A 115,343-nucleotide genomic window follows, 5' to 3' on the forward strand; every position below is an offset into this window, starting at 1 on the left:
ACAACGTATTCCATGGAATTGAAATCATCGTTGTGGAGGAGCACTCGGTAGCGGGGAGCTGGTTTGCGAATCGTTTCTGAGGCACTAGACCGCTTCTCTAGGACTTCGGTAGACACTGTTTTCCTCCTTGGATAACGATAGACACCCTCAAAGGGAACGCTAACTCAATTTTCAAAATCTTTCTCCTATGATACTGAACGAGGCAGACTCGGCAACATTTTTAGTTAAGATCAAGAGTCAACACCCCTGTTTAAACACCCTTTTAGTTGTTTTTCTAGCCATGACCGCTACTGCTCCCCATCAAAAAGCCCGGGCCCTCAAGCCGGGTAGTCCCCGTCCGGCCAAAGCGCTCTGTAGTGAATGCGGTCTTTGCGATACCTACTATATCCATTACGTCAAAGAGGCCTGTGCCTTCCTCAATCAACAAATTGCCGATCTTGAAGCCAAAACCCATGGGCGCAGTCGCAATGTCGAGAGCGAGGATGATTGGTATTTTGGGGTGCACCAGGAGATGATGGCGGCCCGGAAACAGGAACCCATCCCTGGGGCCCAATGGACGGGGATTGTGAGTAGTCTGGCCTGTGAAATGTTGACGCAAAACCTGGTAGAAGGGGTGGTCTGCGTTCAAAATACGCCGGAAGACCGCTTTCAGCCGCAGGTGGTGATTGCTCGGACACCGGAAGAGGTCTTAGCGGCCAAAGTGAATAAACCGACGCTCTCACCCAATCTTTCGGTATTAGAGGCCGTGGAGCAGGCTGGTTTGAAACGCCTATTGGTGATTGGGGTCGGCTGTCAAATTCAGGCCCTGCGGGCGGTGGAAAAGCAGTTGGGTCTAGAAAAATTGTACGTTTTGGGGACACCCTGCGTGGATAATGTTACCCGCGCTGGCTTGCAGAAGTTTTTGGAAACTACCAGTCGTTCCCCGGAAACCGTTGTTCACTACGAATTTATGCAGGATTTTCGGGTTCACTTTAAACACGAAGATGGCTCGACGGAATTAGTACCCTTCTTTGGCTTGAAAACCAATCAGCTCAAGGATGTCTTTGCCCCCTCCTGCATGAGTTGCTTTGACTACGTGAATTCCCTGGCAGATCTCGTTGTTGGCTACATGGGGGCCCCCTTTGGTTGGCAGTGGATTGTAGTACGCAATCAAACCGGCCAGGAAATGTTAAACCTGGTGCGAGACCAGTTGGATGTCCAGCCGGTTCATAGTCAAGGCGACCGCCGCCAGGCGGTACAACAGAGTATTCCCGCCTACGACCAGGGCGTGACCCTCCCCATGTGGGCCGCTAAATTGATGGGGGTGGTAATCGAGAAAATTGGCCCCAAGGGCCTGGAATATGCCCGCTTTAGCATTGATTCCCACTTCACCCGCAACTATCTCTACCTGCGTCGCCAGTATCCCGAAAAACTGGAAGCCCAGGTGCCCGAGTACGCCAAGCGCATTGTGGCTCAGTACAAACTTCCGCCAACCTAATCTATGTTGGAACAGCCCCTTCATACGGGAGTGAGTCTGCCCATTCCCGTTAATCAGCCCCTCCTGGACGGCAATGAAAAACGCTACCTCAATCAATGTATTGAGACGGGCTGGATCTCCTCGGAAGGGCCTTTTGTTCGCCAATTTGAACGGGCCCTAGCCAAACGAACCCAGCGACAGCAGGGCATTGCCGTGAGTAATGGTTCCGTGGCCCTGGAGGTGGCCCTAGCGGCCCTGGGCATTGGGCAGGGCTGCGAAGTGCTCCTGCCGACCTTTACGATTATTTCCTGTGCGACAGCGGTGATTCGGGCCGGGGCCATCCCCGTTGTAGTCGATGCCGATCCCCTCACCTGGAATATGGACGTTACCCAGGTCGAGGCCAAGATTACGCCCCAGACCAAAGCCATTATGGTAGTGCATATCTACGGTCTACCGGTGGATCTAGACCCGATTTTGGCCCTGGCCCAAAAGTACGGCCTGGCGGTGATTGAAGATGCAGCGGAGGCCCACGGCCAGACCTATCGGGGACGGCCCTGTGGTAGTTTTGGCGATATTAGTACTTTTAGCTTCTATGCCAACAAGCTAATTACCACCGGCGAAGGGGGGATGCTGATGACGGACGATCCCCATCTTGCTGACCGGTGTCGGGCCCTGCGTAATCTCTGTTTTCAACCCCAACAGCGATTTATCCACGATGATTTGGGCTGGAACTTTCGCCTGACCAATCTCCAGGCTGCGGTGGGGGTGGCTCAACTAGAACGCTGGGACGAATTTATTCAACGCAAACGTCGTATGGGGGCCCTGTACACCGAATTGTTGACCGGATTACCGGGATTACAGTTACCCCTGGCCAAAACCGACTATGCTGAAAATATTTACTGGGTTTACGGCGTTGTTCTTGAGGAGACGGTCTCCCTAACAGCTAGGGAGGTAATGGCCCGACTCGGGGAAGCCCAGATTGGCACCCGTCCCTTTTTTTGGGGCCTGCACGAGCAACCCATTCTCCATGACTTAGGCCTACTGACGGAGGTTGCCTGTCCTGTGGCCGAGAAGTTGGCCCGGCGTGGCTTCTATCTGCCCAGTGGCTTGGCCTTAACTGAAGCGCAAATCTTCACGGTGGCCCATACCCTCCAAACCATTTTGCGCCAGGACTAGACTGTCAGCGACGTCGTCACCCACAAGGTTTTTTAGAATCCCCGTTCAACCCTCTCCTTCCCAACCGATGGCTATTTTTGCTGACTACGCCGACTACTACGATGTCCTGTATCAGGACAAGGATTATCCTGGTGAAGTGGATTTTATCCATGGCTTAATTCAGTCCCATCGGCCCCAAGCCCGTACTGTGCTAGACCTGGGCTGTGGCACCGGCCGCCATAGTTCTCTCCTCGTCCAAAAGGGTTATAGCGTTCAGGGCATTGACCAGAGTGTCGCGATGTTGGCGAAGGCCGAGGCCCGTCGTGCATCCCTTTCTCCGGCCCTGGCGGAAAACCTACAATTTGAGGTGGGAGATATTCGCGAGCTGACCTTAGATCGAAAGTTTGATGTGGTGTTGCTCCTGTTCCACGTCTTGAGCTATCAAATTAGCCATCAGGATTTGTTGGCCACCCTGACCACCGTGAGACAGCACCTCCAACCGGGAGGTATTCTCATTTTTGATTGTTGGTATGGCCCGGCAATTTTAACCGACCCGCCCCTGGTGCGGGTGAAGCGGGCCGAGACGGATTCCCTACAGATCACCCGCATTTCTGAACCCCAGTTAATGGTTAATGACAATTGCGTCGATGTCCACTATCAACTGTTCATCCACGACCAGAAAGCCAGTACAATCCAGATGGTTCAGGAAGTACATCAGATGCGCTACTTTTTTGCCCCGGAATTAAGCCTACTCCTCCAGCAATGCCATCTCCAGGAAATTGCGCGGGGGGAATGGATGACGGGCCTGCCCCTCAGCCAGCACAGTTGGAGTACCTATTTCATCGCCCAGGAGTGTAACTAATCCATGCGGGTTGCCTTGTACCTAAGTGAGCAACCCCCGACGGTGGGCGGCGGCTATACCTTTGAATCTCAGATTTTAAAAGTTCTGTTAGATTCCCTAGCCCCGAGTCGGCACCAGTTTTTTCTCTACAGCCGCAGTCCTTTCCTTGGTACGGACAGCATCCCGGCAACGGTTCCCCTAATTCCCCTCCATACTGGCCCCGGCTCTGCAGGCCAGCCCTGGACAGAAGCACAAATTTTGGCTTCCCTCCAGGCTCATCAGATTGAATTAATTCTCTCCCTAGCCCCCCGGCATTTAACCCTAGAAATTCCCTTCATCACCATCGTTTGGGATCTACAACACCGCCTCCAGCCCTATTTTCCAGAGGTAAGTAGTGGCGGTGAATGGGAGGCACGGGAACGTTTTTTTGCCCAATTACTGGCTCGGGCCGCCTATATTATTACGGGGACAGAGGTGGGCAAACAAGAAATTGAGCGCTTCTATAATATTGCCCCCAGTCGCATTCAAGTGATTCCGGCACCAACCCCTCCCTTTGTTTTCCATCCATCGCCCCAGCCAGAACCGATTCTGCAACGTCATGGTGTCCTAGGGCCCTATCTGTTCTATCCGGCCCAATTCTGGCCCCATAAAAATCATGTCGGGGCCTTATTGGCTCTGCAAATTTTGCGGGAACAGTATCAACTGCCTCTCAGCCTGGTTTTTACCGGCTCGGACCAGGGGAATTTGGCCTTTGTGCAAGCGCAAGCCGCTCGCCTTGGTCTAACGGAGCAGGTACATTTCTTGGGCTTTATCCCCCAACGGGATCTGGTGGCCCTTTACCAAAAGGCCTTTGCACTCCTGTTTATGACCTTTTTCGGGCCAGATAATTTGCCGCCCCTGGAGGCTATGGCCCTGGGGTGTCCGGTGATTGCCTCGGATGTCCCTGGCCACCGGGAACAGTTGGCCGAGGCGGCCCTGCTGGTGGATCCCAAATCCCCTGAGGCAATGACCGCAGCGATTCTAAAACTTTGGCAAGACCGGAGCTTGCGTCAGACCTACATTCAACGCGGCTGGCAACGGGCCCGGCAATGGACGACCCAGGATTATGTTCAATCCCTGTTGGCCCTGCTGGATAACTTTGAGGCCATTCGTCGTTGTTGGCCCTAGGGGCTAGGCCTGTCCTTGCTATGATGGAAGACCGTAAATCCCCACTTTCTGACCCCCCAAGGAGACCCTGTGACCGTTCGTGTTCGTATTGCCCCGAGTCCTACGGGTAATTTACATATTGGTACTGCTCGGACAGCGGTATTTAACTGGCTCTATGCTCGCCGCCATGGGGGACAGTTCATTCTCCGCATTGAAGATACGGATCTAGAACGTTCCAAGGCCGAATACACCGAAAATATCCAAACCGGCCTGACCTGGTTGGGCTTGACCTGGGATGAAGGGCCCTTTTTCCAGACCCAACGCCTGGAGCACTACCGCCAAGCCATTCAAACCCTGCTCGACAAGGGCCTGGCCTACCGTTGCTACTGTACTCCCGAAGAATTAGAACAAATGCGGGAACAGCAAAAGGCCCAGAATTTGGCCCCCCGTTACGATAATCGCCACCGCCACCTCAGCCCAGAACAACAAGCCGCCTTTGAAGCCGAGGGCCGCCAAGCGGTGATTCGCTTCATCATCGACGACGAGCGCGAAATTCGTTGGCAAGACCAGATCCGAGGACAAATGCTCTGGAAAGGGAGTGACCTAGGAGGCGATATGGTGATTGCCCGGACTCCTGATAATCCCATGGACAGCTTTGGCCAGCCCCTCTACAACCTAGCGGTAGTGGTGGATGACATCGACATGGCCATTACCCACGTTATTCGTGGCGAAGACCACATTGCCAATACGGCGAAACAGATCCTGCTCTACGAGGCCCTGGAGGCCGCCGTGCCGGAATTTGCCCACACGCCCCTCATTTTGAACAAAGAGGGCCGTAAACTCTCGAAGCGGGATGGTGTCACCTCCATTGATGACTTTAAAAACATGGGCTTTTTACCCCAGGCCCTGGCCAACTACATGACCCTGCTGGGCTGGACACCCCCGGATTCGACCCAGGAAATTTTTAGCCTGGCGGAAGCCGCTAGCCAATTTAGCCTCGAGCGGGTGAACAAGGCTGGGGCCAAATTCGATTGGGATAAACTGGACTGGATCAATAGCCAATACCTGCATCAACTACCGCCAGTGGAATTAGTCACCTTGCTGACTCCCTACTGGCAGGGCGCTGGCTATACCGTTGACCTCGAGCAAGACGGGGCCTGGTGGCAACAATTAGCGGCCCTGATTGGCCCCAGCCTGACTCGTTTAACGGATGGCGTCAAGGAAAGTCAACTGTTGCTCACAGAGGCCATCACGCTCAGCCCAGAGGGCCAGGAACAACTCCAGCAACCGGGAGCTAAGGCGGTTTTAACTGATATTTCTGACTGGCTGGCCACGGGAGAAGTGCTGACGGCTGAGAGCGCCAAGACCAAAATTAATGAACTCACCAAGGCCCTGGGAGTGAAAAAAGGCGTGGTGATGAAATCCTTGCGGGTAGGTCTGATGGGAACCGTCCACGGCCCCGATTTAATCCAATCCTGGCAACTTCTACACCAAAAAGGCTGGGATCAAAGCCGTCTGGCCCAGGCCCTGCAAACCCTCGCCTAAGCGCAGCTCATGCCCAAACCCTTGACCAAAGCCCAGCGCCAGGTACTGACCCGTTTACAGACGACTCCCACCGAGGTCAGCGCTCAGCAATTGCACCGGGAACTCCAGGCCCAGGGGTTTAGGATTGGTCTGGCAACGGTTTATCGGAGCCTCAAATCCCTCCACAGTGACGGCCTTGTTCAGGAACGCCTCACGCCCACTGGGGAAGCGATGTACCATATCATTGCCGATGCCCCTAGCCATTATCACCACCTCAACTGTGTGCGCTGTGGCCAGGCCATTCCCCTCGAAAGTTGTCCCCTTAATCACCAATTTATGGAATGGTGCCAGGCCCAGAATTTTAAACTGTACTATCATACCGTAGAGTTTTTTGGCCTGTGCCACCGTTGCCAGGGGGAAACCGCCTAGCGAAGTCAATCTTTTTTCGACAAGGGAACGGTTTCAGGCTCCGTGGCGGCCGTTTCTGTCGCTTCTACCGTTGGGGGCCGGCGTTGGGAAAAGCCCCAGGTAAACACCAAGCCAATTAACAGAAGCATTAACCATTCCGGCGGTACTAGGCTGGGATTGATCACCCGAATCAACAATCGCAGGCCCACCAGGCCCACGGTCAGAAAGCCCGCATCTTCCAAATGGGTAAAAATCTCTAGCCAACGGATAAATAACTCCGCTAAAAACCGCAGGGTAATCACACCAATGGTGCCGCCGGCCAGGATTAACCAAAGGTCGTCGGCAATGGCAATGGCTGTGGTCACGCTATCGAGGGAAAAGGCCAGATCCGTCACTGCAATGATGGGGATGGCCTGCCAAAGGGAGGTAAAGGGCAAGCTACGGTGATGGGTTTCATCCTCTTCCGTTAGAAAATAATCTGCCACCAGCCAGAGGAGATACAGGGCCCCCAATAATTCAATTTGCCAAAAACGAACGACCCAAGTTGCCGCTAAAATCAGACTCATGCGGAGGACGTAGGCCACCAGCAGACCTAGGTTGAGGGCGTTTTTCTGTTGTTGCTTATCCGCCAATCCCTGAGCAATGGCCGCGAGGGCAATGGCATTGTCGGCGGATAGTACAGCTTCCAGCGCGATCAACACAATCAGAATGAGGGGCGTTTTGAGACTGAGGGCGAGGGAAGAGTCGAGTAACTGGTCTAACATGAAGAATGGGTAAGATAGCCTGTCCAGCGGCAAAGACTGGATTACAGCAGAGTGGTACTTTCCATTATCGGGGAAGTCTGTGGATTTTGCCCCATACTATTCATTGTTCTATCAATCAAGATGACTAAACGTGCTGTTGTCTTACTGTCCGGGGGCCTGGATTCGGCCACCTCAGCGGCCATCGCCCGCCAACAAGGCTATGAACTGATTGCCCTCTCCTTTAACTACGGCCAACGTCACCAACGGGAACTCCAGGCCGCCCTGGCCCTGGCCCAGCATTTGCAGATTACCCAGCACTACACCATCAACCTCGACTTGGCCCAATGGGGGGGCTCTTCCCTGACGGATACAAGCCAGGCCATTCCCACTAGCGGCGTTGATACTAGCGTGATTCCGTCTACCTACGTGCCGGGGCGAAATACCATTTTTATTGCCCTGGGCCTTTCTTTGGCCGAAGCCCAAGGGGCCGAAGCCATTTTCCTGGGCATTAACGCCATCGACTATTCCGGTTATCCCGATTGTCGTCCCGACTATCTCCAGGCCTATCAGCACTTGGCGGCCCTCTCGTCTAAGGTTGGCATCGAGGGCCATCCCATCCAACTGATCGCGCCCCTAATCCAGGACAGTAAAGTCGATATCATCCAAAAAGCAGTGGCCCTGGGGGTTCCCATTGCCCAAACCTGGTCTTGTTATCAGGGAGACCTCCAGCCCTGCGGTCGCTGTGATGCTTGCCGAATACGTGACCAGGCTTTAATCGAAGTGGGTTACCCCGAATTGGCCAGTTCTAACCTTCCCAGGCTCTTTTTTGACTTTGAAGCGGAATTTGTGGATTCCCTGCGCTGCATCCCCATGGTCGTTCGCTACAAGCTCGATACCTGCGGCGTAAAGCTCAAACTCCAGCACTGGCATGGTTTTTCCCAAGACCAACGTCAACAATTGGTGACGGCCCCCTGCGGGACAGCCCTCGAGGTGGAGCAGTATCGTCAACAACTCCAGGCCTGGGTCGCGGCCCAGACGGGAACCCCGGCCAATACCCTGTCCATTGACCCTGCGCCCCCCTGGTTAGAGACGGAACAAATCCCCGCCACGGTGCTCCAACACATGCAGGAACGGCAACTACCTCTCCTTTCCACTACGGCCTGGGCCGACCTGAGTCCTCTGCAGCGTTTTGCCTTGATCAAGCTCAGCCAACCGGGCCATGAAAACCGCAATTTTCTACCGGCCCTGCAAGAATTTGGCTTGGCAGGTCTTGAGGTCTAGACCCGGAGGGCCTACATCAGGCCTCCTGGAGGCTGATAGACTAGATAGCTGGAAACTGCGGGCTGATCTACTATGACTTCTATTCGGACGCTTCATCAACAGTTAGTGACTAAGGAACGCTCGGCGGTGGAAATCGCAACGGCCACCCTAGAGCGCATCCAGGCCTTGGAACCGAAACTCAAAAGTTTTCTCTGCGTTACCGCAGACCAGGCGCTGGCCACGGCCCAACAGGTTGATGCCAAGATTGCCCGCGGTGAAACCCTTGGCCTGTTGGAAGGTATTCCCATCGCCATTAAAGATAATCTCTGTACCCAGGGCGTGCCCACCACCTGCGCCTCTCGGATTTTAGAAGGGTTTATTCCGCCCTACGAATCGACCGTGACCCAGAAGCTCAAGGATGCCGGGGCCGTGATGGTGGGGAAAACCAATCTAGATGAATTTGCCATGGGCAGTTCGACGGAAAACTCCGGTTATCAAGTAACCGCCAACCCCTGGGATTTAAGCCGGGTGCCGGGGGGATCCTCCGGCGGATCCGCTGCCGCCGTGGCCGCTGATGAATGTGTCGTGGCCCTGGGGTCAGACACGGGGGGCTCGATTCGTCAGCCTGCATCTCTGTGTGGTGTGGTGGGTCTCAAGCCGACCTATGGCCTGGTGTCTCGTTTTGGTTTGGTGGCCTACGCTTCGTCTTTGGATCAAATTGGCCCCTTTGCCCGCAGCGTCGAAGATAGTGCTATTCTGCTTCAGGCCATTGCCGGTTACGATGCCAAGGATTCCACCAGCCTCAACGTCGAGATCCCCGACTATACCCAGTTCCTCAAACCGAGCCTCAAGGGCCTGAAGATTGGGGTGATTCGTGAAACCTTTGGCGAGGGCCTTGACTCGGTGGTGGCGGAAACCGTGCAAGCGGCCATCCAGCAATTACAGAAACTGGGGGCCGAGATCAAAGAAGTTTCCTGTCCCCGCTTTCGCTATGGCCTACCGGTTTATTACATCATTGCCCCCTCAGAAGCCTCGGCTAACCTAGCCCGCTACGATGCCGTTAAGTACGGTATCCGAGCCTCCAATCGCAACTTGATGGAAATGTACACCCAGACGCGGGCCCAGGGCTTTGGTCCTGAAGTCAAGCGGCGGATTATGTTAGGAACCTACGCTCTTTCCGCTGGTTACTACGATGCCTACTACCTCAAGGCCCAAAAGGTTCGTACCCTGATCAAAGAAGATTTTGACCAGGCTTTTTCCCAGGTGGATGTCCTTGTCTGCCCCACCGCCCCCACCACGGCCTTCCGCGCGGGGGAAAAAACCACCGACCCCTTGAGTATGTATCTGTCGGACTTGATGACCATTCCCGTCAATCTGGCGGGCCTGCCCTCCATGAGCCTCCCCTGTGGCTTTGATAGTCAGCATCTCCCCATTGGCCTGCAATTGATTGGCAACGTACTCCGAGAAGACCGACTCTTCCATGTCGGTTATGCCTACGAGCAGGCCACGACTTGGCACCAGCAGAAACCGCCCCTAGTTTAGCGATTGCTGAGGAGTCGCGGCAGAATTGGAGTAAATTGTTGTATCTTGATTGCAATCACTCGTTCTCCCTAATTGGTGTGAGGCCCATGGCTTTGTCTGCAAAAACTTCCTCTCATAAACGTTCCTCGGCTTCTTCTCAGCGGTTAAATAAAGCCAAAAAAGGACGTTGGGGATGGATTACAGCGGGCTTTATGATCATTGCCCTGGCCTCCGCCGCTGGTGGGGCCTGGTTGGCCATGGCCCTGGCTTCTGTTCCCTTGCGCCAAGCCAAGTTAACCCCCGCCCAAGCCGCTGTTTTTCGCCAAGATAAGGCTATTTCCTACCAAAGTCTCAATCTCCCCCAGTTGAGTCGCCCCATCAATGTCTTGGTTTTGGGTACAAAAGTGTTAACCAGCGATATAGGGAAGACATCCCCAGATCAGGGTTATCAGGCCTTAGTCAATTCCCTAGAGGGGTTGACTGACACAATGATGGTCGTTCGCCTCGATCCCAACCAAGGGAAGTTGACGCTCCTTTCCATTCCCCGAGATACCAAAGTCAAAATCCCTGGCCATGGAACCCAAAAAATTAATGCTGCTAATGTTTTCGGTGGGCCGGCCCTAGCCGCGAGTACGATAGAAGACTTGATGCCTGGGGTCGCCATTGACCGCTACCTGCGGGTGAATGTCCAAGCCGTCGAAAAGTTAATTGATGCCTTAGGCGGGGTTTCGGTTTATGTCCCCAAGGATATGAAATACCAGGATGATAGCCAGCATCTCTACATCAATTTAAAAGAGGGCCAACAGCATCTTAATGGGCAAGAGGCCCTCGGCTTACTCCGTTACCGCAAGGATGCCTTGGGGGATATTGGCCGCATCCAGCGCCAACAGTTGGTAACACGGGCCGTCATGGAACAGGCCCTGAAACCCCAAACTCTCCTGAAAATTCCTGATATCGTCGCTATTCTGCAATCCCATATTGATACCAACCTAACCATGGAAGAATTGGTGGCCATGGGGGGCTTTGCGGCCCAGCGTCAACGCAGTGACGTACAAATGATGTTACTGCCCGGTGATTTTAGTGGTCGCACGGGGACGAGTTACTGGCTGCCCCAGTCAAGCAAAATCAATGCCTTGGTGGCCCAACATTTTAGTTCTGAAACGGCAGATTCTCCCTGGGCTGAAACCACGTCGGCAGAGATGGCCTCGTCGGAGAATCCGAGTCGTCTGCACATTGCCATCCAAGACAGTACCAATAATCCCAAGGCTGTCCGGGCCCTGGTGCGTCGTCTAAGCCAAGCCGGTTATCGTCGAATCACGGTGGTGGAGGGCTGGCGGCAACCCCTCCGTCAAACCCGAATTTTGGCCCAGCAGGGGGATAGTCAAGGGGCGGCCCAAGTGCGCCAGGCCCTGGGATTTGGGGAAGTCCTCGTCGATAGTAGTGGCTATCTGATTTCCGATGTCACTATTCAAATTGGCCAGGATTGGCAGGGCCCAGGACAATAGGCTCGGTTTTTCCTACAGCGGTGGCAGATAAGTTAAGCAAGTTAACCAGAACTATCTACCATTATCCATATGAACTGCGGGGATACTGGCCGCACATTCCACTGAAACTAGCCCCCGGCTACTTCACTGAGTGCCCCTTGAATTACGTCATCACTGACACCGCGACGCTTTAGGCTTGCAACCAAAGCAGACACCGTATCGCCATCCAATCGCTCCAAATCAGCCCTTAACCCTTGGCCAACGTAAGCACGCACTAGAGGTTGATACCCAGAAAAACCCAGTAACGGCGCAACTCGTTTCAAATCCTCAATGACATCTTCAGGCATACGAATGGTAATCGTGGTCATGGGACGGTTCCGATCCAACCGCTTTTTCAAGGCCTCAGTTTTCATAATATTCCCGCTCCTGGCGCGTTGCTTTACGGGCCGAAATAATCCGAATAGTGTCATTTTCGCGTTCAATAAAGACAACGTACAGCAGGTTCCAACGTCGATCTAAGCCAATAATGGCATCTCGGGCTTCATCGTTGCGACTGGCATCAATGACCACCAGGAATGGGTCAAAGAAGGCTTCTGCCGCTTGCTGAAACGTAACACCATCGTAGTTTATCGGGTTAATCCTAGCTTTTTCATCGTTCCAGACGAAGGCAATACCATTGAGTGCGAAATACACATCCATGCCTGTAGTGTAGGGGCAATGTATTTACATCGTCAATACGGCTCAGTTTCCCCATATTGAGGGATTTAGGGAGCAAAATAAGACTTGACCAACAGGCTCTTAGCAAATGGGTCGAAAGCCCACGGCTCGTTGGGGATGGTTATAGCGCCGGGCCAGGGCCAGTACCTGACAACGGGCTACAGCAGTTTCCAACACGGAGGAGAATACAGCATCAAGGGGATGCGCTTCCAGCCACTGGGCTAACGTTGTGGGAAACCCCATGATGGCGGCCTTGAGCACATAAACACCGGGCCAGCCTTGATCATAGGCCTGTTGCAATTGGGCCAAGCTAGACACCGATTCATCCAGAGCCAGCACCGTCCGAAAATTCTGACCGAAGGCCTGCATCTCTGTTTCCTGGCCAGGGGGCAGGGGTTGTTCTAAAAATTCAATGGCCGGTAGCGTATCCAGTAGGGCCAGCCAACACTGGATGGTGGCGAAGTCCAGGCCCCCATTGGCATCCAAGCGGAGACGGCCCTGGGGCGGTAATTGATCTAGAAGTCGCAGGAGTAGAGCGCTTTCCACCGCAAAGGATTGCACAGCGATTTTCCATTTAAACGTTGTCACGCCAGGCAGGAGACCCTGGGCCAAAACGTCCAAGGCCGCCTCTCCCGTGGGCAGGAGCTGACAATAGGCTAGGGGATACTTAGAAGGCCCGGCGGCGGTTTCGGTGAGATCCGCCAGGGCCGAGCCGAAGGCAAACTGACAGCAGGGGAGTTGAGCCGGAATTATCTCAATTTGCTGGGCTGTGATCTGACCAGCCAAGGCCTGACAAAATTCCAGGGCCAGGGCCAGGGTTTCGGTACCAAACCAGGGGAGGGGGGCAATTTCTCCCCAACCAGTACGGCCCTCGTCATCGATTAACCGTAGGGTAATCCCTTCACGAATAGACCAACAGCCATAGCGGGTTTGTAGGGGTGGATTGAGGAGATTGTGGTAGGGAAAATAATCAACGGAATAGGTCATGGAAATCGAGGGGCTTCAGCTTGCCGGAGCGACCCAAGGATGTGACAATGAACCCAGCAAAACAGTTCTTGAGGGGAGGCATCCTAGCTTGGCTACACGGGTTATTATCGTTCGTCACGGACAAAGTAGTTACAATGCGCAAAAACGTATCCAAGGCCGTAGCGATGAATCAGTGTTGACCCCCAAGGGCGAAACCGATGCTCAGCAAGTCGGTGCCGTGTTAGCCCAGTTGCCCATTGATGCCATCTATTGCAGTCCTCTCCAGCGGGCCCGACGCACCGCGGACATTATCCACGGCTGTTTTGATAATCCCCCCCCTCTGTCCTCGACTCCAGACCTCCTGGAAATTGACCTTAAAATTTGGGAAAATTGGACAAAATCCGACGTTATCGCCCAGTTTCCCACAGAATACAAATGCTGGCATGAACGGCCCCAGGATTTCAGCATGACCTTGGCCGATGGTCAGGAAATTTTTCCGGTGCAATCCCTTTACCAGCAAGCCCAACATTTTTGGCAAAAGCTGTTACCCCAGGCCGAAGGTAAAACCATCCTCGTCGTTGCCCACAATGGCATTAATCGTTGCTTAATTATGGCAGCCATTGGCATGCCGGTGTCCCACTACCATCGGCTCCAGCAGTCCAACTGTAATATTAATGTCTTGAATTTCACCGGGGCCTGGGGGGAGCCGGTACAGCTAGAATCCCTCAACCAAACCTCCCATTTAGGGGTTCCCTTGCCACCGCCTCGTTCAGAGAAAAATCGCTTACGTCTGTTGTTAATTCGTCACGGGGAAACCCAATGGAATAAGGAGTCCCGCTTCCAAGGCATTCGAGATATTCCCCTCAATGATAATGGTCGCCTCCAGGCCCAAAAGGCCGCTGATTTTCTGCAAACCGTTCCTCTAGACTTTGCCATTAGTAGCCCGATGCTCCGGCCCAAGGAAACGGCCGAAATTATTCTGCTAAACCATGCCACGGTGTCCCTTGACCTTCAGCCCGACTTGATGGAAATCTGTCATGGTCTCTGGGAAGGCAAGCTAGAAAGTGAAATTGAAGCCGAGTTTCCTGGTTTACTCCAGGCCTGGAAAATAGCCCCGGAAACCGTGCAAATGCCGGAGGGCGAAAATCTACAACAAGTGTGGGACAGGGCCGTAGCCTGCTGGAACGAGCGCGTCCAGTACTATTGTGAGCAGACCGATAAAACCGTTGGTATTGTTGTGGCCCACGATGCAATTAACAAGGTGATCCTGGCGGATTTGCTAGGTCTGAGTCCGGCTAATTTCTGGAATATCAAGCAGGGCAATGGTGGCGTGAGCGTGATTGATTACCCCCATGGCCCGGATAGTCAACCCGTCCTCCAGGCCATTAATTTAACCACCCACCTCGGAGGCGTCTTGGATAAAACCGCCGCTGGGGCCCTCTAGGCCAGGATTGCCTTGGGACAAAACCCAATCGCGCACCTCCAGGGCCGTGGCCGGGGCCAGCAATACCCCATTGCGGTAATGGCCTGTGGCCAAAAGGACTCCCGCATAACCGGGTAGTGGACGAATCACGGGGGCTGATTCCCCCAGGGGCCGGGGCCGTTGGCCGCTCCACTGTCGTAGAATCTCAGCCGTTTCCAAGGCCGGACAGAAGCTAACGGCGGTTTGCCAGACCTGCTCTAGCCATTGGGCTGCCGTCGGTAGAGAAGCAGCTTCCTCTGCTGGAAATTCCACCGTTGCCCCCACCCAATACCGATTCTGGGTAAGGGGGACTATATGCACATCCTGATAACTCAGCACCGGCTGAAAATCGTCTCGACCCAGGGGATGGGCTACGCGTACCTCCAGGGCCTGGCCAATGACCGGTTGTAGAGAAAGGGCCTGCGGAGTAAGCGCACTGGAAGCAAGGCCAGCGGTCACAATCACGAGATCTGTTTCCAGAGGGCCTTGGGATGTCATAAGTGTAAGCCCCGATGTCGTTATGGCCGAAGGATCTAGGGGCTGACAGGCCACGCCAAAACGACAGTCCACGCCTTGCCGTTGGGCCGCGGTAATCAAGGCCTGAGTGAGCAGGGTTGGGGAAATTTGACAGTCTTGAGGCGAGTAGATAGCGCTCCCTCCCTTGTCCAGTACTACCTGGGGACAATGATGCTCTAGGGTGAACTGATCCCACAGGTCGAGGCGATAACCTTGGCTTTGTCGCAGGGCCTGTAAACGTCGCCATGGTTCTAAATCCGCCTCCGGGCCCTGGAGTAGAACAATGCCCTGACGATTCACCCCTAGCGTCTGGCCCGTTAAGAGCTCCAGTTCCGGGATCAGGGTTTCAAAACGCTCTAAACTCCGTTGACGTAACCGCCAGGCCCGGCCCTTGGTTTTGCGACTAATGGCCCCCATTAACACCCCCAGGGCTGCTCCCGTGGCCCCTTGGCCGGGTTGGGGGGCCGCATCCAGGAGCGTGGTCTGTAAGCCTGAGACAAGACTTAATTCGTAGGCAATGGCGGCCCCCACAACCCCCGCACCAATAATCGTTACCCGCATTAGATCCAACTCCTAAATAACATCCGCCAAGAAAAGGCCTGGGGTGTGAGGGGAAGCCCCAGAAAAATTGGCAACCAGTATAAAAAACCGACAAAAATCAGACCGAGGGTAGTCAGGGCCACGATCCGTCCAAAGGATTGGCGACTGGCCAAGAGATTATCCAGAATCAACGCCAAAGCAAACCAACTGAAGAGGTAGGCCGGCATGTAGTGATAGAAAAAGGTACAACGGCTGATTTTTAACCAAGGGAGGAGATTAACCAGATAATTAACAGCCAAAAATAGGCCCATGCCCCGGAGCCAGCGGTTATGGAGCCGTCGAGAACGATAGGTACTCAGTAAGTTCGCGCCCAAAACAGCTAAGGCCCCCGTGGAAAACCAAAGCAAAATTGGGTTGGCCATGCTGTGGACATCGTAAACCACACCGTATTTACCCGTTTGATAATAGTAGGCTACGGGTCGCCAAAGAATGAGCCAACTGTACCAGGGAGAACAATAGGGATGGACATCCGGCGTGTTGCCGATGCGCTGGTGGTATTGCCAGGTTTCCACTTGAATCCGCCAAAATCCGGCCAGGGAACGATACTCCGGGTTCATCAGTAGATGGGGAATCCAGAGCAGGCTATAGGTAAGTAGGGGAATCAGCACGAGGTAAAGTAGCACCTGCAACGGGGAAACTTGCTGGAAACGGTGCCATAACACTGGAATCCCAGGCTCTGGTTTTCCTCGCCAACGCTGCCAAAGGGCCAGACCCCAGGCCAAGGCCCATAGGCAGTAGATTCCCAACAAAAAGGCAAAGCCATTCCACTTCACACTTCCGGCACAACCGAGAAAAATACCCGCCAGGATTAACTGCCAGCGTTGCTGTTGTCGGAGGTAGGTCAGGCAGGCAATCTGGCCCAGCAGGCCAAAAAAAATCAGGTAAATATTATTGAGGGCGTAGCGGGACTCCACCAAAAACAGGCCATCCAAGCTAGCCAAAAGAACCAGGAGAATCGTGAAACGTCGCCGTTGGGTCAGCAGATAGCCCAAGGCCCCAACCAGCAAGGGAATGGTTGACCCCACTAGGGCATTGAGCCAACGATAACTCCAGGTGGAACGCAGGGAACCAGTGAGTTCATTTAAGCTGTCTGGCCCTGCGGGAAATAACGATCCCAGACCCATACCCAGGGCGATTAGGTAGTGACTCAGGGGCGGGTGGGAGGGAAAAAAGGGCTTACCCAGCCAATAATCGTTGGCAAATTTAGCGTAATAAACTTCGTCAAAGACAAGGACATTAAACTGCTCTAGTTTCCAGAAACGGAGGATCAGGGCAACGATGAAAAGTACCCCTAGCATCCATTGAAACCAGGATAACTGGAGCTTAAGACGGGAATTCAGCATTCTATTGAGGAAGGAACCGCTCTGAACAGAATACCGTTTTTTTACTTACTTAACGGGTCTGACGGGGCTCGAACCCGCAACTTCCGCCGTGACAGGGCGGTGCTCTAACCAATTGAACTACAGACCCAGGTTTTTGAGACTTTTATTAGTCTAGGGAGATCTTGGGCATTTGTCAAGGCTGATCCCGTTATTTTTTGACCTAGGCTAGAAATCAACCGCTAGTGAATTTTTTGCACAGAGATATCGGTAATTTTCCACTGGTCTCCCTGGCGTTGGAGTTGATAGCGCACAGTCAGGTCATCCTTTTCCTGCCGTAGGGGCTGGTTGGCCCTTCCCACTTTATAGTACTTAGTTGCTTCTTTGACCCGAGCAATGACTTCAGCCTGCTGGGGATTGCGAGCATCCACCTGAAAAGAAAGAATGTCGGCTTGGTGCTGATACTCGCGATACTGTTTTTGGAGTTGGTCTTGGCGGACACGATTTTGTTGTTGGCTCAGAATCGGCTCGACCAGAATATCCGTTAGGGCCGCACTATTTTGGGATTGCCCAAAGGCCTGAGCCTTGCGGGCCAACCAGGTTTCTACCACTTGACGGGCTACGTCGGCATTGAGATCCCCTTGGGGCAGAAGCAGAACCTGAGCTTTATTGGGATCAGGAAGCTCGATGGGGGGGGCTAGCAAGCTCACATCCAACTGCTCCCCTTCTAGGCCATTGAGGGGAGAGCGACTTTGAGCCCAAAAAACACTGCCTAGGCCAATTACCGCTGCCACAACCGTTAAAAACAGGCCAAAGCGCAGGGGCTTAATCGTCACTTTGCGGCGTCGCTTCCGCCTTGGAGTAGTCTCAACTGCTTCTTCTGAACTTGAAATGGGCGTGGGAGCACTCTCTTCTGCTGGCACTATGGCCGGAGAGGATAACACCTGGGTAGAACCGCTAGGAGAGACCGGCGCTGGGGCAGTGCGGGAACGAGCGCTATTTCCTTTTCGTCTCTTGGTAGGGAGCTCGGAAATGTCATCTGAATACGTCGCAAAAGGGGTAGCCATGGTGGGTAGAGGATTCGTATCCAAAGAAGATGACACGGCAGAAGGAGTGGTGAGGGAGTTAGCGTCGTGCTCAATAAAATATTGAACATCCGCATCAGCAAAATAATCAGTTAAGGAGAGATTGGCCGTCGTAATATCCCGAAAATAGGGACACAGTTCTGTGGTCAGCCACTTTTCTGTGTAACGGTACAAGCCCAGGAATGCATCCGAGTCTTCCGAAGATGGGTCGCGGATTAAGGCCAATGCTTTTTGGTCTTGGCTTTTTTCAAGGGCCAGCATTGCTGTTTCCGTCTGACCTAATAATAATGCACAAATCGCTTCCTCTAGGGCTACATCTTGATGATTTGTTATGTTTTGCAAAAGAGTCTGAGCCTCTAGAAGTCGCTGGGGTTCTTTTTGACTGAGGCCCTGGGCAATCAAAATCTGAAACCGCAAGTAGCGACTAATCACTGAGGCCCGGGCCGACTCTGGGCTAAATAGTTGCTGTTGTTCTGGGAGGGTTAAGGTACTGCGGAGTTGTTGAATAAACTTTAAAAAGTCGTCGGTTGTCAGACCGGACTGGTCATCGCCCTTGCCATCAATACCCCCCCGGTCTTGGATCATGTCCTGGAGGAGAGCCAGCCCCCGTTGTCTCAACTCAAGGTCTGATGCGGTCATAGCCGCTGGTGTCAGCAGTTCAAGGATACGGTAGGGGCGTAGCTTATAGAGCTCCTGGCGAATTTCCGCTTGCACCGAAAGAAAGTCATTGTGTTCCTGTAAGCGGGCCAGGGCTTTTAATCCTGAAGTAGCCGCTGCTTCATAGGTTTGTTGTTGCCATTGTTCTCGGCTTAATTCCAGGTAGGCCAGGGCAACGGTCAAAACAAGATCAAGGGATTTTTCTCCAGGAGAAGCTTCCAAAAGTAAGGGTTCAGCAAAGGCTAAAACTAGTTCGTATTCACCTAGATCCTGAAGCACTAAAAAGGCCCCCATCCATTGCTCTGGAGCTAGATCCAGGAAAGGGGCTGGGCTGAGGTCGTCTTCGTCGGCTGCTGGTAGTTCAGGATCGGCCTCCCGGCTCTCATCGACCAAGGCGTCCCAGGTGAGGGAAACGGCCTCCTCGTTCTGACCCCACCATTGTTGATCGTAGTAGCGGCGTTGATCAGGATTGCTTAGGACCGCGTAGGCCTCGGCGTAGAGTTCATTACGGGAGGTGATGGCGGCTTCACTGTATTCTCTACGCGGCAGTTGAACAAGTCGGTCTTGATAAGCCTGTTCGATTTGTTCTTCTAATGAATGTAATGGGATTCCTAAAACTCGGTAATAGTCGAGAGGGATTCGCACGGCGGGCTTCCTCAGCGGGTCGTCCTAAAAAGTTGCTTAAAGTTTACTACATTAACAGATTAGCTGAGCCGTAACTCTCTGGGGATGGGGTCTTCCTTAGTCCCACGGCAACCGGCTGGGGTATTCTGGTTAACTTTTCCTTGAAATAGGATCTCTATTGCTACTGGATTAACCCAGAGATTAAAGCTTAAATATGCCGCGTTTGGTTGTAGCTCTAACCCTTTGCCCAGGGCCTCTCCCCTACCCGACCGTTAACAAGACTACGGTAATCGCCTAGAATTTAAGCTGGGCTAGCCGTTAAGTTTCCGCAGATTTTAGCCAGCCTGTTCCATCATATTTTTATTTACCGACAAGACTATGGTTGCAGAGCGCATCTTGCCCGAATTTAATACCGCTACCGTTTCCTTGAGCAAGGAACAAGGACTGATTCTCTACGAAGATATGGTTCTGGGCCGCTTTTTTGAAGATAAATGCGCTGAAATGTATTATCGGGGCAAGATGTTCGGCTTTGTCCATCTCTACAATGGTCAGGAAGCCGTCTCCTCTGGCGTGATCAAGGCCATGCGCCAAGATGAAGATTATGTTTGCAGTACCTACCGGGATCACGTCCATGCCCTGAGCGCAGGGGTGCCGGCACGGGAAGTGATGGCCGAGTTATTTGGTAAAGCAACCGGCTGTAGTCGAGGCCGGGGAGGCTCGATGCACCTCTTCTCGGAACAACACCATTTATTAGGCGGCTTTGCTTTCATTGGTGAAGGAATTCCCGTCGCCTTAGGAGCCGCTTTCCAAAGCAAGTATCGCCGGGAAGTGCTGGGGGATCCGCGTAGTGATACCGTAACGGCTTGTTTCTTTGGGGATGGTACTACCAACAACGGCCAATTTTTTGAGTGTCTCAATATGGCGGCCCTCTGGAAATTACCGATCCTGTTTGTGGTGGAAAATAATAAATGGGCGATTGGGATGGCCCACGAACGGGCGACCTCTCAACCGGAAATCTATAAAAAGGCCAGTGTTTTTAATATGGCCGGCGTGGAAGTAGATGGTATGGATGTGGTCGCGGTTCATAGTGTGGCCCAAGAAGCCGTAGCCCGTGCCCGTGCTGGTGAAGGGCCAACCTTGATCGAGGCTCTGACCTACCGTTTTCGTGGCCATTCCCTTGCTGATCCCGACGAACTTCGCTCCGCAGACGAAAAACAATTCTGGGGGGCCCGTGATCCCATCCGCAAGTTTGCTGCTTACCTCACGGAGAACAAGCTAGTCAAAGACAAAGAACTCAAGGCCATTGACCAGAAAATCCAGAACATCATTGATGAGGCCCTGCAATTTGCAGAAAGCAGTCCTGAACCTGATCCCAGCGAACTTTACCGCTATGTGTTTGCTGATTAGAGCTAGGATCATATGAACCCGAGGCCCTAGTTTAAAACAAACCCTTTGGCCGCTAATTGTTTGCGCAGGGCCTCGATCATCACGACTTCTAGGGTATTGGCGGAGGCGGTTGAAGAGGCTTGCTGACGAAGATAGTCGGCGCGTTTTTGGCCAAGCTCGGTGATCTGGGCCTGGAGCCGGGCCCTCTCCGTTTGCTTGGTTTCTAGGTATTGTCGTTGTTCATTGGCACTCATGGAACGCATTGCCTCAGGCAATTCTTCCTTAGAAAGTTCATTCAGTTTAACGGTTTGATCGGCCAGGGCATCGAGTAAATCCCAGGAACTGTTGCGATAATAGGCCGAACTTTTGGCTTGGGCTCGATTCAGGGCGGCGCCGCTACTGCCACGACTGGCAGCGTTCTGATCCTCTGCTAACTGGCGTTGTTGACCAGCTTCACCACTATGGCCGTAGGGAATATAGGTCTGATTGAGTTGTTGATTTAATTGCTCGATTTTTGGGTCGTAGGGAGTAGGAATGTCAACCACGGCTTGGTCTTGGTTGATATTAAAATAACTGCCTTGGCCACTGTCGGCTCCTTCGGCCCAAAGACGACTTTCAGAATTTTCCGCCGTGCCACAGTAGATCGTATTAATCACAATGTCCTTTTGACGGGCCTGGCCAATGGCCGTTTGCCACGAGACTCGGCCTTGATCAAAGGGTTCGTTACCGGCAATAAACATAGCCCGGAAATTATCAGGATTGCGGTCCCAGTCGAGCTGAGCGGTTGCCGATTCGATCACCCAGCCGGCATACTCCTGGCCCCCATCGGTAGTAATACTAAATAGCTTTTCAGACACTTGATCCAATTCTGGGCTGAGGGGATTCATCAAGCGATTAAATCCTTCCGCCGAGGGCAGGGTATTGTTACCGTAGTGATAAAGGGCCACCTCCAGAACAGGCGTTTTGCCATCCTTGGTGACGTTAGCTAGGGCATTAACAATTTTCCAAATCTGAGTGCGGGTTTGCTCAATCAACCCATCCATACTGTTGCTAGAGTCCAGCAAGATCGCAATCTGGATCGTTGGTCGGTCAGAAAAAGTGGCCACTGGCCCTGGGGGAGAGACGATGAGACTGGGGTCTTCAGGAACGGGAGATATTTCCTTGGCCACCAGCGGGAAGATAGCCAGGGCCAAACCAACGGGAATCAGCAGGGATAAGTAACGAATTTTCATCGTAGTGACCAGCAGAGGAAACTGCCTTTATCCTAGCGATGGCAGCAGATTTTTTAAGGATTATTCCGTTTTTTCCAGGTTGCCCTGGCGCACCCAACCTTCCTGGTTTCCGGCCCGGATTTTGACCCATTCCCCGTCGGCGGATTTTTCTAGCACCATTACTTCATCGTTATAAGCCACCCCACCGGCCCGCTCAGAGGAACGACTGGGTTCACTGCGTAAACTTAACCCTCCGCTCCAAATAACCTTGGCTTTATAGGCTCCAGGGGGAAGGGTCGCTTCTGGGCTAGGAGAGGGACTGGGACTGGGACTGGGACTGGGAGACGGACTAGGACTGATGGTCGGTGAACTACTCGGACTGGGGGACGGCGAAGCCGTTACTGGGGAAGGTATCGGGCTTGCTTTTGGCTTTTCTTCACTAAATACAGGCTTGCTGGGAGGGGCCGTAAAGCGCGTCAAAATAACGTAGCCAATTAGAGCCGCTCCCCCCGTAAAGAGGGTAATACCGAGGATAAAGCCCAAGAGGAATTGTAAGAATCCAGATATTTTTTTCATAGGGAACTCAATAAAAAAACCCTAGCCATCGGAAGACATCCAGCTAGGGAAATTGTAGTTATGACCGGGGTTTATTGCCAGTTTTGGGCAACCACTTCAGCCAGGTCTACTACCCGTTGGGAATAGCCCCACTCGTTGTCGTACCAAGCAACCACTTTCACCATGTCGCCGCCCATCACCATGGTCAGGCCAGCGTCCACTGTTGAGGAGCAATCGGTGCCCCGGAAGTCACTGGACACTAAAGGCAGATCGGTGTAGTCCAAAATTCCCTTGAGGGGGCCTTCCGCCGCTGCCTGCAGGACTTCATTCACTTGTTCAGTGATGGTGTTCTTTTCTACTTGCACCACAAGGTCAACAATGGAAACGTTAGGAGTCGGAACCCGTAGCGCAATCCCATTTAGTTTGCCTTTTAATTCGGGAATTACCAGAGCCACGGCTTTAGCAGCGCCCGTGGAAGTAGGAACAATGTTCACCGCGGCAGCCCGAGCCCGACGCAGATCTCGGTGGCTGGCATCGAGAATCCGTTGATCCCCAGTGTAGCTGTGGGTCGTGGTCATCGTGCCTTTGATAATGCCAAAATTCTCGTGTAGTACCTTGGCAATGGGGGCCAGACAGTTGGTGGTACAGCTCGCATTGCTGATGACATCGTAGTCACTGTGGCGGTATTCATGAGCATTGACCCCCACAACGTAGGTGCCAATATTGGCCCCTTTCCCAGGAGCAGTAATCAAAATCTTTTTAGCACCCGCGGCCAAATGCTTCGAGGCCCCTTCGTGATCGACAAAGACCCCGGTGGCTTCAATAATCAAATCAACGTTCCATTCCGCCCAGGGAAGATTGAGGGGATTACGGTCAGAAACGCATTTAATGGTTTTGCCGTTGACGGTGATGGAGTTGTCATCGGCAGTGATATCCACGTTGTTAAGTTTACCCAGCATGGAGTCGTATCTCAGCAAGTGGGCATTCGTTCTGGGGTCTGAAGTATCATTGATGCCGACGACTTCGATTTGGCTCGCGGCCCGCCCCAGCCAGCATCGTAGAAAATTACGCCCAATACGTCCGAAACCGTTGATTGCTACTCTAATCACTGCGTCTTACCCTCTGTGTTTTAGCTCAATACATTAAAGAAGTATTAATTCAGACCAATAATATCCCATAAGGCCCAACACTTCGACGGCAACAGAAATTTTTTTTTGAATCCCTCAGCCCTTTTCTTTTGCCTAGGGTAGGCTACGGGCCAAGAGGGCCCCCAATTCGACGGCTACCACTCCCAGCACCAGGCTTCCCACCCCGTAGATTAAAGTTTGGCCAAAAAAACCGACCCGCAGGAGCAGGTGGGTATCGAGGGCATAGGTCGAAAAGGTGGTGTAGGAACCCAAGAAACCTACGGTTAACAGGAGTCGCAGTTCTGGGGTAATCAAGTTACGCGTCATGGCCAGGGTCACGATCAGGCCCATTAAAAAAGACCCACTCACATTCACCAGGAATGTCCCGAAGGGAAAACCTTCCCCCAGCCAACGGGCGGCCCATAGGCTAAGGTAGTAGCGACTCAATGCTCCCGGAATGGCCCCCAGGGTAACGGCTAGGGCCGATCTGAGATTAGGATCTAGGGCCATGGCAATCCCACCTGGGTCAGTAAGGTCAGGGGCGGTGTCGTGGTGGTTAACTGCTCCCACTGTTGACGGTTGCGGACTAGCAAGGCCCCGGCAAACCCCAGGGCATTCACCTCAATCCCTTGAAAACTGGCCTGGGAACGGGGAATGAGCAAAAGCCACTGGCGGGTTAGGAGCAGATTGTAGGGACGGGTAACGGTGTTAGCCGCTAGATTGAGTTGTTGCAGGGCCTGGCTGTAGACCTGGTGGAGTTGGTCAGCAGTTGGATTGGTTTCTAGGGGAATGAAGCAATGTTGAAAAGGTAAAGTTGTGAGATTCAGGGCCTGGTAGGGAGGAACAGAGAGGCCCACCTCTAGCCAAGGGGCTAAGGGAAAGGCTGGCCCTGAGGGCATTAGGGGAAAAGGCACCAATTGCAAATGCTTGTGGCGTTGGCTAGCACCAGCTAGGGGGCCACTATTGTAAAACACCAAACCATCGATGGCCTGGAGGGCTAGCAAGGCCGCGGCAAAATCCGCTAGGGTCAACGGACTTTCCTGAGCTTCAAAGGCCCGGGTGATCATCAATAGATGGTGTTTGACCGCATTGTATTTGTTGAGCAGGGCCCCGTGGGTCGGGGAAAGGTCACCGACATAGAGATCGGGATCGTAGGGCAGAAACGGATTAAAATCCTTGGGCTGGCTGGCGGTTTGCTGGCGCTTGCGTTCGAGGTTGGCCAGGATTCTCACCAAGAACGTCACATCTCCAGAGGTGAGGGTCTGGATCTCAGTGGCGATGGGCTCTAGGGCCCCACAGGCTAGGGCCCTTTGGGTCTGCTCACAAACCCGTGCCCAAAGCGTCTCCGGGGATAAGAGGAAATTAGTTGGCGCCATGGCTAGGGGAGTCAACCTGGAGGATGACCTCATTATTATTTAACTGAAGGTTACGCAAATTGAGCTGGCCCATGGGCAAGGCCAAACCCTTTTGGAGTCGTTCGGGGGGGATCTGCAATTGCTGAGCCATCTCGGCTAGGGTAAAACGGAGTTGGCCAACTTTAATGGTGCTATCTACCGGTAGGATAAGGGTATTTTGTTGCACCTGGGGCTTACCTGCAATACCGAGATAGAGGTCTTGGGTTTGCAGTTGAGGAAATTGCTGGCGGAGCTTTTCGAGCAGGGCCTGTTCCCGTGGCCCGAGGTTCAAACCTTGCAAAGATTGGGGGCTAATGACGGTTCCCACTTCCAGTTGATCGGCTTTAACCTGGGTCTTGAGCTGGGGCAGGAGGGCTGTGGGGAGGTGGCGGGGGGCTGAGATTTGCGCTAACTCGGCTTGAAGGACTTGATTCAGTTCCTGGGGCTTCAAGCGGATATCCAGTTGGGTCGGGACAGAGCCTGGGTTCTGAGACGATTGTTCCTTCGCGGCTTGGAGTTTTTGCTGGAGCAGGGTCTCGGGATTGATCGGACTAGCTAGGCTACTGGGAAGGGCCATCTCCCGCTGGTACCAATCCGGGATCGTCGTGGCCTGTCGCCAAAAATAATAGATGATAGCGGCGCTGACGAGGAGTAGCCCCCCAGCTAAAAGCAATAGTTTTTTCCCCATGGCATCCCTACCAAAGATTTTCGCAGTACTCCGCTAGGTCAGAATCTCCGAGGGGCTAGAGGAGAGCACTGAATGCGGCCGAGCCCCTCGGAGATTGAAAAGAGAGGTAAGACTACAGAACTCCTGTGCTAGCTAGCCCAAGTACCATGCCTGCACCGAGGATATGGCCGAAGCTCATGGTAGCGAGTAATTCCGGCAGGCCAAAGGTTTTTTTCGAAGCCAGTTGGGGCAAGGGTAGGCCCGTTCCTTGACCCGTTTTTTGAATGGCAAAATAGCCAATGACGAAGGCAAACAGATTGCAAAAACTCATGATCAGGCCAATGGACAGGCTCCACTGCGCAGTGGTCGGGGTCACTTGGGCCAGCAAGAAGAGGCTAGACATTGTTGAGCGTTCTCCTAATTAAGTATTGTTTTCAAAAAGAGTTGAATCATCCCAAATTATAGGGAGCCTCTTTCCAAAACCCGATCTTTTGTGGCAATACTTAACATTGCCAATACCCTGTCTAGGCTGGTTTCAGACCATAGAGCAAAATCGTAAACAAGGGGGTTAATAAAGCTAACATGATCGTCAAAGGTGCACCCACGCGGGTAAAGTCAAAGAACTTATAGCCCCCTGGCCCGTAAACCATGGTGTTCGTCTGATAGCCAATGGGGGTCATGTAGCTATTGGAGGCGGCAAAGGTGACCACAAACATAAAAGCCAGGGGATTGAGGGCCAGGCTTTTCGCCACTTCAAAGGCAATGGGCAACATCAACACCACTGTGGCATTGTTCGACAAAATTTCCGTCAACAGGGCCGTCGCCGCGTAGAAGAGCAAAAGAATCCAGTAGCCGGAGAGATGACCACCGAAACTGACCAGGCCCTCCGCCAGCCAGCGGGTCGTCCCCGAATTGTCCATGGCCGTTCCCAGCGGAATTAGGCCCGCCAGCAGAAAAATAATGTCCCAACGAATGGCCCCGTAAACTTCTCCGGGTTTAAGGCAACCCGTGATCACCATCAACAACACCCCCATTAAACTGCTGACCAGGATCGGCATCCAATCAACGGCCGCTACGACCACCACGGCAACAATAATAGCCAGAGCAATCCAAGCCTTTTCTAAACGTAGATTTTCCCAACTTTTCTCTTCTAAAACCAATAGTTCCCGCGTTGTTTGTAAGCCTAAAAAGCTTTCCTTAGGGCCTTGTACCAGCAGCAGATCCCCAAATTTGAGTTTGACCTTCCCCAGTCGTTGCCGCAGAATTTCTTCTCCCCGTCGGACGGCAATCACCGTGGCATTGTAGCGTTGGCGAAAGCGCAGTTCCTTGAGAGTCGAGCCGATTAAACGGGAGTTGGAAAGAATAAGTACCTCGGCAATTTTTTCCTCTCCTTCCTTGAGGGTTTCTTCAATATCGGCTTCGGAAAATTTAATATCCGCCAAAATTTCGATGCCACGCTCCGCCTTAATTTTTAAAAGATCATCCCGACTTCCTCGAACAATGAGAATATCTCCCAAAGAAAGTACTTTATCCGCTAGGGGTTGGGGAAAATGGGTCTCATTGTGAATAATTTCCAGTACATCAATGTCAAATTTTCGCTGAATTTCACTCTGCCGCAGGGTTTGGCCAATCAGACTAGAACGGGGTGGAATAATAATTTCACTAACGTAATCCTTCAGTTGGTACTCTTCAGTAATTTTGCCAACAACAGCGGGTTTACGGTCAGGTAAGAGCCGGGGGGCCAGGCAAACCAAGTACAGCAAACCCAAACCAAAGGTGAGCAGGCCAAGGGGCGTAAATTGAAACAGACTGAATTCCTGGCCTGTGAGTTTTTTGGCCAGACCGCTGGCCAAAATATTGGTCGAAGTACCAATGACAGTAATCATGCCCCCCAAAACCGTGGCGTAGGATAGGGGAATCATTAGCTTGGAGACAGAAATCTTCCGTTGCCGGGCCCATTCCTCCACAATTGGCAAAAAGACCGCCACCACCGCTGTATTGTTGATAAACGCTGTAATTGGCCCCACCACTAGGCCCAATACCATAATTTGTTGCCCGGCGCTTTTGCCACCCCAACGCACCAAAAAATCCCGCACAATTTGGATAATCCCTGTTCGGGTGATGCCGTAACTGAGGATAAACATAGCCATTACGGTAATGGTGGCAGAATTGCCAAAACCGGCAATGCCTTCCTCTGGACTCACCAGACCCAAGACGATTAGCACCACCGTCACCAAAAGGGCTGTGAGGTCAATGGGCAACCATTCCCCTACAAACATGACCAGAGCGCATCCAATCACCACGAGGGTCAAGAGGATTTGGTGGGAATTGAGCCAGCTTTGTACAAGGGTCATCACAGTATCGTTATCCAGTATTCCTACCAGAATAGCGGATATTATCCCCTGTATTCTCTCCTGACTGAAAACAAAAAATTCTCCCCGCAGGAAGAATTCTGGAGGGCCTGGTAAAAGAAATGAAGCTTACCCAAAACGGCCAGAAACGTAGTCCCGAGTCTGCTGTTTGACTGGCTGTTCAAAGACCTGGTGAGTCGCACCAAACTCCATCATTTCCCCTAGGTACATAAAGGCGGTGTAGTCGGAGATGCGAGCGGCCTGTTGCATACTGTGGGTCACAATCAGAATCGTGACCTGTTCCCGCAGTGTCCGCATCAATTCCTCAATACTGCCGGTGGCAATGGGATCTAGGGCCGACGTGGGCTCGTCAAAGAGCACAATTTCGGGATCGGAGACGAGGGCCCGGGCAATGCAGAGACGTTGCTGTTGTCCCCCGGAAAGGTCGTAGGCTAGGCCATGGAGACGGTCTTTAACTTCATCCCACAGAGCCGCTCCCCGCAGGGCATGTTCGACTTTTTCGTCGATGATGCTGGCGGATTTAATCCCCTTGACTCGCAGGCCGTAGGCCACGTTTTCGTAAATGGATTTAGGGAAGGGATTGGGTTTCTGGAACACCATGCTAATCCGCATCCGCACTTCGATAGGATCCACCTTGCGGCTGAGAATGTTAACCCCGTCCATCATGATGCCACCTTCATAGCGGTTATTAGGATAGAGGTCATGCATGCGGTTAAAGCAACGCAGGAGGGTGGTTTTACCGCAACCAGAGGGGCCAATCAGAGCCGTTACCTGATTTTCAAAAACCTTTAAGTTAATGTGTTTAAGGGCCTGGGCCTGGCCACCGTAGTAAAAGTTCAGGTCTTGAACCTCGGCTTTGATAGCAGCCTGTTGTTTGGTGGTTTGGGATTCGGAGCGATTGTTTACCATTTGATTCCTTTACGAAAATGATAGCGGAGGTAAATAGCAAGGCCATTCATACTGAGGGTCATCACCGTTAGCACTGTCCCCGCCGCCGCTGCGTTGACCTCGAATTCAGGTTCAGGACGAGAGACCCAGTTAAACATCTGGATCGGCATCACCGTGAAGGGCGCAAAGAGCCAAGCAAAAACATTTTTGGGAAAATCCTGGAAGGGGGAATCGGGTAAGAAGGCAATAAAGGTCAAAGCCCCGATGGTGATTACCGGTGCCGTTTCACCAATCGCCCGAGACAGACCGATAATAATCCCCGTCATGATACTGCCCAGGGAGTAGGGCAAGATGTGATCCCAAATCATTTGCCATTTGCTGGCTCCCAGCGCGTAGGCAGCTTCCCGCAGGCTGGAGGGAATGGCCCGTAGGGATTCTCGGGTGGTCACAATCACGATGGGTAAAATCAGTAACGCCAGGGTCAACCCCGCGGCTAGTATGCTCTGACCAAGCTTGAATTGGTAAACAAACAGGCCTAGGGCCAAGAGACCATAGACAATGGAAGGAACCCCGGCTAGGTTGGTGACATTAATTTCAATCACATCCGCTAGCCAGTTCTTACGAGCGTACTCCTCCAGATAAATCCCCGAAGCAATGCCCACTGGCACGGAAATAATAGCCGTGACTGACATCACTAAAATCGTGCCGACCCAGGCGGAGAGAATACCAGCTTCTTCAGGATTACGACTAGGAAAGTTCAGAAAAAATTGGGGAGTGAGTCGGCCAATACCCTGGAAGAACATGCCCAACACCAGGAGCAATAAAATCAGGACAGAAACGACGATAATCCCCAGGCCAGCAATGGCAAACCCTTTATTAAGGCGTTCTCGAAATTTAACGTTGGCCTGAACAGCCATCAAGGACTCAGACTGATAATTTGTCATGATTTAGCCAACATGTAGTGAAATTTTTATGGTGGAGTGTTCTTGGTTGTTTCCTTCGTCACTCAGGCAACGAATTTTGGTGTATTACACCAAGCCCAGGACATCCTAGAACCTTCCCCGGGCCTAGTAAATCTCCCGAAAACGTCGGGATAGAAAATAGCCAATAATATTTAAAATCAAGGTCATTACTAGCAGAGATAAGCCTGCCACAAAAATGGTCTGGTACTCTAAACTCCCGTGGGGTAAATCCCCGAGACTGACCTGAACGATATAGGCGGTAATCGTTGCTGCCTCACTGAAGGGGTTAAAGGTCAAGTTGGGCTGGAGACCGGCCGCTACAGCCACGATCATTGTTTCACCCACGGCTCGTGAAGCCCCAAGAATATAGGCCGAAATGACCCCCGAAAAGGCCGCTGGAAAAACTACATTTAAGGCAGTTTGTAAACGTGTGGCCCCGGTGGCATAGGAACCTTCCCGCAGATTGAGGGGCACCGCCCGCATGGCATCCTCACTAATGGAGCTAATGGACGGAATAATCATTAGGCCCATAACCAGACCGGCGCTGAGCATATTAAAACCGGGTAAATTAGGGAAAATCACCTGCAGGGCCGGCGTCACAAACAGCAGGGCAAAGTAACCGTAAACCACGGTGGGAATCGCCGCTAAAAGCTCCAGGGCCGGTTTAACCACCTCTCTAAATTTCGGGTTAGCAAATTCGCTCAAGTAGAGGGCCACAATTGTTCCCAGGGGAACCGCTAGGGCCAGAGCCACGACACTGGTGGTCAGAGTTCCCGACAGTAGGGGCCAGATACCGTACTGGGGGTCTTGAAACAGGGGTGTCCATTCCGTTCCCGTTAAAAATTCCAGCACCGGCACTTGTTGGAAGAATTGCCAAGACTCTTCCAACAGAATGTAAACAATGCCAATGGTCGTTGCCACGGAGGAAAAAGCCGCAAGGAAAAGGACAGCGGCAATGATTCGTTCCCGCAAAACTCTAGCTTGCTTAAAGGTATAAATCTGACTCGCAGATGATGATATAGGGGTTTCAGACATAAATTTTTGTTGAGATGGGGAGAAGGCCGGAGTACTCGTCCCCGGCCTGGCGTTAGTGAGCGGTTACAACTAGGACAAGCCTAGTCCACCCCTTCTAACTTAAGTAGTTCGTTGATGGTGACTCCCACAGTATCTTTCCCGACAAACACACTACCAAACTTGTTGTTATTGAAGTGGTCTAAAGCTGTGGTGTAAGCATCAGTAGGTAAGGGGACATATTTGACGGATTTAGATAGCCGAGCGCCATTTTTTAGATAGAAGCTTACAAATTTCCTCACTTCCGGTTTTTTGGCAGATTTGTCGCTGATGTAGATGAAAAGAGGACGAGACAAGGGTTGATAAGAATTATTCATCACCGTTTGCATTGAAGGCATAACCTGCTTGCCGTTGTTCACAATGGGAACCGCTTTGACTTTGCTCTTGTTGGCATCGTAGTAAGCATAGCCGAAGTAACCCAAGGCGTTTTTGTCACGGCTGATTCCTTGCACGATGACGTTGTCATCTTCACTGGGGGTGAAGTCCGTACGGCTGGCTTTGGCCTTACCGTTGATGGCTTCAGTGAAGTAATCAAAAGTACCAGAATCCGCACCGGGGCCATAGAGCTTGAGGGGAGCATTGGGGAATTTGGGATCAATCTGATTCCAGTTGGTGATTTTACCCTTGGCATCGGGTTCCCACATTTTCTTGAGTTGCTCAGGAGTCAGATTCTTCACCCAGGTATTTTTGGGGTTCACCACTACAGTGAGAGCATCGAAGGCGACGGGCAGTTCAATGTAGCGAATGCCAGCTTTTTTGCAAGCTTCCCGTTCTTTAGCACTGATGGGACGAGAGGCGTTGGAAATATCGGTTTCACCAGCACAGAATTTTTTGAAACCACCGCCCGTCCCGGAAATACCGACGGTTACACGGGTTTTACCTTTCTCCGCTTTTTGGAACTCTTCGGCAACGGCTTCTGTGATCGGATAAACGGTACTAGAACCATCAATCTGAATAGTGGGCACACCTTGGGACTGGACGGGAAACTGGCCCAAACCGAGAGATAAGGTGGTGAAAGCTGCTGTTGTGACTAGAGCACCTTTGCGTACAGCAGTGTTACCAGCAACCTTTCTAAGGGATTCAAAGGATTGAGTTAACATAATCGTGAAATTTGAAACATTAAGACACAGGCTATCGTTGCACATCCTTCCTATTCATAGTCAATCTTTGAATTAAGTGATGGGAAAGCTTTGGTTAAGGAATTTATTGGGTCAGGAAATCTTGGCTTTAAAATTTAGCTTTCTTACGTAGTAATTCACTGATAGTCAAGCCAATTTGGGAATGGCCCTCAAAAACTGTTCCGACTTCGCCATTGTGAAACGTTACCGAAGCTAGATGATAGCCTTCTTTGGGTAAGGGAATATAGCCAACCTGGGGCACAACTTCCGGGGCCTTGGTCAGATAAAACTCCATAAAGTCCTTCAAGTTGTCATTCTTCTGAGCGGCTTCTAAGTTAGCGTAAACCAGTAACGGCCGAGAGAGGGGATTATACTGGCCCTTCTCCACGGTTTCCCTGGAGGGCAAAATTGGCCCTTTGCCACTATCAATCGCTACAGGCTTAAGCTGTTTAGCCGCTTTTTCGTAGTAGGCCAATCCGAAGTAACCAATCGCATTGGGGTCTTGTTCGACACCTTGCACCGTGATTTGATCGTCTTCAGTTTTAACGTAGTCCATGCGACTGGCCCCAGCTTTCCCGACAATGGCCTCGGTAAAGTAATCAAAGGTTCCCGAATCTGTGCCAGCGCCGAAGAGCGTGAGGGGCTTATCAGGAAAATTAGGCTGGATCTGATTCCATTTTTTAATGGTATTTTCGGCACTCGGCTGCCACATTTTTTTGAGGTCGGCCACCGTTAAACTCGTGACCCAGGTATTTTGGGGATTCACGACCAAAGTCAGCGCATCAAAGGCAACAGGTAATTCAATAAACCGAATATTATTTTTATTACAGTGGTCGATCTCGGCCTGGGTGATCGGCCGGGAGGCATCACTCACTTGGGTTTTGCCTTCACAAAACTGACGAAAGCCGCCGGTCGTTCCGGAAAATTTTACCTCTACCGCTGGGGCCTCAGGATTTTCCTTTTGGTAGGCTTCAGCCATCGCTTTGCTAATAGGATAAACAGTACTAGAACCATCAATGGTAATTGGCTCTTTAGTGGGGCCACTACAGGCGAAGAGACTCAAGCCAAGGCCAAGCAGTAGGCCGGGTTTACACCAAGCCCTTAGGCGAGAATTGACGAAGAACATAGCCATAATCGGGGGGGCTGATACAGGAGGTTTTGCTCTTCATTATTTCAATAAAGCTTGATGGGGGAGGTTAACAAAAAATTAAGCTATGTTCGGAAAGTTTTCCTGATTCCTTAATATTTCAAGAACTCTCTCTGATCATTTGCGCTCTGGTAGCCCCCTATCGCCCCAGCATTAATCAATAAAATTTGTTTTAAAAAAGGAGCAACGGCTCAGAAAAGCGTGGGGTAGAGACTCTGGCCAACTATAATATCGAGATAATACCGTTGTTGTGAATCGGGTAAACCTGCCATGAATCTACTCCGGGTATGGGTGATCGCCGCCAATGGTTTTCGAGAGGTGATCCGCGACCGCATTTTATATGTCATTGGCTTTTTTGCCATTTTGATGGCCCTGGCTCTACGCATCTTGCCAGAAATTTCCGTTGGGGCCGATGGCAAAATTTTTCTAGATCTGGGCCTAGCCGCGACCTCCCTATTGGGGGCCATTGTGGCGATTTTTGTCGGCACCGGCCTGATCAATAAGGAAATTGAAAAACGCACGGTGTTGGTACTCATCCCCAAGCCGATTAGTCGCACGGAGTTTTTGGTGGGAAAACATCTGGGACTGTCGGCGGTTTTAGCTGTCATGATTGGCGTAATGACGGTGATTTACCTGGGAATGTTGGTATGGGCCAAAATTCCCTTTTCCTTAACCAGTCTGCTAATTTCCCAGGCTTTTCTATTATTGGAATGTGCAGTACTGACCGCCGTAGCTATTCTCTTTGGGGTTTTTACCAGCTCTATTCTGGCTACCCTATTCAGTTTCGGAGTTTACTTCATGGGTCACATTAGTCGTGACTTACTGAAATTGGGGGAAATTGCCAAAAATGAAAGTATTGCCGAAATCACCCGCTCCCTGTACCTGGTTCTGCCCAATTTAGAACGCTTTAATCTCAAAAATGAAGCCGTCTATGGCATCCTACCTACGAGTATCGAGCTATGGAGTAATCTGCTCTACGGGGTATTATATATTGTGCTGTTATTGACCCTGGCGAACCTGATATTCGCTCGGCGACAATTTTAAACTTCCTTATTTTTTCATCTCCACTGCCATGGCCTACTATTGGTTTAAAGCTTTTCATATTATTGGTTTTGTTGTCTGGTTTGCAGGCCTCTTTTATTTAGTTCGCTTGTTTGTTTATCATGCTGAAGCCAAGCAGGAAGGGGAACCCGTCCAAACCATTTTGGCCAAGCAATATACCTTGATGGAAAAGCGTCTCTATAACATCATTACCACGCCCGGAATGGCCGTGACGGTCGCAATGGCCATCGGCCTAATTTCCACGGAGCCGGAGATCCTTAAGTCGGGTTGGCTCCATATCAAGTTAACCTTTGTTGCTCTCCTGCTGGTTTATCACTTTTACTGTGGTCGAGTGATGAAACAATTGGAACAGGGTACGTCTACCTGGACAGGACAACAGTTCCGGGCCTTGAATGAGGCCCCTACTCTGCTGTTAGTGGTGATTGTGCTCTTGGCTGTTTTTAAAAACAACTTGCCCCTAGACGCAACAACTTGGTTAATTGTGGCCCTGGTCGTTGCGATGGCGGCGTCGATCCAACTCTATGCCAAAAAACGTCGCCGCGATCAAGAAAGCCTGGCCCTGCAGGAAAGTTTGCCAGAATAAATAAGATGAAGATTGGTTCTGCCAAGTTTGTCCAGGAAAAACCTGACTTGGGGTTATTGGCCCACCAATCGACTTAACCAAAACGACCTGCAACGTAATCCCGAGTCTTTTCATTGCTGGGATCGGTAAAGATCTTTTCAGTGTAATCGAATTCCACCAATTGTCCAATCCGGCTTTCATCAGTATTGAAGAAGGCGGTATAGTCAGATACTCGCGACGCCTGCTGCATGTTGTGGGTCACAATGGCAATGGTTAGTTGATCCCGCAGGGTTTTGATCAGTTCTTCGACTTTAAGAGTGGAAATGGGGTCAAGGGCTGAACAGGGTTCGTCCATCAATAGCACTTTGGGTTTCACTGCCAAGGCGCGGGCGATGCAAAGTCGCTGTTGTTGTCCCCCAGATAGCCCAAGGGCAGATTTTTGTAAGCTGTCTTTGACTTCATCCCAAATGGCTGCGCCTTGCAATGCCATTTCAACAATTTCATCTAGCTCAGCGCGAGTCTTCTTTTGGAAAATTTTAACCCCATAGACAATATTGTCGTAAATACTGGCCGGGAAAGGATTGGGACGCTGGAATACCATGCCAATCTGACGACGAAGGGTATTAAGATTGACGTTCTGGGCGTAAATATCTTGACCTAAAAACTCTACCTTGCCGGTGACTTTGACGGCTCCCTCCAGTTCACCGATACGATTGAGGGATTTGAGGAAAGTTGATTTACCGCACCCCGACGGGCCAATCATGGCAGTGACTTTATATTGGGGGATGATCATGGAGACCCCTTCCAAAACTTTTTTGGTTCCATAATAAAATCCCATGCCCGTTGCTTGGATAGCCGGAATGAGGTTTTCTCCAGAAGACATGGAGTTTTCGGTGTTCATAGCAGTTTGGTTTTCCATGATAGACCCTGTGATAAGTGATAGTAATACGCTAAACGTTAGCTGATTTTAAACCGTTGGCGGGTAGTACTGTGTCGCTAGGCCAAGCCCGAGCAACACGGAAATAGAAAAATTGACATCGGTCTACCCTATTGATGTTTACGTCGTGTAAGCAAGCGAGATAATAGGCTTGTAATTAATACCAGTAGTAGCAACACCAAGGAGGCCGTCCAAGCAATTTTATTTTGCTCTGGGAAGGGAGAACTGGCATAGTTATAGATGAGTACAGGAAGCGAGGGCGTTGGTGACATCAGCCCTTCTTGCCAGAATTGGCTAAAGAGCGCAGTAAACATCAGCGGTGCCGTCTCCCCTGCCGCCCGAGCAACCGCTAGCAGAACGCCCGTGGTAATCCCCGGAATAGCGGTAGGGACAATGATTTTGAGGGTGGTTTGAAACTTGTTGCCCCCTAGGGCGGCTGACCCCAAACGGTAGGAAACAGGAACAAGCTTGAGGGCCTCTTCCGTTGTCAGAGAGATAATGGGGATCATGATGACCCCTAAGGCAAATCCGCCGGCGATCGCCGAAAATTGTTTAGTGGTGACCACCAAAACCCCGTAAGCAAATACCCCGACGATGACGGAAGGAACACTACTGAGAATCACCGTCACAAAACGGATACTATTGGCGATCGTCGAACCGGCCGCAAACTCACACAGAAAAATTCCGGTTAAAATACCGATGGGAATACTGATAATTGCTCCAATCCCCACCATGGTCAGCGTACCGACAATGGCATTAGCAAACCCATTGGGGCCTCCTTCCACACCGACCGGTGCCGGTAAAGCGATAAACACCTCTAAGGACAATCCGGAAATGCCTTGGCTAGTAATAGACCAAATGATGGCAAAAAGGGGCAATAGAGCAATACCCGTTAGCACAAAGGCCACGACCGTCATGCCAACGCTAAAAAAATTGCGATTCCAAGCAAGGGGAAGGTGGAGTTCCTTCTCTAGATTGCTATCCGGTGAATTGGGATTGAATACGGTCATAGCGAAGTTGAGGTGCCTATAAAATAAGAAAGCGAAAATGGGCTCAAAACAAAGTTATGCGCCTTGGGTTCGACGCTGGATAGTTTGCACTAACAAAATCGCGAGGCTATTGACCCCAAGGGTGATAACAAAAAGGACTAATGCCAAGTACATCAAGGCACCAATGTGCAGTTCCCCCGTTGCTTCGGCAAATTGGTTTACCATCACCGCCGGAATCGTATAGCCTGGGGCCAATAACGAAATATTGATAATGTCGGAATTTCCGATGACCATCGTGACGGCCATGGTTTCTCCCAAAGCGCGACCCAAGGCCAAGATCGTGGCCCCTACGATCCCAGAGCTAGCCGTTGGCAGTAAGGTCAGCCAAATGGTTTCCCATCGGGTTGCCCCCAAGGCCATCGAAGCACTCCGCAATTGGGGGGGAACGGCTAACAGAACATCGCGACTGATGGCGCCAATGGTGGGTAAGATCATCACAGATAAAATAAGCCCGGCCATTAACATACTGGGGCCAAAGGGCTCTGAGCTAAATAGGGGAATCCAGCCAAAAGCTTTAAAGAGGAACTGCTGCAGGGGCATTAACACCGGAATGAAAACGAAAATCCCCCATAAACCAATGATGACACTCGGAATGGAGGCAATGAGTTCCACCATGAATCCGATGGGAGTCCGAATGGATTGGGGCAGAAAATTTTCACTGGTGAGGATTGCCACCGCGAGGCCCAAAGGGACGGCAAAAATTAGTGCAATGAAGGAACTCACAATCGAGCCATAGATATAGGGAAGTCCCCCAAATTTCTCTTCTGAGACATTCCAGTCTTTGCTAAATAAAAAGCCAATCCCAAAATCATGGATAGCCAACTGGGCATCCTGAAAGACAATCCAAGCAATCCACAATAAAATAAGGGCCACTAAAAAAGCACAGCCCCAGACTAATTGCTTGAAGATGAAATCAAAAATCTTCGCGTAGCCCGTGGAAACGGTAATATCAACATCTGATACGGGAGAAGGATTCACCATAATTTGTTTAGGTATAAAAAGGGGCATTATGAAAATACCCCATAATGTTGATCTAATCGCTGAGATTGAGGTCTTCAGCCAAACCCTATTTGATTTTGTTCACTTCAGCTATTACTTTTTTGGTAACAGCCGCGGGAATTTGGGTAAATTCGAGTTGGGGATTGATGGCTTGGCCCTTGGTCATGATCCAGTTGATTAACGCCTTCATATCTTTAGCGGTTCCAGGATCTTTATAGTCTTTGTAAACCAACAACCAGGTAATCCCAACGATGGGGTAACCACTTGGGGGGTCGTTAACATCTGCCACAAAATTGGCATCAAACTTCGCATTGGCGATCGCCTTGTTGGCCTGGGCTAGGCTGGGCTCAACGTACTGTCCCGCTTTGTTTTGAACTTTAGCGGTTTGCATCGTAGGGCCTTCATTTTTACGAGCGTAGGTATCCTGAACGTAGCCGATAGCACCATCGGTTTGCTTGACGAGGGCCGCAACGCCATCATTTTTGGGGCCTTTTAGAACTTGGAAACCCCAGTTGGGTTCTTTGTTGGCCCCAACTTTGCTCTTAAAGTCAGAGCTGATGGTTGCTAGGTGGCTGGTAAAGATTTCCGTGGTACCACTACCATCTGCTCGGACAACAACGCGGATGGGCTTACTGGGAAGTTTAGGGTCAACTTGATTCCAGTTGGTGATTTGACCCATGAAAATTTTAGGAAGGACATCTCTAGAGAGCTGAACCTTTTTGCCGGCTAAGTTGTAGACGACGGCAACGGCACCACCGGCGGTGGGAACGGTGATGACCCCCCGCTTCATTTGGGATTTATCTTTGTCGGTTAAAGGCGCATCAGAGGCACCAAAGTCAACGGTTTCACCGATGAATTGGCGAATACCAGCACCACTTCCCACAGAGTTATAGTTAACGGTCGTTCCAGTTTGTGCCTTGTAGTCGGCGAAGTAGCGTTGGTACAAAGGAGCAGGGAAGCTAGCGCCTGCACCGTTGAGTGTCCCCGCATAAGCGGCCTGACCAACAGCGCCCAAAGATAGAACGGCAACCGTAGATAGGGTTACGGTTTTAGTGAAGGATGGAGAAAGTAACGCCATAGGTTTTTTGCCTGATGTAGATAACGTATGCTTAAGCAACGTTGACGTTGAAAACACCTTAATCCTTGACAATAACCTTCCCTGAATCAAGAGAGGGCCGAGAAATTAAATTGAGATTTATCTTTGATTAAGTCGTGGTTAACTTTGTTAAGAAATTGAAACGAGCCGTTGTTGTCGTTGCCTGAACTAGTCGTCTATCTCGGTGACTTTGCTGGGTTGGGATGGATTAAAAATCTTGCTATTAAAGGCATCAGGAAAGTCTTGACCTATCACAATTATAAAGTTGATGAACTATTCGTTAGGGCTCTGGGAATTACCATGGTGGCCTCAATCCAGGCTCTATGCTAAAAACATTGCTGCGACTAGGCGCGTTTGGCTCTCCGGGAAAGCGTGCCAAAATAAATTCCTCTTCCACAAGCATCAGCAGAAGAGGAATTCAGAGCCTTTAGAAATGGGTTTACTGTTCCTTGAGCCAGCTAAACATGGCCCGCAGATCCTTGCCGACTTCTTCGATCAGCTCTTCCGATTCCCGACGACGCATGGCCGTAAAGCCCGGTTTGCCCGCTTGGTTTTCCAGGACAAATTCCCGTGCAAATTGGCCAGTTTGGATTTCCTTGAGGATTTGCCGCATTTCAGCTCGGGTGTCGTCGGTGATAATGCGAGGGCCACGGGTCAGGTCTCCGTATTCGGCAGTGTTGGAAATGCTATCCCGCATCTTGGCCAGGCCGCCTTCCACAATCAAGTCCACAATCAGCTTCACTTCGTGCAGACATTCAAAATAAGCCAATTCCGGCTGATAACCGGCTTCGACGAGGGTATCAAAGCCTGCCTTGATCAGAGCCGTTAAACCGCCACAGAGGACAACTTGTTCGCCAAAGAGGTCGGTTTCTGTTTCTTCCCGGAAGGTGGTTTCTAAAATACCGGCTCGGGTACCACCAATGCCCTTGGCGTAGGCCATGGCCCGTTGCCGTGCTTGACCAGTGGCATCTTGATAGACCGCGAAGAGGGCCGGAACCCCCTGGCCCTGGGTGTAGGTACGACGGACTAAATGGCCAGGGCCTTTGGGGGCCACCATGACCACATCGACAAAACTGGGGGGGACGATCTGGCCAAAATTGATATTAAAACCGTGGGCAAAGGAGAGGACGTTGCCTTCTACTAGGTGGGGCGCAATCTCCGCTTCATAGATAGTTTTTTGAACTTCATCGGGTAATAGGATCATGACCCAGTCGGCCACGCGGGCCGCCTCGGCCACCGATAGCACCTTCAGGCCAGCCGCTTCGGCTTTAGCGGCGGATTTACTGCCGGCGTAGAGGCCAACCACCACATTAACGCCACTTTCCTTGAGATTAAGGGCATGGGCGTGGCCCTGGGAACCATAGCCAATAATGGCCACGGTCTTGCCGGCCAATAATTCTAAATTAGCGTCTTGATCATAATACATTTGAGCCATGAAACGGTCTCCTTCCTGCAACGGTTTTCTTTCTGCAAACTCTTAATTTTACCAGCAAGGCGCAGGGCTAACGGCGCTTTTTCTCGGGCTGATTGCGGGGCGGGATGGGTTTGCCTTGGTAGAAGGATTTTTCCAATTGGCCCAGGCCAAACCAGAGGCCAGCCGTTAGGGCTAGTAAACTACTTAGCCCCAGGCCCAGAAAGAGGTTGGATAAACCACTGAGTACCAGCAAGGGCAGAAGGCTCAGAACGATAGTTACAATCAACACTGCAACCTGTCGGGCCCGTTGGATAGTTTTAAGGGCCTGGCGACAACTGGCACAGTGCTGGGTGTGGGCATGGTAGCGATCCAACAATAGCTCTGTGCTCAGGGCTGGAGAGAGAGACTGGCCAGGGAAGGATTCAGCTTGATAGCGGTTCACCCATTGGCGCAATTGGGATACAAAAAGGTCGGCCTTGGTGGGTAGGTAAAAGGCCTGATTAAAACACTCACTACCGCCCTTTTGTTCTAGATACCGCTCCTGCCAATGGAGAAAAATTTGATCATCTTCTAGGACACGGTTTTGGCCCAGGTGGGAATACCAACGGGGGGTTAATTTAATCGCTAGACGGGGAAATTTAGACGGAAATTTGAAGGGAAAGCGGGCAAATAGACGGCAATAGCCCTTGCGGATCGGGGTGGCATAGACCACGGTGAGGGTACGGCCAAATTGCTTGGAGGTAAGGTCGTGCCACATTAGGTTGGGGGCGATAAAGGTCGTTTCCTGACGGCCCAGGGTGCCCCGTCTAGGCCCTTCTTCCCAAACCCCTTTAAAGCCCTGGCGGTCTGCCTGAACCACTTCTAACTCTACCGGCCCGACATTGGCCCGATTGCCCACGGTGCGGTGGTGAGTGTAGGGAATATGGCTCGAATCCAACACATTTTCCAACAAAGTCAGGGCATCGTAGGGAATATCTCGAAAGGTATTGAGGCAGACCCATTCCCCAGAATCGTCATCGAGCACATCAATGGTGGGAACCGTGGTTTTCTCCGCTCGTTCCGGATTGCCGGGAAAGATAAATAGCAATCCCTGGTGAACGCAGGTGGCCAGGGCCTTCGCACAGGCCCGTTGACTGGTGTGGGCCTGGCCTCCGTCGGCCTGTTGGGGAATAGTTTCACAGGCCCCTTCTCCCGAAAAAGCCCAGCCGTGGTAGGGACATTCCAGTAATCCCTGTTCATTCAAGCGGCCCTCCGAGAGCGGGGCCAAACGGTGGGGACATTGATCAACAAAGGCCCGCCAAGTGCTAGCGGCTTGCTCCCACCAGATCACCAAGTTCTGACCGAGCAACGTGAAGGTCGTCAGCTTTGTTTTGTCGAGATCTTCAACATAAAAAACGGGATACCAGGCCATCTGCCAGTCGAAACGGTCAGGGTCATTCCCCCCTGCTGGGAGTAGATCAGAGGATAATGGGGGCTCAAGCAGAGTGGTCATGGGGAAAAAGGGATTTCGCTAGGCTTTATTGTTAAGAATTGTAACAAGTTCAGGATTTTTTCAGGGCCAGAAAAAGTTGGCCCCAAAACCCTTTTTGGATAGGATTTGGGAGGTGACGACCCTTGAGGAAAACAACCATGGCCGCAAAACTCCATCCCCTGGCAGGACAGCCCGCTCCCGCGGATAGTCTGATCAATGTGCCACAGCTCTTAGACGACTATTACCGACTCCAGCCTGACCCCGACAATTCCCTGCAACAGGTGAGTTTTGGTACTTCCGGCCACCGGGGTTCGTCCGCCAACGCCACCTTTAATGAGGCCCATATTCTGGCAGTCTCTCAAGCCGTAGCCGAATACCGCGCCAGTCAAGGCATTAATGGCCCGCTTTTTCTGGGGATGGATAGCCATGCGCTTTCGGAACCTGCCCAAAAAACGGCCCTGGAAGTGCTAGCGGCCCATGGGGTTGAAGTTTGTTTGACCACCGTTAACGATCACCGTCGCTTTACCCCGACTCCCGCCGTCTCCCACGCCATCCTGAGCTACAACCAGGGCAAAACCTCCGGCCTGGCCGATGGCATTATCATCACCCCCTCCCACAACCCCCCTGGCGATGGCGGTTTTAAATACAATCCCCCCAGTGGCGGGCCAGCGGAACCGGAAATTACCAAATGGGTGCAGAATCGGGCTAACGAACTACTCAAGCAAGGCAACCAAGGGGTTAAGCGTCTCAGCTACGAAAAGGCCCTGCAAGCCAGCACCACCCACGAATTTGACTTTGTCACACCCTACGTTAACGACCTCGACAAAATTTTAGACCTGGAGGTGATTCGGGCCTCGGGTATTCACCTTGGTGTTGATCCCCTGGGGGGGTCCAATGTGGGCTACTGGGCAAGCATTGCCGAACGCTATGGTTTAAATTTGACGGTGATCAACCCCACCGTTGACCCCACCTTTGGCTTTATGACTCTGGACTGGGATGGCAAAATCCGCATGGATTGCTCCTCTCCCTACGCCATGGCTAGTTTAGTGAGATTAAAAGATGACTATGCTGTTGCTTTTGGCAATGATACTGATTCTGATCGTCATGGCATTGTTACTCCGAGCGTCGGATTAATGAATCCCAACCATTTCCTCTCGGTAGCAATTTGGTATCTCTTTACCCATCGACAACAATGGTCTGGCCTGAGTGCCATTGGCAAAACATTGGTAAGCAGTAGCATGATTGACCGGGTAGGCAAGGAAATTGGCCGCAAGGTTTACGAAGTACCTGTGGGCTTCAAATGGTTTGTGGGGGGACTGTTGGATGGTTCCTTTGGCTTTGGCGGAGAAGAAAGTGCCGGTGCGTCCTTCCTGAAGAAAAATGGCACTGTCTGGACAACCGATAAGGACGGCATCATTATGGATCTGCTAGCGGCGGAAATTACGGCCCAGACGGGCAAAGACCCTGGTCAACATTACCAAGACCTCACCGCTCGTTTGGGGAACCCCATTTATCAACGGGTGGATGCCCCAGCAACACCGGAGCAAAAGGCTAAATTGAGCAAGCTGTCCCCTGAAGCTGTCACGGCTACGATCCTGGCGGGAGACCCAATTACGGCCAAGCTGACCCAGGCCCCTGGCAATCAGGCCCCCATTGGCGGACTAAAAGTCACCACCGATGCGGGTTGGTTCGCGGCCCGGCCCTCGGGGACAGAAAATGTCTATAAAATCTATGCCGAAAGCTTTAAAGACGAAGCCCATCTCCAGCAAATTTTCACCGAAGCCGAGGCCATTGTCACCGCTTCCATTGCCTAAACGGCCAATAAATCAAGAAGGGTGCCATGAGTAACGCGAAACCACTGCCCCGGAGCCTATCCTTGCCGTCCTTCAAGAATCAAGACCTCTGGCAACGGGCCCTGACCCATCGTTCCTATGCCAATGAACATCCACCGATGTTGCACAATGAACGGCTGGAGTTTTTAGGGGATGCTCTGCTGGGTTTTGTGGTCGGGGAATTCCTGTATCAGCACTACCCCACCTTTCGGGAATCGAAGCTCACTCAGTTACGGGCCCAGTTGGTGAATGAATCCCAATTGGCCCGCCTGGCCCTGGAACTGGGAATTGATAATTTGATGTTGCTGGGGAAAGGGGCCGAAAATAATGGGGAACGCCAAAATCCTTCCCTACTGAGCGATACCCTAGAGGCGATTATCGGGGCCTACTATCTGGATGCGGGTTTTGAGGCCTGCCGTCAATTTATCCAGACGCTCCTCCAGTCGGCCCTGGGCCAAGGGGCCACCCCAGAAAAACCCCTGCTTAAAAAAGGCCTGGTAGATGTGAAGAATCAACTCCAGCAATGGGCCTTGGAACACCACGGCCAGCTACCGGAGTACGTGTTACTTGATGAAACCGGCCCGCCCCACGCCCGCGAATTTACCTTTGCCGTCAAGATCCAGCATCAAGTCTATGGCCAGGGTAAAGGACTAAGTAAGCAACTCGCTACGAAGGCCGCCGCCACTGCCGCCCTCCAATCCCTCGGTTTACTCTGAAGGGGAAGCGCATTGATCCATCAATTGTTCTAAGTATTGTCCATAGTCCCGGAGACGCTGAATATGGCCCTGCAAGCGGGCCTGGTGTTGAAAAGGACGCCGGGCCTTGACCGCCGCTCGCCAAAAATGGCTATCCGTCAATAGAAGTTGCCAGGATCGCTGGATTTCTGTCTGTAAAGAAAGCCAAGACAAGCTCAAGGGTTTCGGCAAGGCCTCCGGGGAAAGATTGGCCCATTGGTTTTTGATCAGACTTTGTAGAGAATCGAGATAGCCCTGGACTTGCACCCAATCTGGTTCTGGGGCCTGGCTCTGCTGTTCTAGGCCCTCTAGGTCTAAACGGAAAGTTTGAGCCGATTTGCGGAGACTCGTCAGTATCAAAAATGACATCTAAGTTAAAAACTAGACTAGATTACGTTAAAATTTAGTTAAATTTTTATTTCTTGCCCCTGGTTCCTGCCAACAGCACCGTCTTTTTTGGGGGCTTCAGCCGACTAACGCTGAACAATTATATAAATTCTTCCTATTTTATCTTCTCCTTAACCTGGTATTTGCTAGAACATTAAGAGAAGCCGTCTCTGCTGTAAACCGGCAACCGGTCTGGCCCTGGTGCCTACCCTCACACTTAACCATTTTCTGGGTTAAATAAGCTCATTAGTCCTAGGGGCCCTGTCCTACTAAGGAGCGGATGGCCCTATCCCGTTTTATTTTTTCTCTAAACCACCATGAATGTGACAGCCCCCCTCTCACCTGTGGAGATTTCTCCAGAAGCTCCTTTACTGCCTGCTGATGTCGAGCTTCCCGCCTGGTTAAAGGCCTGTCTAGAGGATATGTCTAGGGATCGGGCCAGCCAAGGAGAATGTTTAATTTGTCGGGCCTTTCGCTTTGCCTATGACCTGCACGGGGGCCAATACCGTAAATCGGGAGAACCCTACATTGCCCATCCTGTGGCGGTGGCGGGCCTATTGCGGGATCTCGGGGGAGATGAGTCTATGATTGCGGCCGGTTTTCTCCATGATGTGGTGGAAGATACAGCAGTAACGGTGGCGGAAATCGAACAACTCTTCGGGGGGGAGGTGGCCCGTCTGGTGGAGGGGGTTACGAAACTCTCTAAATTTAATTTTTCGAGTAAAACCGAGCACCAAGCCGAAAACTTCCGACGGATGTTCCTGGCCATGGCCCAGGATATTCGGGTGATTGTGGTCAAATTGGCCGACCGCCTCCACAATATGCGGACTCTGGAAGCCCTGGGCGAAGAAAAGCAACGACGCATCGCCCGTGAGACCCGTGAAATTTTTGCTCCTCTGGCCAATCGCCTCGGGATTTGGCGTTTTAAATGGGAATTGGAAGATCTGGCCTTTAAATACCTGGAAAGCGAGGATTATCGACAGATTCAGATCCTGGTGGCTGAAAAGCGGGGAGACCGGGAATCGCGTTTAGAACTAGTTAAGGATATTCTGCGCAGACGCTTAGAAGAGATTGGCGTGAATTTGCTAGAACTCCAGGCTAGGCCTAAGCATCTCTACGGCATTTACTACAAAATGGTAAGCCAGAAAAAAGAGTTTGAAGAAATTTATGATATAGCGGCCCTGCGCGTCATTGTTGATAGTAAAGATGACTGCTATCGGGCCCTGGCCATTGTCCACGATGCCTTCAAACCCATTCCCGGCCGCTTCAAGGACTACATTGGCCTGCCGAAGCCCAACCGCTATCAATCTCTGCATACAACGGTGGTGGGCTTAAATGGTCGGCCCTTGGAGGTACAAATTCGGACTTTGGAAATGCACCATATTGCAGAATATGGGATCGCCGCCCACTGGAAATACAAAGAAACCGGCGGGTCGAATACGACACAATTGTCCTCCTCCGACGAAAAATTTACCTGGCTCCGGCAACTGCTGGACTGGCAAAACGACCTCAAGGATGCCCAGGAATACGTGGAGCATCTCAAGGAAAATTTATTCGATGATGATGTCTATGTGTTCACGCCCCAGGGGGATGTCGTTTCCCTGGCTCGGGGGGCCACGCCGGTGGATTTTGCCTACCGCATTCATACCGAAGTCGGTCATCACATGAAGGGGGCCCGCATCAATGGCCAATGGTTAGGGGTGGATACCCCCCTCAAAAACGGCGATATTGTGGAAATTATCACCCAAAAGAACTCCCATCCCAGTCTTGATTGGCTTAATTTTGTGGTGACACCCAGCGCTCGCCATCGTATCCGCCAATGGTTTAAGCGGTCACGTCGGGATGAAAATGTCCTGCGGGGTCGGGAACTCCTGGAAAAAGAGTTGGGCAAGAGCGGACTGGAGTCCTTATTGAAATCGGCCCCGATGCAAACCGTCGCTGAACGGTGTAATTATCAATCTGTGGAGGATCTCCTGGCCGGCCTGGGTTATGGCGAAGTCACCCTAAACTTGGTGGTTAATCGCCTACGGGAAACCACCGTCAAAACCCAGCAAACCGAAGTTACCCTCTCCTCTTCTCCCTATATTGCCAGCCCTGGCCACCCAACTGACAAGGGCAGTAAATCCCCCATTGCCGGCATCGAGGGCCTTTTGTATCACATTGCGGGCTGTTGCCATCCCCTGCCGGGAGAACCGATTATTGGGATTGTTACTCGCGGGGCCAAGGGAATTTCTATCCATCGCCAGGGCTGTCCCAATGTCGGCCATGTAGAGGGAGAACGTCTCATTCCGGTACGATGGAATCCCCTCAATGGCAGTGCCCAAACCTACCCTGTAGACATCATGATCGAGGCCATCGACCGCGTCGGGGTCCTCAAGGATATTTTGTCTCGCCTGAGTGATCACAATATCAATGTCAGGAATGCGGGGGTCAAGACCAGTTTTGGTAAGCCGGCCCTGATTAGTTTACAAATTGATATTCGTGACCACGAACAACTCAACAGTATCTTGGCCAAGATTAAAAACATGACAGATATTATTGACCTGCGGCGAGTAAATGCCGTCGAAACCCCCTGAGGGCCAATTAGTTGATCTCTATAAACGACTGGTCATGACCATCGGGCCAGGAGACGGGTCTGTTTGGGAATCCTTTTCGAGGGTAATTACAATACCGGTTACGTCATCGGCCGAGGGGGTCGGAAGTTTAGCCAGGACAGTCCCATTTTTGCCAGCGTTAAAGGACTCTGACGGAATTTTTTTTCCCTGGCTCACACACCACAGCTTATAAAATTGGCCGGGAGGTAGGGGCGGTAGGTTTTGAATAATCAACACCGACTGCGGCTCGCCGGGGGTCATCACGACCCGGCCCGTGGCCTGGGGGGCCGACTCCATCCCCTGGAGGGAAACGAGATGGGTCTGGGGATTCTGCAGCATTGCTACGACATCTTTTTGGTAGGCCGTTTCGGCTTGGGCCAATTGCAGATCTTGGTGCAAACGATAGTTACTCCAGGCTAGGGCCGCGACTAAGCCAGCTAGAGCCAGACTGACTTTTCTTTGCCAGAGATGGCGGACTATCCCGATTTGAGGCCAGCGCTTGGGCCGTTGCTGAGGAATCTGGGCAATGGCGGCGTGAAGACTCTCGGGTAAGGGTACGGGGGGGAGGGCGTAGGGAAGCATTTCCAGGGTCTCCTGCAAACCCTGAATTTCCTGACGCTTTTCGGGATGAGCGTCTAGGTACCGTTGCAGTGCTTCGGCTTCTTCCGCACTGAGATTGCCGAGAACATAGCCCGCGAGCAGTTCATCTAATTGATCCGGCAGTTCGGGTTCATGCATGGCCATTGTGCTAGGAGCGTTAATCAATAAAAGGTTGTAACTGTTTTCTGAGGCTTAGCAGGCCCTGGCGCGACCAACTTTTCACTGTTCCCAGGGGAGCCGCCAACTGTTTGGCAATTTCGGACTGGGACAGGCCATCAAAATAGGCCATTTCCAAGACTTGGCGTTGGTGGTCGGGCAATTGGGCCAGGGCCTGTTTCACTTGCTCGGAACGTTGACTCAGGGATGCCACTTCAAAGGGAGACAGGGCTGATGATTCCGCGGTTACGGTTCGTTGCCAACGCTGGAGAAATTTGAGACGAGTGGTGCGGCCCCGCAGCTTGTCAATGGCCCGGGAGCGTGTCAACGTGGTCAAAAAACTACTAAGGGAACCCCGATTCGGATTGTAGGTGCGTGTCCGCCAGAGGGTCAGAAAAATATCCTGGGTCAAGTCTTCCGCTTCTTGGGGATGGGTCAAAACCCGCAGGGCCAAACGATAAACCAGCGTTCCATAGCGTTCATACAAGAGCTGGAGCGAGCGGGGGTCATCCTGCTGGAGAGCCTGCCAAATATCCACATCCGTTGCCTCCGTCGTCAGGGGGTGTTGGGCCAGTCGAGGGTTAACGGGTTTAAGATCCATTGGTGTTGGGCTGGCAGGGGCAATCCCCAGGGACATCATGGCTTCCATAGTCTAACATCGCCTGATCAAAGGTAAACTATCGTCTTTTCTTTCCTTTGATCTACGGCCAAATCTGCCCCTTGGATGGGGAATGTCCCAAAAAAACCCGCCGTAGCGGGTTAGCCATTTAGTTCACACTGACTGATTTAGCCTGAGCTCTTAGTAGCGGCCTTGGCCTTGGTTGGGTTTGTGAACAATGAAGCTAATGGTTTGACATTGTTTAATATTGTCAAAACCAATCACACGGATATAGGAACTGGGATACTCAGAACGACATTCCCGGACTTCTGCCAAAATTTCCTGGGCCGAGGCTCCCCCAAAGAAGGGCAGTTTCCACATCGTCCAGAAGTGGGTTTCGGGCTCAGGATTTTCTTCAAATTCCACACCCGCAATAAAGCCTTGGTCAATCAGATATTGAACCTGCTTAACAATTTGTTGGTCGGTGAGGGGAGGAAGGTAGGAAAGGGTTTCGTAACGGCGCTCTTTCGATAGAGTTTTCATGGGTAAACGTCCTGTCTGATTACAACTTTAAGGAGAAGGAAAATCTGGAAGCTCGGACTCCGGCGGGGGAACGGCACGGGTTAAGCGCTCTAGCAAGTGACGACGATGCTCGGTATTGGAGTGACCGATACTTTGGCGAACCATACCAGGCAGAAAATCTAGCACGGTATCGGCCAAGACTTCGCGGACAGTCAGAATACGCAGAACCAATTCTTTGTTGTCGTTGAGCAGTTCCTCTAAAAAGGCTTCACCATCTTGAATACCATGAGTAGCCATGTACTGGTTGAGCCAGAGGGCCTGGGGAGGGTTCGTTTCTCCCAACTCCATCAGAATGGTTTTGACTGCTTGATAGGTCAAGTAGCTTTGCAGTACTTTAGCTGTCGCTTCGGCAACTTGCTTCGTTCCCATGGCTGGCCTCATTCCTGAGCGGTTCAAAGTCTGGATTAATTGGCTATCAACCTATCCTAGGGACTGGCTGATAGCTGTTCACCGTTAACGTCTCACCGCCTAGGGCTGGCGTTTAGAGGGTGTCCATGGCCTCAAATTCAAACTTGATTTCTTTCCAGAGTTCGCAAGCAGCGGCCAATTCTGGAGACCAACGACAAGCTTCACGGATAACGTCATTACCTTCGCGAGCTAAGCTACGGCCTTCGTTACGGGCTTGGATACAAGCTTCGAGGGCCACCCGGTTTGCGGTTGCCCCAGGCGCATTACCCCAGGGGTGACCGAGGGTACCACCACCAAACTGTAGACAAGAATCATCCCCAAAGATTTCTACCAGCGCGGGCATGTGCCAAACGTGGATACCACCGGAAGCTACGGGCATGGTGCCAGGCATGGAAGCGTAGTCCTGGGTGAAGAAAATACCGCGAGAGCGGTCTTCCTCAACGTAGTCTTCACGCATCAGGTCAACGAAGCCCATGGTGATACCGCGTTCCCCTTCGAGTTTACCGACAACGGTACCGGAGTGGAGGTGGTCACCGCCGGAGAGGCGCAGACACTTAGCCAAGACGCGGAAGTGAATCCCGTGGTTTTTCTGACGGTCGATAACAGCGTGCATGGCTCGGTGGATGTGGAGCAACAGGCCGTTGTCGCGGCAGTATTTAGCCAAAGTCGTGTTAGCCGTAAAACCTCCGGTGAGGAAGTCATGCATGATAATGGGGGTCTTGATTTCCTTGGCGAACTCAGCCCGTTTCATCATTTCTTCACAGGTGCCAGCGGTGACGTTTAGGTAGTGACCTTTAACTTCGTTGGTTTCCGCTTGGGCTTTCTCGATGGCTTCTTGTACAAACAGGAAGCGGTCGCGCCAGCGCATGAAGGGCTGGGAGTTGATGTTTTCGTCATCCTTGGTGAAGTCGAGACCACCGCGCAGACACTCATAAACGGCACGACCATAGTTCTTGGCCGACAGACCGAGTTTGGGTTTAATGGTACAACCCAACAGAGGACGACCGTACTTGTTCAGTTTGTCCCGTTCCACCGTAATCCCGTGGGGAGGGCCTTGGAAGGTTTTGATCAGAGCGACGGGGAAGCGAATATCTTCTAGACGCAGGGCACGGAGCGCTTTAAAGCCAAAAACGTTCCCTACTAGAGAGGTCAGTACGTTGGTAACGGACCCTTCTTCAAATAGATCTAAAGGATAGGCAATGAAGCAAAAATATTGATTATCTTCGTTGGGGACGGGCTCGATATCATAACAACGACCTTTGTAACGGTCTAGGTCAGTCAGATTATCAGTCCAAACAGTGGTCCAGGTTCCGGTGGAAGATTCCGCTGCTACCGCCGCCCCGGCTTCTTCGGGAGGAACACCCGGCTGGGGAGTCATACGGAAGCAGGCCAGTAGGTCAGTATCTTTGGGGGTATAGTCGGGGGTATAGTAAGTCAGGCGGTAGTCTTTTACACCTGCCTCAAACCCAGCTTTGGATTTGGCTTGTACCATTTAGGTTATTCCTCCATAAACATTAAAGGCGCATCAGTCTCCGAGAAAAGCTGGATTAGGCCCGGCTTTTTCCCTAGAGATCGGAAAATTTATTAAGTTATTCGGTGACGAGAAAGCTCTGCGACAACCCAGCAACTATCTGTTTTCTGAGACCTAATCTTATCACGGGGCGGAAACCTTAACGACACCCTATGCTCTGCATTCACTGATTTTTCGATTACAATTCTTGGCGAGTCTGATTAATTTCCCTGATAAATTCAGCAAAGCTTTAGACCTCGGGCGTTTCATCTTCCTTTTCGGAGGTTGCAGTTATCTGAGCTTTTAATAAAGGAAAGGCAATCACATCCCGAATACTGGGGGAATTGGTTAATAACATCACCAATCGGTCAATGCCAATACCCAGGCCCCCCGTCGGGGGCATCCCATACTCCAGGGCCGTTAAAAAATCTTCATCCACATCCTGGGCTTCCAGGTCTCCCGCTGCTTTTTTCTGGGCCTGGGCCTCCAGACGCCGGCGTTGATCCAGGGGATCGGTTAATTCAGAAAAACTATTGGCCAGTTCTCGGCCAACGACGAATAACTCAAAGCGTTCTACCAAACCCGGTTTACTGCGGTGGGGCTTGGCCAGGGGAGAAATTTCCACCGGAAAATCCAGAATAAAGGTGGGCTGGATCAGGGTAGCCTCTACCGTCTGCTCAAAGGCGGCATTGAGCAGTTTGCCGATGGAGTCGCAATCTTCGGGAACCCCGATCCCCGCCGCTTCAGCGGCCTGTTTGGCCTGGTCGAGATCCGTCAATTGACTAAAGTCCAGTCCCGTTTGTTCTTTAACGGCATCGTGCATGGTGATCCGTTTCCAGGGCGGTGTGAGGTCAATTTCCTGGCCCTGATAAGTACAGGTCAGTTGGCCCAAGACGGTTTGGGCCGATTCCGTCACCAGGGCTTCCGTCAGGGCCATCATGTCTTCGTAGTCGGCGTAGGCCTGGTAAACCTCAATGGAGGTAAATTCGGGGTTGTGGCGGGTGGAAATGCCCTCATTGCGGAAGATGCGGCCCAATTCAAAGACTTTCTCAAAGCCACCCACCACTAAGCGTTTTAAATGCAGTTCGGTGGCAATGCGGAGGTAGAGGTCCATCCCCAGAGCGTTGTGATGGGTAATAAAGGGCCGGGCATCAGCTCCCCCCGCTTCACTTTGTAGGGTTGGCGTTTCGATTTCAATAAAGCCCTGGTCATCGAGGTAGCGACGAATGGCCGCTGTAATTTGGGCCCGACGCCGAAAGGTCTGCCGCACATCAGGATTGACGATGAGATCAACGTAGCGTTGACGGTAACGCTTTTCCGTATCCGTTAGGCCATGCCATTTATCGGGCAGGGGCAAGAGGGCCTTGGTGAGGATCTGGTAATTCTGCACGTAGACTGAGAGTTCTCCCTTTTCCGTGCGCTTAATTGTCCCTTTAACCCCCAAAATGTCACCGCTATCGGTGAGTTTGGTCAGGGTGGTAAAGACGTTGACCCCCTCTGGTAACGGGGCCATACAGTCCGTTAAACGTTTTTTTTCGAGATAAAGCTGAATGGTTCCCGTCTCATCCTGCAGGCTGAAAAAGGCCAATTTCCCCATGATGCGCCGGGCCAAGATACGACCGGCAACGGCCACCTCAACGCTGACTTCCTCCCCTGGTGCTAGATCCACGTACTTCGCCTGGAGTTCTGCAGCGGTGTGGGTACTGTGCCATTGATAAGCGTAGGGATTGAGCCCTAACTGTTTAAGCTGTTCCGCTTTTTCTAGGCGAGTGGCGCGAATTTCTTCAAGGCTAGAATGGGGCTGGGGAGAAGAGGACATTAGAAAACTGATTGATAGGATCTAGATAATTCAGAGAAAAAATAAGTAGGAGAAGCTACTTCATATTGGCTCGGGTATCTTGGACGGCGGCCCAAAAGAGGAGCCCCGTTAGGGGCAGACTACCCAGTAAAATTCCCGTTGTTAGGGATTGACCTAGTTCCGGCTGACCCGAAGACAGTTCAAAAATACAACCCACGGCCGCGATAGCCGCAATGCAGGAGCCCAGCAGAAAAATACCACTTTTGGGAGTCACAGATAATACGCCTCTAGTTAGGTTAGCTAGAAGTTTATTGTACTTGGTCTCACTGCTGGCTTAGGTAATTGGGCGGACAGCTTGGACGGAAAAGCCTTCTTTTTTTAGAGATTCCGCCAGGGCCAGGGCATTGTCCACTCGATCCACAAAGACCACCCCATTGAGATGGTCAATTTCGTGCTGAATCACCCGAGCCAGCAAACCTGCGACCTGGCGTTTCTGGGGCCGGCCAAATTCATCTTTATAGCTGACTTCAATGGCCTTGGGGCGCGTGACCTCAAAGTAGATATTGGGAATACTTAAACAGCCTTCTTCTACCACGCAGAGGTCTTGGCTGGTGCGGGTAATCTGGGGATTGATCAGGATTAGGGGCTGATTTTCAGGTTTATCGGGTTCACAATCCACTACGATCAGTTGCTTATTAATGCCCACCTGAGGGGCGGCTAGGCCGATGCCATTGGCACTATACATGGTTTGCAACATTTCCTTCGCCAATTGACGCACCGCATCATCCACCTTGGCAATGCGTTTAGCCGGCTGACGCAGAACCTTGTCCCCAAGATAGTGGAGTTGCAGGGGCGGGGTTTCTAGTTTTTGCTTTTCAACAACGAGAGTAGCGGTCATGGCATCCAGAAATGAAATGAGCAACGAGTAGGCAAAGCTTAGCTAATCGTAACATATTGCTTTTAAGCCCTTCTCTCCAGGGCCAGTCAGTATTCTAGCCCTGGAGAAAAACGTCTAATCAACCCGTGTGCTGGCCCCCAAGGCCCGGCGGGCGGCGGCGGCTTCATCGGGATGAATCCCCAGGCGGGTGAGATTGAGACGGCCTTTGCTATCAATTTCGCGGACTTTGACCACGACTTCATCGCCAACGGCAACTTCATCTTCCACCCGGCCCACTCGGCCTTCAGCCAACTGGGAAATGTGGATCATGCCTTCTTTCCCTGGCAGAACCTCCACAAAGGCCCCAATTTGGATAATGCGGGTGACACGGCCCACATAGACTTCGCCTTCGTTGAGCTTGCGGGTCATGTTGAAGATGATCTGCCGTGCCCGTTCGGCCCGTTCCCCTTCACTGGAGGCAATGGTGACGGTACCATCGTCGGCAATGTCGATTTTACAGCCCGTTTGTTCGGTAATCCCCTTAACGGTTTTACCCCCAGGGCCAATCAGTAAACCAATCAAATCTGGATCGATTTTGAGGGTTAGGAGGCGCGGCGCAAAGGGAGAGAGTTCCGGGCGTGGCTGGCTGAGGGTCGCCAACATTTTTTCAAGGATATGCAGACGGGCCGGCCGGGCCTGTTGAATGGCCTTGGCCACCACATCCATGCTCAATCCTGTAATTTTCATATCCATCTGCAGGGCCGTAATGCCGCTGTCGGTACCCGCAACCTTGAAGTCCATATCGCCCAAAAAGTCCTCAATACCTTGAATATCGGTGAGGATGCGCACTTCATTACCTTCCTTGATCAGGCCCATGGCGGCCCCACTGACGGGTTTTTGAATGGGTACACCAGCATCCATCAGAGCCAGGGTCGAGCCACAGACCGAGCCCATGGAAGTGGAACCATTGGAGGACAGTACCTCGGAAACCACCCGCACCACGTAGGGAAAGGCTTCCTGGGGAGGAAGTACGGGAAGAATGGCCCGCTCCGCCAAGGCACCGTGGCCAATCTCACGGCGGCCAGGAGACCGCATTGGCCGGGTTTCTCCCACGGAAAAGGGCGGGAAATTGTAGTGGTGTAGATAGCGTTTTTCGTCTTCGGGATGGAGGTCATCCGCCAGATCCTGGGCATCTCCAGGAGAACCCAGGGTGGCAATGGACAACACCTGGGTCAAGCCCCGGTTAAAGAGGGCACTCCCGTGGACTCGTCGCGGCAAAATACTCACATCACAGCTAATCGGCCGGACTTCATCAAGTTTGCGGCCATCTACACGCACCCCATCTTCGATAATTTGGCGGCGCATCAGTTTTTTGGTCAGGCCTTTGTAGTAATTACCGAGCAGTTTGCTATCTTCGGCAACGGCAACTTTAACCGGATCTTCTTCGGGCAGTTCGGCCAGGGCCACTTCCACTTGGGTGGCTTTGATCTCATCCAAGGCCGCATCCCGTTTGTCTTTACCGAGATCAAACTGGCTAAGCACCTGGGTGATAGACTGGGCGGCTCGCTCTTCAATAAACTTAGCCACGACTTCATTAATCGGAGGCGGATCTAAACTGACCAACTCTAGACCGAGGTCTTTCATTAATTCCCGTTGGGCCGTAATTAGATCGCGCACGGCCTCGTAGCCAAAATCAATGGCCTCAATAATGTCCTGTTCTGGCAGTTGGTTGGCACCGGCTTCCACCATCACGACGCCGTCGGGGGTTCCGGCTACGACTAAATCTAAGTCTCCGTGGTTAATTTCTCGGTAGGTCGGATTAATGATAAAGTCATCCCCGATCAGACCCACCCGAACGGCGGCCATTGGCCCCATGAAAGGAATTTGAGCCAAAATGACTGCCACCGAGGCCCCAGTTACGGCCAACACATCCGGCGGCACTTCTTCATCCATGGACAGGGTTGTACCCACGACTTGCAGATCGTCGCGTAACCAACTGGGGAAGAGAGGACGCAAGGGCCGGTCAATTAAACGACTGATCAGGGTTGCCTTTTCTGGGGGTCGGCCCTCTCGTCGTAGGAAGCCTCCTGGAATCCGGCCTGCAGCGTAAAGCCGTTCTTCGTAGTCAACCGTTAGGGGAAGAAAATCAATGCCTTCTCTAGCTTTTGCTCTCGTTGCTGTTACCAAAACTGCCGTATCACCGGACTGGATCAGGACGGCTCCTCCTGCTTGGGGAGCGAGGGTCCCAATCTTGAGCCGAATATCCCGTCCATCGAAGGATATCGACTTAACAAACTCTTGCATGTAGCGTTTTTCCTTATGTATCACGTTTCTTCTTCTAGGAGCGATCCTAACACTTTTGTTATCCCCCATTGCAGAGAATCCCTCTCCCCCCAGTCCTTGACCCCATAAAAAACCACCCCTCGGAAGGCGTGGCTATTGGAGTGATTGGAGCTAGTACCTAACAATGGATTTTTAAGGCGGAGGACAAGGGATCTTGTCTTTCAATCCCTAGTAAACACCGGGGTTAATCCGGTCATCCCCTTCGGTGAGTTCACTGCTGACTTCCGTCACCACAAAGTTATCGAGGTTAGCCTGCAAGCGAGCTTGCTGAGTTTCGCTCAGACCAGGAATATTAAGAACATCTTCAACCTTTTCGTAGGGAGCGTTTTTAATGATTTTGCTGGCTAGGTTAGGATAAAAACCCCGTAGGTCGCGGAAATCCCGGATATCACTATTGTTAAGATCAATTTTTTGGCCAAACTCAGTAGTTAGTTTCGCATCCACTGCATTGAGGGCCGCTAGGAGGGGCGTACCGGAGGTTAGGGGAAGGGCCTGGGCCAATTCACTGCCGATAAAACCAAAGAGGCTAACCACGAGGGTAATGAGCACAACAACACGGGATAGGGTTTTCATGGAGGTTCTCCTAAAAAGGTATCAAGTAAAAGAAAAAATGCCGGATGAATCGTCGAATTACGAATTTACGGACGCGATGGCGCAAAGTTATTTTAGATTGTAATGTTTTCGGGGAACGCTGACCAGAGTCAGGGCTAAGGATTGACTGGGTAGAATCCCTAGAGACCACCAAGGCCGTAGAAAGCTACCTCAGGGCCTAAAGCAAATCCTTTCGCTTGCCTAAAAATCCTTCCGTTAAGGGCTGGTTCACCGCCTGACCCACGAGGGGAAAGACTTCTCCAGCTCCTGCCGGGGAAACCGATCCCGGATGCTAAGCTATCGCTATACTATGCAGAACAAGCCATGCTGAGCTTCGATCAGGTCAGTAAGACCTATGGTTCATACCGTGCCCTAGACCAGGTGAGTTTTCAGCTCCAACCGGGAGAAATTTATGGCCTATTGGGGCCGAATGGTGCGGGAAAAACCACCATCATGAACTTGATTTGTCAGCTATTGGAACCAGACCATGGCCATATTACCCTTAACGGCCAACCTCTATCGACCCAGACAAAGCAGTGGCTAGGCATGGCCCCCCAAGAAAATATCCTGTATCGTAGTCTGACCTGTGAGCAGAACCTGAATTTTTTTGGTAAACTCTACGGCCTCGGGCCAAAATTACGCCAGCGTCGTACTCGTTTTTGCCTGCAGGCGGTGCATCTTCTTGACCGTGCCCAGGATTCTGTAGATACCCTGAGCGGGGGGATGCAACGGCGCCTGAACGTGGCCATTGCCCTGATGCACCGCCCCAAGCTCTTGATTCTTGATGAACCCACCACGGGACTAGATCTGGAAACGCGCCAGGCCCTGTGGCGATTAATTCAGTACCTGCAAGGGCAGGGGATGACTATTTTATTAACGACCCATCTGCTAGAAGAAGCGGAACACCTCTGCCATCGCCTCGGTATTCTCCAGCAGGGCCAATTGCGTTATGAAGGAAGCCTGGCAGACTTACGGGCCCTAATCCCAGCCCAGGAAATTTTGCTTCTGACGACTCCGGCGGAACAACAGGCCATTGCGCGAGCCCAGGCCTTGGGATGGCAACACCGTCGCTATGGCCAGGAGTTGGCTTTTTGGCTACCCCAGGCCCTGGAATTGCGAGAGATTTTGCCCCTATTGGACGCCATTCCTCTAGAGTCCGTCCGTCGCCAGGCGATTCAACTAGAACATATTTATTTGGAAATTCTTAATCCGCCTGGTTAGAAATCTTTGAGTCGAGAAGAGTGAGGAGCTTAAGGTCTGCGAACATAGCCCTGCTGGTAAAACCACTCCACGGCATCGGCCAGGGCTTGATCAATGCTTGATTGGGGTAGACCCAGTTCTTGGACGGCTCTACGAGCGTCGTAATACATGCTTTGGGCGGACATGCGCACGCCTTCAATGGGAACCGAAGGGGATCTACCGAAGGGGGCCAGCAGTTTTTCTTCAATCCAGGCCACGGTTAGGGGCAGCCAGAGAGGAACAGTAGTTCTGGGCGCCTCGTGACCTGTGATCTGGGCCAATTTCTCAAGGATTTCTTTCAGGCTCAGGTTTTGATGACCCAGAATATAGCGCTCTCCCGACTGACCGTGCTGATAGGCCAAGAGATGACCCCAGGCCACATCCCGCACATCGATCAGATTCAGACCGGTATCGACGTAGGCGGGCATCCGTCGTCGCAAAAAGCGGAGGATCAAGTCCCCCGTAGGAGTTGGTTTAACATCCCAAGGGCCAATAGGAGTACTGGGATTGACGATAACAATGTCTTGCCCGGCCTGAGCCGCTTGCTGGGCTTCCTGTTCAGCCCAATATTTGGATTGCTTATAGGCCCCGATCAGCCGCTCGACGGGACTCTGGTAGGTTTCATTCGCCGGTTGACCATCAGCTCGTACCCCAATGGCGGCCACAGAACTAGTATAAACGGTGCGTTGGATGCCGGCTTGGCGAGCACAGGCCAATAGATTGCGAGTGCCCAAGACGTTACTGCGATGGAGTTGGTCGCGGTCTTTTTGCCAGAGGGAATAATGGGCCGCCACATGGAACAGACCGGTACAACCCTGCATTTTTTGTGCCAACTGGGAATCATTAAGATCACCGGTGACCCATTCAATAGCTAGGCCGTGGAGATTACGGACAGAACTCTGAGGACGCACTAAGGCTCGTACTTGATGGCCCTGGTCTAATAACAAACGAATTAGGTTGGCCCCGACAAAGCCGGTTCCTCCAGTAACAAAAAAACGCTCTGCCATACTGACTGAATCAATCAACTCAATAAGCTTTCCCTGCTAAAGGTTGCGTACCATAGCATAATGCTAAATGAAATACTCAGACTGATTTTGTCAAGTTTCAGTAGCAAGTGTCTCTATGAAAACTTTTCCCTCTCCTGAAGTCTTGCGGCGCTTTCCCTTCGGACTAGCCGATGTTGCGGTCATGCTGGGTACTTTGGTTCTATTAACGTTGATTGGACGGATTGGGGCTGGAGCATTGGCCAGCTTTAAACCACCGGACATCGTACCAGCCATTGATCTCGACCCTCGTAGTTTACCCTACTATGCGGGACGGTCAACTCTACGCATGTTTATTGCGCTTTTTTTTTCTACCGTGTTCACACTGGCCTACGGGTACATTGCTGCCAATAGTCGTCGGGCGGCACGGGTAATGATTCCCCTATTGGATGTTTTGCAATCGGTTCCAGTTCTGGGTTTTTTGTCTATTACCGTGACGGGCTTTATTGCCTTATTTCCGGGGAGTTTGCTTGGCCTGGAAGCGGCTTCGATTTTTGCCATCTTCACTAGTCAGGTCTGGAATATGACCTTTTCGTTTTATCAATCTCTACGCATGGTTCCTCAGGAACTCAATGAAGCGGCTAACCTCTACCAATTATCCCGCTGGCAACGGTTTACTAAGCTAGAAGTTCCCTCCGCGACTATTGGGCTGTTATGGAATGCCATGATGAGTTTTGGAGGAGGATGGTTTTTTGTAGCAGCCAGTGAAGCCATTAGTGTATTAAACCAAGACTATACGTTGCCAGGGATTGGTTCGTATGTAGCAGAGGCGATTGCCAAAGAGAATTTAGCCGCCCTAGGCTGGGCTTTAGTCACCATCGCGACTGTTATTGTATTAGTTGATCAACTCTTTTGGCGGCCATTGATTGCCTGGTCTGATAAGTTTCGCCTAGAACAAAGCGCTTCAGCCGAAAACCCGGAATCCTGGGTCTATGATCTTCTGCAAACGGCCCGTATTCCCCGGATGCTCGGTAAAATGCTGGCCCCTATCCAGGAAAGCATTAACTATTTCCTGTCTCGCTTAACCCGAACCCAGTTCACCTTCACCCCAGACACTCCCCAACAACAGGGGGATCGCCTCTATAACTCAATTTTATGGGTGACCATTGGCTTTTTAATCGCCTGGGCCCTGCACTTCATCCTAGGTACAGTAGGCATTGGCGAAGTTTTTAAAACCTTTGGCTTAGGACTGCTTACCTTGGCGCGAGTCACCATCCTTCTGCTATTGGCAACCGTCATTTGGACGCCGATCGGGGTTGCCATCGGGTTTAACCCCAAGCTAGCAAGTACACTACAACCCATCGTCCAATTTCTAGCGTCCTTTCCGGCTAACTTCATTTTCCCCTTTGCCACCCTCTTTTTTCTCCGTACCCACATCAGCATTGAAGGGGGGAGTATCCTACTCATGGCCCTGGGGGCTCAATGGTATATTCTGTTTAACTCCATTGCTGGGGCTCAGAGTATTCCTACGGACTTGCGGGAAATGGCCAGCAATCTTGGCTTGCGAGGCTGGAAACACTGGCAAAAGTTAATTATTCCCGGTATTTTCTCGGCTTGGGTAACCGGAGGGGTAACGGCCAGTGGAGGAGCCTGGAACGCCAGCATCGTCTCCGAAATTGTTGCCTGGGGTTCAAGTACTCTAGCTGCAACGGGTCTAGGTGCCTATATTGCTGAAGCAACTACAGTGGGAGACTGGCCCCGTATTACCCTAGGCATCGGCATGATGAGTTTGTTTGTGGTTGGGCTCAATCGTCTGCTGTGGCGCCGGCTTTACCAATTGGCAGAAACCAAATATCATCTGTGATCTTTTCATCGAACTCATTTCCCTAGCCCTCCCCGCAGGCTTGATCGGCAAGGTAGGAAAGGGCACGAAATCGTAAAATCATCAGATCGTCGTAGAGAGGATTTAGCTTACACAAAGGGGGAATTACCATCACAACCTGCCCCCGCCAGTTAACGGTTCGAGCAAAGGGGCATTGGGCTGGAATCAAGTGACAAATCGCTTGGGCAATCACTGCATTGGGAATTTCCCATTGGCCGAGCCAGCGACGCATTGGAGACCATACCTCACCCCACCGCTGACGACGTTGACCGTTGCTTGGGGACAATGGATATTGAGGAAATGAATAATTGCTTAGGGTGTTCATCGCTGCAATGTATTGCTTGTTTCAAATCGATGTCCTTAGCATAAACATAATCTCCAGGAATATAAACACCTTTTTGATATAAATTTAGTTTATGAATGATAAGCAAGACTTAAGGGCTACTCCCGTCCTATCCTAAGGTGCGGTATGTTGAGGGAGATGGTGCGAACCCATGCTAAAAAGACACAATAGCAAGTCCCACAAGAAGTTGCGAGCCAACCGCTCATTTTTGTTAAAAACAATGTCCTATGGTAGCTAATATGGCTCAAGACATCCTGATTGCAGTTGAGAATGTTCACAAACGCTTTCCGTTGCCCGACGGGAAAGAGGAATTCACCGTCTTAAAGGGGGTCAGCTTAACGGTTAAGGCGGGCGAGGTGCTGGCCCTGCTAGGACGTAGCGGTAGTGGTAAAAGTACATTGTTGCGCATCATGGCCGGATTAATTCCACCGAGTCAGGGTCGAGTCTTGAGCGAGGGAAAACCCCTGCGGGGAGCCAACGACAAAGTAGCCATGGTGTTCCAAAATTTTGCCCTGTTACCTTGGCTTACTGTTCAAGAGAATGTGGAATTAGGACTAGAAGCTAGGGGAATTCGGCGAGAACAACGCCGGCAACGGGCTCTCAAAGCCATTGATATTGTGGGCTTGGATGGGTTTGAGAGTGCCTATCCCAAGGAATTATCAGGAGGCATGAAGCAAAGGGTGGGCTTTGCTCGTGCCTTTGTGCTAGAACCCCAAGCTTTATTTATGGATGAGCCCTTTAGCGCATTAGATGTTTTAACTTCTGAAAACCTACGGGGGGAAATTGACGATCTTTGGAATGCGAAAATGTTTCCCTCCCAAAGTATTCTGATCGTCACTCATAATATTGAAGAAGCCGTCTTTCTGGCTGATCGTGTGATCATTTTAGGCTCCAATCCAGGACACATCCGAGGGGAAGTCGTGATTGACCTACCACGCCCCCACGACCGAAACCATCCTCGCTTTGCAGCTCTGGTTGATTATATCTACACCGTGATGACTAATCCTGAAATTAAGGTGACTAGCCAAGTATCTACTCAGTACGAACCAGAGACTATTTCAGTTACTTCTTCCCCCTACGCTAAGGCGTTACCCCACGTTCGTGTTGGAGGAATTAGTGGTTTATTAGAACTCATTGTCGATCAGCCAAAAGGAACTGATGATATTCCTCGATTAGCGGATCGTCTTCAGCTTGCAGTCGATGACCTTCTACCTAGTTTGGATGCTGCTGTCCTTTTGGGATTTGCAGAAGTAGCCCAAGGCGATGTACGGCTCACTGAAATAGGGCAAGACTTTGCGACAACCACTATTCTGCGCAGTAAAGATCTCTTTCGGCAGCAAGCCCTAACGCATGTTTCTGTTCTAAATAGTATTGTCCAAACTCTACGAGAAAAGCGAAACAGTTCCATGCGAGCAGACTTTTTTTTAGACCTCTGGGGTGAGCATTTTCCGCAGGAGGAAGCAGAACGCCAGTTTGCAACGGCCGTAGACTGGGGACGTTATGCTGAGTTATTTGAGTATGATGCCAGTGAAGATCGCCTCTATCTCCCAGAGGTAAAAACAGAAACCCTAGTTGAATGTTGAATAGGAAGAAAAATGGTTAAATATTGGCACTGGCAATCAGGGCAAAAGGCGTTAAAATGAGCCGGAAATCCCAATCAATGAGGGATACAGCGTTCCCTTGTCCGGGAGAAACCATGGACTCTTGTGTCTCCAGTTCTGAATCCATTACTTTTGTTCCTCTAGCGCATCATGGGGCGGCCCCCATGGGAGTTACGATTCGTTGTGCCAAGCTCCAGGATATTCAAGGCCTGACGGAGGTCTTACTGCAAAGCTTTCACCCGCCTCGGCGTTGGTCAGCCTGGTTTCACCCCCTCCTGCGGTTGGGCATTTACGAAGATTTGCGTTCTCGTCTGCGGGCTTCCTCCCCTCACTACACCTGTCTGATTGCCCTCAGGGCCCCCGACGAAGAAATCATTGGTACTGCTGAGATTTCCCTACGGGGTTGGTTCTATCCCCAGGCTCGTACCGGCTATATTTCTAATTTGGCAGTGAGCCCGGCCCACCGTCGTCATGGCGTTGCCCGTCAGCTATTGCTCAAATGTGAGCAGGTTGCCAGGGATTGGAACTGTCATACGCTGGCCCTCCATGTTCTTGACAACAATCACAGTGCCAAGTCCCTGTATGATGATTTGGGTTATCAGACCCAGGGGACGGATTTTCAGTGGCCCACCGGACTGTTTCATTGGCCCCGGCGCTTGCTCCTAGAAAAATCCCTTGCGGTCTAGCTCAGTCTCGTCTAGTTATCCTCAAAGTCGTCAAACATTAAATCCCGGTGACGAGTGCCTACGGGCCAGTCTTCATTAACGCCCCCAATAATCATTTGCTTGATCGCCACATACTCCTGACTCAGTTGGTGCAGGGCATTGATCAAAATATCGAGGGCAATTAAATCACTTGTACCCAGATCAAACCAACACCGGCCCCAGGCACCTTGGTACTGAAAATCCGCCATATTGTGCATCGGGGCCATTAGGCTATTCTCTAAAGCTGCGTTATCGTACTCCAAATAACTGATTTCAATACCCGTGTCCTGTACTTGAAGATTTTCGGCATTAAAGGCGCTCAGTTTGCCCAGATAGAACCAGGAATTAAACACCTCTTCGACGTATTGTTGTTCCATGGCTGAGGGGACAGCTTCAAACTCCAGCCAGATCCAGAGGTCAAAGGGGTTAAATTCTCGAAATTGAATATCCATGGGCAGGGAAACAGAAAGGACAGAAGCGATGATGAAGAGAGGAAGCTACAGGGCCGGATGATTCCATTTCCAGAGGCTACTGGAGACCCAATTGGTGACAATATGGGCCAGGACAGGAACGGCTAAATTGCCCGTCACCAGGGCCGCATAACCCAGGGCAAGGCCTACGATAGTGGCCCACACCACATAGGGCCATTGTTGCAGACTACTCAGATGCAAAACCCCAAAAACCAAACTGGAAAGGAGCACGGCTCCAAGGTTGAGGCCTAGGGCCGGTAGCATGATCCCTCGAAATAGCAATTCTTCACTCAGGCCAGGCAGGAGGCCTAACCACAGCAGGTCAGGCCAGGCTAGGGGCTTAATCACCAATTCCAGGTAGCTATCGGCACTCTGACGGTAAGCAGGCCAGCAACGATAGACTACACCACTGGCTAGCACAATACCTAGGGCAAGGGCCAGACCCTGGAGGGCCGCCGGGACAGTAAATTGCCAAGACAGCAAAGGAATGTCTCCAAAATGTTGCCAGAGCTTGGCCACTCCCAACAGCACAACCGCCGTGATGGCCATCACCCCCAGAATTTGGGTACGGGTCAGGGGGTCAAAATTGGAATGGTTAGAGGGTGTCACAGAGTTAGCTTAGGTGCTGGAGAGAAGGGAAATGGGGATGGAAGCAGTCAAGGTTTAATCCGGCCCGATGGGCCACCAGTACCCCCACTGCCTCTAGATAAGAGTTTACCCTAAGGGCTGAAATGCCTAGGGCCTCAGGGGAGACTTGCAGTTGGGTAGTATTATTTTCGACAGCAATTATCAAGGTCGAACGATGGCCCCAACTCAGGGTAGCACTGCCGCCACAGGCACTGGCTGGCACAATCAAGGCCTGGACATCCTGTTGCCAGAGACTGGCCGGGGTTGGATGCGCGGTAAATTGGGGAGCACGGCTCAGGCCCACTAGCACGCAGGGTAAAAAAGTATAGCCAATTTCTTCCGCCGAAGCTCTGGGGGAAATAGTGGGGTCGAGGGGGAGGGGGGCCAGGGCAGGGGCATGGGCGCAGGGAATCTGGAATTGTCGCACAATCAAGTGGGAAATCACTGCTTCGGCGCCCGAGAGGGGATCCACTCCCGAACCATGGCGATATTGATTCAGCACCGTCGCATCCACATCATCGGGAAAACGGGCCACAACAGCAATGGCTTCGGCCTTCGCTTCCCGGATGAGGCATTCAGCGGCGCGGAGTAAACTTCCTGGATTGCCAATGGTGCCCCAACTGCTCCCTGAATCGGAGGTGCGTAATTCGACCTTCAGAGGGCTATCGGTGATCACATAGTCAGTCAAATTTAGGCCTAGGGTGGCCCTGGTCGCCTCTGCCACCTGGAGATGACGGTAACGCAGGTCATCCTCAATACCCTGGTCAAAAATTAGGCCTACACGATTCCCTCGACTGGGGGCCAGGCCCCAATGGCCTTTAGCAAACTGGTCGAGGGCATAGCCTTCCACGTAGAGTACATTGGCAATGGGCCAATAAAGCTGGGCCCCATTCATCACGTTGGGATGGGTGATCAAATGGTCGCAGACCTGACTCAAGGCCCGAGCAATGGGCAGGGCATCCCCCGCAAATCCCCCTAGGGCCGCCCCAATACCCGTGGGAATAATTAAGGCAACGTTGTAACTCACCGCAGCGACTGGTCTAGGCTGAGGGGGTCGTAACCACGGCTTCAACGGTGGCAGTTTGGTCTTCTGGGTCAACGGCGGTGATCGCCCAACGAAGGGGTTCTCCCCGCTTAGCCAACTCGGCTTCAATGGCCTGCTGGAGTTGGAGAGGATTTTCCTGGAGGTTAATTTCAGCGGTAATGAAATGAGTGGTCATGGCCTTGCCTGTGCTAAAAAAATCGCTAAGTCTAGTCTACGGCCAAGGGCCCCTTCCTACTTGAGGCGGCCCGAACGCAGAATGCTGATCACCAGCCACAGGCCCAGTAGGCTCGCAGCCGAAAATAAGACATTGGCTACAATTTCCCACTGCTGACTATTGGCCCCAGTAGAAATAATCGCCGCCCCAATAATCAAGGCCCCCACCACGACGCTAAAGGAAAGCCGATTAGCCGATTGCTCCAAGCTACGGCGGATAGGGTCGAGTTCCTGGAGGCGGAGATTCCATTGCAAGGTTTCTGTGGTTAAGCGGTCTAGAAAGACTTCAATCTGGCGGGGTGTCCGCAGGGAGATGGATTTCAGGTCAAGAATCGTGCGGAGGGTGGTCTGGAGCGGGGTTGTGCCCACTAACTGGCGTCGGAAGAGGTCGGCCATCAGGGGCTTAATTTCGGCAAAGAGATTGAGGTCGGGGTTAAAGCGGCGGCCGGCCCCCTCAAGGTTAGCGAGACATTTAGCGTAAAGACCCAGGCTAGCTGGTACTTTGAGACGATTGGCCCGAGCAATCTGCAAAACTTCATAAACCACTTCACTAAAGTTAAATTCCGCTAGGCTCAGGTCGTAATATTTGCGGAGCATCCCTTCGTAGTCGAGACGGAGTTTTTCTAAATTCGTGCGATTGACGGCCACGGATAATTCCAGGGTGAGCTGGCTACAACGCTGGGCATCGAGATCCACAATGGCTAGAAGCATTTCCGTCAGTAGCTGTTGAGTCCGCGGGTCTAGGCGACCGATCATGCCACAATCAATCAGGGCAATGCGGCCATCCTCCAGATAGAAAAGATTGCCAGGATGGGGGTCGGCGTGGAAAAAGCCATCAATGTACAACTGCTGGAAAAAGACCCGAAAGAGCAGGGTGGTGATCTGTTTTTTGCGATCGCTTTCCCCGCCTTTCAGGGCCGGTTGGGATAAATCGGCCTCCAGAATCGGACGGCCCGGTAACCATTGCAAGACCAGTAATTGCTCAGAGGTTAGTTCCCAATAAACCTGGGGAATGACCAGTTGCTGAGGGTCAAACCAGGTACTCTGGGCCAGGTTGCGGCGGAGGGTATCGGTATAGCGGGCCTCCGTCATGAAATTGAGTTCCGCCTGTACCGTCTGAGTAAATTCCTCCGCCAGTTTCACCACATCGTAGATTTGGCCAAATTCTGTCAGGCCCACCAGTTCAGCAATGGCCTTGATCAACAGGGCATCCTGATTGACAACGGTCTCAATGCCTGGCCGACGCACTTTCAGGGCCACCTCAACCCCCGAGAGCAGGGTGGCCCGATGCACCTGGCCGATGGAACCCGCGGCAATGGCCTGGGGTTGAATGGTTTGAAAAATTTGTTCTAGGGGCCGGGAAAACTGTTGGCGCAACTGGCCTTCGATGGCTGGCCAAGCAACAGCCGGTACATTGGCCTGGAGGGCCGTCAGGGCCTCAATGTAGGCCGGGGGCAGGAGGTCGGGGCGAGTGCTGAGCAATTGCCCTAGTTTGACGAAGAAGGGGCCCAATTCCACCAGAATTTTACGAAGAACTTCCGGGGGCGGGATCTGGGGTTCATCGGCCTTACCCCCCGTGAGCAGACTCCGCATATAGTCCCAGCCATTGCCCAAAACAATTTCCAGAATTTCCCGTTGACGAGCGGTGGACTGCGTGAGGGAGAACATAAGAGTTAGAGCAGGGACTGATAGGTGTCGTCCTGGGCAAGACGCTTCAGCACGGTTTTAATGGCCTGGGTTTGGTCTTTCCGGGCCACCAGGGTAACATTCCCGTCCCGGACAATCACCAGGTCTTCCAGTCCGAGGGTGACGACTACTTCCCCTGGGTCACTGGCATAGACAATACAGCCCTGGCTTTCCTGGGCGACATGATTGGCCACATTGACGTTGGCCCCCTGGGCCGGCAAGAGACGTTCCAGGGCATTCCAATCTCCCAGATCATCCCAGCCAAAGTTCACCGGCAAAACGTAGGCTCGTTGGGTTTTTTCCATCAGGGCGTAGTCAATACTAATTTTCTCTAAGCTACCGTAGGCTTCAACCCCCTGCTCCCGCAGGGCCTGGAGTAATTGAGGGGCATGGCGTTCTAGTTCTGCCAAGACAACTCCGGCCCGGAAAAAAAACATACCGCTGTTCCAACTGTAACGCCCACTTTTGATAAAAGCCTCGGCTGTGCTTAGATCCGGTTTTTCTGTAAATCGACTGACGGGGTAAACCAACAGGCCTACAGACTTGCTGGGAACCAGGCCCTGTTCAATGTAGCCATAGCCGGTGGCGGGGTGAGTCGGCTGAATTCCCAGGGTGACGATCGCCTCGGTTTGCTGAGCAAAGTCAATAGCAGCGGTCAAAGTCTGCTCAAAGGCCCCTTGATCTCCAATCCAATGATCCGCAGGAAAAAAGCCTAGAACCGCCTCGTCACCGTAGCGTTTAGCCACTTCTAAACTAGCCCAGGCTACTGCTGGGGCCGTATCCCGACCTTCCGGTTCAATCAACAGGTTATCATCGGGCAACTGGGGTAATTGTTCCCGGATACCCGAGGCAATGGGGGCCGCCGTAATCACCCACAGATTGGGCCAGCCTCCCGCTAGGGCCAGTAAACGCTGGGCTGTTGCCTGGAGGAGGCTAATGCCCGTTCCATCCAAACAGAGAAATTGTTTCGGACGGTGGCGACGACTCAGGGGCCAGAAACGTTCTCCCTTACCCCCCGCCAGAATTACGGGAACGAAGTTTGCTGTCATACAATCTCAAGGCACTGAATAGGTAAAGCCTTGATGTTAAGATACCCCAAGAATTCCCCTTACTGGCTGACAGCAAGCCAACTCCCTAGACGTTTATGGTTAAATTTCCTGCTTATTGGCTTTGTATCAGCAATTTATTGCTGTTTTCTGGCGTTTTAATTCCGAGTGCTTCAGCTCAGAACTTCCCGCTTTCTTTACTGCAAGCCCAGGCCAAACCTAGCCCTGCCTTGCCGCCGGCGATTGATGATGAAGACCCGAATGAGCTACGTCCCCTAGGTCAGAGCAACACTATTTTGAGCATTAAAGGGGGCCAGAAATTAATGGAAGAGGCCAACCAGGCCATTAATAGCGAGAAATACGCCTTAGCCCAAGAGAAACTTCAGCAGGCCCGTAAAATCTTTAACCAACTCTCTAACCTCCACCTGCAACTCGCCAACAGTTTTCAAGGCATTAATCCTGCCGTATTTGAAGAACAGCGCAATGATGCCCTCAAAAGCGGCCAACTCCGGGACGAAGCCACCTACCGTTTAGCCCTGGTACACCGAGCGGCCAATGAACCGGAATTAGCGGTACCTCTGCTGATTCAAATCATCCGTTCCCAAAACCCCAGCACGGAATTGGGCAGAAAATCCTATCAACAACTCTACGAGTTAGGCTTTGTCGCCACGCCCTTTGCACTCCCGAATAAAACGAACCCCACCCCACCCTCTACGCCTAAATAATGCCCTGCGCAACCGCCTGAAAACCCGGTTATGGGTAAACTGTTAGCTATGCTATTCTCTCTTTGCATTGAAAAATAACTATGATAAGTCTTGAACAAGTTAAGGATATGATCCAGTCTCAACTCCCCGACGCTGAAGTCTGGGTCAAGGATCTCGGCGGTGGCGATCACCTAGAGGCCGTCGTTGTTTCTACAGCCTTTGTGGGACAAAGTCGAGTTAAACAACATCAGATGGTCTATGTTGCTCTGCAGGCGGCCTTAGCCAGTGAAGCAATTCATGCTCTGGCCCTGAAGACCTTTACTCCCGATGCCTGGGCCGAAGCAGGGCAACCCATTTAGAGAAAATGGCCCCGATGGCCTCAAAGCATCTCCTAAAATGATGGTGGTGTTCCACCCTTATCTATCCACTGATCTACTAAACCGAATGATGACGCCAGAACTGACCCCCGATGTACAAGCTCGCATTGATGCCTTGGTTAAGCAACATAAAATCATGGTGTTTATGAAGGGAACAAAACTCATGCCCCAGTGTGGCTTTTCTAATAATGTTGTCCAGATTTTAAATGTCCTGGGAGTCCCCTTTGAAACTGTTAACGTCCTGGACGACTACGAGATTCGCCAAGGCATTAAGGAGTACTCCAATTGGCCGACCATTCCCCAGGTGTATATTAACGGCGAATTTGTGGGCGGCTCCGATATCCTGATTGAACTCTACCAAAATGGAGAACTCCAACAGATGGTAGAAGTGGCCCTGGCCTCTTAAGCCTTTACCTGCAACTTTCTCAGGAAATCGGTCTATGATGGGAAAAATCTTGCTATTCCCAGATTAGCCCCATGACTCATACCAAAATTGGCATTATTGGTGGTAGCGGCCTCTATCAGATGGAGGCCCTGCAATCGATACGAAAAGTCCACCTGGAAACCCCCTTTGGGGCGCCCTCCGATGCCATGATTCTGGGAGAACTCGATGGTGTCCCCGTCGCCTTTTTAGCTCGCCATGGCCAAGGACATCACCTGACGCCCACGGAAATTCCCTTCCGGGCTAATATCCATGCCTTTAAACAACTCGGAGTTGAGTATTTAATTTCGGCCTCCGCGGTCGGTTCCCTAACGGCCAACGTCAAGCCCTTAGATATCGTTATTCCCGATCAATTTATTGACCGTACCCGTCATCGCGTCTCCAGTTTTTTTGGGGAAGGCATTGTGGCCCACATTGCCTTTGGCCATCCCGTTTGTAAAAATTTAGCCAAGGTATTGGTCGAAGCCATCGAAAGCCTGACTCTGCCGGGCATTGATCTTCATACCGAGGGAACTTATGTCTGCATGGAAGGGCCAGCCTTTTCCACCTTAGCCGAGTCTGAGTTATATCGTAGTTGGGGAGGAACTGTGATTGGGATGACGAATTTACCCGAAGCAAAGCTAGCCCGCGAAGCGGAAATTGCCTACGCAACCTTGGCCCTGGTGACGGACTACGATTGTTGGCACCCCGACCATGAGCACGTTACTGTCGATATGGTGATTGGAAATCTCCAGCACAATGCCCAAAACGCCCAAAAAATTATCCAAGAGGCTGTGAAACGTTTAGCGGCGAATCCGCCCAGTTCCTCGGCGCATCAAGCCCTACGGAATGCTATTCTAACCCCGCTGGCCCAGGCGCCTGCCGCGACCAAGAAGCGATTGGCATTGCTACTCCAAAAATACCTATAGCGCCGAAGAACTATCTAAAGTAAAAAGCCTAGATGTAAAAACTAGGCTTTTTTGAGAAGATATTAAGTTGTGGAATAAGGAATCTTGGCATAGAGCTATTGTGCCGTGGGGCAACCCCCAGAGTATCGTCGCCGCTGTCACGTTTCACAACCGAGTTCGGGATGGGGTCGGAGTGGTGCCATGACGCTAAATACACCAAGAAAGACGGTTGGGTCTAACAAAGAGAGACCCTCAAGACTGCATAGAAAAGAGAAAGAATGTTGAGGTCAAGCCCTCGGTCTGTTAGTACTCCTCGACTTCGCATGTTACCACACTTCCATCTAGAGCCTATTAACGGGTGGTCTTCCCGTGACCTTACTGGCTTATGCCATGAGAGTACTCATCTTGAGGTGGGCTTCCCACTTAGATGCTTTCAGCGGTTATCCACTCCGCACTTGGCTACCCAGCGTTTACCGTTGGCACGATAACTGGTACACCAGCGGTGCGTCCTTCCCGGTCCTCTCGTACTAAGGAAGGCTCCTCTCAATACTCTTACGCCTACACCGGATATGGACCGAACTGTCTCACGACGTTCTGAACCCAGCTCACGTACCGCTTTAATGGGCGAACAGCCCAACCCTTGGGACGTACTACCGCCCCAGGTTGCGATGAGCCGACATCGAGGTGCCAAACCTCCGCGTCGATGTGAACTCTTGGCGGAGATCAGCCTGTTATCCCTAGAGTAACTTTTATCCGTTGAGCGACGGCCCTTCCACTCAGTGCCGTCGGATCACTAAAGCCGACTTTCGTCCCTGTTTGACTTGTCAGTCTCACAGTCAAGCTCCCTTCTGCTTTTACACTCTACGGCTGATTTCCAACCAGCCTGAAGGAACCTTTGCGCGCCTCCGTTACCTTTTAGGAGGCGACCGCCCCAGTCAAACTGCCCACCTGAAATTGTCCTCTTCCCGGATCACGGGAATGAGTTAGAATTCTAGCCTCACCAGAGTGGTATCTCACCGTTGACTCCATCATCCCCACAAGGATGACTTCTTAGTCTCCCACCTATCCTGCGCAAGCAAAGCCCGAACCCAATTCCAAGCTACAGTAAAGCTTCATAGGGTCTTTCTGTCCAGGTGCAGGGAGTCCGTATCTTCACAGACAATCCTATTTCGCCGAGTCTCTCTCCGAGACAGTGCCCAGATCGTTACGCCTTTCGTGCGGGTCGGAACTTACCCGACAAGGAATTTCGCTACCTTAGGACCGTTATAGTTACGGCCGCCGTTCACCGGGGCTTCGGTCGCTAGCTTCATCCGAAGACTAACCAACTTCCTTAACCTTCCGGCACTGGGCAGGCGTCAGCCCCCATACTGCGTCTTACGACTTTGCGGAGACCTGTGTTTTTGGTAAACAGTCGCCTGGGCCTATTCACTGCGACCTGCTTTCGCAGGCACCCCTTCTCCCGAAGTTACGGGGTCATTTTGCCGAGTTCCTTAGAGAGAGTTATCTCGCGCCCCTCGGTATTCTCTACCTTCCTACCTGTGTCGGTTTCGGGTACAGGTAACTGCAAATTAACGTAGTCCGGGCTTTTCTTGGAAGCTTGACATCATGCACTTCGTCTCCGTAGAGACTCCCCATCACACCTCCGCTCAGAGCGTTTCCACCGCTCCTCATCGCCTCGAATGCTTGGACTAGTAACCATCATCTAGCTGCATTAGCCTTCTCCGTCCCCCGCTACAATTTACAATCAGTACGGTAATATTGAACCGTTGTCCATCGACTACGCCTCTCGGCCTCGCCTTAGGTCCTGACTAACCCTCCGCGGACGAGCCTTCCGGAGGAACCCTTAGGATTTCGGGGTATGTGATTCTCACACATATTTTCGCTACTCAAGCCGACATTCTCACTTCTGTGCTGTCCACACCTGCTTGCCGCTAGTGCTTCACCCTACACAGAACGCTCCCCTACCACTCACATCTGAGTCCACAGCTTCGGTACATCACTTAGCCCCGTTCATTTTCGGCGCAGGAGCGCTTGACCAGTGAGCTATTACGCACTCTTTTAAGGATTGCTGCTTCTAGGCAAACCTCCTGGTTGTCTATGCACTCCCACCTCCTTTCTCACTTAGTGATGATTTGGGGACCTTAGCTGGTGGTCTGGGCTGTTTCCCTCTTGACGATGAAGCTTATCCCCCACCGTCTTACTGGTTGTTTCTTCCTGGGTATTCTTAGTTTGCCTCACTTTGGTACAGCTCTCGCCGCCCGCAGCGAAACAGTGCTTTACCCCCCAGGTTGACTTTACAACCGCTGCGCCTAAACACATTTCGGGGAGAACCAGCTAGCTCCGGGTTCGATTGGCATTTCACCCCTAACCACAGCTCATCCGCTAATTTTTCAACATTAGTCGGTTCGGACCTCCACTTGGTATTACCCAAGCTTCATCCTGGCCATGGTTAGATCACCCGGGTTCGGGTCTACAAATTGTGACTATCGCCCTCTTCAGGCTCGCTTTCACTTTGGCTTCAGTGCATAACACCTTAACCTGCCACAACCTGTAAGTCGCCGGCTCATTCTTCAACAGGCACACGGTCAGCCGTTTAATCAGCCTTCCATTGCTTGTAGGCTAACGGTTTCATGTTCTATTTCACTCCCCTCGCCGGGGTTCTTTTCACCTTTCCCTCGCGGTACTTTTCGCTATCGGTCACACAGTAGTATTTAGCCTTACCAGGTGGTCCTGGCTGATTCAATCGGAATTCCACGAGTTCCAACCTACTCGGGATTCAGCTAGGCTGTTTTGACTTTCGACTACAGGACTTTCACCTCCTTTGGTGCAGTTTTCAGCTGCTTCGTCTAATCTCTACAGTCCACGTTGCTGTCCCACTACCCCAATCTTCGTAAAGATTGGTTTAGGCTTTTCCCCTTTCGCTCGCCGCTACTTAGAGAATCACTTTTTGTTTTCTTTTCCTCTGGCTACTAAGATGTTTCAGTTCACCAGGTTCGCTCTTTCCCGCCTATTTTATTCAGCGGGCAGTATGCTGGGTTTCCCCATTCGGACACCTCCGGATCAGTGCTTGCTTCCAGCTCCCCGAAGCGTTTCGTCGGTTGCTACGTCCTTCATCGCCTCTGTGTGCCAAGGTATCCACCGTTAGCCCTTTGTAGCTTGACCATTTCTTAGGATTGCTATTCTTGCGAATAACTTTCCCTGCTTTCTCTTTTCGATATGCAGTTTTCAAGGTTCTCACTGGATTTTCATCCAGCATTCCCTCTAATTCCTCTCTCGATTCCTTAGATAGGATGCCGAATCTTTTCCACTTTCTAGGCTTTACGCTAGTTAGGTGGGCCATTCTGGACTTGAACCAGAGACCTCACCCTTATCAGGGGTGCGCTCTAACCAGCTGAGCTAATAGCCCTCGCCCTTTCCCAGCACCTAGCTATAGTTTGAAAGAATTTTTACCTTTTCTGTTAGCCCTTCGGCTAACCCCTTGCTCGACCTTTCGGTTGACCAATCTTCTCTCTATTTACTGATTGCTTTCGAGATGAAGTGGGTAAGGTCTCCCTTAAAGGAGGTGATCCAGCCACACCTTCCGGTACGGCTACCTTGTTACGACTTCACCCCAGTCACTAGCCCTGCCTTAGGCGTCCTCCTCCTAAAAGGTTGGAGTAACGACTTCGGGCGTGACCAGCTCCCATGGTGTGACGGGCGGTGTGTACAAGGCCCGGGAACGAATTCACCGCAGTATGCTGACCTGCGATTACTAGCGATTCCTCCTTCATGCAGGCGAGTTGCAGCCTGCAATCTGAACTGAGGCCGGGTTTGCTGGGATTCGCTTGACCTCGCGGTTTTGCTGCCCGTTGTCCCGACCATTGTAGTACGTGTGTAGCCCAAGACGTAAGGGGCATGATGACTTGACGTCGTCCACACCTTCCTCCGGTTTGTCACCGGCAGTCTCTCTAGAGTGCCCAACTTAATGCTGGCAACTAAAAACGTGGGTTGCGCTCGTTGCGGGACTTAACCCAACATCTCACGACACGAGCTGACGACAGCCATGCACCACCTGTCTCCTGGTTCCCGAAGGCACCCCCAACTTTCGCTGGGGTTCCAGGGATGTCAAGTCTTGGTAAGGTTCTTCGCGTTGCATCGAATTAAACCACATACTCCACCGCTTGTGCGGGCCCCCGTCAATTCCTTTGAGTTTCACACTTGCGTGCGTACTCCCCAGGCGGGATACTTAACGCGTTAGCTTCGGCACGGCTCGGGTCGATACAAGCCACGCCTAGTATCCATCGTTTACGGCTAGGACTACAGGGGTATCTAATCCCTTTCGCTACCCTAGCTTTCGTCCCTCAGTGTCAGTTTCGGCCCAGTAGCGCGCTTTCGCCACCGATGTTCTTCCCAATATCTACGCATTTCACCGCTACACTGGGAATTCCCGCTACCCCTACCGAACTCTAGTCACACAGTTTCCACCGCCTTTATGGGGTTAAGCCCCACTCTTTGACGGCAGACTTGTATCACCACCTACGGACGCTTTACGCCCAATAATTCCGGATAACGCTTGCATCCTCCGTATTACCGCGGCTGCTGGCACGGAGTTAGCCGATGCTTATTCCTAGGGTACCGTCAGAACTTCTTCCCCTAGAAAAGAGGTTTACAATCCAAAGACCTTCCTCCCTCACGCGGTATTGCTCCGTCAGGCTTTCGCCCATTGCGGAAAATTCCCCACTGCTGCCTCCCGTAGGAGTCTGGGCCGTGTCTCAGTCCCAGTGTGGCTGCTCATCCTCTCAGACCAGCTACTGATCGTCGCCTTGGTAGTCCCTTACACCACCAACTAGCTAATCAGACGCGAGCCCATCTTCTGGCAATAAATCTTTCACCTCTCGGCACATTGGGTATTAGCAGTCGTTTCCAACTGTTATCCCCATCCAGAAGGTAGGTTCTCACGCGTTACTCACCCGTCCGCCACTATCACCGAAGTGACCGTTCGACTTGCATGTGTTAGGCATACCGCCAGCGTTCATCCTGAGCCAGGATCAAACTCTCCATTGTTTTTTTCTTCAAAAAAACCAACTTGTGAGTTCTCTTGGCTTCTTTTGCTTGCTAATTCCTTGACTCTGAGTTATACTCTTTGCCAAGCAACTAGACTTCTTTGTTTAGTTACTTGAATAACAAGGGTCTGGTTTACTTCTTTCAAACTATTGATTTTTCTAGGTTCGGGGCGCGTTTCGCTTTCGCTCTCAACCGCGCTTAGCTATCATAACTAACACCCCAACCAAAAGTCAACCCCCTTCACTCATCTTTTTTCCATTCTTCCCTAAAATCCCTTCGCAGTAAGCGTTACAGCTTTTGAGATGGATGATTTAGTGCCTTGGATTTCCCAGCAGTTATCTGTTTATCCCCAAGCTTTGACTTCCCTGCGACGGCTATCTATCCCCGCGTCCGATCACGTCGCGCTAATTCTAGAAGTTGATCCGCCTCAGGCCTTGGAGGTATGGCAACGGCTATACGCAGGGGTTGAGCAGACACAGTATTATCCAGTAATCACGGAGAGTTGGGGAGAGGAGGATTTCTTTTCTCGTTTTTACTACCAGGAGGAGAAAAGTCAAGGAAGATTAGCCGATGTTAGTCCCAGGGCCATCATTGCACAGGCCGATGGGCAGTCCAGGGAATCCTACTTGCGGGAGCGGAGACAAGCGGAGACAGAGTATTTGGAAACGTCAGTTGCCGATGCCTTAGAACTGACCCGGCGGCGGTACGGCCAAAGTCCAGATCCGTCTGAAGTAACAGCATTGATTGATCAAGGACAGATACAGTCTAGAGTTGACCTAGAACAGTGGCTATGGCAATGGGAACAGGATGCTTTTGAAGTGTCACGAGTGATGGCCCCCGATTACCTCGACTATTTGGACTGGTTTAGTAGCTCGAGTCCATTGACACCGGTACTTTTGTTACCGACCCCCAATAGCTGGGACACCTTGGCCTATCTCCACTGGTATGGGGCTTGCACCTGTGGCACCTCCATGGCGATTCGTTTTTTAGAGCACTGGTATCGGCAATACGGTGCAGAACTGGTTTGCCATTACGGTACGATGCTTCAGTTCCGGGTTAAACGTCGCCCCCAGTCTCCAACAGCGGCCTTTCAACTGGCCTGGGAACAGGAAGCTTTGGCCCCTTGTACAACGCTTTTACCTGGCGTTTCCTTAAGGGATCACGCTCGGGCTTTGATGACGGTAGACCATTGGTTTCTTCACGAACGGCCTTGAAAAGGCCCTTTGGGCGGTTGTCTGGACGCTGGCGAACAGTCCCCGGCATACAACTTGTCTCTAAAGCTTGGTCTTGAGTCAGACTAATATTCAGGGTTTCCCTCTCAAAAGGGGACTAAGTAAAAGACTTAGACCAACTAGGCCAAAATAACTTTTTCCTTTGTGGAAGCGGCTGTTTCCAGAGGAGAGCGGAAATTATCCGAAGATGAGGGCCGGCTATCCTGACCAGACCGTGGTAGAGCGCTATCAGCCTCTTCTTCCAGGCTGTTATTGACGCTCAAACGCTCACAGGGAATTATATCCGACAGTATGGAACTAGCCATCATACCAGAGTGAATTTCGAGTTGAGCTTGAGGGAGGGCCTCAAAGACTAAACGCTGACCCGGAAACACGACTCGCTCGAAATACCAATTTTCAATGTTAGTAATGCGGGCGATCTGAATTTGGCTAGTGGCATTCACATAACAGCACAATAACGAAGCTTTTTGATCTTGGGGGAGCGGGTCGAGAATCTGAGACATGGGAGATTAGGCGGTTTATTAAACAATATTTTCATGACCCTCCTAAGCTAGCATTGGCTGATCCCCATTGGCTGTAAAGATAATTACAATCAATTCTTTTGACTGCCTCCGCAGAAAGAGGAAAATCTATCTCTGGAGAATTAAAGCTTTAAAACACACTCTTTTTGCTTCATTTTTGTATTTTTAGGCTCTTTTTGCAGCTTACTGTATCTTCCTCTGTGTGTGAAGATGCCTGGGAGCAAGCCGGAAATTCTTCAAAAATTTAAGATATATTACAATTGTTAATGGAAAAATTCCCTCCGCTCCTTCGTCATTCTGGCCATGGCTCAGCGCATTCTCTACGTCCGTCTTCCTTGCAATCCCATCTTTCCCATTGGCGTTGTTTACCTAGCCGATCATGTCCATAAGCAATTTCCGGCCCTGGAGCAACGCATTTTTGATCTAGGAACGGTTCCCCCCCTTGACTTTAACACCGCTCTAGACCAGTGCATTGACGAGTTCCGCCCTACTTTGCTCGTTTTTTCCTGGCGAGATATCCAAATTTACGCCCCTGTTGGTGGCCGGGGGGGCAACCCCCTCCAAAATGCCTTTGAATTTTACTACGCAAAAAACCCCCTGATTAAGCTACGGGGGGCCCTGGGGGGGCTGAAGGTGACAAGTGCGTACTATGGTGAACTATGGCGAAACCTGGGACTCATTCGTCGAGGTTTACAGCGGGCCCGGCGCTACGATCCCCAAACCCAGGTCATTGTTGGCGGTGGCGCAGTTAGTGTTTTCTACGAACAATTAAAAACCCAGTTACCCAAGGGCACCATTGTTTCAGTGGGTGAAGGCGAAACCCTACTGGAAAAACTACTTAGGAATCAGGATTTTTCTGGGGAGCGGTGCTATGTGGTGGGGGAACAGACTCCCCGTGCTCGCCTGATTCACGAAGAACCAACGCCTTTTGTCAAAACGGCCTGCAACTACGACTACATCAGCCAGATTTGGCCGGCCTTTGATTACTATCTCCAAAGCAATGATTTTTACATTGGGGTGCAGACGAAACGGGGCTGTCCCCACAATTGTTGCTACTGTGTCTACACGGTGGTGGAAGGAAAGCAGGTACGGGTTAATCCTGCGGAGGAAGTGGTGAAGGAAATGCGCCAGCTATACGAACGGGGCATTCGCAATTTTTGGTTTACCGATGCCCAGTTTATCCCGGCCAAAAAATTTATGGCAGATGTGGAGGAACTCCTGGAAGCGATTCTGGCCTCGGGAATGAAAGATATTCACTGGGCCGCCTATATCCGTGCGGATAACCTCACGCCGCGTCTCTGTGACCAGATGGTGCAAACCGGGATGAATTATTTTGAAATTGGGATCACTAGCGGCTCCCAGTCCCTGGTGCGGAAAATGCGGATGGGCTACAATCTCCGCACCGTGTTACAGAATTGCCGTGACCTCAGGAGCGCCGGTTTCCAAGACCTGGTTTCCGTGAATTATTCCTTCAATGTCATTGATGAAAGCTTTGAGACCATTCGTCAAACCATTGCCTATCACCGAGAGTTAGAACGAATTTTTGGAGCGGATAAGGTCGAACCGGCTATCTTTTTCATTGGCCTGCAACCCCATACCCACTTAGAAGAGTACGCCTTGGCTAACGACATTTTAAAGCCGGGCTACAACCCGATGAGCCTCATGCCTTGGACCGCCAAGAAACTCCTCTGGAATCCCGAACCCCTGGGCTCCTTCTTTGGAGAAGTCTGTTTAGCGGCCTGGCGCAGTAATCCCAATGATTTTGGCCGGGAAGTTTTAGCTATTCTAGAAGCTCGCTTGGGTGTTGCCGATCTGGAAGCGGCCCTGAGTGCGCCCATTGAAGGCCCTATGCCTCAACCGGTTCTGGCCCAACGCTAGGCCAATACAGTCATATTTACAATAGAGTCACGATGACAGAGGCTAGTAGATACTGTTACGACGATCCAAGAGATCCGTCAGACAGTCTACTTGGGGTTTAAGGCTATCAAGTTGACTCTGGAGGGGTTGCAAAATTCTTTCGTAAAGTTGTACTTTTGCTTGTACTTGGGCCACGTCTTGTTCTAGTTGACGCAGGCGTTGTTCCTCCCGCTCTAGAGTTTGGTGTTTTTGTTTGTGGTCTTGTTCCAGGTGCTGAACCATTCCTTGAATATGGGAGAGGCTGTCCCGTAGGCTTTGCAGATGAGCTTCTAGTTTGTTGCGTTCTTCCACCAATTTTGTTTTACGGCCCTCGAGCTGAGCAATGGCAGGATCCAGATTAATATTGGGAAGCATATTTTCGAGATCGACAATGCCCTGGCGACGACGCAGAACGCGCAAGTGTTGAATGAGGATATCTTGGCGTTCTTTAAGGTTGCGACGTTGGCCGACCAAAGTTTCATCGAGCATACGTTTCCGTTCCTGCTCTTCGGCTAGTTCCTCTTCAACGGTAAGACGCTCGTAGTCATCGGCCTGAGCTAATTTGGCCTGGAGTTCATCCACCGTCTCGCACTGCATTGTCAACTCTTCTTCCTGATCATTGACAAAGCGAACAATTTTATCTAGGTCCGATTGTAACTGCTTAACCAACTCCTCCAACTCACCCAAGGGAATTTGTTCTAGGTGTTGAAGATCAATTTTGCTCTCTCCTCCTTCGACGCTCCCCGTTGCTAGGCGATAGAGAGTTGCTTGTAGGGCTTCCACGGATTGAATTTCCGTATTCCAATGGCTGAGCAATTGTTGTTGATTGCTAAGAACATTCTGCTCAAGGATGAGTTGTAATTTAGCTTTTTCCAGCTCGTCATCGGCTGTACTCAGCTCTTGATGGTGTAGCGCTAAAATCTCACGACCTTGGTGAAGTTCCCCCTCTTGCTTAGCCAGTTGTTGGCGGCACTGGTCTAACTCCTGCCAGCAACTATTAAAACGTTCTTGATGTTGCTGGGTGAACTGCTGGGACTGGGAGAGGGCCTGATACAGACGAGGAAATACATCAGGACTAACAGTGAGGCGCTGTAGTAGGGATTGGAGTTGTTCTAAATACTCGGGTTGGGTCTGGAGTAGGGGGCCAAAACTCCGTTGGAGGGATTGGAGATTTTCTCGTTCACTTTCTAGACGATTCCAGGCCTGCTCTACTTCGTACTTTTGTCGCTCAACTTGGGTTAGTTCAACTTCTTTTTCTTCCGCCTCTGCTTCCCGGGCCTCAATTTCCATTTCCCGCCGGGACAGTTCTTGACTTTGATAGGTCAGGGATTGCTTCCAACGCTCGATCTCATCCTGCTGGTCTTTCAATTTTTCCGATAAGCGGGAAAGCTTTTGCAGTTGACGGACTAACTCTGGGGCGGCAACATCTGGCCGGCCCTGGAGTTGACGATTGTTGGTTAAATTGAGAACCCATAGCGTTCCTTCATTGGCTGCCTCCATCTCCTCTGTGGCAAAAATTTCTTCGCTGGGGAGGGCACTCCAGGTCTGGTCGCTGTGTTGACAGGCAAGGAGCTTAAGATCGGTTTTAATACCCCCAAGAAAGTTGCGATTTTGCTTTTTGACTTCTGCTAAATACAGCACGAGATGCAATCCTGATAGGTCGAGCAGGTGGGCTAATAACCATATACATCATAACAGGGTGGTAATGAACAAGGGATGGGATAAGTTTCGTTTACGCTGGTCTTTCAGGCCCTCCTAGCGCTAGGTGCCAAAAGCCTACCAGAGTAAGGGTTATGTAGAGAGTTCTCTAGTTTCAATTGTCCCGAACAGGATCAAACCTCGCCAAAACTATCTGGGAGGTCTGACAGAAGCTCAAGTCAAATTGTTGTTACTCTAGAAAACCCCACTTGGATCGGCCACAAACTGGGCCAGGGCCGTTTCGGCGGCATAGAAAGACGCACTAGTATCACCAAAGGGTTTTAACCAATTGCGACCAAAGACCTCATTGGCCGGGGTAAAGGTGGCCTGGCGTTCTAGGGGCGTATCGATGGCATTGCTTATCAAATGTTCTGTAGGATAACGATGTCGTCATCTTGGGCCCCCAGCGCAATTTCCAAGGCAAACTGCGCCAACGATAAACCATTTTTGACAGCGTTGCTCCAAAAGGCCAAACCCCCTGGGTCAGCATTATGGTTAAAGGAGAACTGGAAGACTTGATTCATTTTCTGCTCTAGGCTCAATCCGGCTAAGAGATGATTGGCCTCACTAGAGTTTTCAAAAGCGTTGACAATGCTATTGCCGGCCCCGGCCTCACTGCCAGTTAGCATCTCCCAGGCGAGGACTGTAGCTGGCGTTATTACTGGCGAATACACTATTCCCAAAGGTCAGGCCGCTGGGGTCACTGGGCCGTCCATAGTAGGTGACGCAGTCCGTTTGAACTGTGCTGCCGCGTAGAACAAGGAGTCAGTTGTGTAGTTGGGCTTCAGAGATTTTGTGTGAGATGTCATTAATCAGCTCTTACCTTCTACGGCAGGGGTGGCAGAAAAGTAAAGTTGCTCCCGGTTAGGCTGGCCTCGACATCTGCTGAGGTAAAACCAGTAGTTCCCGTCAGCGTCATCAGCAAATTGTTGGCCTGGTCTTGGAACTGCGTATTACTCCCCACTGTCTGCACATTGATGTTGACGATGCCACTGAAGATGATCTGGTCATTGGCTCGGTTAAACTGGAACACCGTATCCGTTCCATCCCCAGCACTGTAATACACCCTATCCCTGACTGTGTCATTGCCGAGGTAAATCAAATCATTACCTAGACCTCCCGTTAGTTCATCGGCTCCGGTGCCACCATCGATGAGGTCATCTCCTCCTAAGCCAAAGATGCGGTCTGCGCCACTCCCTCCCTTGAGGGTCTGACTCAGGTTGCTGCCGGTCAGGTTGAGAGCTCCAGTAAAACCACTGGCATCCACATTCTCAAAACCCTTAACGGAGGATTGACTCCAAGGAACGGGGAAAAAGAGGAAAGGAATGGGCAGTCCAATAAAGTTAGGTTGAACCAGTACTTGGGAAGCGTTGCTGAGGTTAATTTTTAAGGGAGTAGAATCACCAGGGCCATTCAAGACAAGAGTGTCGTTGCCGGTACCGCCATTGATGCTGTCCCGTTGGCGTAAGTTATCGAGGCTGGTGATCACAACGTCATTCCCAGGGCCAGTGTTGATGGAGTCTCGATTGGGAGTCGTAACCCCTTCCGTAACATCTAGAACTTGAATCGTGACAGCCTTGGTATCTGAAAGGGCCGGATTGCCGCCATCAGTGACAACAACATCTATGCTGTAACTGTTCTTTATTTCAAAGTTAGCAGGATTTTTCAGACGGACTTCCCCATCATCAGAGTCGATGGTAAAGAGACTTGCATCTGTCCCACTCAGACTAAAACTGAGGGTATTGTTCGGGGGCGTGGTGTCAGGGTCGATTGCTGTCGCTGTGTAAATCACCGTCGAGACGGGGCTATTCTCCGCAATGCTGGCCGTTGCCCCACTGGTAATACTTGGTGCATCATTGACGGAATTGACAGTAATAGTGAAGGTCTGAGGGCCTGAAGTATCGACCCCTCCATTGGCGATTCCACCGTTATCACTCAAGGCGACCGTCACGGTGGCACTGCCGTTGGCATTGGCCGCTGGGGTGTAGGTTAAATTTCCTGTGCTTGGATCGATTGTCGGTGGGGCCAAGAATAACCCGTTGTTGTCATTGCTGAGCGTGAAGGTTAGGGTCTGCCCTGACTCATCTGCTGGGCCGGTCAAAATATTGGTGGCAAAGACAGTGACGGTCTGGGCTCCCGCATCTTCGTTGACGGTTTGATTACCCCCTAGGTTAAAACTCGGTGCATCATTGACGGCATTGACCGTGATGGTGAAGGTTTGGGAGGCTGAAGTATCAACGCCACCATTGGCGGTTCCGCCGTTATCACTCAGGGTGACGGTGACTGTCGCACTGCCGTTAGCATTAGCTGCTGGCGTGTAGGTTAGATTTCCCGATGCATCAATGGCGGGTTGTACTAAAAATAAGCTATTGTTGTTATTGCTGACATTGAAGGTTAGGGTTTGTCCTGACTCATTCGCTGGGCCGGTCGAAATATTAGTGGCAAACGTATTGACGATTTGGGCTCCGGCATCTTCATTGACGGTTTGATTGGCTCCTACTGTAAAGCTGGGTGCATCATTAACGGCATTGACCGTGATAGTGAAGGTCTGAGGGCCTGAAGTATCAACGCCACCATTGGCGGTTCCGCCGTTATCCTGTAGTTGTACGGTTACTGTTGCACTGCCGTTAGCATTAGCTGCTGGCGTGTAGGTTAGATTTCCCGATGCATCAATGGCGGGTTGTACTAAAAATAAGCTATTGTTGTTATTGCTGACATTGAAGGTTAATGTTTGCCCGGATTCATTCGCTGGGCCGGTCGAAATATTAGTGGCAAACGTATTGACGATTTGGGCTCCGGCATCTTCATTGACGGTTTGATTGGCTCCTACTGTAAAGCTGGGTGCATCATTAACGGCATTGACCGTGATGGTGAAGGTCTGAGGGCCTGAAGTATCAACGCCACCATTGGCGGTTCCGCCGTTATCCTGTAGTTGTACGGTTACTGTTGCACTGCCGTTAGCATTAGCTGCTGGCGTGTAGGTTAGATTTCCCGATGCATCAATGGCGGGTTGTACTAAAAATAAGCTATTGTTGTTATTGCTGACATTGAAGGTTAATGTTTGCCCGGATTCATTCGCTGGGCCGGTCGAAATATTGGTGGCAAAGCTAGTGACAGTTTGGACTCCGGCATCTTCGTTGACGGTTTGATTACTCCCTAGGTTAAAAATAGGGCCATCATTGACGGGATTAACAGTAATCGTTGCTGTTATAACGTCCCCCCCCAGTCCCGTCTCCGAGTTGGAGGTGGAGGCTTGAACATCAAAGCTGCCACTACCAAAGAAGTTGGTGTTAGGAGTGAACTTGAGTCCTGCATTTGCCTGGGCAATGGTGATGAAGCTACCGTTGGAGATCACCGTCGTGCCATCATTAAAAAACAGGATGCCATTGGTGATATTGGTGATTTTGACGTGGGTGACCTCTGCTCCATCTACAGCGTTTCGGGAAATTACCAGACCCGTAGTGGTTTGGGTGTCTTCATTGGTCGTGGAATTGGTGACAGAGGGGGTGTTGGCACTGTCTGTAATGCTGGCTGTTAGCGAACTAATACTGATGCCGTTGTAGTTCCCATCGCTACTCGTGGCGGTGTGTTGGATGGTGCTGTTGTGATTCCCTTCTGCAATATTGTCATTCACCGCTGTTACTGTGACTGTCTGGGCAATGTTCCAATTCTGCGGTGTAAAGACTAGGGATGTGGGACTGGTTGTACTCTGACTGTCAGGAGTTATGGCGATAGTAACGTTTGCCGTCGGCTGAGAATTCAGAACTACCGTATAAGTATCCGTTGCCCCTCCCTCGGCCAGCACTGTAGTGCCATCAGTCTGGGTGATGCTCACCCCTGGATCTACGCTTACAAACATAGTCTCAGTTGCAAAAACAGAGCCAACTAGGGCCGTATCAATTGCCTGAACGCTCCAGTAATATAGCTGTCCCGGCGTGAGATCCGTCAAAGTCCAGGTAGTCGTCTGCACTAGGCCACGCTGGGCGATGTTACGCAGGCCTGTATTCAATGACATCGGGGCCAAAACATCTTGCGCGCCCGCTGTAGTGCCGACCCGGAGGTTGTAGCTCAGCCCGTTGGTGGGGGTCTGGGTATCCGTGGGAGCGGTCCAAGTCAACTCAACGCTGGTCGGCGATAGGACGTTCACCGTCAGGCCCGTAGGTGCGATGGGTCGGGTATTCTGGACGGGGGCGTCGTTCTTGAAGACGCGGGCAATGGTATTGCTCCCTCCGTCGCGGCCCGATAGGAGAATGTCGAGGTCGTTGTCGTTGTCATAGTCTCCCCAGGCCACGGAACTCAGATCCACTCCGGTAACGTTGGTGGAGATGTCCGTGAAGGTGCCGCTGTCATTGCGATAGATACGCGTAATGCGCGCAGAGGCTTGGGTGCGTCCGGTGAGGAGGATGTCGAGGTCGCCGTCGTTGTCGTAGTCTCCCCAGGCCACGGCACCGTAAAAAACTCCCGTCAGTCCGGCGGAGATGTCTTGGAAACTCCCCCCACCATCATTGCGGTAGACTAGGCTGCGTAGTACACCTCCCCCGTCTTGGCCGCTGAGGAGGATGTCGAGGTCGCCGTCGTTGTCGTAATCGCCCCAGGCTACAGAGGAGTTATTCAGTTGGAGCAGCGCCGCGGAGATGTCGGAAAAGCTGCCGTTGCCGTCGTTGCGATAGATGCGGGAAATCCGACTGCCGGAGGTATTGGTGCCTGTGAGCAAGATATCGAGATCGCCATCGTTGTCGTAATCGCCCCAAGCTGTCGATCCAAAACCCACACCCGGAAGCGGGGCAGAGCTATCCGTGAAGTTGTCACTGCCGTCGTTGCGGTAGATGCGCGTGATGCCGGTAGCAGGAGCACTAACAGTGCGCCCAGTTAGCAAGATATCGAGGTCGCCGTCGTTGTCGTAGTCTCCCCAGGCCACCGAACTGTAGCGGACGCCTGGAAGAGGAGCGGCAATGTCGATAAAAGTGCCGTTGTCGTTGCGGTACACCTTCGAGATCGAATTGTTGCTGGGATCGCGTCCGGTAAGGAGGATGTCGAGATCGCCGTCGTTGTCGTAATCGCCCCAGGCCGCTGAACCGTTGGCCATCTGAACAAGGTTGGCCGAGATATCGACGAAGGTGCCGCCGTCATTACGAAAGACCTGTGAGAAACCACTGCTGTTGATAAAACCGGTGGATAGGACGTCGAGGTCGCCATCGTTGTCGTAATCGCCCCAGACCGCCGAACCTCTGATTCCTCCAACAAGCCCGAGACTGCCCTGATCGGTAAACTGCGGCTGGGTGAAGCTTGATTCAGTGGCAAAGGCCGAGCCAGCGAAGGCAGAGTCGATCGCCTGCACGCTCCAGTAGTATTGCTGGCCTGGTGTCAGTCCGTTAAGCACCCAGGTAGTGGTTTCGACGGTGCCAGATACAGCAACAGTGCGCTTGCCGTTACTAAGAGCCATCGGCCCCACCACATCACTACCGCCCGGCGTGGTGCCGACCCGGAGGTTGTAGCTCAGTCCATTAGTGGGGGTTTGGGTATCCGTGGGAGCGTTCCAAGTCAAGACAACACTGGTCAGTGACGGCCAGGTGACTGAGAGTCCAGTCGGTGCCGTGGGTGGCGTGTTCGGCGTGGCCGTTGTGTTTTGGAAAACGCGAGTGATGCGATTGAATGAGCCAGCATCGCCTGTCAGTAGAATATCGAGATCGCTGTCGTTGTCGTAATCACCCCAGGCCACCGAGCCATCATACACGCCGGTCAGCCCCGAAGCGGAAATTTCCGTGAAGGTGCCGCCGGTATTTTTGTAGATTTTGGAAATTTTCGTGCCCACGCCTGTGCCAGCTCGTCCTGTGAGGAGGAGGTCGAGATCACCGTCGTTGTCGTAGTCGCCCCAGGCGGCAGAAGCAAAATCGACACCCGTCAGGCCGGCGGAAATGTCACTGAAGGTGCCTGCGTTGTTTTGATAGATGCGAGCAATTCTGCTGCTCCCGGTATTGCCAGCCAAGAGGAGGTCGAGATCGCCGTCGTTATCGTAGTCGCCCCAGGCGGCAGAAGCAAAATCGACACCCGTCAGGCCGGCGGAAATATCACTGAAGGTTCCCGCATTGTTTCGATAGATGCGGGCAATGCTGCCGCTCGCGCTACTGCCAGCCAAGAGGAGGTCGAGATCGCCGTCGGCGTCGTAGTCACCCCACGCGACAGCACTGTTGCCAACGGCAGTTAAACTAGCACTGATATCGGTGAAGCTACCGCTGTCATTACGATAGATGCGCGATGTGTAGTTTCCCAAGCTCACCGAACCGGTTAGTACGATGTCGAGGTCGCCGTCGTTGTCGTAGTCACCCCAGGCCACAGTCCGGCCACCACCTGAGCTAACTCCCACCAAACTCGCGTTGATATCACTAAACGAGCCGCTGTCATTCCGGTAGACTTTGGCGATCCGTCCTCCGCTGGAGTTTCCCGTCAACAGAATGTCGAGGTCGCCGTCTTTGTCGTAGTCTCCCCAGGCCACAGCACCGCTATAAACCGCCGTCAGGCTGGCATTGATGTCGGTGAACGAGCCGCTGTCATTGCGGAAGACCTTGGCGACACGCCCGCCTTCCTTTCCCGTGAGAAGAACATCCAGATCGCCGTCGTTGTCGTAGTCGCCCCACGCCACCGAGCTATATGCCACGTTGCTTAGATTGAGGTTACCTAGGTCGGTGAAGTCCGGCATGATATAAACGCTTCAATAAATATATTTACTTTAGACTCGCAGTATTCAGTATAAACTCGTATATCAAAGAACTGTCGAATCAAGTAATCGGTACAGTACCTTCCGAAGAAAGCCTTGAAAACGAGGTTTAGGAACCCCTTTTGTTGATGGATGACGAAGATATTAATGGCTTATTCCCAATCAACACTAACTCAACCACAAGAAGACATCAGTAGTTCCAGCACCTTTCTGCCCTGGCTGACAACAGAAAACATCAGCCTCGCCTTGACCACCTACCAGACCCACCGCCTCTTCTTAATCGGTGTACAACCGGATGGCCGTCCCTCCTGCTTCAAACGGGTGTTCGACCATGCCATGGGCCTGTATCCTACGGCCAATGGACTTTTCATGGGAACCAAAGATAAGATTTGGCAGTTTGAAAATCTACTAGGCTCTACAGAAACTTGTCAGGGGTATGACTGTCTCTATGTCCCCCAGCAAATCCATGAGCTTGGGGATCTGGACATCCATGATTTAGTAGTAGATGCCCAAGGGCAAATTATCTTCGTCAATACCCAATACAATTGCCTCGCCACCCCCGACCCCAGCACGGGTTCATTCCGAACTTTATGGCAACCGCCTTTCATCTCCAAACTGGTTCCTGAAGATCGTTGCCATCTCAATGGCCTGGCCCTGGTGGCCGGACAACCCCGCTACGTTACGGCCGTGAGTCGGTCTGATGTCATTGATGGCTGGCGTCAAAAACGGGACAGTAGCGGCATTGTCATGGATATCACCCGTAACGAGATCCTGACAACCGGCCTCTCTATGCCCCACTCTCCCCGGTACTACCAAGACAAGCTCTGGCTCTTGAATTCCGGCCAGGGTGAATTTGGCTATATCGACCCCAACAACGGCCAATTTGAAGCGATTACCTTTTGTCCTGGCTACGGACGTGGCCTTGCTTTCTGGAAGGACTATGCCATTGTGGCCCTCTCCAGACCAAGGGACCAAACCTTTGCTGGCCTTAGCCTAGATCGCCGTTTAGCTGAAAAAGAAGCTGACCCCCGTTGCGGCCTCGTCGTTATTGACCTCAACACAGGTCACATTGTCCACTGGATGTGGATAGACGGCATCATTAACGAACTCTACGACGTACAAGTCTTGCCTAATATCCAATGCCCTGCTGTCCTCAGCCAACGGCCGGAACCCGGCCAAGATCTGCGCCTTCTCCTAAAGACCAGGGCCAATAGCAACAGTATAAAAGATCGTCAAGACACAAAGCTACCAGCCTTTGCCGATACGTCTCAAGTCTCCCTAGAACACCTCGAAGCAGCAAAACGCCACTTTCTAGCAGGTAAACAGGCCCAGAAAGCGGGCAATGATCAGGAGGCCGAAGCCGCCTTTCAAGCCGCAATCGCCCTGTATCCCGGCTACGCCGCCGCGCACCATCAGCTCGGCCTTGTATGGGTTCAGCAAGACCGCTTTCCAGAAGCCAAACCTCAGTTTGAACAAGTCCTCCGCCTTAACCCCAATAGTGTTGCGGCCCATACCAACCTGGCTCAAATTCTGGTGCAAGTCAACGATATCGAAAGGGCGATGGCCCATTTTCGCACGGCTCTTCAGCTCGATCGCAATTACATTCCGGCCCTGTTTAACTTTGGGTTGCTCTATCGTCAGTTGTACGAGCTTGATCAGGCGACGATTCTATTTAAACGAATTATTGCCTTAGATCCCCAGCACCATGAAGCAATCCTACAACTGGGCCAGATCTGGGATTATCAGGGAAAGTTTGTAGCTTCTCAGGATCTATACAAGCAGAGTTTAAAATACACTCCTGACCAAGAATCCATTTGCCAACGGCTGGGAATGGTGAAGGTTCGCCTATGTGACTGGCAAAACTACGATGAATTTGTTCAGCAGGTCATCACTGCCGCCACTTGTTATGTAGCCGGACAAAAGGACAGTTTAGCGTTGGGGGCCTATGACCTGAATCTACTGCCCCTTCCCTTAGATCTCATGGCAGCTACCCTGCGCCGTTACGGGCAAAGCATTGCTGAATCCGTCGCGCCTCTGCGTGCTCGCTGTTCTTGGCAGGCCCCTCCTGATAGCGGCAAACTCCGCATTGGTTATGCTTCCCCCGATTTTGCTGATCATGCCGTTGGACGGCTGATTGATCAGTTATTTCAGCACCACAGTCGGGAGCACTTTGAAATCTATGGCTATGCTCTGCGACCTCTAGATTCAGATGATCCCTATAGCCAATTGATTCGGAAGGGGTGCGATACCTTTCGCGATCTTGCGAACTTACCTCTAGAAGAAGCGGCCCAACGCATTAATCAAGATGGCATTCACATCCTGGTTAATCTGGCAGGGTACACGGCTTTTGGTCGGCCAGAATTATTTGCGTTGCAATCTGCACCAGTGCAAATTCAATGGCTAGGCTTTCCCAACACGATGGGGGCTGACTTTATCCAATACTTACTGGCTGATTCCTGGCTCGTGCCGCCAGCGTCTTACCCGTACTACTATGAGTCTGTGATCAATCTGCCCCATGCTTTCGTCGGCAGTCCAACGGCGCTCCCCGCCTCTGTCCCCGACCGGACTTCCCAAGGCCTTCCGGCAAAGGGGTTTGTATTTGGTTGTTTCAATACCCATCACAAAATTGATCCTGATGTCTTTGCTACCTGGATGCGGATTTTGCATAATGTCCCGAATAGTGTTCTCTGGCTAGCAGAGCCACGAGTTGAGGTAATCGCTCATAACCTCCAACAAGCGGCCCAAAACCACGGGATTGAGCCTAGTCGTCTTATTTTTGCTCGAAAGTTGCCCTATCCCGAACATCTTGCCCGATTGGCCCTGGTAGATCTGACCCTAGATACCTTTATTTACACCGCTGGATCAACGGCGATCGCCTCCGTTGCGGCGGGCGTCCCCCTCCTTACTAAGGCCGGAGCAAGCAATGCCTCACGGATGGGGGCTAGTATTTGCGCCAGCGTTGGCCTGGAATCCCTCATCTGTGAAACCACCGCTGCCTATGAACAGCAGGCCATCACCCTCGCCACCCATTTAGACCAACTCAGCGCTATTAAACAGAAGTTGCAAGCACAGCGTTGGGGAAATGTCGCCTTAGGAGAGTCCCCGCTTCCCCTGTTTGACCTCCACACTTTTGCTCATCATTTAGAGCAGGCCTACCAACACATCTGGCAGAAAAGAGTCATTATCGGTTTGAGATAATCTAAAAAAGGCCCTTCGGAGCAATTTTCCCCATGCCTAAATGGTTCAACACGGCAGGCCCTTGTCAGGCCGATATCCACTACATGCTATCTCCGACGGCGCGACTGCCCCAATTGCGTCCTTTGATTGACCAACGCAACTATTTTGTGATCCATGCGCCGCGTCAAGTGGGTAAAACCACCGCCATGCTGGCCCTGGCTAAGGAATTAACCGAAAGTGGCCAATACACGGCTGTGATGTTGTCTGCAGAAGTCGGTTCCGCTTTTCCGGAACAGCCCGACATTGCTGAAGATGCCATCCTAGATGCCTGGCAAGATGCTAGTCGCTTTTGGCTTCCCCCCGAACTCTATCCTCCTCTCTGGCCAGAAACGAAATCCGGGCGCAAAATTAACGCCGCTTTAGGACATTGGGCCCAGACCTCGCCTCGCCCTCTGGTTGTCTTCATTGACGAGATTGACTCTCTACAAAATCAAACCCTGATTTCAGTATTGCGGCAATTGCGCGATGGTTACCCCCGTCGGCCCCAGGGCTTTCCCCAGTCGTTAGCACTCGTGGGCATGCGGGATGTACGAGATTACAAGGTTAAATCCGGGGGGAGTGAGCGATTGAATACCGCCAGTCCGTTTAATATTAAGGTTGAATCCTTAACCCTCGGTAATTTTAGTTTTGAGGATGTCCAAAGTTTATATCAACAGCATACCGATGCAACGGGCCAACTCTTTACTCCCGAAGCCTTGACCCATGCCTTTTATTTGACGGATGGCCAGCCCTGGTTAGTCAATGCCCTGGCCCGACAGGCCACGGAATTTATTGTCAAAGACCGTACTCAACCTATTACGCTGGAAGTAATAGAACAGGCCAAAGAGATTCTGATTCAACGCCAGGATACCCATCTCGATAGCTTGGCAGAAAGATTACGAGAAACCCGAGTTAAAGCCCTCATTGAACCGATTTTGGCCGGGGCAGAATTACCGGATGTCCCTCCTGATGATATTCGCTATGTACTAGATTTGGGTTTGTGTAAAGATAGCAACGGCCGAGGCCTAGAAATTGCGAATCCTATCTATAGAGAAGTATTGCCGCGAGTCTTGACCTATACGACCCGTGCTTCTATTGGCCTGATTGAACCCCGCTGGTTAGATGCCGAGGGCAACTTCCTGCCAACGGAACTCCTCCAGGCCTTTCTAGACTTTTGGCGACAGCACGGGGAACCGTTATTCAAGAGTACCCCCTATCCTGAAATTGCCCCTCACCTTGTTTTAATGGCCTTTCTGCATCGAGTGGTGAATGGCGGCGGCACTCTGGAGCGGGAATATGCCATTGGTTCGGGACGCATGGATATTTGCCTCCGTTATGGCCCGGTAGTGATGGGCATGGAACTCAAAGTCTGGCGGCCTGGCCAACCCGATCCTTTAGCGAAAGGCCTGGCCCAGTTGGATAAGTACTTAGATGGTTTAGGGCTAGAAACAGGTTGGTTGGTGATTTTTGACCGTCGGCCCAATCTATTGCCGATTAGTGAGCGAACCACCACCGAGCAGGCCCTGAGTCCGGCGGGCCGAGAGATTACTGTGATTCGTGGCTAAGGGCCAGACAACTTCCCTGCTACAGAAAACTTAAAGATAGCCCCCACATCAATGGCGCCTAAAAACTGGGCCAGAGAGAAAGCTCTCAACTGAGTCCTGTACGATAAATACCAAAGATCAATAATACTTAAAACCATTGTCTGTATCTGCCATCAATAAATTTTCGCCAGCTAGGGCATCCATTGGGGAGCAAAGCCAACGGCAAGTTCCTGGGGCAATATTTCATTGGGCAGGCCCGTTGAAATATTATCGGGTAGGGCCAACAACCAGATCCGACCATCGGTGATCGCTTGGCCGGAAGGCGTTAATAAATCACTATTCCTAGAGGGGGCAACCGTTGCCACTTGGTCGAAGAGCAGGGCCAGGCCATCAGGAGCCACACTCATGCTGACATCGGGGTAGTTGGGCAGGGCCAGGAGAGGACGAAGGCTTTGGGTCTGTTGATTAACAATGGCTAAAAACGGTTCTTCTTGCGGTTGGCCATTATCTCGCTGAACAAAATCCTGCTTAAGACAATACAAAATATTACTCTGACGAGGCTCGAATTGGCAGTCGAGAACTGGATACTTTGCCTGGACGACAATGTGGGGAGGCGCGGGCGCTGCTTTGGAGTTGGCTGTGAAGGGCAGCAACATCAATCTATAGCGATTGTCTGCTTGGAGTTGGGACAATAACACTTCATTTTTAGCGTTTAAAAAAGCTAAGGGATGACTATAGCCGGCGAGAAATTGGGTATCTCCCAGGCCCTGTACCAAGGGGAATAGGCTAACGCCCCCCTCTTGAGCCAGGGCCAACCACTGTCCATCCGCTGAAAGGATAAAATCGTCACTCCGCAGGCCCAGGGGCCGGGGTGATTCTCCCAACGGCCAGGCCCATAGACTAGAATCCGCTATATTGTCACGGTTGGTTCTCTGCCAGACTAGCATCTTGCCGTGACGAGCCAGGGCTAGGGAGAAATTATCGTAGTTGTCATCTTCTAAAATGCGTTCGATTTTACCAGGCAGTACTGAAGCATCCTGGGTCTGGTAATGAATGCCCGTAGTTACGGTAAACACCTGTAGCGACGGACGACGCTGGTTGGGGTCGTAGGCCGTGAACAGAATTCGGTCTCCCTGGGGATAAATTTGGAATTCTCGAACTCGCAAATCCTTGGGGGTCAGGATCAATTTTTGTGGCTTTTGGGGATTGGTAATATCTAATAAAATCAGCCGTCCCTGCTCTTCTGGGCTAATACCAATGTAGACCAGGGCTCGGTTATGGGTATTGAGGAGAGTAACCAAGCTACTAAGTTGAGGGATCTTGGCTTGGGCCGACGAGGCCTCTAGGGTGACTTGGTAGCTAGTACCGTAGCGGGGGAGTTCCGATAAGGTATAAAACCAATGACGGCCCTGGCCACTGAGTTGTCCAGCTAAGGGAGGTTCAATTTTGAAAACGGAGGCAGACTGTTCCGAGACTAGGGGTTGATTCAAGTGAAAGCTTAATACTCGGTCTTGGGTGCCAATTTGTTGGCCCTGCCAACTGTACTTGACCACCCGCAACTCGACAGAATTGGTGCGCCACAACAGGAGTACCAGAACCACTGCTAATACTAGCGCTGTAACTCCGACGATGCGGTCAAAAGGCCCGAGGACAGCCAGCATAGCTTTCGGAGGATGAAAACGGGCGGTCATAGATGTTACGCGGTTTTTGCCTTAGGTTTATGGGTAGAAGCGACTTCTAATTCCTTGAGCTGTTTCGCCTCTACTGTCGCTGGGGCATCCGTCAGCAGACAGCGGGCTTGTTGAGTTTTGGGGAAGGCAATCACATCCCGAATCGACTCTTCTCCCGCTAACAGCATCACCAGACGGTCTAGACCATAGGCAATACCCCCATGGGGAGGGGTGCCATACTCGAAGGCCTCCAACAAAAAGCCAAACTTACTGTAGGCTTCCTCCAGGGAAAGGCCAATGGTGGCAAAAACCTGTTCTTGAATGTCTCGTTGGTAGATCCGCAGACTACCACCACCAATTTCAATACCATTATACACTAAGTCGTAGGCCAGAGCCCGGGCCGTTTTCAGGTCGTCTAAATCGGCTGGATTGGGGGCCGTAAAGGGATGGTGCAGGGCCTCTAGACGTTTTTCCTCAGCATTCCACTCGAACATAGGAAAGTCCGTCACCCAGAGCAGGTTAATCTGGTCGGGATCGATTAGGCCCAATTGTTCTCCTAACACTAAGCGCAAACGAGCCAGGGATTTATCCACCGTGGCCCGGTCGCCCGCCCCAAAGAGCAGGAGATCACCAGCTTGGGCCTGGGTTAACTGGAGCAGGGCCGTCACTTGTTCAGGACTGAGATTATCCTTGATGGCCCCGATGGTATCAATGTCACCGCCCTCTCGAACACGGATATAGGCAATACCTTTGGCCCCGGCATCGGTAGCCTCTTTGAACAGATCCCCACCGGGCTTAATCCGCACATTGGAAATACTCTCATTGCCACCGGGAACGGTAATTGCCTTGACACAGCCCCCACTCTGGACGGCCCCAGAAAAGACCTTAAAGCCAATATCCTTAACTAATTCTGAAACCTCTACTAACTCTAGGCCAAAGCGAGTATCAGGCCGGTCAGTACCAAAACGAGCCATGGACTCAGCGTAGGTCAGGCGGGGGAAGGGGCGGGGAAGATCAATATTCTTAACCGTTTTAAAAATATGGGCCATCAAGGCTTCGTTAAGGCCTAGGATTTCCTCCTGAGAAAGGAAACTCATTTCCATATCCAGTTGGGTAAATTCCGGTTGCCGGTCGGCCCGCAGGTCTTCATCCCGAAAACAACGCGCAATTTGATAGTAGCGGTCAAAGCCCGACACCATTAGCAACTGTTTAAACAATTGGGGCGATTGGGGCAGGGCATACCATTCTCCCGGATTGACGCGGGAGGGAACAAGGTAATCTCGGGCGCCTTCTGGAGTAGAACGGGTTAGGACAGGAGTTTCAATCTCAATGAACTGTTCTTGGTCTTCTAGAAAGCGGCGCAGGGCCTTCACCACTTGGTGTCGGAGTTGCAAATTTTGACTGAGACGGTCACGACGCAGGTCTAGGTAACGGTACTTGAGACGGACATCTTCGCGTACTTGATCCGCTTCACTGCTGGAGACCACAAAGGGGAGTTGCTTGCTGACCCCGTTGAGGAGTTCAATATCATCGGCGTAAATTTCGATTTCCCCCGTCGCCAATTTGGGATTGAGGGATTCCGGGGGGCGTTGACTGACGGTTCCTGTCACCCGGATAACATATTCATTGCGGAGACCCTCGGCCACGGGATAAGAAGCAGGCGTTTGGCTGGGATTACTGGCAATCTGCACCGTGCCACTCCGGTCGCGTAGATCAATAAAAATTACCCCGCCATGATCTCGACGGCGATCAACCCAGCCAAAGAGTGTAACGGTTTGACCGAGATGGGTGGTGCGTAGGTCGCCGCAGTAGTGAGTCCGCATAGGGTTTGCAAAAGGAATTAAAACAGATAGTCAAGGTTACTGAGCTGAGGAACGCCGCTCATCTGACAGAATCGGCATGGCTGAGCGGGCCCTTTAATGCATTGCCCATTATCCTGCATTTTGTTCGTCCGATATTATCAAAATTATGGCGGGCCAGTCCCCAAGGACTTTGAAGCGGTGGGGTGAGGGGCAAGATTCTTTGCTAATATGGGGGCGATATAACCGTTGTGGGAGCGATTTGTCGATGCTAATTGGAGAAATGTCTATCCTAGATTGGAGCCAGATGTCCATGCTCCCTGACCTGTCTATGCTGACTGCCTCTTTGCAAGATCTTGGGCATCAAGTAGCTAAGGAAGTTAACGTTTTAGCAACAACCGATTATGGTAGGCTTTCTCGCATTGATATTCTGGCCGACTTTCAAAACGCCTTTCAGAATTTTATTAAGTCTGGCCAAGTTTGGGCGCTAGGAATTGGCCTAGTGGTTGGTTGGGTACTACACAGTTTCATTGGCTCTTAGTCTTCTAATATTTTTCAGACTTCCATTCCCCTACTTTTTCCCCATGGCCAAAAAAACCTGGAGTGACCGCTTCGAGGGTAGTTTACACCCTGCCATTGTGCTTTTTAATGCCAGCATTGGTTTTGATATTGAATTAATTGAATACGACCTGACAGGGTCAGCGGCCCACGCCAAAATGTTGGCCCATAGTGGCATTATTAGCGTCACCGAGGCGGAACAATTGGTGGCCGGTTTAGAGCAAATTCGCCAGGAGTATCGTCAGGGCCAATTCAATCCCGGTGTTGACCAAGAGGATGTCCATTTTGCGGTAGAGCGTCGTCTCACGGAATTAGTGGGGGATGTGGGTAAAAAACTCCACACGGCCCGTTCTCGCAATGATCAAGTCGGCACCGATATCCGCCTTTACCTCCGCGATCAGATTGACCAAATTCGGGCCAGTTTACGGGCTTTCCAGGAAACCCTCGTGGCCCTGGCCAGCGAACATGTTGAAACCTTGATTCCTGGTTATACGCACCTCCAGCGGGCCCAACCCATCAGCCTGGCCCACCATCTCCTAGCCTACTTTCAGATGGCCCAACGGGACTGGGAGCGCCTAGGGGAAATTCGAGCCAGGACGAACATCTCTCCCCTCGGTTCCGGGGCCTTGGCCGGTACGACCTTCCCCATTGACCGTCATTTCAGTGCTAATCTGCTAGGCTTTGAGGGCCTGTATGCCAACAGCCTGGATGGGGTAAGCGACCGAGATTTTGCCATTGAATTTTTGGGGGCCGCCAGCTTAATCATGGTGCATCTTAGCCGCCTGAGTGAGGAAATTATTCTCTGGGCCTCCCAGGAATTTAGTTTTATTCGCCTGACCGATAGCTGTGCCACGGGCTCTAGCATTATGCCCCAAAAGAAAAACCCCGATGTGGCGGAGTTGGTGCGAGGGAAAACGGGACGGGTGATTGGCCATCTCCAAAGCCTGCTCGTGCTGATGAAGGGCCTACCCCTGGCCTATAACAAAGACCTCCAGGAAGATAAAGAGGCCCTGTTCGATGCGGTGAAAACCGTCCAAGTTTGCCTAGAGGCCATGACGATTCTGCTGTCCGAGGGCCTAGTGTTTCAAACTGAGCGTCTGGCCCAGGCGGTGGCTGAAGATTTTTCCAATGCCACCGACGTGGCGGATTACCTAGCGGCCAAAGGGGTTCCCTTCCGCGAGGCCTATAATCTGGTCGGCAAAGTGGTAAAAACCAGTCTGGCCCAGGGCAAACTCCTCAAGGATTTAACCCTAGCAGAATGGCAGGCCCTACACCCAGCTTTTGATACTGACATATACGCGGCCATTACACCCCAGCAAGTCGTCGCCGCCCGCAATAGTTATGGGGGAACAGGTTTTGAGCAAGTACGCCAGGCCCTCGCCCAGGCTAAATTATGCCTAGAGGTCGAAGGCTAATGTCTAGACTCCTCCTAGAGGGGATAAAATTTTCCTGTAAGCTGGGTTAAACGTACTTGTATTTTCCGGTTACTATGACCAGCTTCCTCGGTTTATCCCTGACCTCCTCCCAAGTCTTGCTTTATGGCCTGGCCATCGCCGCGGGCCTAGTTTATTTACCCTATATCGTGGTGGCCTATGGACGGGTTAGCATTGGCCTGGATTTAAGCGCCCCTAGGGCTATGTTAGACCGCCTCCCCGACTACGCCAAACGAGCGACTTGGGCCCATCAAAATTCCTTTGAGGTGTTTTCTCTGTTCATGGCGGCGACTCTCACTGTTTACGTGACCGATAGCGCCACTGACCAAACCTCTCTGTACGTTCTGATCTTTTTGACTAGTCGCTTTCTTTTCATTTTGTTCTATCTTCTAGACTGGCCCTGGTTACGTTCTCCGATGTGGGCCCTTGGCATGGTCTGTATTGGAGGACTATTTAGTACAGCCTTGCTTTAGGGTCTCAGCAACTATCGGTAACAAATCCCTTATCTACAATCTAAAGGAATATAGCTTTATATCAACCATCTTGTTGAACCGAACGAGCCTCTTGTTCCATCCATTCCCTGATTAATCTCGGCCACAGAATTAGGAAGTAGGCCCACCACAGCACAATCAGAAAACTCAGGGGCAGGGTGAGCCACCATTTATGAAAAAGGAACCAGCTACCACCGATGCAACTAGCCCCCGTCAGCAGAATCGTCCAGGGTTGACACCACCACGGTTTAGCTTGCCAAGGATTGTAGCTCATAGTTCGGAGTAACAGGGGATTGAGGGCCTTGATAAATCATGGGGACACCCCGAGCCGGGGCCAGGGTCACCCCGCGTCGCTGGGCCTTTTCTGGACGACTATCCGCCAAGCTGAAGCGATAGTTGGCCATGAGAGTTGCCAGGACTAACTTCATTTCAAATTGAGCCAGGGCATCCCCCACACAACGCCGAATCCCCCCTCCGAAGGGCATAAATTCGTAGGGAGAATATTGCCGCTCTAGAAAACGGTCGGGATTAAAGGTTTTGGGGTCTGGGTAAAGATCGGGCCGCTGATGGACTTGATAGATAGAACCCATCACCATCGTATCCTTCGGGATGGTCTGACCCAGCAACTCTGTATCGGTAATGGCTTGGCGGGGAAAGGTCAACATGGCCACCGGATAGATCCGCAGGGTTTCGTTGCCCAGGGCCGTTAGGTAGGGCAAGCGCAGGATCTCCATGGGGTCGGAGTTGGGGCCAAGGGCCGTTAGTTCAGCTTGCAGCTTAGCACTGATTTCTGGTTTGGCATGGAGCCAGTATAGGGCCCAGGCCATGGCCGTCGCCGTTGTTTCGTGGCCCGCAAAGAGGAGGGTCATTAACTCATCCCGCAGTTCCTGATCCGTCATCGGTTGGCCCTGCTCATCCCGAGCCGACATCAATAGACTGAGAATATCCGTGCGTTCTGGTTGGGGATTGGCCCGCCGCTCGGCAATTTCGGCAAAGAGGAGGGTATTGGCCTCCTGGCGACGGCGCACAAAGCGGCCCCAGGGACTCCAGGCCCCTAGATCTTGTTGGAGACTAGGAAAAAAGAGAAAAGCCGAGGTAAGGGGGGAATTAAACAGGTCGGCCATGCCCGCCAATAACTGTTTTAATCGGTTATATTTAGCAGTCTCTGCTAGGCCAAAAACGCTTTCAAAAATCACCTGCAGGGAAATAGCCTGGGTCAGGTTGCGGGCCAGAAAAGCTTGGCCGGGTTGGTAACTGGCCAGGGCCTGGTGGGTTATTTTGACGATCAAATCTCCATAGGCCTTGAGGCGTTCCCCATGGAAATTAGGCAACAGTAGCTGACGACGCTTGCGGTGACGGTCTCCTTCGATCATGATTACGGATGTATCACCCAAAAGGGGCCGAAGAATAGCATTGATGCGGCCGGGGGCAATGAAGTGGCGGCGCTCATTACTCAGGAGTTGCTGGAGGGCCTGGGGATGATTGGTCATCACCATTTTATCGGCCCCAAAGCCTAGACCATTGGCTTGGAAAATATCGGGACATTCTCTCTGGGCTCGTTCAAGATAACTAACGGGATCGAAAACCCATTGGAGGCGGTTCTGTAACGCAAGACCAGAGGGAGACGGAAGGGTGGACATAGGGTTTGGCGGGGGAACAGTCTTCCCTAGGGTAGCATTCTGTCCAGGCTAGGGGGCGAAGGCGGTGGGGCCAAGAACGTGCTGATTTGGGATGCCGCCGGTGATATGCTAGATCGAGTCTCTTTTAATGAAGCGTTATCTATTTAATATCCCATGACTGTTTCCACTGTTGCCCGCACTATCCGCATTGGGTCTCGTAAAAGTCAACTGGCCCTTGTGCAAACCCATTGGGTGCAAGGGGAATTGCAAGCCCATTTTCCCGAGCGGCAATTTGATGTGGAAACCATGAGCACCCAGGGAGACAAGATTCTCGATGTGGCCTTGGCTAAAATTGGTGATAAGGGCCTGTTTACTAAAGAATTAGAAGTGGGCATGATCGAAAAAAGCATCGATCTCGCCGTTCACTCCCTCAAGGATTTACCGACAAAATTACCCGAGGGCCTGGTTTTGGGCTGTGTCACCAAACGAGAAGACCCGGCCGATGCGTTAGTTTTAAACGCAAAACACCAGGGCCAGCAGTTAGATACCTTACCGGAGGGGGCCGTGATCGGAACCTCTTCCCTGCGTCGTCTGGCCCAATTGCGCCACCACTATCCCCACCTGACCTTTAAGGATGTGCGGGGCAATGTCAATACCCGTCTGGCCAAGTTGGATGCCGGGGAATACGATGCCATCGTTCTGGCTGTTGCCGGCCTGCAGCGCTTAGGGATGGCCGAACGAATCCATCAAGTAATTCCCGCCGAAATTTCTCTCCATGCGGTGGGCCAGGGGGCCTTGGGCATTGAATGCCGGGGGGATGATGCGGAAGTATTAAGCTTGTTAAAAGTCTTGGAAGACCCGGATACCCGTGACCGTTGCTTAGCAGAACGGGCCTTTTTGCGCCAGTTGGAGGGCGGTTGCCAGGTGCCCATCGGGGTTAATACCCAGATCGAAGGAGAGCAATTGACCTTGACGGGTATGGTGGCTAGCCTAGATGGTCAGCAACTCCTCAAAGATAATTTGACGGGCCCCCGGACGGAAGCCGAGGCCCTAGGCCAACGTCTAGCAGAACAACTGCGAGCACAAGGGGCCGGCGAGATTCTGGCAGAGATTGAGCGGGGTTAGTTAAGATTTGGGGTGTTATCCCTACCGGCCGACTACTATGCTGGGTACCTTCCAACAGAGTCATCTCCGTTTTGAAATTGACGCGAAAGCCCCGACTATCCGCGATAGTTTGCTGCTAGTTCCCCACCTACGGCAGTGGTTACAGCCCCAGACCCTCCCCCCTGGCCTGCCGGAGCGGTTAACCCCCGGCCTGAGCTTTGTCAGTCATCTTGGCCCGATTGCGGTGGCCCATCAGGTGGATTGCGTCGGGGATAATTACCTGCGCTTGCTCCTCAGTCAAGGCATTGACGGTTTCCACGAATGGTATTGGGGAGATGGTTGGCTCCAGTCCTGCCTAGAAGGCATTTCTCTACTGCCGCTTAATCTGGGGCAAACCGCCAGTCTTCTCCGCCTCCGCTATTTTATTCAGCATTGTCAGTCCTCGGATTGAATTGTGATTGCATGAAGAAACGTGTTTTTGTGACGGGCATTAGTGGCTGTATTGGCCATTATTTGGCCGATGAGTTGATTACCAATCCAGATTATGAACTCTTTTTACTGGTGAGAAATCCCCAGAAACTCCAGTTTAATGATCATCTCCGTCCCGATATTCACTTGATTGAAGCCAGTCTAGATCAGATTGAAAATTATGCTGATCTCCTGCAAACCATGGATGTGGCCATTTTAATTGCCACCAGTTGGGGAGACTACCAGCAGACCTACGATACCAATGTAGAAAAAACCCTGGCCCTGATTAATTGCCTCGATCCAGACCGCTGTGAGCAGGTCATCTATTTCTCGACAGCCAGTATCCTCGACCGCACCGGCCATCCCCTCAAGGAAGCGGGGGAATTGGGAACCGACTACATTCGCACCAAATATCTCTGTCACCAGGCCCTGGAAGCCAACAGTGACGCTTGCCGGATCTCGCCGGTCATGGCCGAAAAAATAACCGTGGTGTATCCCACGCTCGTTTTTGGTGGTGAGTCCAATAAGCCCTATTCCCATCTTTCCGGGGGCCTGGGAGAAATTCTGCAATGGTTGAATTTAATTCGTTGGTTTCGGGCCGACGGCAGTTTTCACTTCATCCATGGCCGCGACATTGCTCGGGTGGTGGCCTATCTCTTGGCCCACCCCACGGGCCAACGCCAAGACTTTGTGCTGGGTAATGCTCCCCTAACGGCCACCCAGGCCATTCAAGACATTTGCCAGGCCCTTAACAAACGGATTTATGTCCAGATCCCCCTATCCATCAGTCTGGCCCATCTTTTCATTAAGCTCTTTCGGATTCAAATGGCGGATTGGGATCATTTTTGTTTGGATTACCGCCACTTTACCTATCCCCGTCCTGTTTCCCCGGCCAGCTTCGGCCAACCCAGCCATTGTGCAACGGTGGCAGAACTCCTTCAGGTTAGTGGTGTGGCCTAACCCTGGCTAAGCTGTTGCGATAATTGCTCAGCCTTCTGGGCCAACTCCGTTTTCCCCTGGGCCTGGAATAATTGGGCTGCCATTTTGAGGTCGGTGATGGCTGCCTTTTCTTGTTTGAGCAGGGCCTGGGTCAGGCCTCGATTGAAATAGGCCTCGGCCAATTTTGGATTGAGTTCAATGCTTTTGGTATAGTCCGCCAGAGCCTTTTGGGATTCCTTAAGGCGATTATGGGTCAGACCGCGATTGTAGTAGGCGTTGGCGTGCTTGGGATTGAGACGAATGGCATCGTTAAAATCCGCCAAAGCTGTTTTGGGTTGGCCAATGTCATCCTGGGCGTTGCCGCGATAAATGTAAAAATCGGCGTAGTGGGGATTGAGGACAATGGCATTGGTACAGTCCTCAATGGCCCGGGCATACTGTTTTAGCAGAAAAAAGGCGTAGCACCGATTGCCGAAGGCATAGGCAAATTTAGGGTTGAGTTGCAGGGCCTGGGTGTAGTCCGCAATAGCGGCCGTATGATTACCCAAAATATGTTGAGCGTAGCCCCGATTGTAGAAGGTATCGGCATCCTTGGGATTGAGGTGGATCGATTGGCTAAAGTCGGCAATGGCCCCGGCATAGTCCTGACTGTTGAGCTTATCAACACCCTGGTTGTACCATTGGACGGCGGTTTTGGGGGTTGGAACGGTGGGGGACGTTGGGGTCGTTTGGGCCAGAAGAGGAACGACGGGGAGCAGTCCCAGACAGAGGCTCAGGAGGAAGGTCTTCATCTTAAACTCCTTTATTGTTAGGCAAGAATATGTTTAAGAGCCGCTAATAAACGATCAATTTCAGCGACTTCGGTGAAGTAGTGGCAACAGGCCCGGATACAACTGGGGTCAACGATGGTTCGCAGGTAGAAACGCTCCTGCTCCAAGCGTTGAACGATCTCTCCATGGCTCAGAGGCCCTGCGACTTCAAAAGACACTAGGCCCGCCGCCGGGGGATGGGGACTCAGGCAATGAACGCCCGGTAGGGTTTGCAGACCCTGCCAGAGGGTGGCACTTAGGGTACAAATTTGGTGGTAACGGTCTTTGGCGGTTCCGGCCTGACGATGTACCATCAGGGCGGCCTGGAGGCCCCGGTATTGGGGAAACGCGGCCGTGGCCACCTCAAAACGTCGGCCATCTTCGGCCCAGCCTAGAACTTCACCGCTACTGCTATACCGCAAACTCCGCCAACCGACGTAGGTCGGGGCCAATTCCGAAAACCGCTCAGGATGGACATACAGGCCCCCGACACCAGCCGGCCCACAGAACCACTTATGGCCCGTAAAAGCGTAGTAATCGACGGAGAGGGTCGAAAAATCTAGGGGCAGGGAACCCGCGGCCTGGGCGCCATCGACGAGGATTTGAACGGGATACTCACCGTGAAAACCCCGACAGGCCTGGATAATGTCTGCTAGGGGCAGGACTTGGCCATTGTTCCAGAGTAGATGGCTGAAGATCACCAGACGAGTCTTGGGGGTTAAATGACCCTGAATCACGGCCACGGGATCTGTTCCCTGCTGGGTGGCTAGGATCGGACAGGTGGAATAGGTCAGCTCAAAACGCTGACTCAGGGCCTGGACAATGGCGATCACGCCAGGATGCTCGCAGTCTGTCATTAGGATATGATCTCCCTTCTGCCAAGGCAGGCCCCAGAGCACAATGTTGCAACCAGCTGTCACATTATCTGTCAGCGTGATCGTGGCCGGTGCCACTTGAAATTCCTCGGCCAAGGTCTGGCGGAGTTGGGCCATTTCCGTCTGGAAGTAACGGTTGGCAGTGAGGGAAAACGGGCCAGTTTGCTCTAGGAACTGGTAGGTTTCGAGGATGCGTTGGAAAGCCGATTGGGGTAGCGGCCCCTGGCCCCCGTAGTTGAAGTAGCCTTTCTCCCCCAGACCGGGAAATTCTGAGCGCAGGGAGAAAAAGGGATTGGGGTCGTCGAGGGAGGACTGGAGGGCCATGGCAGTAATTGAAGAATGCTTCCAAAGTGTAGCAAAGATTGTTTTTCTGTTTATCGACAGGAGACGAGGGGCCAGGCCCTCAAAAGCCAAAGAGCATTTGCAGACGTTTCCGCATCCAGTTGACAATATTGGGGTCTTCTTCCGCCGCCGTTAACAGGCCCTTTTCCGCCAGTTCCTGCTTACGTTGTCGCAACTCTTCCTGGTGTTGGCTCAAGGTATTAATGATCGTCTCTCGAAATTCTAAGTTGGTTTGCAGGAGGCATTCAAAATGAGGATGTTTAATAGCAAAGAGTAGGGAATTTTGCAGGGCTTTGACAGATGCGGTTCGTGGAGTTCCTAGCATCAGGGCTAATTCTCCAAAGAAGCTACCAATTCCCAACGTGGCCAAAACTTTGCCTAACTGTTCAGCATACACTTCCACTTCCCCAAAAATGACAATATACATGGCATCACCGGGGTCATTTTCTCGAAATAATACCTCTCCAGCTTGAATATTCTTTAGTTGACCAATTTCTATTAATTGTCTGATTTCTAAATCATTGAGGTCTTGGAAATAGTTGATTGACTTCAAAACTTTCCGGATTGAAACCGTTGTTTGAAGGGGAACACTTTTCAGGGATTCGGGGGCTGTTTTTAGGGAAACGTCCTCTCCATCTGCTTGCGTGGAAACCTGCTCTTCAGACTGGAAGAACGTCACCCAGGGATCAGGATTACGTAGCCATAAATCTCGTTGAGGAAAAGGAATAACAATATGATTAATCCGAAAATTGTATTCAATAGCAAAGCGTAGCGCACTTAAAATTTCAGGCTTTATGCCCACATCCGCGGTTTTAATCCAGACCCACAATTCTAGATTCAGGGCACTATCTCCAAAGTTAGTAAAAATCACCTGGGCCCTCGGCTCCCGCAGGATTGTACTCTGGCTATAGGCCGACAAGAGTAAAGTTTCTGTCACCAAAACCGGGTCACTACCGTAGGCAACCCCGATGGGTAGGGTTAAGCGGACAGTTTCGGTATCGTAATGATAGTTAATCACCTTTTGCTCAATAATGACGCTACTGGGCATAATGACAGAAGAACCATTTTTAAGACGAACTACCACTGCCCGAGGCGAAATTTCTCGTACATAGCCTTCGATACCATCAAATTGAATAAAATCGCCAATCTTTATTTTTTGCTCTGCTAATAGGGTCATGCCACTAACAAAGTTACGGGTCAGGTCTTGTAAACCTAAACCAATTCCAAAACCCAAGGCTCCACCGATTAAGGCGAGGGAAGAAAGATTAATCCCCGTCGTCTGTAGAATAATAATTAAAATAAAAGCTCCCAAGCTATAGCTAATTAAATTAGCAATAATGTAACGAACGCCCTTTTCAGTAATGAAACGAGCTAATAAATGCTTCTTGAGGAGGGTATTAAAATAGTGAGTTAAAACGTAAATAATTAAGAGATAGAAAGAAATTTGCAGAATCGAATACAGTGAAATACTAACTTGCCCAAAATTAAAGGTAATTGAGTTTAAGCTTTGTACAAAGCTAGCAATGTTTTTCGTCAGCTCAGTCATAACGAAGTGAAGATAAAGGAAGACCGCTTAAAATTAATAATACACTGCCCTTCTATCGGATCAGATGGAGAACCGATATTGTGTTTTTCTGCGCTGAGTTGGACTCTAGGACTCGTGAAGGCAAAATACAGTTCTTGTTTACTGTTTAAGTTAGGCAAGTCGGGAAAACCGAATCAAACGGGGTGAGAATGCCCTGCTTCGCTGTTGGCCGCTTCTCCGTAAGATGGAAGGCAGTTATTGACGTTGTTACGATACTGGAATTTCTATGGCTGTCCTCGAGAAAGGTAATATTACCATCCATACCGAGAATATTTTTCCCATCATTAAGAAATCCCTCTACACCGACCATGAGATTTTTCTGCGGGAATTAATTTCCAATGCGGTCGATGCCATCGCTAAACGGAAGATGGCCGCCTACGCCGCGGAGGCCCAGGGCGACCTCCCCGAACCCGAAATTAGTATTGTGGTCGATAAAGTCAATAAGACCCTCTCAATTACCGACAACGGTATTGGCATGACTGTCGATGAGGTTAAAAAGTACATCAATCAAGTCGCTTTCTCCAGTGCCGAAGAATTTATTGAAAAGTATCAGAAGACAGCTAACGACCTGATCGGTCATTTTGGTCTGGGCTTTTATTCCGCTTTTATGGTTTCCACCAAAGTGGAGATCGATACCCTTTCTTTCCAGCCCGGTGCCCAGGCCGTTCACTGGAGTTGTGATGGTTCACCCCAGTTTGAACTGACGGATTCTGACCGGACGCAGGTGGGAACCACCGTCACTCTGACCATCATGGAAGAGGAGCAGGAATACCTGGAAGCCTCCCGCATCCGTCAATTGGTCAAGACCTACTCCGACTTTATGGCCGTCCCCATCCGCTTTGAGGGGGAAACTCTGAACAAGCAACGGGCCCTATGGAAGGAATCTCCCCAAAATTTAACCAAGGAAGACTACCTCGAACTCTATCGCTACCTCTACCCCTTCCAGGAAGACCCCCTACTCTGGGTACACCTCAATACCGACTATCCTTTCTTGCTCAATGGGATTCTCTATTTCCCAAAACTACGGCCTGATGTGGATGTGTCCCGCGGCCAGATCAAACTCTTCTGCAATCAGGTTTTTGTCAGTGACCACTGCGAAGAAGTCATTCCCGAATTTCTGATGCCCCTCCGTGGCGTAATCGACAGTCCCGACATTCCCCTCAATGTCTCCCGCAGTGCCCTGACCAACCACCGTACCGTGCGTCGCATTGCCGACTACATTGCGAAAAAAGTGGGTGATCGTTTGAAAGCGCTTTACAGCGAAAATGCGGCGGAATACCTCAAATGCTGGGAAGACATCGGTACTTTTGTCAAATTTGGCTCCCTCAAAGATGACAAATTCAAACAGCAGGTTGAAGAGATCTTGCTCTACCGCACCACCTATAAGGCCGAGGGAAAAACTGAAGACGCTCCCACCGTAGAAGTCCAGACCGAAGACGATGCCTGGGCTGATGTCAGCGCTGACAAAAACGACGGCGATCCCTACGAAAAAGCCGGCTACACGACTCTGAAAAGTTACCTAGCCCGCAACAAAGAACGCCACGAAAATCGGGTCTTCTACTGCACAGACCAGAGTACCCAGGCTACCTACGTGGAACTCTACAAAAATCAGGGTATTGAAATCCTGTTTATGGAGTCCTTCATTGATACCAATTACTTCATTCCCTTCCTGGAACGAGAATACAGTGAGGTCAAATTCTCTCGGGTGGATTCGGAGCTCGATAAAACCCTGCTGGAAGAGGACAAGGCCAACGAGATCATCGACCCAGCCACCAACAAATCCCGCAGTGAGCAGATCAAAGAATTATTCGAGAAGGCCCTGAATAATCCCAAGATCAATATCCGCACGGAGTCCCTCAAGGCCGATGATCCCCACAGTACCCCTCCTGCCATGGTACTTCTGCCAGAAGCGATGCGTCGTCTACGGGAAATGACTGCCATGATGCAACAACAGGCCATGGCCTTTCCCGATGAGCACATGCTGGTGATCAATGTGAACCATCCCCTGATCCACAATATTCTCTCCCTCAGTCAGGGCAGTATCGTTCAAGCGAGCGGTGAGTCACCCTCGGGTGAATTAGCCAAGGCCCTCTGTCTTCACGTCTATGACCTGGCCTTGATGGCCCAGAAAGGCTTTGATGCCGACGGCATGAAGGGCTTTATTGAACGCTCCAATGCCGTGTTGACTCGCTTAACCCAATAATTGTTCTTTGCTAGTCATTAACAAGAAAGTTCAAAGGCCCTCAGCTTAGTTGATTGAGGGCCTTTTAGTGGCGTGTCCCAGCCGATGTCACGCTTTACAAGGCCTACCAGGGCCCGTAGAATACAGGATGAGGGGGGTTAACTCAGCGGTAGAGTGACATCTTCACACGGTGTAAGTCGTGGGTTCAAGTCCCACACTCCCCATGAAAATAAAAGAGGGCCAATTAATTTACACTGTTGGGTAAATAATTGACCTTGTGCTATGTATGCACCCGCTTTTTTGAATCCTGACCTTATTATCAGAAGAAAACCCTTTGTCCACAAGCGCAGGCGTCACTGCTCCCCGGTGATTCTCGTCACGCTATAAGGGTTAACCCGGCGTCTGAACCTGGCCTAGTGATAAATCTCGAGGTGGACAACGTAGTGTCCTAAGCAAAGCTTATCTGACCACAGCTCGTATTCAACGCGCAAAAATTCTGGCAGGGGGTTACCCGTCAAGGTCAAGGCCCGAGTAAAGTTACGGAGCCGAAAGGAATCACTTAAATGCTGATTGCCCTCGTTGAGCCAATAGCGACTAATGCCGTAGACACCTCTTTCCCAAAAATGACGATAGGAAAACTGATGGTTGCCCTGGCGGGTCAATACGACCCGATGGGAGGATAATTCTAACCAAAGTAGAGGCCGGGTTGTGGTGTGTAGCGATTCCCCCTCTGGACTGATGACAATTTCCTGAGCCGGATGCAAGAGCAAGTGGAAGCGTCCTGGGTCTTGTTCGTAGAGAGTGGCAGAGGTCTCCAGAGTGGATAGGATGGGCAAGTCAGTGGAGATGAACGAAAGACAGACGGGACGGCTATGGTGAGTGAGCATAGAAACGGCAGGCAGAGGAGTTAACTCTACGATAAAGCGCGGGGGGAATCCTCGACAAATTTTTTCAAGGAAACGGGAGACTCAAAAAAATGCTGTTAAACTCTTGTCAATGCTTGGGACTTTTGCTATATTGAGTAACTGTCGTCAGCAATCCTCGGTAGCTCAGCGGTAGAGCGGTCGGCTGTTAACCGATTGGTCGTAGGTTCGAATCCCACCCGGGGAGTTTAAATTTATAATGAGTAAAGCTTCAGTGTGAACTGTGGTCTTAATCCCAGCAACCACTGGAAAAGTATCCTCGACTGGCTCAAGACCTATGCGTGACCTTGTCCAAAAAGCGCTTTACCTTGGCGTGGGAATTGCCTCCTATGCCGCTGAAAAAGCTGGCAGTAACTTGCAGGAATTAAAAGTGCAGGCGCAGAAACTGGCCGATGACCTCGTGGCGAGAGGAGAGATGACGACGGAAGAAGCCCGGCGCTATGTGGATGATTTAATGCGGGAAGCCCAGGGCATTCCTTCCCCAGACCCAACGAATAGCCAACCCCGCGAACCCCGTCGCATTGAAATTATTTCGGAAGACGACGAGGAAAGCTCTACCTCAACCACGGCGACGGAAACTCCTAAAACAGAAGCAGATATAGAGGCCCTCCGCAAACAAGTAGAGGCCCTCCAGGCTGAACTCCGTCGCTTGGGTCGTTCCTAGGGAAAAGTGGCAAGAAACGGGTTATTGACCGCTATACCAACGTAGTAAAACTTTGGCTAGACGTTGGGGATCATGCCGCACCTGACCTGTTTGTTCATTCTCTGCCATGACATTAGCTAGGATCATGCGACAACCGAGGGCCGACACCGCTTCTCGGTCTAGATAAACGGGATGACACTGCTTGCTGGCGTAGTGTTCTAAAACCTGGGGAGACGGGGGCGTGCGTTGTACTAAAACCGCATCAAACAGACGGTAATCAGAAATGGCATCAATGGCCTGGAGGTGGTCAGCAACGGTGTAATTATCGGTTTCCCCTGGCTGGGTCATAATGTTACAGACGTAGATGCGGGGGGCATTGACGGCGGCAATGGCCTTTTGAATGTCGGGTACCAGAAGATTTGGAATAATACTGGTGTAGAGACTGCCCGGCCCAATGATGATGTAGTCGGCTTCATTAATGGCTTTTAACACGGCTGGCAGGGCCGGTGGGTCGGCCGGTAAACAGCCAATGGCTTGGATTTTACCCCGTGCTTCGGTAATTTGGGATTCCCCTTCGATATAGCGACCATCGCTTAACTCGGCCCAGAGCGTCACGTCCGTGAGGGTAGCCGGTAGTACTTTGCCCCGGATGGCCAAAACTTTTGAACTCGCGGCAATGGCCTGTTCGAGGTCGCCGGTAATATCGGTCATGGCCGTCAAGAATAAATTGCCAAAACTATGGCCCGTTAGGCCATCCCCAGCCTGGAAGCGGTACTGAAAAAGTTCGGTTAAAAGTTTTTCTTCATCGGCCAGAGCCGCAATACAGTTGCGAATGTCCCCCGGTGGCAAAATTCCCATTTCCCGACGGAGCCGGCCCGAAGAACCGCCATCATCAGCCACGGTAACAATAGCTGTAATGTTAGTACTGTACTGCTTGAGTCCCCGCAGAAGGGTGGAGAGGCCTGTCCCTCCGCCCACCACTACAATTTTAGGCCCCCGGTTGAGGCGACGATGGTTCAGCAGAACATCCACCAGCTCCTGACTGCCTTCGGGCTGGAGGACTTCGGTAAGAGAGCCGACGGTGCGACTCTGGCCCCAGAGCAGACAAAAAAGGCCCAGGGCCAACAGCAGGGGGCCAGAAATATAGCTCGGTACTAATTGCGTCATCCATTCCAAGGACTGGGAAACAAATTCGCCAATGCGATAGATCGGCGTTAATTTAACCCAGATGGCCAGACCAAAAAAAATCAACGCCAGGCCTATGGCGCTAATTAAAAGCCATCGCTTAACAAATAAGCCGGGGGAAAGCCATTTGAACCAACGATTGACCCGCTGGGGCGTGTGCTGGGAAACGGTCGCTCCCCATTTGCGCTTCTCTGATCTCAACCGACGTATCGCAGATTTAAAAGGACTCGGAGACATAGGTCTAGAAAACGGCGATAACCTTGGGCGTAGAATCAGCAGGAAAGGTCTTGAAAAGAGCGCTTAATTTGATTCTTTGAAAGTCTATCATAGGCCCTGGCCATTAGAAAAAGCCCTTTTGAGTTCTGATGTTTTATTTGGCTGCCATCCAGTTGGGGCCACTGTGAACCTCTACCCGCAGGGGAACACTGAGGGAAACCGCCTGTTCCATTGTGCTTTGGATCAGGGTTTGGAGGGTTGCCTGCTCCGCTTCGGGCATCTCCAAGATCAGTTCATCGTGGACTTGTAGTAATAAGCGGGCCTGGTAGGGCCGGAGTAGGGGAGCCAGATTAACCATGGCAATTTTGATAATGTCGGCACTGGAGCCTTGAATCGGGGCATTAGCGGCAGAGCGCAGGAGTTGGGCGTCGGTGTAGTTGAGTTTCAGGGTCTCTAAATCGATGCTGTCCGGCTCAGCGCCTCGGTATTGTTTCAAGCTTTCGGTGGCAAAGTCAAAGTAGCGACGACGGCCCTGGATGGTTTGCACAAAGCCCATAGTGATCGCCGTTTTTTTCATCAGTTCCAGATAGCGAAAGACCTGGGCATAGGTTTGGCGATAGCGGTCAATGAATTGTCGGCCCTCTTCGGCACTGACGCCGGCTTCGCGAGCAAAGCGTTGGGCCCCCATGCCGTAAATCACGCCAAAGTTAATGGTTTTGCCTAAATTTCGCTCTGCGGGGGTAATCTCCTCCTTTTCAAACAACAGTTGGGCGGTGACGCGGTGAACATCTTGGCCAGTTTGATAGGCCTGTAGAAGTACCGGCTCTTGGCTGAGATGGGCCAAAATTCTCAGTTCAATTTGGGAATAGTCCGCCGAGACTAGAATCCACCCCGGTTCCGGGATAAAGGCCTGACGGATCTGCCGCGAGAAGGCTGAGCGGATGGGAATATTTTGCAGGTTGGGGTTAGAAGAAGACAGACGGCCCGTATTAGTGACGGCTTGGTTAAAGTCGGTGTGGATACGTTGGGTGCGGGGATTGACCAAGCTGGGTAGGGCATCGACGTAGGTAGATTTCAGTTTGGCCAGGGTACGGTGCTCAAGAATGCTGTCGATAATCGGGTGGTCTCCCTGGAGTTTTTCGAGGGTGGCGTGGTCGGTGGAATAGCCGGTTTTGGTTTTGCGGGATTTCTTGCGATTCAGGCCCAGTTTTTCAAACAAAATATCGGCCAGTTGTTTGGGAGACCCCAGGTTAAAGACTTCCCCGGCGGCATCATAGGCCTGTTGTTCAATGCCTTGCAATTCCTCGGCCAATTGCTGGGACAGTTGCTGTAGATAGGCCACATCAATGCGAATACCCCGGTCTTCCATGGCAGCCAGGATCGATTCTAGAGGGAGTTCGACTTGAGTAAACAGGGCCTGCAAAAGCGGATAGGCGGCCAGTTCCTGGCTCAATTTTTCCTGGAGACGATAGGTGCTGTGGGCATCCAGGCCACAATAGAGGGCCGCGGTTGCAATATCTAGATCCGCTATGGTTTGGCCCTTACCCAGGCCCAGGTCTTTGTAGCTGAGGGCAATAGCATCGGGGAGGTACCGTCGGCAGAGATCTGTTAAATTATGGCTTTGTTCAGGATGGAGGACGTAGCTAGCCAGCATGGTATCGAAGACGACACCCTGGAGTTGGATGCCGTGGTGCTGGAGGATCAGACGGTCAAATTTAGCATTCTGTAAGACCTTGGGATAGTCAGGACTTTCTAAAATCGGTCGCAGGGCCGTCAATACTTCCGAGAGCGATAATTGTTCTCCTTCGTGGTGGCCCAGGGGAAGATAAGCCACTGCTTCCGGGCCAGGCCCCCAGGCACAACCCAGGCCCACTAACTGAGCGTTAAAGGGGTCTAGACCATCAGTTTCCGTATCCCAGGCCACGGGATGCGCTGGATCAGTGGCACCTTGCAAGCATTCCACCAAGGTGTCTAGTTGCTGGGGCGTTTGAATAATAAGGGGCCTGAGTTGAATACTGGCTAGGGCTGAAACGGGGGTTGGAGCCGGGGCTGGAACCACAATGGCCGGGGCTTGAAAAAAGGATAATTGTTGCGAGGCCCCTTCTCCAGCGGGGAGCGGTTGAACGAGGTCTTCTAATCTCTCAACGGTAGAACCGCCCAATTGGCCCTGAATTTGCGGTAATTTTTCTGCCAAACTCCGTAGTTCGAGTTCTTGAAAAAGTTGACCCACAGGGCCAGGTTCAAAGCCCTGGAGCGTGAGGCTCGTTAAATCTAACGCCAGGGGAACGGTCTGGATAATTTGGGCCAGGTGGCGGGAATGTTCGGCATCGGCTCGACCGGATTCCAGCTTGCTTTTCACGGCCCCTTTGAGTTGCCCCAGGTTATCGTAGAGATTCTCTAGGGTTTGGTATTCCCGCAATAGTTTGACGGCGGTTTTTTCGCCAATGCCGCGTATGCCCGGAATATTGTCAGAGCTATCACCACAGAGGGCCTTGTAGTCTACGATTTGGGCCGGTGTCACCCCCATTTTTTCCGTTACCCCCTGCCAATCCATTTCCTGGTAGCCGCTGGAACTTTGAAAGGGATTACGGCTGAGATACAGCACCGCAATCTGGCCGGTTCCATCCACCAGTTGAAATAAATCCCGGTCGCCGCTGAGAATTTTGACCTGGTAGCCTTCCTGGACAGCCTGCTCGGCCAGGGTTCCCAAAATATCATCGGCCTCGTAGCCTGGATAAGTCACGGTGGCTAAGTTCAGGACCTCCAGTAACTGCCGTAGGTGGCCCATATCGACTAAAAATTCCTCTGGGGTTTCCTGACGGTCGGCCTTGTAATTAGCATCAGCTTCGTGGCGGAAGGTGGGTTCGCGGCGGTCAAAGGCAATGGCCAGGGCCTGGGGCCGCAGTTGTTCAACCACTTGCAACAGCGAGTTTAAAAAGCCAAAACAGACGCTGGTGGGGATGCCCGTCGCTGTCCGTAGAGGGCCTTTCTTGGAACTGGCAAAGGCATAGTAGGCTCGGAAGGCCAGGGAATGGCCATCAACTAGAAGCAGTAAAGGACTGGAAACGGACGGGGCAGTCATAGCGGTGGGAAAAATAACGCGATCTCCAGCCTACCCTAATACCCAATCTCTGAAGCCTGACAACATAACCGACCCCAACGAGGAAAAGATTTTGCCACTCCTTTGCGGCCCCTTGGCCTAAATTGGGAAAAGCAAGCGCGTTACCCGTCTCTGTTTATGAAGATCCGGTCGATTTTACTGGCCTTCGCCCTGCTCCTAGGGTTGACGGCCTGCGGGGGGTACCCCCGTTATCTCAACCTGCCTTTTGAGCGGGGGGGCAGGGGTTTCAATAGTCCTGCCGACGACCTAGACCCGCAGATCACGCCTCCCTTCGTGGTTTTTGCG

The 115,343-nt window shown here is 51.6% G+C and carries 97 protein-coding genes, 4 tRNA genes, 3 rRNA genes and 2 pseudogenes (2 of these 106 only partly in view); 40 read left to right on the forward strand and 66 right to left on the reverse strand.

The genetic code is table 11. The annotated features are described in order from the left end of the window. Window positions 1–116: the start of an ATP-dependent Clp protease adapter ClpS gene (gene clpS / locus ABXS88_RS07340; protein WP_353674530.1), read on the reverse strand. It extends 178 nt beyond the left edge of the window; only the first 116 of its 294 coding nucleotides appear in the window; it begins with the start codon at window positions 114–116; its stop codon lies beyond the left edge, outside the window. A 164-nt stretch (window positions 117–280) separates the two neighbouring features. On the opposite strand from clpS, the gene ABXS88_RS07345 reads away from it, so the two are divergent. The 6 genes from ABXS88_RS07345 (at window position 281) to ABXS88_RS07370 (ending at window position 6,551) form a co-directional block, all read left to right on the forward strand. Further along, complete coding sequence (locus tag ABXS88_RS07345) at window positions 281–1,477, forward strand: Coenzyme F420 hydrogenase/dehydrogenase, beta subunit C-terminal domain (protein WP_353674531.1); 1,197 nt, start codon at window positions 281–283, stop codon at window positions 1,475–1,477. Window positions 1,478–1,480: 3 nt separating this feature from the next. Then, window positions 1,481–2,632, forward strand: coding sequence for a DegT/DnrJ/EryC1/StrS family aminotransferase (locus ABXS88_RS07350; protein ID WP_353674532.1), 1,152 nt, complete (start codon window positions 1,481–1,483; stop codon window positions 2,630–2,632). A 67-nt stretch (window positions 2,633–2,699) separates the two neighbouring features. Beyond that, window positions 2,700–3,473 (forward strand): class I SAM-dependent methyltransferase, encoded by a 774-nt coding sequence (locus ABXS88_RS07355; RefSeq protein ID WP_353674533.1) that lies wholly within the window; start codon window positions 2,700–2,702, stop codon window positions 3,471–3,473. A gap of 3 nt (window positions 3,474–3,476) precedes the next feature. After that, window positions 3,477–4,619: a glycosyltransferase family 1 protein gene (locus tag ABXS88_RS07360; RefSeq protein ID WP_353674534.1), complete on the forward strand. Its 1,143-nt coding sequence runs from the start codon at window positions 3,477–3,479 to the stop codon at window positions 4,617–4,619. 69 nt (window positions 4,620–4,688) lie between these two features. After that, the gene (gene gltX, locus ABXS88_RS07365; protein WP_353674535.1) at window positions 4,689–6,143 is read left to right on the forward strand and encodes a glutamate--tRNA ligase; all 1,455 of its coding nucleotides are present in this window, start codon (window positions 4,689–4,691) and stop codon (window positions 6,141–6,143) included. Between the two features lie 9 nt (window positions 6,144–6,152). Then, window positions 6,153–6,551: a Fur family transcriptional regulator gene (locus ABXS88_RS07370; RefSeq protein ID WP_353674536.1), complete on the forward strand. Its 399-nt coding sequence runs from the start codon at window positions 6,153–6,155 to the stop codon at window positions 6,549–6,551. A 5-nt stretch (window positions 6,552–6,556) separates the two neighbouring features. Here the strand turns inward: ABXS88_RS07370 and ABXS88_RS07375 are convergent, their stop codons facing one another. Next, complete coding sequence (locus tag ABXS88_RS07375) at window positions 6,557–7,294, reverse strand: hypothetical protein (RefSeq protein ID WP_353674537.1); 738 nt, start codon at window positions 7,292–7,294, stop codon at window positions 6,557–6,559. Window positions 7,295–7,414: 120 nt separating this feature from the next. Between ABXS88_RS07375 and queC the strand changes: the two are divergent. The 4 genes and pseudogenes from queC to ABXS88_RS07395 form a co-directional block, all read left to right on the forward strand. Then, a pseudogene (queC, locus tag ABXS88_RS07380) lies at window positions 7,415–8,080 on the forward strand (7-cyano-7-deazaguanine synthase QueC); the annotation flags it as partial. Between the two features lie 27 nt (window positions 8,081–8,107). Then, window positions 8,108–8,554 (forward strand): annotated as a pseudogene (locus ABXS88_RS07385) (nitrate reductase associated protein); the annotation flags it as partial. Between the two features lie 72 nt (window positions 8,555–8,626). Continuing rightward, window positions 8,627–10,075, forward strand: coding sequence for an Asp-tRNA(Asn)/Glu-tRNA(Gln) amidotransferase subunit GatA (gene gatA, locus ABXS88_RS07390; RefSeq protein WP_353674538.1), 1,449 nt, complete (start codon window positions 8,627–8,629; stop codon window positions 10,073–10,075). 86 nt (window positions 10,076–10,161) lie between these two features. Continuing rightward, window positions 10,162–11,559 carry an LCP family protein gene (locus ABXS88_RS07395; RefSeq protein WP_353674539.1) on the forward strand — a complete coding sequence of 466 codons (1,398 nt, stop codon included), beginning with the start codon at window positions 10,162–10,164 and terminating at the stop codon, window positions 11,557–11,559. Window positions 11,560–11,666: 107 nt separating this feature from the next. On the opposite strand, the gene ABXS88_RS07400 is transcribed toward ABXS88_RS07395, so the two are convergent. The 3 genes from ABXS88_RS07400 to ABXS88_RS07410 all read right to left on the reverse strand — a co-directional run bounded on the left by ABXS88_RS07400 (window position 11,667) and on the right by ABXS88_RS07410 (window position 13,242). Next, a complete protein-coding gene (locus ABXS88_RS07400) occupies window positions 11,667–11,906 on the reverse strand; it encodes a hypothetical protein (RefSeq protein ID WP_353674540.1) in 240 nt (79 codons plus the stop codon). A gap of 34 nt (window positions 11,907–11,940) precedes the next feature. Further along, window positions 11,941–12,237 carry a BrnT family toxin gene (locus tag ABXS88_RS07405; RefSeq protein ID WP_353674541.1) on the reverse strand — a complete coding sequence of 99 codons (297 nt, stop codon included), beginning with the start codon at window positions 12,235–12,237 and terminating at the stop codon, window positions 11,941–11,943. Window positions 12,238–12,336: 99 nt separating this feature from the next. Next, complete coding sequence (locus ABXS88_RS07410; RefSeq protein ID WP_353674542.1) at window positions 12,337–13,242, reverse strand: o-succinylbenzoate synthase; 906 nt, start codon at window positions 13,240–13,242, stop codon at window positions 12,337–12,339. Window positions 13,243–13,330: 88 nt separating this feature from the next. Between ABXS88_RS07410 and ABXS88_RS07415 the strand changes: the two genes are divergently transcribed. Beyond that, window positions 13,331–14,665 carry a histidine phosphatase family protein gene (locus ABXS88_RS07415; protein ID WP_353674543.1) on the forward strand — a complete coding sequence of 445 codons (1,335 nt, stop codon included), beginning with the start codon at window positions 13,331–13,333 and terminating at the stop codon, window positions 14,663–14,665. On the opposite strand, the gene ABXS88_RS07420 is transcribed toward ABXS88_RS07415, so the two are convergent. The 4 genes from ABXS88_RS07420 to ABXS88_RS07435 form a co-directional block, all read right to left on the reverse strand. After that, window positions 14,612–15,760 carry an FAD-dependent oxidoreductase gene (locus ABXS88_RS07420; RefSeq protein WP_353674544.1) on the reverse strand — a complete coding sequence of 383 codons (1,149 nt, stop codon included), beginning with the start codon at window positions 15,758–15,760 and terminating at the stop codon, window positions 14,612–14,614. The two genes, ABXS88_RS07415 and ABXS88_RS07420, sit on opposite strands and share 54 nt — an antisense overlap. After that, window positions 15,760–17,142: a phospholipid carrier-dependent glycosyltransferase gene (locus ABXS88_RS07425; protein WP_353674545.1), complete on the reverse strand. Its 1,383-nt coding sequence runs from the start codon at window positions 17,140–17,142 to the stop codon at window positions 15,760–15,762. The genes ABXS88_RS07420 and ABXS88_RS07425 overlap by 1 nt, the downstream gene beginning before the upstream one ends. Window positions 17,143–17,195: 53 nt before the next feature. Further along, window positions 17,196–17,269, reverse strand: a tRNA-Asp gene (locus ABXS88_RS07430). 91 nt (window positions 17,270–17,360) lie between these two features. Beyond that, window positions 17,361–19,505 (reverse strand): IMS domain-containing protein, encoded by a 2,145-nt coding sequence (locus ABXS88_RS07435; RefSeq protein WP_353674546.1) that lies wholly within the window; start codon window positions 19,503–19,505, stop codon window positions 17,361–17,363. Window positions 19,506–19,862: 357 nt separating this feature from the next. Here ABXS88_RS07435 and pdhA point away from each other — a divergent pair, with 357 nt between their 5' ends. After that, on the forward strand, window positions 19,863–20,891 hold the full coding sequence (pdhA, locus tag ABXS88_RS07440) for a pyruvate dehydrogenase (acetyl-transferring) E1 component subunit alpha (RefSeq protein ID WP_353674547.1): 1,029 nt from the start codon (window positions 19,863–19,865) through the stop codon (window positions 20,889–20,891). A gap of 26 nt (window positions 20,892–20,917) precedes the next feature. Here pdhA and ABXS88_RS07445 read toward each other — a convergent pair whose 3' ends face one another. From ABXS88_RS07445 to ABXS88_RS07505, 13 genes are all read right to left on the reverse strand, one after another. Continuing rightward, window positions 20,918–22,102 (reverse strand): hypothetical protein, encoded by a 1,185-nt coding sequence (locus ABXS88_RS07445; protein WP_353674548.1) that lies wholly within the window; start codon window positions 22,100–22,102, stop codon window positions 20,918–20,920. Window positions 22,103–22,162: 60 nt separating this feature from the next. Continuing rightward, window positions 22,163–22,657, reverse strand: a complete 495-nt coding sequence (locus ABXS88_RS07450; protein ID WP_353674549.1) for an SH3 domain-containing protein — start codon at window positions 22,655–22,657, stop codon at window positions 22,163–22,165. Window positions 22,658–22,728: 71 nt separating this feature from the next. Further along, complete coding sequence (locus tag ABXS88_RS07455; RefSeq protein ID WP_353674550.1) at window positions 22,729–23,745, reverse strand: type I glyceraldehyde-3-phosphate dehydrogenase; 1,017 nt, start codon at window positions 23,743–23,745, stop codon at window positions 22,729–22,731. A 132-nt stretch (window positions 23,746–23,877) separates the two neighbouring features. Continuing rightward, a complete protein-coding gene (gene crcB, locus ABXS88_RS07460; RefSeq protein WP_353674551.1) occupies window positions 23,878–24,273 on the reverse strand; it encodes a fluoride efflux transporter CrcB in 396 nt (131 codons plus the stop codon). Continuing rightward, window positions 24,264–25,139, reverse strand: coding sequence for a phosphorylase (locus ABXS88_RS07465; protein ID WP_353674552.1), 876 nt, complete (start codon window positions 25,137–25,139; stop codon window positions 24,264–24,266). The genes crcB and ABXS88_RS07465 overlap by 10 nt, the downstream gene beginning before the upstream one ends. After that, window positions 25,126–25,845: a hypothetical protein gene (locus ABXS88_RS07470; RefSeq protein ID WP_353674553.1), complete on the reverse strand. Its 720-nt coding sequence runs from the start codon at window positions 25,843–25,845 to the stop codon at window positions 25,126–25,128. Before ABXS88_RS07470 ends, ABXS88_RS07465 begins: the two co-directional genes overlap by 14 nt. Before the next feature lie 112 nt (window positions 25,846–25,957). Next, window positions 25,958–26,227 (reverse strand): photosystem I reaction center subunit PsaK, encoded by a 270-nt coding sequence (gene psaK / locus ABXS88_RS07475; RefSeq protein WP_353674554.1) that lies wholly within the window; start codon window positions 26,225–26,227, stop codon window positions 25,958–25,960. 121 nt (window positions 26,228–26,348) lie between these two features. Then, window positions 26,349–28,178, reverse strand: a complete 1,830-nt coding sequence (locus ABXS88_RS07480; RefSeq protein WP_353674793.1) for an SLC13 family permease — start codon at window positions 28,176–28,178, stop codon at window positions 26,349–26,351. Window positions 28,179–28,304: 126 nt separating this feature from the next. Continuing rightward, window positions 28,305–29,105 (reverse strand): phosphate ABC transporter ATP-binding protein PstB, encoded by an 801-nt coding sequence (pstB, locus tag ABXS88_RS07485; RefSeq protein WP_353674555.1) that lies wholly within the window; start codon window positions 29,103–29,105, stop codon window positions 28,305–28,307. Next, window positions 29,099–30,028: a phosphate ABC transporter permease PstA gene (gene pstA / locus ABXS88_RS07490; protein ID WP_353674556.1), complete on the reverse strand. Its 930-nt coding sequence runs from the start codon at window positions 30,026–30,028 to the stop codon at window positions 29,099–29,101. The genes pstB (ABXS88_RS07485) and pstA (ABXS88_RS07490) overlap by 7 nt, the downstream gene beginning before the upstream one ends. Before the next feature lie 123 nt (window positions 30,029–30,151). Beyond that, on the reverse strand, window positions 30,152–31,081 hold the full coding sequence (gene pstC, locus ABXS88_RS07495) for a phosphate ABC transporter permease subunit PstC (RefSeq protein WP_353674557.1): 930 nt from the start codon (window positions 31,079–31,081) through the stop codon (window positions 30,152–30,154). Between the two features lie 80 nt (window positions 31,082–31,161). Next, the gene (locus ABXS88_RS07500; RefSeq protein ID WP_353674558.1) at window positions 31,162–32,217 is read right to left on the reverse strand and encodes a PstS family phosphate ABC transporter substrate-binding protein; all 1,056 of its coding nucleotides are present in this window, start codon (window positions 32,215–32,217) and stop codon (window positions 31,162–31,164) included. A 127-nt stretch (window positions 32,218–32,344) separates the two neighbouring features. Continuing rightward, window positions 32,345–33,367, reverse strand: a complete 1,023-nt coding sequence (locus tag ABXS88_RS07505) for a PstS family phosphate ABC transporter substrate-binding protein (protein WP_353674559.1) — start codon at window positions 33,365–33,367, stop codon at window positions 32,345–32,347. 285 nt (window positions 33,368–33,652) lie between these two features. Here ABXS88_RS07505 and ABXS88_RS07510 point away from each other — a divergent pair, with 285 nt between their 5' ends. Then, window positions 33,653–34,426 (forward strand): ABC transporter permease, encoded by a 774-nt coding sequence (locus ABXS88_RS07510; protein ID WP_353674560.1) that lies wholly within the window; start codon window positions 33,653–33,655, stop codon window positions 34,424–34,426. A gap of 28 nt (window positions 34,427–34,454) precedes the next feature. Beyond that, entirely contained in the window at window positions 34,455–35,027 is a 573-nt protein-coding gene (gene hemJ, locus ABXS88_RS07515) for a protoporphyrinogen oxidase HemJ (protein WP_353674561.1), read from the forward strand. 73 nt (window positions 35,028–35,100) lie between these two features. On the opposite strand, the gene pstB (ABXS88_RS07520) is transcribed toward hemJ, so the two are convergent. The 6 genes from pstB (ABXS88_RS07520) to ABXS88_RS07545 all read right to left on the reverse strand — a co-directional run bounded on the left by pstB (ABXS88_RS07520) (window position 35,101) and on the right by ABXS88_RS07545 (window position 41,993). After that, a complete protein-coding gene (gene pstB, locus ABXS88_RS07520) occupies window positions 35,101–35,907 on the reverse strand; it encodes a phosphate ABC transporter ATP-binding protein PstB (protein WP_353674562.1) in 807 nt (268 codons plus the stop codon). A gap of 146 nt (window positions 35,908–36,053) precedes the next feature. Beyond that, window positions 36,054–36,953 carry a phosphate ABC transporter permease PstA gene (pstA, locus tag ABXS88_RS07525; RefSeq protein ID WP_353674563.1) on the reverse strand — a complete coding sequence of 300 codons (900 nt, stop codon included), beginning with the start codon at window positions 36,951–36,953 and terminating at the stop codon, window positions 36,054–36,056. Between the two features lie 54 nt (window positions 36,954–37,007). Beyond that, window positions 37,008–37,973: a phosphate ABC transporter permease subunit PstC gene (gene pstC / locus ABXS88_RS07530; protein WP_353674564.1), complete on the reverse strand. Its 966-nt coding sequence runs from the start codon at window positions 37,971–37,973 to the stop codon at window positions 37,008–37,010. 85 nt (window positions 37,974–38,058) lie between these two features. Then, window positions 38,059–39,069, reverse strand: a complete 1,011-nt coding sequence (pstS, locus tag ABXS88_RS07535) for a phosphate ABC transporter substrate-binding protein PstS (protein WP_353674565.1) — start codon at window positions 39,067–39,069, stop codon at window positions 38,059–38,061. Window positions 39,070–39,526: 457 nt separating this feature from the next. Continuing rightward, window positions 39,527–40,543: a ketol-acid reductoisomerase gene (ilvC, locus tag ABXS88_RS07540; RefSeq protein WP_353674566.1), complete on the reverse strand. Its 1,017-nt coding sequence runs from the start codon at window positions 40,541–40,543 to the stop codon at window positions 39,527–39,529. A 46-nt stretch (window positions 40,544–40,589) separates the two neighbouring features. Next, the gene (locus tag ABXS88_RS07545; protein ID WP_353674567.1) at window positions 40,590–41,993 is read right to left on the reverse strand and encodes a Rieske 2Fe-2S domain-containing protein; all 1,404 of its coding nucleotides are present in this window, start codon (window positions 41,991–41,993) and stop codon (window positions 40,590–40,592) included. Window positions 41,994–42,130: 137 nt separating this feature from the next. Between ABXS88_RS07545 and pgm the strand changes: the two genes are divergently transcribed. Further along, window positions 42,131–43,786 carry a phosphoglucomutase (alpha-D-glucose-1,6-bisphosphate-dependent) gene (gene pgm / locus ABXS88_RS07550; RefSeq protein ID WP_353674568.1) on the forward strand — a complete coding sequence of 552 codons (1,656 nt, stop codon included), beginning with the start codon at window positions 42,131–42,133 and terminating at the stop codon, window positions 43,784–43,786. Window positions 43,787–43,812: 26 nt separating this feature from the next. Further along, window positions 43,813–44,520 (forward strand): ribonuclease III, encoded by a 708-nt coding sequence (gene rnc, locus ABXS88_RS07555; protein WP_353674569.1) that lies wholly within the window; start codon window positions 43,813–43,815, stop codon window positions 44,518–44,520. On the opposite strand, the gene patD is transcribed toward rnc, so the two are convergent. Next, a complete protein-coding gene (gene patD / locus ABXS88_RS07560; protein ID WP_353674570.1) occupies window positions 44,512–44,907 on the reverse strand; it encodes a heterocyst frequency control protein PatD in 396 nt (131 codons plus the stop codon). The two genes, rnc and patD, sit on opposite strands and share 9 nt — an antisense overlap. A 335-nt stretch (window positions 44,908–45,242) precedes the next feature. On the opposite strand from patD, the gene ABXS88_RS07565 reads away from it, so the two are divergent. Beyond that, entirely contained in the window at window positions 45,243–47,501 is a 2,259-nt protein-coding gene (locus ABXS88_RS07565; protein ID WP_353674571.1) for a bifunctional (p)ppGpp synthetase/guanosine-3',5'-bis(diphosphate) 3'-pyrophosphohydrolase, read from the forward strand. 18 nt (window positions 47,502–47,519) lie between these two features. Here ABXS88_RS07565 and ABXS88_RS07570 read toward each other — a convergent pair whose 3' ends face one another. From ABXS88_RS07570 to psbU, 10 genes are all read right to left on the reverse strand, one after another. Further along, entirely contained in the window at window positions 47,520–48,263 is a 744-nt protein-coding gene (locus ABXS88_RS07570; protein WP_353674572.1) for an anti-sigma factor, read from the reverse strand. A gap of 13 nt (window positions 48,264–48,276) precedes the next feature. After that, on the reverse strand, window positions 48,277–48,924 hold the full coding sequence (locus ABXS88_RS07575; RefSeq protein WP_353674573.1) for a sigma-70 family RNA polymerase sigma factor: 648 nt from the start codon (window positions 48,922–48,924) through the stop codon (window positions 48,277–48,279). 150 nt (window positions 48,925–49,074) lie between these two features. Beyond that, window positions 49,075–49,416 carry a ribulose bisphosphate carboxylase small subunit gene (locus ABXS88_RS07580; protein WP_353674574.1) on the reverse strand — a complete coding sequence of 114 codons (342 nt, stop codon included), beginning with the start codon at window positions 49,414–49,416 and terminating at the stop codon, window positions 49,075–49,077. Between the two features lie 27 nt (window positions 49,417–49,443). Then, window positions 49,444–49,824, reverse strand: coding sequence for a chaperonin family protein RbcX (locus tag ABXS88_RS07585; RefSeq protein ID WP_353674575.1), 381 nt, complete (start codon window positions 49,822–49,824; stop codon window positions 49,444–49,446). Between the two features lie 112 nt (window positions 49,825–49,936). Then, window positions 49,937–51,355, reverse strand: coding sequence for a form I ribulose bisphosphate carboxylase large subunit (locus ABXS88_RS07590; RefSeq protein WP_353674576.1), 1,419 nt, complete (start codon window positions 51,353–51,355; stop codon window positions 49,937–49,939). A 268-nt stretch (window positions 51,356–51,623) separates the two neighbouring features. Beyond that, window positions 51,624–53,192 (reverse strand): lysine--tRNA ligase, encoded by a 1,569-nt coding sequence (gene lysS, locus ABXS88_RS07595; protein ID WP_353674577.1) that lies wholly within the window; start codon window positions 53,190–53,192, stop codon window positions 51,624–51,626. Between the two features lie 55 nt (window positions 53,193–53,247). Then, the gene (locus ABXS88_RS07600) at window positions 53,248–53,445 is read right to left on the reverse strand and encodes a hypothetical protein (RefSeq protein WP_353674578.1); all 198 of its coding nucleotides are present in this window, start codon (window positions 53,443–53,445) and stop codon (window positions 53,248–53,250) included. Window positions 53,446–53,505: 60 nt separating this feature from the next. Then, window positions 53,506–54,069, reverse strand: a complete 564-nt coding sequence (gene def, locus ABXS88_RS07605) for a peptide deformylase (RefSeq protein WP_353674579.1) — start codon at window positions 54,067–54,069, stop codon at window positions 53,506–53,508. Between the two features lie 114 nt (window positions 54,070–54,183). Next, window positions 54,184–56,352, reverse strand: a complete 2,169-nt coding sequence (locus ABXS88_RS07610; protein ID WP_353674580.1) for a polyribonucleotide nucleotidyltransferase — start codon at window positions 56,350–56,352, stop codon at window positions 54,184–54,186. A gap of 207 nt (window positions 56,353–56,559) precedes the next feature. Then, window positions 56,560–56,964, reverse strand: coding sequence for a photosystem II complex extrinsic protein PsbU (psbU, locus tag ABXS88_RS07615; protein ID WP_353674581.1), 405 nt, complete (start codon window positions 56,962–56,964; stop codon window positions 56,560–56,562). Window positions 56,965–57,306: 342 nt separating this feature from the next. Here psbU and ABXS88_RS07620 point away from each other — a divergent pair, with 342 nt between their 5' ends. Beyond that, window positions 57,307–58,203: an ABC transporter ATP-binding protein gene (locus ABXS88_RS07620; protein ID WP_353674582.1), complete on the forward strand. Its 897-nt coding sequence runs from the start codon at window positions 57,307–57,309 to the stop codon at window positions 58,201–58,203. 29 nt (window positions 58,204–58,232) lie between these two features. Here ABXS88_RS07620 and hpnA read toward each other — a convergent pair whose 3' ends face one another. After that, window positions 58,233–59,228, reverse strand: coding sequence for a hopanoid-associated sugar epimerase (hpnA, locus tag ABXS88_RS07625; RefSeq protein ID WP_353674583.1), 996 nt, complete (start codon window positions 59,226–59,228; stop codon window positions 58,233–58,235). A 115-nt stretch (window positions 59,229–59,343) separates the two neighbouring features. On the opposite strand from hpnA, the gene ABXS88_RS07630 reads away from it, so the two are divergent. Then, window positions 59,344–61,068, forward strand: coding sequence for an ABC transporter permease subunit (locus ABXS88_RS07630; protein ID WP_353674584.1), 1,725 nt, complete (start codon window positions 59,344–59,346; stop codon window positions 61,066–61,068). A 22-nt stretch (window positions 61,069–61,090) separates the two neighbouring features. On the opposite strand, the gene ABXS88_RS07635 is transcribed toward ABXS88_RS07630, so the two are convergent. After that, on the reverse strand, window positions 61,091–61,372 hold the full coding sequence (locus ABXS88_RS07635) for a Mo-dependent nitrogenase C-terminal domain-containing protein (RefSeq protein WP_353674585.1): 282 nt from the start codon (window positions 61,370–61,372) through the stop codon (window positions 61,091–61,093). A gap of 284 nt (window positions 61,373–61,656) precedes the next feature. Here ABXS88_RS07635 and ABXS88_RS07640 point away from each other — a divergent pair, with 284 nt between their 5' ends. Both ABXS88_RS07640 and ABXS88_RS07645 read left to right on the forward strand, forming a co-directional pair. Beyond that, window positions 61,657–63,012, forward strand: coding sequence for a nitrate/sulfonate/bicarbonate ABC transporter ATP-binding protein (locus ABXS88_RS07640; protein ID WP_353674586.1), 1,356 nt, complete (start codon window positions 61,657–61,659; stop codon window positions 63,010–63,012). A gap of 113 nt (window positions 63,013–63,125) precedes the next feature. Continuing rightward, window positions 63,126–63,716: a GNAT family N-acetyltransferase gene (locus ABXS88_RS07645; RefSeq protein ID WP_353674587.1), complete on the forward strand. Its 591-nt coding sequence runs from the start codon at window positions 63,126–63,128 to the stop codon at window positions 63,714–63,716. 11 nt (window positions 63,717–63,727) lie between these two features. Here the strand turns inward: ABXS88_RS07645 and ABXS88_RS07650 are convergent, their stop codons facing one another. Genes ABXS88_RS07650 through ABXS88_RS07675 form a run of 6 tightly spaced genes read right to left on the reverse strand, consistent with a single transcriptional unit; the run spans window position 63,728 to window position 68,824 of the window. Beyond that, entirely contained in the window at window positions 63,728–64,186 is a 459-nt protein-coding gene (locus tag ABXS88_RS07650; RefSeq protein ID WP_353674588.1) for a DUF3531 family protein, read from the reverse strand. 45 nt (window positions 64,187–64,231) lie between these two features. Continuing rightward, window positions 64,232–64,813, reverse strand: a complete 582-nt coding sequence (locus ABXS88_RS07655; RefSeq protein ID WP_353674589.1) for a CPBP family intramembrane glutamic endopeptidase — start codon at window positions 64,811–64,813, stop codon at window positions 64,232–64,234. Window positions 64,814–64,817: 4 nt separating this feature from the next. Then, window positions 64,818–65,858: a DUF3326 domain-containing protein gene (locus ABXS88_RS07660; RefSeq protein ID WP_353674590.1), complete on the reverse strand. Its 1,041-nt coding sequence runs from the start codon at window positions 65,856–65,858 to the stop codon at window positions 64,818–64,820. 13 nt (window positions 65,859–65,871) lie between these two features. Further along, entirely contained in the window at window positions 65,872–66,051 is a 180-nt protein-coding gene (locus tag ABXS88_RS07665) for a hypothetical protein (protein ID WP_353674591.1), read from the reverse strand. A 56-nt stretch (window positions 66,052–66,107) separates the two neighbouring features. Then, window positions 66,108–67,757, reverse strand: a complete 1,650-nt coding sequence (locus ABXS88_RS07670; RefSeq protein ID WP_353674592.1) for an AarF/ABC1/UbiB kinase family protein — start codon at window positions 67,755–67,757, stop codon at window positions 66,108–66,110. Between the two features lie 5 nt (window positions 67,758–67,762). Next, complete coding sequence (locus ABXS88_RS07675; RefSeq protein ID WP_353674593.1) at window positions 67,763–68,824, reverse strand: mannose-1-phosphate guanylyltransferase; 1,062 nt, start codon at window positions 68,822–68,824, stop codon at window positions 67,763–67,765. A 95-nt stretch (window positions 68,825–68,919) separates the two neighbouring features. Here ABXS88_RS07675 and ABXS88_RS07680 point away from each other — a divergent pair, with 95 nt between their 5' ends. The 4 genes from ABXS88_RS07680 to ABXS88_RS07695 all read left to right on the forward strand — a co-directional run bounded on the left by ABXS88_RS07680 (window position 68,920) and on the right by ABXS88_RS07695 (window position 71,252). Then, entirely contained in the window at window positions 68,920–69,546 is a 627-nt protein-coding gene (locus ABXS88_RS07680; RefSeq protein WP_353674594.1) for a hypothetical protein, read from the forward strand. Window positions 69,547–69,626: 80 nt separating this feature from the next. Then, entirely contained in the window at window positions 69,627–69,884 is a 258-nt protein-coding gene (locus ABXS88_RS07685) for a BolA/IbaG family iron-sulfur metabolism protein (protein ID WP_353674595.1), read from the forward strand. A gap of 100 nt (window positions 69,885–69,984) precedes the next feature. Then, window positions 69,985–70,308, forward strand: a complete 324-nt coding sequence (grxD, locus tag ABXS88_RS07690) for a Grx4 family monothiol glutaredoxin (RefSeq protein ID WP_353674794.1) — start codon at window positions 69,985–69,987, stop codon at window positions 70,306–70,308. Between the two features lie 71 nt (window positions 70,309–70,379). Next, the gene (locus ABXS88_RS07695) at window positions 70,380–71,252 is read left to right on the forward strand and encodes an S-methyl-5'-thioadenosine phosphorylase (RefSeq protein ID WP_353674596.1); all 873 of its coding nucleotides are present in this window, start codon (window positions 70,380–70,382) and stop codon (window positions 71,250–71,252) included. Between the two features lie 82 nt (window positions 71,253–71,334). Here ABXS88_RS07695 and rrf read toward each other — a convergent pair. The 4 genes from rrf to ABXS88_RS07715 all read right to left on the reverse strand — a co-directional run bounded on the left by rrf (window position 71,335) and on the right by ABXS88_RS07715 (window position 76,274). Beyond that, window positions 71,335–71,452: ribosomal RNA gene (gene rrf, locus ABXS88_RS07700) — 5S ribosomal RNA — on the reverse strand. A 62-nt stretch (window positions 71,453–71,514) separates the two neighbouring features. Continuing rightward, window positions 71,515–74,393: ribosomal RNA gene (locus tag ABXS88_RS07705) — 23S ribosomal RNA — on the reverse strand. A 170-nt stretch (window positions 74,394–74,563) separates the two neighbouring features. Then, window positions 74,564–74,637, reverse strand: a tRNA-Ile gene (locus ABXS88_RS07710). A gap of 149 nt (window positions 74,638–74,786) precedes the next feature. After that, window positions 74,787–76,274, reverse strand: a 16S ribosomal RNA gene (locus tag ABXS88_RS07715). The 16S, 23S and 5S rRNA genes sit together here with 1 tRNA gene alongside, the layout of an rRNA operon. Before the next feature lie 302 nt (window positions 76,275–76,576). On the opposite strand from ABXS88_RS07715, the gene ABXS88_RS07720 reads away from it, so the two are divergent. Then, the gene (locus tag ABXS88_RS07720) at window positions 76,577–77,488 is read left to right on the forward strand and encodes a DUF4253 domain-containing protein (RefSeq protein ID WP_353674597.1); all 912 of its coding nucleotides are present in this window, start codon (window positions 76,577–76,579) and stop codon (window positions 77,486–77,488) included. A 137-nt stretch (window positions 77,489–77,625) separates the two neighbouring features. Here the strand turns inward: ABXS88_RS07720 and ABXS88_RS07725 are convergent, their stop codons facing one another. Then, window positions 77,626–78,009, reverse strand: coding sequence for a DUF1830 domain-containing protein (locus tag ABXS88_RS07725; RefSeq protein WP_353674598.1), 384 nt, complete (start codon window positions 78,007–78,009; stop codon window positions 77,626–77,628). Between the two features lie 321 nt (window positions 78,010–78,330). On the opposite strand from ABXS88_RS07725, the gene ABXS88_RS07730 reads away from it, so the two are divergent. Next, a complete protein-coding gene (locus tag ABXS88_RS07730) occupies window positions 78,331–79,905 on the forward strand; it encodes a photosystem II high light acclimation radical SAM protein (RefSeq protein ID WP_353674599.1) in 1,575 nt (524 codons plus the stop codon). A 42-nt stretch (window positions 79,906–79,947) separates the two neighbouring features. Here the strand turns inward: ABXS88_RS07730 and hmpF are convergent, their stop codons facing one another. The 4 genes from hmpF to ABXS88_RS07750 form a co-directional block, all read right to left on the reverse strand. Further along, window positions 79,948–81,564: a pilus motility taxis protein HmpF gene (hmpF, locus tag ABXS88_RS07735; protein WP_353674600.1), complete on the reverse strand. Its 1,617-nt coding sequence runs from the start codon at window positions 81,562–81,564 to the stop codon at window positions 79,948–79,950. A 252-nt stretch (window positions 81,565–81,816) separates the two neighbouring features. Continuing rightward, on the reverse strand, window positions 81,817–81,987 hold the full coding sequence (locus tag ABXS88_RS07740) for a hypothetical protein (protein ID WP_353674601.1): 171 nt from the start codon (window positions 81,985–81,987) through the stop codon (window positions 81,817–81,819). Next, on the reverse strand, window positions 81,984–82,250 hold the full coding sequence (locus ABXS88_RS07745; RefSeq protein WP_353674602.1) for a hypothetical protein: 267 nt from the start codon (window positions 82,248–82,250) through the stop codon (window positions 81,984–81,986). The genes ABXS88_RS07740 and ABXS88_RS07745 overlap by 4 nt, the downstream gene beginning before the upstream one ends. A gap of 197 nt (window positions 82,251–82,447) precedes the next feature. Continuing rightward, window positions 82,448–88,318 (reverse strand): FG-GAP-like repeat-containing protein, encoded by a 5,871-nt coding sequence (locus ABXS88_RS07750; RefSeq protein WP_353674603.1) that lies wholly within the window; start codon window positions 88,316–88,318, stop codon window positions 82,448–82,450. Between the two features lie 165 nt (window positions 88,319–88,483). Between ABXS88_RS07750 and ABXS88_RS07755 the strand changes: the two genes are divergently transcribed. Beyond that, window positions 88,484–91,534 (forward strand): TIGR03032 family protein, encoded by a 3,051-nt coding sequence (locus tag ABXS88_RS07755; protein ID WP_353674604.1) that lies wholly within the window; start codon window positions 88,484–88,486, stop codon window positions 91,532–91,534. 32 nt (window positions 91,535–91,566) lie between these two features. Next, the gene (locus ABXS88_RS07760) at window positions 91,567–93,117 is read left to right on the forward strand and encodes an AAA family ATPase (protein WP_353674605.1); all 1,551 of its coding nucleotides are present in this window, start codon (window positions 91,567–91,569) and stop codon (window positions 93,115–93,117) included. 170 nt (window positions 93,118–93,287) lie between these two features. Here the strand turns inward: ABXS88_RS07760 and ABXS88_RS07765 are convergent, their stop codons facing one another. Together ABXS88_RS07765 and aspS are read right to left on the reverse strand one after the other, a co-directional pair. Then, entirely contained in the window at window positions 93,288–94,787 is a 1,500-nt protein-coding gene (locus ABXS88_RS07765) for a hypothetical protein (RefSeq protein ID WP_353674606.1), read from the reverse strand. 5 nt (window positions 94,788–94,792) lie between these two features. Then, the gene (gene aspS, locus ABXS88_RS07770) at window positions 94,793–96,589 is read right to left on the reverse strand and encodes an aspartate--tRNA ligase (protein ID WP_353674607.1); all 1,797 of its coding nucleotides are present in this window, start codon (window positions 96,587–96,589) and stop codon (window positions 94,793–94,795) included. Window positions 96,590–96,896: 307 nt separating this feature from the next. Between aspS and ABXS88_RS07775 the strand changes: the two genes are divergently transcribed. The 3 genes from ABXS88_RS07775 to ABXS88_RS07785 all read left to right on the forward strand — a co-directional run bounded on the left by ABXS88_RS07775 (window position 96,897) and on the right by ABXS88_RS07785 (window position 99,029). Further along, window positions 96,897–97,106: a hypothetical protein gene (locus ABXS88_RS07775; RefSeq protein ID WP_353674608.1), complete on the forward strand. Its 210-nt coding sequence runs from the start codon at window positions 96,897–96,899 to the stop codon at window positions 97,104–97,106. 43 nt (window positions 97,107–97,149) lie between these two features. Next, window positions 97,150–98,538, forward strand: a complete 1,389-nt coding sequence (gene argH / locus ABXS88_RS07780; RefSeq protein ID WP_353674609.1) for an argininosuccinate lyase — start codon at window positions 97,150–97,152, stop codon at window positions 98,536–98,538. 74 nt (window positions 98,539–98,612) lie between these two features. After that, window positions 98,613–99,029 (forward strand): MAPEG family protein, encoded by a 417-nt coding sequence (locus ABXS88_RS07785; RefSeq protein WP_353674610.1) that lies wholly within the window; start codon window positions 98,613–98,615, stop codon window positions 99,027–99,029. Between the two features lie 61 nt (window positions 99,030–99,090). Here ABXS88_RS07785 and ABXS88_RS07790 read toward each other — a convergent pair whose 3' ends face one another. Then, on the reverse strand, window positions 99,091–99,321 hold the full coding sequence (locus ABXS88_RS07790) for a DUF6737 family protein (RefSeq protein ID WP_353674611.1): 231 nt from the start codon (window positions 99,319–99,321) through the stop codon (window positions 99,091–99,093). Then, a complete protein-coding gene (locus ABXS88_RS07795; RefSeq protein ID WP_353674612.1) occupies window positions 99,296–100,687 on the reverse strand; it encodes a cytochrome P450 in 1,392 nt (463 codons plus the stop codon). Before ABXS88_RS07795 ends, ABXS88_RS07790 begins: the two co-directional genes overlap by 26 nt. 153 nt (window positions 100,688–100,840) lie before the next feature. On the opposite strand from ABXS88_RS07795, the gene hemC reads away from it, so the two are divergent. Genes hemC through ABXS88_RS07810 form a run of 3 tightly spaced genes read left to right on the forward strand, consistent with a single transcriptional unit; the run spans window position 100,841 to window position 103,198 of the window. After that, a complete protein-coding gene (gene hemC, locus ABXS88_RS07800) occupies window positions 100,841–101,791 on the forward strand; it encodes a hydroxymethylbilane synthase (protein ID WP_353674613.1) in 951 nt (316 codons plus the stop codon). 37 nt (window positions 101,792–101,828) lie between these two features. Then, the gene (locus tag ABXS88_RS07805; protein ID WP_353674614.1) at window positions 101,829–102,221 is read left to right on the forward strand and encodes a hypothetical protein; all 393 of its coding nucleotides are present in this window, start codon (window positions 101,829–101,831) and stop codon (window positions 102,219–102,221) included. An 11-nt stretch (window positions 102,222–102,232) separates the two neighbouring features. Beyond that, window positions 102,233–103,198: an NAD(P)-dependent oxidoreductase gene (locus tag ABXS88_RS07810; protein ID WP_353674615.1), complete on the forward strand. Its 966-nt coding sequence runs from the start codon at window positions 102,233–102,235 to the stop codon at window positions 103,196–103,198. Here the strand turns inward: ABXS88_RS07810 and ABXS88_RS07815 are convergent. The 3 genes from ABXS88_RS07815 to ABXS88_RS07825 form a co-directional block, all read right to left on the reverse strand. After that, window positions 103,195–103,968, reverse strand: coding sequence for a tetratricopeptide repeat protein (locus tag ABXS88_RS07815; protein WP_353674616.1), 774 nt, complete (start codon window positions 103,966–103,968; stop codon window positions 103,195–103,197). The genes ABXS88_RS07810 and ABXS88_RS07815 overlap by 4 nt on opposite strands. Window positions 103,969–103,985: 17 nt before the next feature. After that, window positions 103,986–105,185, reverse strand: coding sequence for an aminotransferase class V-fold PLP-dependent enzyme (locus ABXS88_RS07820; protein ID WP_353674617.1), 1,200 nt, complete (start codon window positions 105,183–105,185; stop codon window positions 103,986–103,988). Between the two features lie 79 nt (window positions 105,186–105,264). Beyond that, on the reverse strand, window positions 105,265–106,749 hold the full coding sequence (locus tag ABXS88_RS07825; protein ID WP_353674618.1) for a cyclic nucleotide-binding domain-containing protein: 1,485 nt from the start codon (window positions 106,747–106,749) through the stop codon (window positions 105,265–105,267). A 265-nt stretch (window positions 106,750–107,014) separates the two neighbouring features. Between ABXS88_RS07825 and htpG the strand changes: the two genes are divergently transcribed. Together htpG and ABXS88_RS07835 are read left to right on the forward strand one after the other, a co-directional pair. Continuing rightward, window positions 107,015–108,991 (forward strand): molecular chaperone HtpG, encoded by a 1,977-nt coding sequence (htpG, locus tag ABXS88_RS07830; protein WP_353674619.1) that lies wholly within the window; start codon window positions 107,015–107,017, stop codon window positions 108,989–108,991. Window positions 108,992–109,122: 131 nt separating this feature from the next. After that, window positions 109,123–109,194 (forward strand) — tRNA-Val (locus tag ABXS88_RS07835). Between the two features lie 189 nt (window positions 109,195–109,383). Here ABXS88_RS07835 and ABXS88_RS07840 read toward each other — a convergent pair. Then, window positions 109,384–109,857, reverse strand: coding sequence for a hypothetical protein (locus tag ABXS88_RS07840; RefSeq protein WP_353674620.1), 474 nt, complete (start codon window positions 109,855–109,857; stop codon window positions 109,384–109,386). A gap of 151 nt (window positions 109,858–110,008) precedes the next feature. Between ABXS88_RS07840 and ABXS88_RS07845 the strand changes: the two genes are divergently transcribed. Then, a tRNA-Asn gene (locus ABXS88_RS07845) sits at window positions 110,009–110,080 on the forward strand. A 90-nt stretch (window positions 110,081–110,170) separates the two neighbouring features. After that, window positions 110,171–110,557 carry a hypothetical protein gene (locus tag ABXS88_RS07850; RefSeq protein WP_353674621.1) on the forward strand — a complete coding sequence of 129 codons (387 nt, stop codon included), beginning with the start codon at window positions 110,171–110,173 and terminating at the stop codon, window positions 110,555–110,557. 21 nt (window positions 110,558–110,578) lie between these two features. Here the strand turns inward: ABXS88_RS07850 and ABXS88_RS07855 are convergent, their stop codons facing one another. Then, entirely contained in the window at window positions 110,579–111,958 is a 1,380-nt protein-coding gene (locus tag ABXS88_RS07855) for a gluconeogenesis factor YvcK family protein (RefSeq protein ID WP_353674622.1), read from the reverse strand. A gap of 133 nt (window positions 111,959–112,091) precedes the next feature. Continuing rightward, a complete protein-coding gene (polA, locus tag ABXS88_RS07860) occupies window positions 112,092–115,019 on the reverse strand; it encodes a DNA polymerase I (RefSeq protein ID WP_353674623.1) in 2,928 nt (975 codons plus the stop codon). A gap of 156 nt (window positions 115,020–115,175) precedes the next feature. Between polA and ABXS88_RS07865 the strand changes: the two genes are divergently transcribed. Beyond that, window positions 115,176–115,343, forward strand: partial view of a Tol biopolymer transporter periplasmic protein gene (locus tag ABXS88_RS07865; protein WP_353674624.1) — the beginning only. It continues 342 nt past the right edge of the window; only the first 168 of its 510 coding nucleotides appear in the window; its start codon is at window positions 115,176–115,178; the stop codon falls past the right edge of the window.

It is taken from the genome of Synechocystis sp. LKSZ1 (assembly GCF_040436315.1).
GTDB lineage: Bacteria > Cyanobacteriota > Cyanobacteriia > Cyanobacteriales > Microcystaceae > Synechocystis.

What these genes read in the sequence shown, in the direction of transcription:
- ABXS88_RS07345 (WP_353674531.1), top strand. Translation starts at nt 281, where the DNA reads ATGACCGCTACTGCTCCCCATCAAAAAGCCCGGGCCCTCAAGCCGGGT.
- ABXS88_RS07350 (WP_353674532.1), top strand. Translation starts at nt 1,481, where the DNA reads ATGTTGGAACAGCCCCTTCATACGGGAGTGAGTCTGCCCATTCCCGTT.
- ABXS88_RS07355 (WP_353674533.1), top strand. Translation starts at nt 2,700, where the DNA reads ATGGCTATTTTTGCTGACTACGCCGACTACTACGATGTCCTGTATCAG.
- ABXS88_RS07360 (WP_353674534.1), top strand. Translation starts at nt 3,477, where the DNA reads ATGCGGGTTGCCTTGTACCTAAGTGAGCAACCCCCGACGGTGGGCGGC.
- ABXS88_RS07370 (WP_353674536.1), top strand. Translation starts at nt 6,153, where the DNA reads ATGCCCAAACCCTTGACCAAAGCCCAGCGCCAGGTACTGACCCGTTTA.
- ABXS88_RS07375 (WP_353674537.1), bottom strand. Translation starts at nt 7,294, where the DNA reads ATGTTAGACCAGTTACTCGACTCTTCCCTCGCCCTCAGTCTCAAAACG.
- gatA (WP_353674538.1), top strand. Translation starts at nt 8,627, where the DNA reads ATGACTTCTATTCGGACGCTTCATCAACAGTTAGTGACTAAGGAACGC.
- ABXS88_RS07395 (WP_353674539.1), top strand. Translation starts at nt 10,162, where the DNA reads ATGGCTTTGTCTGCAAAAACTTCCTCTCATAAACGTTCCTCGGCTTCT.
- ABXS88_RS07400 (WP_353674540.1), bottom strand. Translation starts at nt 11,906, where the DNA reads ATGACCACGATTACCATTCGTATGCCTGAAGATGTCATTGAGGATTTG.
- ABXS88_RS07405 (WP_353674541.1), bottom strand. Translation starts at nt 12,237, where the DNA reads ATGGATGTGTATTTCGCACTCAATGGTATTGCCTTCGTCTGGAACGAT.
- ABXS88_RS07410 (WP_353674542.1), bottom strand. Translation starts at nt 13,242, where the DNA reads ATGACCTATTCCGTTGATTATTTTCCCTACCACAATCTCCTCAATCCA.
- ABXS88_RS07420 (WP_353674544.1), bottom strand. Translation starts at nt 15,760, where the DNA reads ATGCGGGTAACGATTATTGGTGCGGGGGTTGTGGGGGCCGCCATTGCC.
- ABXS88_RS07425 (WP_353674545.1), bottom strand. Translation starts at nt 17,142, where the DNA reads ATGCTGAATTCCCGTCTTAAGCTCCAGTTATCCTGGTTTCAATGGATG.
- pdhA (WP_353674547.1), top strand. Translation starts at nt 19,863, where the DNA reads ATGGTTGCAGAGCGCATCTTGCCCGAATTTAATACCGCTACCGTTTCC.
- ABXS88_RS07445 (WP_353674548.1), bottom strand. Translation starts at nt 22,102, where the DNA reads ATGAAAATTCGTTACTTATCCCTGCTGATTCCCGTTGGTTTGGCCCTG.
- ABXS88_RS07450 (WP_353674549.1), bottom strand. Translation starts at nt 22,657, where the DNA reads ATGAAAAAAATATCTGGATTCTTACAATTCCTCTTGGGCTTTATCCTC.
- crcB (WP_353674551.1), bottom strand. Translation starts at nt 24,273, where the DNA reads ATGGCCCTAGATCCTAATCTCAGATCGGCCCTAGCCGTTACCCTGGGG.
- ABXS88_RS07465 (WP_353674552.1), bottom strand. Translation starts at nt 25,139, where the DNA reads ATGGCGCCAACTAATTTCCTCTTATCCCCGGAGACGCTTTGGGCACGG.
- ABXS88_RS07470 (WP_353674553.1), bottom strand. Translation starts at nt 25,845, where the DNA reads ATGGGGAAAAAACTATTGCTTTTAGCTGGGGGGCTACTCCTCGTCAGC.
- psaK (WP_353674554.1), bottom strand. Translation starts at nt 26,227, where the DNA reads ATGTCTAGCCTCTTCTTGCTGGCCCAAGTGACCCCGACCACTGCGCAG.
- ABXS88_RS07480 (WP_353674793.1), bottom strand. Translation starts at nt 28,178, where the DNA reads ATGACCCTTGTACAAAGCTGGCTCAATTCCCACCAAATCCTCTTGACC.
- pstB (WP_353674555.1), bottom strand. Translation starts at nt 29,105, where the DNA reads ATGGTAAACAATCGCTCCGAATCCCAAACCACCAAACAACAGGCTGCT.
- pstA (WP_353674556.1), bottom strand. Translation starts at nt 30,028, where the DNA reads ATGACAAATTATCAGTCTGAGTCCTTGATGGCTGTTCAGGCCAACGTT.
- pstC (WP_353674557.1), bottom strand. Translation starts at nt 31,081, where the DNA reads ATGTCTGAAACCCCTATATCATCATCTGCGAGTCAGATTTATACCTTT.
- ABXS88_RS07500 (WP_353674558.1), bottom strand. Translation starts at nt 32,217, where the DNA reads ATGTTAACTCAATCCTTTGAATCCCTTAGAAAGGTTGCTGGTAACACT.
- ABXS88_RS07505 (WP_353674559.1), bottom strand. Translation starts at nt 33,367, where the DNA reads ATGGCTATGTTCTTCGTCAATTCTCGCCTAAGGGCTTGGTGTAAACCC.
- ABXS88_RS07510 (WP_353674560.1), top strand. Translation starts at nt 33,653, where the DNA reads ATGAATCTACTCCGGGTATGGGTGATCGCCGCCAATGGTTTTCGAGAG.
- hemJ (WP_353674561.1), top strand. Translation starts at nt 34,455, where the DNA reads ATGGCCTACTATTGGTTTAAAGCTTTTCATATTATTGGTTTTGTTGTC.
- pstB (WP_353674562.1), bottom strand. Translation starts at nt 35,907, where the DNA reads ATGAACACCGAAAACTCCATGTCTTCTGGAGAAAACCTCATTCCGGCT.
- pstA (WP_353674563.1), bottom strand. Translation starts at nt 36,953, where the DNA reads ATGACCGTATTCAATCCCAATTCACCGGATAGCAATCTAGAGAAGGAA.
- pstC (WP_353674564.1), bottom strand. Translation starts at nt 37,973, where the DNA reads ATGGTGAATCCTTCTCCCGTATCAGATGTTGATATTACCGTTTCCACG.
- pstS (WP_353674565.1), bottom strand. Translation starts at nt 39,069, where the DNA reads ATGGCGTTACTTTCTCCATCCTTCACTAAAACCGTAACCCTATCTACG.
- ABXS88_RS07545 (WP_353674567.1), bottom strand. Translation starts at nt 41,993, where the DNA reads ATGACCACTCTGCTTGAGCCCCCATTATCCTCTGATCTACTCCCAGCA.
- pgm (WP_353674568.1), top strand. Translation starts at nt 42,131, where the DNA reads ATGGCCGCAAAACTCCATCCCCTGGCAGGACAGCCCGCTCCCGCGGAT.
- rnc (WP_353674569.1), top strand. Translation starts at nt 43,813, where the DNA reads ATGAGTAACGCGAAACCACTGCCCCGGAGCCTATCCTTGCCGTCCTTC.
- patD (WP_353674570.1), bottom strand. Translation starts at nt 44,907, where the DNA reads ATGTCATTTTTGATACTGACGAGTCTCCGCAAATCGGCTCAAACTTTC.
- ABXS88_RS07565 (WP_353674571.1), top strand. Translation starts at nt 45,243, where the DNA reads ATGAATGTGACAGCCCCCCTCTCACCTGTGGAGATTTCTCCAGAAGCT.
- ABXS88_RS07570 (WP_353674572.1), bottom strand. Translation starts at nt 48,263, where the DNA reads ATGGCCATGCATGAACCCGAACTGCCGGATCAATTAGATGAACTGCTC.
- ABXS88_RS07575 (WP_353674573.1), bottom strand. Translation starts at nt 48,924, where the DNA reads ATGGAAGCCATGATGTCCCTGGGGATTGCCCCTGCCAGCCCAACACCA.
- ABXS88_RS07580 (WP_353674574.1), bottom strand. Translation starts at nt 49,416, where the DNA reads ATGAAAACTCTATCGAAAGAGCGCCGTTACGAAACCCTTTCCTACCTT.
- ABXS88_RS07585 (WP_353674575.1), bottom strand. Translation starts at nt 49,824, where the DNA reads ATGGGAACGAAGCAAGTTGCCGAAGCGACAGCTAAAGTACTGCAAAGC.
- ABXS88_RS07590 (WP_353674576.1), bottom strand. Translation starts at nt 51,355, where the DNA reads ATGGTACAAGCCAAATCCAAAGCTGGGTTTGAGGCAGGTGTAAAAGAC.
- lysS (WP_353674577.1), bottom strand. Translation starts at nt 53,192, where the DNA reads ATGTCCTCTTCTCCCCAGCCCCATTCTAGCCTTGAAGAAATTCGCGCC.
- def (WP_353674579.1), bottom strand. Translation starts at nt 54,069, where the DNA reads ATGACCGCTACTCTCGTTGTTGAAAAGCAAAAACTAGAAACCCCGCCC.
- ABXS88_RS07610 (WP_353674580.1), bottom strand. Translation starts at nt 56,352, where the DNA reads ATGCAAGAGTTTGTTAAGTCGATATCCTTCGATGGACGGGATATTCGG.
- psbU (WP_353674581.1), bottom strand. Translation starts at nt 56,964, where the DNA reads ATGAAAACCCTATCCCGTGTTGTTGTGCTCATTACCCTCGTGGTTAGC.
- ABXS88_RS07620 (WP_353674582.1), top strand. Translation starts at nt 57,307, where the DNA reads ATGCTGAGCTTCGATCAGGTCAGTAAGACCTATGGTTCATACCGTGCC.
- hpnA (WP_353674583.1), bottom strand. Translation starts at nt 59,228, where the DNA reads ATGGCAGAGCGTTTTTTTGTTACTGGAGGAACCGGCTTTGTCGGGGCC.
- ABXS88_RS07630 (WP_353674584.1), top strand. Translation starts at nt 59,344, where the DNA reads ATGAAAACTTTTCCCTCTCCTGAAGTCTTGCGGCGCTTTCCCTTCGGA.
- ABXS88_RS07640 (WP_353674586.1), top strand. Translation starts at nt 61,657, where the DNA reads ATGGTAGCTAATATGGCTCAAGACATCCTGATTGCAGTTGAGAATGTT.
- ABXS88_RS07645 (WP_353674587.1), top strand. Translation starts at nt 63,126, where the DNA reads ATGGACTCTTGTGTCTCCAGTTCTGAATCCATTACTTTTGTTCCTCTA.
- ABXS88_RS07650 (WP_353674588.1), bottom strand. Translation starts at nt 64,186, where the DNA reads ATGGATATTCAATTTCGAGAATTTAACCCCTTTGACCTCTGGATCTGG.
- ABXS88_RS07665 (WP_353674591.1), bottom strand. Translation starts at nt 66,051, where the DNA reads ATGACCACTCATTTCATTACCGCTGAAATTAACCTCCAGGAAAATCCT.
- ABXS88_RS07670 (WP_353674592.1), bottom strand. Translation starts at nt 67,757, where the DNA reads ATGTTCTCCCTCACGCAGTCCACCGCTCGTCAACGGGAAATTCTGGAA.
- ABXS88_RS07675 (WP_353674593.1), bottom strand. Translation starts at nt 68,824, where the DNA reads ATGACAGCAAACTTCGTTCCCGTAATTCTGGCGGGGGGTAAGGGAGAA.
- ABXS88_RS07680 (WP_353674594.1), top strand. Translation starts at nt 68,920, where the DNA reads ATGGTTAAATTTCCTGCTTATTGGCTTTGTATCAGCAATTTATTGCTG.
- ABXS88_RS07685 (WP_353674595.1), top strand. Translation starts at nt 69,627, where the DNA reads ATGATAAGTCTTGAACAAGTTAAGGATATGATCCAGTCTCAACTCCCC.
- ABXS88_RS07695 (WP_353674596.1), top strand. Translation starts at nt 70,380, where the DNA reads ATGACTCATACCAAAATTGGCATTATTGGTGGTAGCGGCCTCTATCAG.
- ABXS88_RS07720 (WP_353674597.1), top strand. Translation starts at nt 76,577, where the DNA reads ATGGATGATTTAGTGCCTTGGATTTCCCAGCAGTTATCTGTTTATCCC.
- ABXS88_RS07725 (WP_353674598.1), bottom strand. Translation starts at nt 78,009, where the DNA reads ATGTCTCAGATTCTCGACCCGCTCCCCCAAGATCAAAAAGCTTCGTTA.
- ABXS88_RS07730 (WP_353674599.1), top strand. Translation starts at nt 78,331, where the DNA reads ATGGCTCAGCGCATTCTCTACGTCCGTCTTCCTTGCAATCCCATCTTT.
- ABXS88_RS07745 (WP_353674602.1), bottom strand. Translation starts at nt 82,250, where the DNA reads ATGCTAACTGGCAGTGAGGCCGGGGCCGGCAATAGCATTGTCAACGCT.
- ABXS88_RS07750 (WP_353674603.1), bottom strand. Translation starts at nt 88,318, where the DNA reads ATGCCGGACTTCACCGACCTAGGTAACCTCAATCTAAGCAACGTGGCA.
- ABXS88_RS07755 (WP_353674604.1), top strand. Translation starts at nt 88,484, where the DNA reads ATGGCTTATTCCCAATCAACACTAACTCAACCACAAGAAGACATCAGT.
- ABXS88_RS07760 (WP_353674605.1), top strand. Translation starts at nt 91,567, where the DNA reads ATGCCTAAATGGTTCAACACGGCAGGCCCTTGTCAGGCCGATATCCAC.
- ABXS88_RS07765 (WP_353674606.1), bottom strand. Translation starts at nt 94,787, where the DNA reads ATGACCGCCCGTTTTCATCCTCCGAAAGCTATGCTGGCTGTCCTCGGG.
- aspS (WP_353674607.1), bottom strand. Translation starts at nt 96,589, where the DNA reads ATGCGGACTCACTACTGCGGCGACCTACGCACCACCCATCTCGGTCAA.
- ABXS88_RS07775 (WP_353674608.1), top strand. Translation starts at nt 96,897, where the DNA reads ATGCTGACTGCCTCTTTGCAAGATCTTGGGCATCAAGTAGCTAAGGAA.
- argH (WP_353674609.1), top strand. Translation starts at nt 97,150, where the DNA reads ATGGCCAAAAAAACCTGGAGTGACCGCTTCGAGGGTAGTTTACACCCT.
- ABXS88_RS07785 (WP_353674610.1), top strand. Translation starts at nt 98,613, where the DNA reads ATGACCAGCTTCCTCGGTTTATCCCTGACCTCCTCCCAAGTCTTGCTT.
- ABXS88_RS07790 (WP_353674611.1), bottom strand. Translation starts at nt 99,321, where the DNA reads ATGAGCTACAATCCTTGGCAAGCTAAACCGTGGTGGTGTCAACCCTGG.
- ABXS88_RS07795 (WP_353674612.1), bottom strand. Translation starts at nt 100,687, where the DNA reads ATGTCCACCCTTCCGTCTCCCTCTGGTCTTGCGTTACAGAACCGCCTC.
- hemC (WP_353674613.1), top strand. Translation starts at nt 100,841, where the DNA reads ATGACTGTTTCCACTGTTGCCCGCACTATCCGCATTGGGTCTCGTAAA.
- ABXS88_RS07805 (WP_353674614.1), top strand. Translation starts at nt 101,829, where the DNA reads ATGCTGGGTACCTTCCAACAGAGTCATCTCCGTTTTGAAATTGACGCG.
- ABXS88_RS07810 (WP_353674615.1), top strand. Translation starts at nt 102,233, where the DNA reads ATGAAGAAACGTGTTTTTGTGACGGGCATTAGTGGCTGTATTGGCCAT.
- ABXS88_RS07815 (WP_353674616.1), bottom strand. Translation starts at nt 103,968, where the DNA reads ATGAAGACCTTCCTCCTGAGCCTCTGTCTGGGACTGCTCCCCGTCGTT.
- ABXS88_RS07820 (WP_353674617.1), bottom strand. Translation starts at nt 105,185, where the DNA reads ATGGCCCTCCAGTCCTCCCTCGACGACCCCAATCCCTTTTTCTCCCTG.
- ABXS88_RS07825 (WP_353674618.1), bottom strand. Translation starts at nt 106,749, where the DNA reads ATGACTGAGCTGACGAAAAACATTGCTAGCTTTGTACAAAGCTTAAAC.
- htpG (WP_353674619.1), top strand. Translation starts at nt 107,015, where the DNA reads ATGGCTGTCCTCGAGAAAGGTAATATTACCATCCATACCGAGAATATT.
- ABXS88_RS07840 (WP_353674620.1), bottom strand. Translation starts at nt 109,857, where the DNA reads ATGCTCACTCACCATAGCCGTCCCGTCTGTCTTTCGTTCATCTCCACT.
- ABXS88_RS07850 (WP_353674621.1), top strand. Translation starts at nt 110,171, where the DNA reads ATGCGTGACCTTGTCCAAAAAGCGCTTTACCTTGGCGTGGGAATTGCC.
- ABXS88_RS07855 (WP_353674622.1), bottom strand. Translation starts at nt 111,958, where the DNA reads ATGTCTCCGAGTCCTTTTAAATCTGCGATACGTCGGTTGAGATCAGAG.
- polA (WP_353674623.1), bottom strand. Translation starts at nt 115,019, where the DNA reads ATGACTGCCCCGTCCGTTTCCAGTCCTTTACTGCTTCTAGTTGATGGC.